This is a genomic window from Phyllobacterium sp. P30BS-XVII (assembly GCF_014138335.1).
Classification (GTDB): domain Bacteria; phylum Pseudomonadota; class Alphaproteobacteria; order Rhizobiales; family Rhizobiaceae; genus Phyllobacterium; species Phyllobacterium meliloti.
Map to the genome: position 1 here is coordinate 341835 of NZ_JACGXO010000002.1, position 115343 is coordinate 457177.

At 55.8% G+C, this 115343-nt stretch carries 108 protein-coding genes, 1 tRNA gene, 1 other RNA gene and 1 riboswitch (2 of these 111 cut by a window edge); of the genes, 65 read left to right on the forward strand and 45 right to left on the reverse strand.

The window, feature by feature from the left end:
* Positions 1-1171, forward strand: partial view of an RNA polymerase sigma factor RpoD gene (gene rpoD / locus FHW17_RS07565; RefSeq protein WP_112529473.1) — the 3' portion only. It extends 854 nt beyond the left edge of the window; the window shows 1171 of its 2025 coding nt (coding positions 855-2025); its start codon lies off the left edge, out of view; it ends in the stop codon at positions 1169-1171.
* A 347-nt stretch (positions 1172-1518) separates the two neighbouring features.
* On the opposite strand, the gene FHW17_RS07570 is transcribed toward rpoD, so the two are convergent.
* Together FHW17_RS07570 and FHW17_RS07575 are read right to left on the reverse strand one after the other, a co-directional pair.
* On the reverse strand, positions 1519-2043 hold the full coding sequence (locus FHW17_RS07570) for a TIGR00645 family protein (protein WP_113097824.1): 525 nt from the start codon (positions 2041-2043) through the stop codon (positions 1519-1521).
* Positions 2044-2172: 129 nt separating this feature from the next.
* Positions 2173-4566, reverse strand: coding sequence for an OmpA family protein (locus FHW17_RS07575; protein ID WP_182509529.1), 2394 nt, complete (start codon positions 4564-4566; stop codon positions 2173-2175).
* 271 nt (positions 4567-4837) lie between these two features.
* On the opposite strand from FHW17_RS07575, the gene FHW17_RS07580 reads away from it, so the two are divergent.
* The 3 genes from FHW17_RS07580 to FHW17_RS07590 all read left to right on the forward strand — a co-directional run bounded on the left by FHW17_RS07580 (position 4838) and on the right by FHW17_RS07590 (position 6648).
* Complete coding sequence (locus tag FHW17_RS07580) at positions 4838-5293, forward strand: YcgN family cysteine cluster protein (protein WP_091877937.1); 456 nt, start codon at positions 4838-4840, stop codon at positions 5291-5293.
* 124 nt (positions 5294-5417) lie between these two features.
* The gene (locus FHW17_RS07585; protein ID WP_182509530.1) at positions 5418-5783 is read left to right on the forward strand and encodes an antifreeze protein; all 366 of its coding nucleotides are present in this window, start codon (positions 5418-5420) and stop codon (positions 5781-5783) included.
* A 133-nt stretch (positions 5784-5916) separates the two neighbouring features.
* Complete coding sequence (locus FHW17_RS07590) at positions 5917-6648, forward strand: SIMPL domain-containing protein (RefSeq protein WP_182509531.1); 732 nt, start codon at positions 5917-5919, stop codon at positions 6646-6648.
* 62 nt (positions 6649-6710) lie between these two features.
* Here the strand turns inward: FHW17_RS07590 and FHW17_RS07595 are convergent, their stop codons facing one another.
* Entirely contained in the window at positions 6711-7376 is a 666-nt protein-coding gene (locus tag FHW17_RS07595) for an HAD family phosphatase (RefSeq protein WP_182509532.1), read from the reverse strand.
* Between the two features lie 177 nt (positions 7377-7553).
* Between FHW17_RS07595 and FHW17_RS07600 the strand changes: the two genes are divergently transcribed.
* From FHW17_RS07600 to FHW17_RS07615, 4 genes are read left to right on the forward strand one after another with little or no spacing between them, the layout of a single operon-like run.
* Positions 7554-8873 (forward strand): NAD(P)H-dependent oxidoreductase, encoded by a 1320-nt coding sequence (locus tag FHW17_RS07600; RefSeq protein WP_182509533.1) that lies wholly within the window; start codon positions 7554-7556, stop codon positions 8871-8873.
* Between the two features lie 46 nt (positions 8874-8919).
* Complete coding sequence (locus FHW17_RS07605; protein ID WP_112528932.1) at positions 8920-9945, forward strand: thiamine pyrophosphate-dependent dehydrogenase E1 component subunit alpha; 1026 nt, start codon at positions 8920-8922, stop codon at positions 9943-9945.
* A gap of 11 nt (positions 9946-9956) precedes the next feature.
* Positions 9957-10955 carry an alpha-ketoacid dehydrogenase subunit beta gene (locus FHW17_RS07610; protein ID WP_182509534.1) on the forward strand — a complete coding sequence of 333 codons (999 nt, stop codon included), beginning with the start codon at positions 9957-9959 and terminating at the stop codon, positions 10953-10955.
* A gap of 3 nt (positions 10956-10958) precedes the next feature.
* The gene (locus FHW17_RS07615; RefSeq protein ID WP_182509535.1) at positions 10959-12272 is read left to right on the forward strand and encodes an acetoin dehydrogenase dihydrolipoyllysine-residue acetyltransferase subunit; all 1314 of its coding nucleotides are present in this window, start codon (positions 10959-10961) and stop codon (positions 12270-12272) included.
* Between the two features lie 11 nt (positions 12273-12283).
* On the opposite strand, the gene FHW17_RS07620 is transcribed toward FHW17_RS07615, so the two are convergent.
* Positions 12284-12934, reverse strand: coding sequence for a hypothetical protein (locus FHW17_RS07620; RefSeq protein ID WP_112528938.1), 651 nt, complete (start codon positions 12932-12934; stop codon positions 12284-12286).
* Between the two features lie 171 nt (positions 12935-13105).
* Between FHW17_RS07620 and FHW17_RS07625 the strand changes: the two genes are divergently transcribed.
* From FHW17_RS07625 to ptsP, 5 genes are all read left to right on the forward strand, one after another.
* Positions 13106-13540, forward strand: a complete 435-nt coding sequence (locus tag FHW17_RS07625; RefSeq protein WP_182509667.1) for a transcriptional regulator GutM — start codon at positions 13106-13108, stop codon at positions 13538-13540.
* 67 nt (positions 13541-13607) lie between these two features.
* Complete coding sequence (locus FHW17_RS07630) at positions 13608-14369, forward strand: PTS glucitol/sorbitol transporter subunit IIC (RefSeq protein ID WP_112528940.1); 762 nt, start codon at positions 13608-13610, stop codon at positions 14367-14369.
* Between the two features lie 22 nt (positions 14370-14391).
* Positions 14392-15408: a PTS glucitol/sorbitol transporter subunit IIB gene (locus tag FHW17_RS07635; protein ID WP_113096295.1), complete on the forward strand. Its 1017-nt coding sequence runs from the start codon at positions 14392-14394 to the stop codon at positions 15406-15408.
* Between the two features lie 28 nt (positions 15409-15436).
* On the forward strand, positions 15437-15814 hold the full coding sequence (locus tag FHW17_RS07640; RefSeq protein WP_112528944.1) for a PTS glucitol/sorbitol transporter subunit IIA: 378 nt from the start codon (positions 15437-15439) through the stop codon (positions 15812-15814).
* Between the two features lie 43 nt (positions 15815-15857).
* Positions 15858-17825: a phosphoenolpyruvate--protein phosphotransferase gene (ptsP, locus tag FHW17_RS07645; protein WP_182509536.1), complete on the forward strand. Its 1968-nt coding sequence runs from the start codon at positions 15858-15860 to the stop codon at positions 17823-17825.
* Here ptsP and FHW17_RS07650 read toward each other — a convergent pair.
* Positions 17822-18583, reverse strand: a complete 762-nt coding sequence (locus FHW17_RS07650; RefSeq protein WP_112528948.1) for a hypothetical protein — start codon at positions 18581-18583, stop codon at positions 17822-17824. The two genes, ptsP and FHW17_RS07650, sit on opposite strands and share 4 nt — an antisense overlap.
* Before the next feature lie 223 nt (positions 18584-18806).
* Here FHW17_RS07650 and FHW17_RS07655 point away from each other — a divergent pair, with 223 nt between their 5' ends.
* From FHW17_RS07655 to FHW17_RS07675, 5 genes are all read left to right on the forward strand, one after another.
* Entirely contained in the window at positions 18807-19766 is a 960-nt protein-coding gene (locus FHW17_RS07655) for a sugar-binding transcriptional regulator (RefSeq protein WP_348643719.1), read from the forward strand.
* Positions 19767-19965: 199 nt separating this feature from the next.
* Positions 19966-20042 (forward strand) — tRNA-Ile (locus tag FHW17_RS07660).
* A gap of 543 nt (positions 20043-20585) precedes the next feature.
* Positions 20586-21380, forward strand: a complete 795-nt coding sequence (locus FHW17_RS07665; protein WP_182509537.1) for a DUF899 domain-containing protein — start codon at positions 20586-20588, stop codon at positions 21378-21380.
* A 328-nt stretch (positions 21381-21708) separates the two neighbouring features.
* The gene (locus tag FHW17_RS07670; RefSeq protein ID WP_113096299.1) at positions 21709-21906 is read left to right on the forward strand and encodes a hypothetical protein; all 198 of its coding nucleotides are present in this window, start codon (positions 21709-21711) and stop codon (positions 21904-21906) included.
* 141 nt (positions 21907-22047) lie between these two features.
* On the forward strand, positions 22048-22272 hold the full coding sequence (locus FHW17_RS07675) for a hypothetical protein (RefSeq protein WP_113096300.1): 225 nt from the start codon (positions 22048-22050) through the stop codon (positions 22270-22272).
* 300 nt (positions 22273-22572) lie between these two features.
* On the opposite strand, the gene FHW17_RS07680 is transcribed toward FHW17_RS07675, so the two are convergent.
* Both FHW17_RS07680 and FHW17_RS07685 read right to left on the reverse strand, forming a co-directional pair.
* Complete coding sequence (locus tag FHW17_RS07680; RefSeq protein WP_112528956.1) at positions 22573-23628, reverse strand: porin; 1056 nt, start codon at positions 23626-23628, stop codon at positions 22573-22575.
* Between the two features lie 402 nt (positions 23629-24030).
* The gene (locus FHW17_RS07685) at positions 24031-24237 is read right to left on the reverse strand and encodes a hypothetical protein (RefSeq protein WP_182509538.1); all 207 of its coding nucleotides are present in this window, start codon (positions 24235-24237) and stop codon (positions 24031-24033) included.
* A gap of 91 nt (positions 24238-24328) precedes the next feature.
* On the opposite strand from FHW17_RS07685, the gene FHW17_RS07690 reads away from it, so the two are divergent.
* Positions 24329-24892 carry a TetR/AcrR family transcriptional regulator gene (locus FHW17_RS07690; protein ID WP_113096302.1) on the forward strand — a complete coding sequence of 188 codons (564 nt, stop codon included), beginning with the start codon at positions 24329-24331 and terminating at the stop codon, positions 24890-24892.
* Between the two features lie 9 nt (positions 24893-24901).
* On the opposite strand, the gene FHW17_RS07695 is transcribed toward FHW17_RS07690, so the two are convergent.
* On the reverse strand, positions 24902-25399 hold the full coding sequence (locus FHW17_RS07695) for a hypothetical protein (RefSeq protein WP_182509539.1): 498 nt from the start codon (positions 25397-25399) through the stop codon (positions 24902-24904).
* 186 nt (positions 25400-25585) lie between these two features.
* Positions 25586-26341 carry a DeoR/GlpR family DNA-binding transcription regulator gene (locus tag FHW17_RS07700; RefSeq protein ID WP_112528964.1) on the reverse strand — a complete coding sequence of 252 codons (756 nt, stop codon included), beginning with the start codon at positions 26339-26341 and terminating at the stop codon, positions 25586-25588.
* An 88-nt stretch (positions 26342-26429) separates the two neighbouring features.
* On the opposite strand from FHW17_RS07700, the gene FHW17_RS07705 reads away from it, so the two are divergent.
* A complete protein-coding gene (locus FHW17_RS07705; RefSeq protein WP_182509540.1) occupies positions 26430-27014 on the forward strand; it encodes an NUDIX domain-containing protein in 585 nt (194 codons plus the stop codon).
* A 27-nt stretch (positions 27015-27041) separates the two neighbouring features.
* On the forward strand, positions 27042-27434 hold the full coding sequence (locus FHW17_RS07710; RefSeq protein ID WP_112528968.1) for a DUF4406 domain-containing protein: 393 nt from the start codon (positions 27042-27044) through the stop codon (positions 27432-27434).
* On the opposite strand, the gene FHW17_RS07715 is transcribed toward FHW17_RS07710, so the two are convergent.
* The 6 genes from FHW17_RS07715 to FHW17_RS07740 all read right to left on the reverse strand — a co-directional run bounded on the left by FHW17_RS07715 (position 27389) and on the right by FHW17_RS07740 (position 36229).
* A complete protein-coding gene (locus FHW17_RS07715; protein ID WP_112528970.1) occupies positions 27389-28609 on the reverse strand; it encodes an MFS transporter in 1221 nt (406 codons plus the stop codon). The genes FHW17_RS07710 and FHW17_RS07715 overlap by 46 nt on opposite strands.
* A 38-nt stretch (positions 28610-28647) precedes the next feature.
* Positions 28648-29271, reverse strand: coding sequence for a TetR/AcrR family transcriptional regulator (locus FHW17_RS07720; protein ID WP_112528972.1), 624 nt, complete (start codon positions 29269-29271; stop codon positions 28648-28650).
* Between the two features lie 77 nt (positions 29272-29348).
* Positions 29349-30653: a cytochrome c gene (locus tag FHW17_RS07725; RefSeq protein ID WP_182509541.1), complete on the reverse strand. Its 1305-nt coding sequence runs from the start codon at positions 30651-30653 to the stop codon at positions 29349-29351.
* Between the two features lie 10 nt (positions 30654-30663).
* Complete coding sequence (locus FHW17_RS07730) at positions 30664-32970, reverse strand: xanthine dehydrogenase family protein molybdopterin-binding subunit (RefSeq protein ID WP_182509542.1); 2307 nt, start codon at positions 32968-32970, stop codon at positions 30664-30666.
* A gap of 19 nt (positions 32971-32989) precedes the next feature.
* Complete coding sequence (locus FHW17_RS07735; protein WP_091877912.1) at positions 32990-33442, reverse strand: (2Fe-2S)-binding protein; 453 nt, start codon at positions 33440-33442, stop codon at positions 32990-32992.
* A 582-nt stretch (positions 33443-34024) separates the two neighbouring features.
* Positions 34025-36229: a PAS domain-containing sensor histidine kinase gene (locus FHW17_RS07740; protein WP_182509543.1), complete on the reverse strand. Its 2205-nt coding sequence runs from the start codon at positions 36227-36229 to the stop codon at positions 34025-34027.
* A gap of 171 nt (positions 36230-36400) precedes the next feature.
* Here FHW17_RS07740 and FHW17_RS07745 point away from each other — a divergent pair, with 171 nt between their 5' ends.
* Positions 36401-36907: a peptide deformylase gene (locus FHW17_RS07745; protein WP_182509544.1), complete on the forward strand. Its 507-nt coding sequence runs from the start codon at positions 36401-36403 to the stop codon at positions 36905-36907.
* An 8-nt stretch (positions 36908-36915) separates the two neighbouring features.
* Here FHW17_RS07745 and FHW17_RS07750 read toward each other — a convergent pair whose 3' ends face one another.
* On the reverse strand, positions 36916-37395 hold the full coding sequence (locus FHW17_RS07750) for a cupin domain-containing protein (protein ID WP_182509545.1): 480 nt from the start codon (positions 37393-37395) through the stop codon (positions 36916-36918).
* 255 nt (positions 37396-37650) lie between these two features.
* On the opposite strand from FHW17_RS07750, the gene FHW17_RS07755 reads away from it, so the two are divergent.
* Positions 37651-38985 (forward strand): diguanylate cyclase, encoded by a 1335-nt coding sequence (locus FHW17_RS07755; protein ID WP_182509546.1) that lies wholly within the window; start codon positions 37651-37653, stop codon positions 38983-38985.
* On the opposite strand, the gene FHW17_RS07760 is transcribed toward FHW17_RS07755, so the two are convergent.
* Positions 38982-39995: a substrate-binding domain-containing protein gene (locus FHW17_RS07760; protein WP_182509547.1), complete on the reverse strand. Its 1014-nt coding sequence runs from the start codon at positions 39993-39995 to the stop codon at positions 38982-38984. The two genes, FHW17_RS07755 and FHW17_RS07760, sit on opposite strands and share 4 nt — an antisense overlap.
* 200 nt (positions 39996-40195) lie before the next feature.
* Between FHW17_RS07760 and FHW17_RS07765 the strand changes: the two genes are divergently transcribed.
* The 4 genes from FHW17_RS07765 to FHW17_RS07780 all read left to right on the forward strand — a co-directional run bounded on the left by FHW17_RS07765 (position 40196) and on the right by FHW17_RS07780 (position 45424).
* Positions 40196-41224: an ABC transporter substrate-binding protein gene (locus FHW17_RS07765; protein WP_182509548.1), complete on the forward strand. Its 1029-nt coding sequence runs from the start codon at positions 40196-40198 to the stop codon at positions 41222-41224.
* A gap of 89 nt (positions 41225-41313) precedes the next feature.
* The gene (locus FHW17_RS07770) at positions 41314-43542 is read left to right on the forward strand and encodes an iron ABC transporter permease (protein WP_112528992.1); all 2229 of its coding nucleotides are present in this window, start codon (positions 41314-41316) and stop codon (positions 43540-43542) included.
* Positions 43539-44600: an ABC transporter ATP-binding protein gene (locus FHW17_RS07775; protein ID WP_182509549.1), complete on the forward strand. Its 1062-nt coding sequence runs from the start codon at positions 43539-43541 to the stop codon at positions 44598-44600. Before FHW17_RS07770 ends, FHW17_RS07775 begins: the two co-directional genes overlap by 4 nt.
* Before the next feature lie 23 nt (positions 44601-44623).
* Complete coding sequence (locus tag FHW17_RS07780; protein ID WP_112528996.1) at positions 44624-45424, forward strand: inositol monophosphatase family protein; 801 nt, start codon at positions 44624-44626, stop codon at positions 45422-45424.
* A 50-nt stretch (positions 45425-45474) separates the two neighbouring features.
* Here the strand turns inward: FHW17_RS07780 and FHW17_RS07785 are convergent, their stop codons facing one another.
* On the reverse strand, positions 45475-45621 hold the full coding sequence (locus tag FHW17_RS07785) for a hypothetical protein (RefSeq protein WP_182509550.1): 147 nt from the start codon (positions 45619-45621) through the stop codon (positions 45475-45477).
* Between the two features lie 474 nt (positions 45622-46095).
* On the opposite strand from FHW17_RS07785, the gene FHW17_RS07790 reads away from it, so the two are divergent.
* Positions 46096-47892, forward strand: a complete 1797-nt coding sequence (locus FHW17_RS07790) for a thioesterase family protein (protein WP_246706757.1) — start codon at positions 46096-46098, stop codon at positions 47890-47892.
* 18 nt (positions 47893-47910) lie between these two features.
* On the opposite strand, the gene FHW17_RS07795 is transcribed toward FHW17_RS07790, so the two are convergent.
* Together FHW17_RS07795 and FHW17_RS07800 are read right to left on the reverse strand one after the other, a co-directional pair.
* Entirely contained in the window at positions 47911-50253 is a 2343-nt protein-coding gene (locus FHW17_RS07795; RefSeq protein WP_112529000.1) for an EAL domain-containing protein, read from the reverse strand.
* A 333-nt stretch (positions 50254-50586) separates the two neighbouring features.
* Positions 50587-50889, reverse strand: a complete 303-nt coding sequence (locus tag FHW17_RS07800) for a metalloregulator ArsR/SmtB family transcription factor (protein ID WP_091877900.1) — start codon at positions 50887-50889, stop codon at positions 50587-50589.
* A 108-nt stretch (positions 50890-50997) separates the two neighbouring features.
* Here FHW17_RS07800 and FHW17_RS07805 point away from each other — a divergent pair, with 108 nt between their 5' ends.
* The 5 genes from FHW17_RS07805 to FHW17_RS07825 all read left to right on the forward strand — a co-directional run bounded on the left by FHW17_RS07805 (position 50998) and on the right by FHW17_RS07825 (position 56771).
* Entirely contained in the window at positions 50998-52095 is a 1098-nt protein-coding gene (locus tag FHW17_RS07805; protein ID WP_182509551.1) for an NADH:flavin oxidoreductase/NADH oxidase, read from the forward strand.
* Between the two features lie 214 nt (positions 52096-52309).
* Positions 52310-53617, forward strand: a complete 1308-nt coding sequence (locus tag FHW17_RS07810; protein ID WP_182509552.1) for a PLP-dependent transferase — start codon at positions 52310-52312, stop codon at positions 53615-53617.
* A 646-nt stretch (positions 53618-54263) separates the two neighbouring features.
* The gene (locus tag FHW17_RS07815; protein ID WP_182509669.1) at positions 54264-55304 is read left to right on the forward strand and encodes a methionine ABC transporter ATP-binding protein; all 1041 of its coding nucleotides are present in this window, start codon (positions 54264-54266) and stop codon (positions 55302-55304) included.
* A complete protein-coding gene (locus tag FHW17_RS07820; protein WP_182509553.1) occupies positions 55294-55959 on the forward strand; it encodes a methionine ABC transporter permease in 666 nt (221 codons plus the stop codon). The genes FHW17_RS07815 and FHW17_RS07820 overlap by 11 nt, the downstream gene beginning before the upstream one ends.
* Before the next feature lie 32 nt (positions 55960-55991).
* A complete protein-coding gene (locus FHW17_RS07825; protein ID WP_182509670.1) occupies positions 55992-56771 on the forward strand; it encodes a MetQ/NlpA family ABC transporter substrate-binding protein in 780 nt (259 codons plus the stop codon).
* Positions 56772-56830: 59 nt separating this feature from the next.
* Here the strand turns inward: FHW17_RS07825 and ugpC are convergent, their stop codons facing one another.
* The 9 genes from ugpC to FHW17_RS07870 all read right to left on the reverse strand — a co-directional run bounded on the left by ugpC (position 56831) and on the right by FHW17_RS07870 (position 65789).
* Positions 56831-57901 (reverse strand): sn-glycerol-3-phosphate ABC transporter ATP-binding protein UgpC, encoded by a 1071-nt coding sequence (ugpC, locus tag FHW17_RS07830; RefSeq protein WP_091877896.1) that lies wholly within the window; start codon positions 57899-57901, stop codon positions 56831-56833.
* A gap of 6 nt (positions 57902-57907) precedes the next feature.
* On the reverse strand, positions 57908-58756 hold the full coding sequence (gene ugpE / locus FHW17_RS07835; RefSeq protein WP_091877895.1) for a sn-glycerol-3-phosphate ABC transporter permease UgpE: 849 nt from the start codon (positions 58754-58756) through the stop codon (positions 57908-57910).
* Between the two features lie 11 nt (positions 58757-58767).
* A complete protein-coding gene (gene ugpA / locus FHW17_RS07840) occupies positions 58768-59658 on the reverse strand; it encodes a sn-glycerol-3-phosphate ABC transporter permease UgpA (RefSeq protein ID WP_182509554.1) in 891 nt (296 codons plus the stop codon).
* Positions 59659-59723: 65 nt separating this feature from the next.
* The gene (gene ugpB, locus FHW17_RS07845) at positions 59724-61034 is read right to left on the reverse strand and encodes a sn-glycerol-3-phosphate ABC transporter substrate-binding protein UgpB (RefSeq protein WP_112529010.1); all 1311 of its coding nucleotides are present in this window, start codon (positions 61032-61034) and stop codon (positions 59724-59726) included.
* Between the two features lie 148 nt (positions 61035-61182).
* Positions 61183-61782, reverse strand: coding sequence for a bifunctional nicotinamidase/pyrazinamidase (gene pncA, locus FHW17_RS07850; protein ID WP_113096318.1), 600 nt, complete (start codon positions 61780-61782; stop codon positions 61183-61185).
* A 150-nt stretch (positions 61783-61932) separates the two neighbouring features.
* On the reverse strand, positions 61933-63096 hold the full coding sequence (gene nagA, locus FHW17_RS07855; protein WP_182509555.1) for an N-acetylglucosamine-6-phosphate deacetylase: 1164 nt from the start codon (positions 63094-63096) through the stop codon (positions 61933-61935).
* Entirely contained in the window at positions 63093-64103 is a 1011-nt protein-coding gene (locus tag FHW17_RS07860; protein ID WP_112529138.1) for an SIS domain-containing protein, read from the reverse strand. Before FHW17_RS07860 ends, nagA begins: the two co-directional genes overlap by 4 nt.
* 17 nt (positions 64104-64120) lie before the next feature.
* Complete coding sequence (locus FHW17_RS07865; RefSeq protein ID WP_182509556.1) at positions 64121-64909, reverse strand: GntR family transcriptional regulator; 789 nt, start codon at positions 64907-64909, stop codon at positions 64121-64123.
* Entirely contained in the window at positions 64902-65789 is an 888-nt protein-coding gene (locus tag FHW17_RS07870; RefSeq protein ID WP_182509557.1) for an N-acetylglucosamine kinase, read from the reverse strand. The genes FHW17_RS07865 and FHW17_RS07870 overlap by 8 nt, the downstream gene beginning before the upstream one ends.
* A gap of 198 nt (positions 65790-65987) precedes the next feature.
* Between FHW17_RS07870 and FHW17_RS07875 the strand changes: the two genes are divergently transcribed.
* The 8 genes from FHW17_RS07875 to FHW17_RS07910 all read left to right on the forward strand — a co-directional run bounded on the left by FHW17_RS07875 (position 65988) and on the right by FHW17_RS07910 (position 75005).
* Positions 65988-66899, forward strand: coding sequence for an N-acetylmuramic acid 6-phosphate etherase (locus tag FHW17_RS07875; RefSeq protein ID WP_182509558.1), 912 nt, complete (start codon positions 65988-65990; stop codon positions 66897-66899).
* A 34-nt stretch (positions 66900-66933) separates the two neighbouring features.
* Positions 66934-68193, forward strand: coding sequence for an ABC transporter substrate-binding protein (locus FHW17_RS07880; RefSeq protein ID WP_112529022.1), 1260 nt, complete (start codon positions 66934-66936; stop codon positions 68191-68193).
* Positions 68194-68364: 171 nt separating this feature from the next.
* Positions 68365-69315: a sugar ABC transporter permease gene (locus tag FHW17_RS07885; RefSeq protein WP_182509559.1), complete on the forward strand. Its 951-nt coding sequence runs from the start codon at positions 68365-68367 to the stop codon at positions 69313-69315.
* 11 nt (positions 69316-69326) lie between these two features.
* A complete protein-coding gene (locus FHW17_RS07890; RefSeq protein ID WP_112529026.1) occupies positions 69327-70166 on the forward strand; it encodes a carbohydrate ABC transporter permease in 840 nt (279 codons plus the stop codon).
* The gene (locus tag FHW17_RS07895) at positions 70163-71230 is read left to right on the forward strand and encodes a Gfo/Idh/MocA family oxidoreductase (RefSeq protein ID WP_182509560.1); all 1068 of its coding nucleotides are present in this window, start codon (positions 70163-70165) and stop codon (positions 71228-71230) included. Before FHW17_RS07890 ends, FHW17_RS07895 begins: the two co-directional genes overlap by 4 nt.
* 28 nt (positions 71231-71258) lie before the next feature.
* Positions 71259-72260, forward strand: coding sequence for an ABC transporter ATP-binding protein (locus tag FHW17_RS07900; RefSeq protein WP_112529030.1), 1002 nt, complete (start codon positions 71259-71261; stop codon positions 72258-72260).
* 209 nt (positions 72261-72469) lie between these two features.
* Entirely contained in the window at positions 72470-73531 is a 1062-nt protein-coding gene (gene mgrA / locus FHW17_RS07905; protein WP_112529032.1) for an L-glyceraldehyde 3-phosphate reductase, read from the forward strand.
* Positions 73532-73685: 154 nt separating this feature from the next.
* On the forward strand, positions 73686-75005 hold the full coding sequence (locus FHW17_RS07910) for a UDP-glucose/GDP-mannose dehydrogenase family protein (RefSeq protein WP_113096324.1): 1320 nt from the start codon (positions 73686-73688) through the stop codon (positions 75003-75005).
* 406 nt (positions 75006-75411) lie between these two features.
* Here FHW17_RS07910 and FHW17_RS07915 read toward each other — a convergent pair whose 3' ends face one another.
* The 6 genes from FHW17_RS07915 to FHW17_RS07940 form a co-directional block, all read right to left on the reverse strand.
* Positions 75412-77097, reverse strand: a complete 1686-nt coding sequence (locus tag FHW17_RS07915) for a glycosyltransferase family 39 protein (RefSeq protein ID WP_182509561.1) — start codon at positions 77095-77097, stop codon at positions 75412-75414.
* Positions 77098-77122: 25 nt separating this feature from the next.
* The gene (locus FHW17_RS07920) at positions 77123-77443 is read right to left on the reverse strand and encodes a lipid-A-disaccharide synthase N-terminal domain-containing protein (RefSeq protein ID WP_091877876.1); all 321 of its coding nucleotides are present in this window, start codon (positions 77441-77443) and stop codon (positions 77123-77125) included.
* Entirely contained in the window at positions 77436-78167 is a 732-nt protein-coding gene (locus FHW17_RS07925) for a glycosyltransferase family 2 protein (protein ID WP_112529040.1), read from the reverse strand. Before FHW17_RS07925 ends, FHW17_RS07920 begins: the two co-directional genes overlap by 8 nt.
* A 140-nt stretch (positions 78168-78307) precedes the next feature.
* Positions 78308-79957, reverse strand: coding sequence for a thiamine pyrophosphate-binding protein (locus FHW17_RS07930; protein WP_182509562.1), 1650 nt, complete (start codon positions 79955-79957; stop codon positions 78308-78310).
* Positions 79941-81128 carry a CaiB/BaiF CoA-transferase family protein gene (locus tag FHW17_RS07935; protein ID WP_182509563.1) on the reverse strand — a complete coding sequence of 396 codons (1188 nt, stop codon included), beginning with the start codon at positions 81126-81128 and terminating at the stop codon, positions 79941-79943. Before FHW17_RS07935 ends, FHW17_RS07930 begins: the two co-directional genes overlap by 17 nt.
* Positions 81129-81133: 5 nt before the next feature.
* Positions 81134-82090, reverse strand: a complete 957-nt coding sequence (locus FHW17_RS07940; RefSeq protein ID WP_182509564.1) for an alpha/beta hydrolase — start codon at positions 82088-82090, stop codon at positions 81134-81136.
* A gap of 784 nt (positions 82091-82874) precedes the next feature.
* On the opposite strand from FHW17_RS07940, the gene ettA reads away from it, so the two are divergent.
* The 3 genes from ettA (at position 82875) to bluB (ending at position 86272) form a co-directional block, all read left to right on the forward strand.
* The gene (ettA, locus tag FHW17_RS07945; protein WP_112529048.1) at positions 82875-84524 is read left to right on the forward strand and encodes an energy-dependent translational throttle protein EttA; all 1650 of its coding nucleotides are present in this window, start codon (positions 82875-82877) and stop codon (positions 84522-84524) included.
* Between the two features lie 136 nt (positions 84525-84660).
* Positions 84661-85269 (forward strand): molybdenum cofactor sulfurase, encoded by a 609-nt coding sequence (locus FHW17_RS07950; protein ID WP_113096354.1) that lies wholly within the window; start codon positions 84661-84663, stop codon positions 85267-85269.
* A 25-nt stretch (positions 85270-85294) separates the two neighbouring features.
* Positions 85295-85472, forward strand: a riboswitch (cobalamin riboswitch).
* Between the two features lie 59 nt (positions 85473-85531).
* Positions 85532-86272 (forward strand): 5,6-dimethylbenzimidazole synthase, encoded by a 741-nt coding sequence (bluB, locus tag FHW17_RS07955; protein WP_182509565.1) that lies wholly within the window; start codon positions 85532-85534, stop codon positions 86270-86272.
* Here the strand turns inward: bluB and FHW17_RS07960 are convergent.
* A complete protein-coding gene (locus FHW17_RS07960; protein ID WP_112529052.1) occupies positions 86205-86522 on the reverse strand; it encodes a DUF2293 domain-containing protein in 318 nt (105 codons plus the stop codon). The two genes, bluB and FHW17_RS07960, sit on opposite strands and share 68 nt — an antisense overlap.
* Positions 86523-86660: 138 nt before the next feature.
* On the opposite strand from FHW17_RS07960, the gene FHW17_RS07965 reads away from it, so the two are divergent.
* Both FHW17_RS07965 and metF read left to right on the forward strand, forming a co-directional pair.
* Complete coding sequence (locus FHW17_RS07965; RefSeq protein ID WP_182509566.1) at positions 86661-87668, forward strand: metalloregulator ArsR/SmtB family transcription factor; 1008 nt, start codon at positions 86661-86663, stop codon at positions 87666-87668.
* The gene (gene metF, locus FHW17_RS07970) at positions 87668-88591 is read left to right on the forward strand and encodes a methylenetetrahydrofolate reductase [NAD(P)H] (protein WP_112529054.1); all 924 of its coding nucleotides are present in this window, start codon (positions 87668-87670) and stop codon (positions 88589-88591) included. Before FHW17_RS07965 ends, metF begins: the two co-directional genes overlap by 1 nt.
* Positions 88592-89078: 487 nt before the next feature.
* On the opposite strand, the gene FHW17_RS07975 is transcribed toward metF, so the two are convergent.
* Complete coding sequence (locus FHW17_RS07975; protein WP_348643711.1) at positions 89079-90035, reverse strand: DMT family transporter; 957 nt, start codon at positions 90033-90035, stop codon at positions 89079-89081.
* Between the two features lie 140 nt (positions 90036-90175).
* On the opposite strand from FHW17_RS07975, the gene FHW17_RS07980 reads away from it, so the two are divergent.
* Positions 90176-91411: an alanine racemase gene (locus tag FHW17_RS07980; protein ID WP_112529056.1), complete on the forward strand. Its 1236-nt coding sequence runs from the start codon at positions 90176-90178 to the stop codon at positions 91409-91411.
* A 15-nt stretch (positions 91412-91426) separates the two neighbouring features.
* Here the strand turns inward: FHW17_RS07980 and FHW17_RS07985 are convergent, their stop codons facing one another.
* Both FHW17_RS07985 and FHW17_RS07990 read right to left on the reverse strand, forming a co-directional pair.
* On the reverse strand, positions 91427-92641 hold the full coding sequence (locus tag FHW17_RS07985) for a lytic murein transglycosylase (RefSeq protein WP_182509567.1): 1215 nt from the start codon (positions 92639-92641) through the stop codon (positions 91427-91429).
* Positions 92642-92760: 119 nt separating this feature from the next.
* Complete coding sequence (locus FHW17_RS07990) at positions 92761-93588, reverse strand: GH25 family lysozyme (protein ID WP_182509568.1); 828 nt, start codon at positions 93586-93588, stop codon at positions 92761-92763.
* Positions 93589-93833: 245 nt separating this feature from the next.
* Here FHW17_RS07990 and FHW17_RS07995 point away from each other — a divergent pair, with 245 nt between their 5' ends.
* The 3 genes from FHW17_RS07995 (at position 93834) to FHW17_RS08005 (ending at position 95658) form a co-directional block, all read left to right on the forward strand.
* Positions 93834-94856, forward strand: coding sequence for a hypothetical protein (locus FHW17_RS07995; protein ID WP_112529062.1), 1023 nt, complete (start codon positions 93834-93836; stop codon positions 94854-94856).
* 116 nt (positions 94857-94972) lie between these two features.
* Positions 94973-95221, forward strand: a complete 249-nt coding sequence (locus tag FHW17_RS08000) for a type II toxin-antitoxin system Phd/YefM family antitoxin (protein ID WP_112529064.1) — start codon at positions 94973-94975, stop codon at positions 95219-95221.
* On the forward strand, positions 95218-95658 hold the full coding sequence (locus tag FHW17_RS08005) for a type II toxin-antitoxin system VapC family toxin (protein WP_210275844.1): 441 nt from the start codon (positions 95218-95220) through the stop codon (positions 95656-95658). Before FHW17_RS08000 ends, FHW17_RS08005 begins: the two co-directional genes overlap by 4 nt.
* Before the next feature lie 43 nt (positions 95659-95701).
* On the opposite strand, the gene FHW17_RS08010 is transcribed toward FHW17_RS08005, so the two are convergent.
* The 6 genes from FHW17_RS08010 to FHW17_RS08035 all read right to left on the reverse strand — a co-directional run bounded on the left by FHW17_RS08010 (position 95702) and on the right by FHW17_RS08035 (position 101779).
* The gene (locus FHW17_RS08010; protein ID WP_112529068.1) at positions 95702-96358 is read right to left on the reverse strand and encodes a class I SAM-dependent methyltransferase; all 657 of its coding nucleotides are present in this window, start codon (positions 96356-96358) and stop codon (positions 95702-95704) included.
* Positions 96359-96363: 5 nt separating this feature from the next.
* The gene (locus tag FHW17_RS08015; RefSeq protein WP_182509570.1) at positions 96364-97617 is read right to left on the reverse strand and encodes a DUF3419 family protein; all 1254 of its coding nucleotides are present in this window, start codon (positions 97615-97617) and stop codon (positions 96364-96366) included.
* A gap of 373 nt (positions 97618-97990) precedes the next feature.
* Positions 97991-99028: an HlyD family secretion protein gene (locus FHW17_RS08020; protein ID WP_112529072.1), complete on the reverse strand. Its 1038-nt coding sequence runs from the start codon at positions 99026-99028 to the stop codon at positions 97991-97993.
* A gap of 3 nt (positions 99029-99031) precedes the next feature.
* The gene (locus tag FHW17_RS08025) at positions 99032-100615 is read right to left on the reverse strand and encodes an MFS transporter (protein ID WP_246706773.1); all 1584 of its coding nucleotides are present in this window, start codon (positions 100613-100615) and stop codon (positions 99032-99034) included.
* A 107-nt stretch (positions 100616-100722) separates the two neighbouring features.
* Positions 100723-101172: a MarR family transcriptional regulator gene (locus FHW17_RS08030; RefSeq protein WP_112529076.1), complete on the reverse strand. Its 450-nt coding sequence runs from the start codon at positions 101170-101172 to the stop codon at positions 100723-100725.
* Between the two features lie 100 nt (positions 101173-101272).
* Positions 101273-101779: a GNAT family N-acetyltransferase gene (locus FHW17_RS08035; protein ID WP_182509571.1), complete on the reverse strand. Its 507-nt coding sequence runs from the start codon at positions 101777-101779 to the stop codon at positions 101273-101275.
* A 213-nt stretch (positions 101780-101992) separates the two neighbouring features.
* Between FHW17_RS08035 and FHW17_RS08040 the strand changes: the two genes are divergently transcribed.
* From FHW17_RS08040 to ftsW, 15 genes are all read left to right on the forward strand, one after another.
* A complete protein-coding gene (locus FHW17_RS08040; protein ID WP_182509681.1) occupies positions 101993-102367 on the forward strand; it encodes a hypothetical protein in 375 nt (124 codons plus the stop codon).
* 133 nt (positions 102368-102500) lie between these two features.
* Entirely contained in the window at positions 102501-103220 is a 720-nt protein-coding gene (locus FHW17_RS08045) for a DnaJ family molecular chaperone (RefSeq protein ID WP_112529080.1), read from the forward strand.
* The gene (locus tag FHW17_RS08050) at positions 103207-103971 is read left to right on the forward strand and encodes an N-acetylmuramoyl-L-alanine amidase (protein WP_112529082.1); all 765 of its coding nucleotides are present in this window, start codon (positions 103207-103209) and stop codon (positions 103969-103971) included. The genes FHW17_RS08045 and FHW17_RS08050 overlap by 14 nt, the downstream gene beginning before the upstream one ends.
* A 212-nt stretch (positions 103972-104183) precedes the next feature.
* Positions 104184-104915 carry a transglycosylase SLT domain-containing protein gene (locus tag FHW17_RS08055; protein ID WP_182509572.1) on the forward strand — a complete coding sequence of 244 codons (732 nt, stop codon included), beginning with the start codon at positions 104184-104186 and terminating at the stop codon, positions 104913-104915.
* Positions 104916-105019: 104 nt separating this feature from the next.
* An RNA gene (gene rnpB, locus FHW17_RS08060) (RNase P RNA component class A) lies at positions 105020-105450 on the forward strand.
* A 372-nt stretch (positions 105451-105822) separates the two neighbouring features.
* The gene (mraZ, locus tag FHW17_RS08065; RefSeq protein ID WP_182509573.1) at positions 105823-106278 is read left to right on the forward strand and encodes a division/cell wall cluster transcriptional repressor MraZ; all 456 of its coding nucleotides are present in this window, start codon (positions 105823-105825) and stop codon (positions 106276-106278) included.
* Entirely contained in the window at positions 106278-107285 is a 1008-nt protein-coding gene (gene rsmH / locus FHW17_RS08070; protein WP_112529088.1) for a 16S rRNA (cytosine(1402)-N(4))-methyltransferase RsmH, read from the forward strand. Before mraZ ends, rsmH begins: the two co-directional genes overlap by 1 nt.
* A 3-nt stretch (positions 107286-107288) precedes the next feature.
* Complete coding sequence (locus tag FHW17_RS08075; protein WP_112529090.1) at positions 107289-107726, forward strand: hypothetical protein; 438 nt, start codon at positions 107289-107291, stop codon at positions 107724-107726.
* Position 107727: 1 nt separating this feature from the next.
* On the forward strand, positions 107728-109452 hold the full coding sequence (locus FHW17_RS08080) for a penicillin-binding protein 2 (RefSeq protein WP_113096336.1): 1725 nt from the start codon (positions 107728-107730) through the stop codon (positions 109450-109452).
* A 13-nt stretch (positions 109453-109465) separates the two neighbouring features.
* Positions 109466-110935, forward strand: a complete 1470-nt coding sequence (locus FHW17_RS08085; protein WP_112529094.1) for a UDP-N-acetylmuramoyl-L-alanyl-D-glutamate--2,6-diaminopimelate ligase — start codon at positions 109466-109468, stop codon at positions 110933-110935.
* Positions 110932-112365 (forward strand): UDP-N-acetylmuramoylalanyl-D-glutamyl-2,6-diaminopimelate--D-alanyl-D-alanine ligase, encoded by a 1434-nt coding sequence (locus FHW17_RS08090; RefSeq protein ID WP_112529096.1) that lies wholly within the window; start codon positions 110932-110934, stop codon positions 112363-112365. Before FHW17_RS08085 ends, FHW17_RS08090 begins: the two co-directional genes overlap by 4 nt.
* 25 nt (positions 112366-112390) lie before the next feature.
* Positions 112391-113473, forward strand: coding sequence for a phospho-N-acetylmuramoyl-pentapeptide-transferase (gene mraY, locus FHW17_RS08095; RefSeq protein WP_112529098.1), 1083 nt, complete (start codon positions 112391-112393; stop codon positions 113471-113473).
* Positions 113474-113483: 10 nt separating this feature from the next.
* Positions 113484-114893, forward strand: a complete 1410-nt coding sequence (gene murD, locus FHW17_RS08100; protein ID WP_182509574.1) for a UDP-N-acetylmuramoyl-L-alanine--D-glutamate ligase — start codon at positions 113484-113486, stop codon at positions 114891-114893.
* 31 nt (positions 114894-114924) lie between these two features.
* Positions 114925-115152 (forward strand): hypothetical protein, encoded by a 228-nt coding sequence (locus FHW17_RS08105; RefSeq protein ID WP_182509575.1) that lies wholly within the window; start codon positions 114925-114927, stop codon positions 115150-115152.
* A gap of 1 nt (position 115153) precedes the next feature.
* Positions 115154-115343, forward strand: the 5' portion of a protein-coding gene (ftsW, locus tag FHW17_RS08110; protein WP_112529102.1) for a putative lipid II flippase FtsW. Its footprint extends 968 nt past the window's final position; 190 of the gene's 1158 nt are visible here — the first part of the coding sequence; it begins with the start codon at positions 115154-115156; its stop codon lies off the right edge, out of view.

A 115343-nucleotide genomic window follows, 5' to 3' on the forward strand; every position in this document is an offset into this window, starting at 1 on the left:
CCAGCAGGTGGAAAACCGCCTCGCTGCCTCGGGTTCCCTGTCGCCAAGCCAGGAGCGCCGCTACAAGGAACTGAAGGATCAGCTGATCAAGGCAGTGAAGTCACTGTCGCTGAACCAGAACCGTATCGAAGCGCTGGTCGCCCAGCTTTATGACATCAACAAGCGTCTGGTCCAGAATGAAGGCCGCCTCTTGCGTCTTGCCGAATCCTATGGCGTGCGCCGCGAGGACTTCCTGAAGGAATATCAGGGCAATGAGCTTGACCCGAACTGGCTGAAGGCCGTTTCCAACCTCACCACCCGTGGCTGGAAAGAGTTCACCAAGAACGAAAAAGACACGATCAAGAACCTGCGCACGGAAATCCAGAACATGGCGCAGGAAACTGCGATCTCGATTTCGGAATTCCGCCGCATCGTCAATCAGGTGCAGAAGGGCGAGCGCGAAGCAGCGCTGGCCAAGAAGGAAATGGTGGAGGCAAATCTGCGTCTCGTTATTTCCATCGCCAAGAAGTACACGAACCGCGGTCTGCAGTTCCTCGATCTCATTCAGGAAGGCAATATTGGCCTGATGAAGGCGGTCGACAAATTCGAATATCGTCGTGGTTACAAGTTCTCAACCTATGCCACATGGTGGATTCGTCAGGCGATTACCCGTTCGATCGCCGATCAGGCGCGCACCATCCGTATTCCGGTGCATATGATCGAAACGATCAACAAGATCGTCCGCACATCGCGCCAGATGCTGCATGAAATTGGCCGTGAACCGACACCGGAAGAACTGGCTGAAAAGCTGGCCATGCCGCTTGAAAAAGTGCGCAAGGTTCTGAAGATCGCCAAGGAGCCGATCTCGCTGGAAACGCCGGTGGGTGATGAAGAAGATTCGCACCTTGGCGATTTCATCGAAGACAAGAATGCGCTGCTGCCAATTGATGCGGCCATTCAGGCGAACCTGCGTGACACGACAACCCGGGTTCTGGCTTCACTGACCCCGCGTGAGGAACGCGTTCTGCGCATGCGTTTCGGCATTGGCATGAACACCGACCATACGCTTGAGGAAGTCGGTCAGCAGTTCTCGGTTACCCGCGAGCGTATCCGCCAGATCGAAGCGAAAGCACTGCGCAAGCTCAAGCACCCGAGCCGCTCGCGCAAACTGCGCTCGTTCCTCGACAGCTAAGCGTTATATCGCCGGTTAAAATGAAAACGGGATGGGTGAAAACCCATCCCGTTTTGCGTTTGAGGATTTGGGTTCGTGGTTCAACAAGCTCACCATGAGGGAGAGTGAGGATGCAACGCTAATCGCAGAGATTGCAGTACAAAGGGTGCAGAATAAAGCTCCCTTTCATCCACCCAAGCCCCTCATGGTTGTTATGTCGAACCACGAACCACTACGCGCGCACAATAGCTCCCAAGTATCACCCCCCTCTGTCCTGTCGGACTACCGGGGCGAGCCACGGGTCTCGCCCCGGTAGTCCGACAGGACAGAGGGGGTGGATGCATCTGCCAACACAGCGGTCGATTAGCTCAAATAGACGGCTCGTCCGATTTCTTATCGCCTTTTTCCTTGGCCATGATCTTGTCGATATAGGCAAGGAAGAGGGCGGAGAAGACGAAGGCGAGATGGATCACCGTGAACCATGTCAGCTGTTCGGTTGAGTATTTCGTCAGATTCAGGAACACCTGCAAGAGGTGGATCGATGAGATGGCGACGATGGTCGAGGCTACCTTGATCTTAAGCGATCCGGCATCAATCGTGCCGAGCCAATGGACATCATCAGCCTGATCGAAACGGCTGACGAAGTTTTCGTAACCGGAAATGATCACCATCACCACAAGGCTGGCAACCAGCGCTGCATCAATAAGCCCAAGCATTTTGAGGATTGTTTCGGTTTCATCAAGAGTAGTGACCTTCATGACGAAATCGAAGAGCTTACCGGCGAACGAGAAAGCATAGATCGCCAGCGCGATTGCCAGCCCGAGATAGAACACGACAAGCAGCCAGCGCGAGGCGAGAATGATGCTTTCGATAAAAACTTCGATACGTTTCATAAACAACTTATTCCAATTGGTTTCCTGCATGAGATAGCGATGCAGATGACGAACTCAAGACAAAACCACCTATAATCACAAAAAACCCGGGTCGAAGCCCGGGTTTTTCTGTTTCAATGTCTGATCGGCCTACTTGCTGGCCAGCGGCTGCACCAGTGGGGTGATGCGGCGGATGGCAACACGGCGATTCTGCTGCTCGGGTCCATCGACCTTGATCTTCAGATAGCGTTCGCCATAGCCCTGGGTGGCCATGTTTTCAGGCGGAATGCCGAATACATTGGTCAGGGCCTGGGCGACCGATTCAGCCCGCTTATCCGAGAGAACAAGGTTGGCCTGATCGGAACCCACGGCATCGGTGTGGCCTTCGATGAGGAAGGTTTCAGCCGGGTTCTTTTTCAGGATCTCCGCCATCGCCTTGGCGACGCTGTCGAGATGCGGGACCTGATCGTCGGTGATGTCAGCCGAACCGAACTTGAAGGTGATCGTATCCAGATCGATACGGCGCACCTTGTCACGGATACGGGCAGAACGCTTGACTTCATCAACGGAGTAAATGCGTTCAACACGTTCCACCGGCGGGCGGATGAAGAAGTCGTAGACGTCTGCTTCCGGCACCTGATCAGCATCGAGAATATAGTCACGCACCGGTATGGTGAGAATGAGCGGTGGCAGATCAAGGCCGGGATCGCGCCACTGATAGCGTTCCTCGCGGTCATAATCGGGCGTATAGCTCAGCAGAATCTCACGGCCATCCGGCATGACGCGCGAGCGCTGAATCACATCGCCATAACGATTGCGGATGGTGACGACCTGCACACCATTGTCACGCACGATGGTTTCGCGGGTACGGCGGCGCGGCAAGTCCTCGTAATAGACATCCTGCGCATCACGCGACATGCGCGGACGGTCGGAGCTTTCAACAAAGATGTTGTTATTGACTTCAACGATGGTGCGGTTGTCAATCTTCTGGATAATCTGCACATCGGCAGGACGCTCTTCACGCGGTGCCTGTTTGACGCGGGTGCCTTCCTCGGTGCGGATACCCTCCACCTTGACCGGTACCAGCGCCTTCTGCACATCCGCGTCATTCTTTGGCGGCGGTGCGGGCGGGGTAGCTGGAACCTGAACGGCAGGTTGCTGGACAACCGGCTGTTGGACCACCGGCTGTTGACCGGCAGGCTTTTCGACGATCTGACCGCCGGTGCCCTTTACAGGCGGGGCTGGCTTCTGGCTATCGAGAACCGGGGCGGCATTTTCCGGCAATGGCGAGGCGTCCTTTGGTCCGGGCTTTCCAGCTTCGACAGGTGTTGCGGGCTTTTCGCCAGCGGGTTTTTCACCCGTAGGCTGACCGGCGGCAGGCTCCAGCGCTGGCTTCTGTCCTTCAACCGGCTTGGCAGGCTTTTCTCCCGCAGCAGGTTCTGTAACAGGAGCTGGCTTCTCGCCCGCAGGTTTGCCGGTCGCGGGTTGTTCACCAGCAGGTTGCTCGGTTGCAGGCTTTTGGCCTTCGGCTGGTTTGGCCGGCTTTTCACCCTTGGCAGGCTCTGTGGCTGGAGCGGGTTTTTCACCAGCAGGCTGTTCCGCTGCAGGTTTCTGGCCTTCGGCTGGTTTGGCCGGCTTTTCCGCAGGCTGATTGGTTGCCGGTTCCGTTGCAGGCTTTTGTGCCTCAGTAGGTTTGGCGGGCTTTTCGCCCGTGGCGGGCTCGGCAGCAGGTGCAGGCTTTTCAGTTGCGGGTTGCTCCGCTGCTGGCTTTTGCTCCTTGGGTTTCTGCGGCTTTTCAACGGCGGGCTCTTGGGCAGCCGGAGCTTCCTTGGCCGCCTTTTCAGTGGCTTTCCTGGCGTCCTCGGCGGCTTTTTCCGTTTGCTGGTCAGCGGCCTTCTGGGCGCTTTCGGCTTTCTTGCGTGCTTCGGCCTCGATAGCCTTTTGCTGTTCCGCAGCCTTGTTGGCTTCGGCTTCAGTTGCCTTCTTTGCCTGTTCGGCTTCCTGCGCAGCAGCTTTTTCGGCAGCCTTTGCAGCCTGCGCCTCTTCGGCAGCTTTCTGCTTGGCTTCAGCTTCTATGGCCTTTTGCTGTTCGGCTTTGGCGGCCTGTGCTTCTGCCGCTGCTCTCTGTTTGGCCTCGGCTTCAGCAGCTTTTGCAGCCTGCGCCTCCTCGGCGGCCTTCTGCTTGGCTTCTGCTGCGATGGCCTTCTGTTCTTCAGCTGCTTTCTGTGCTTCTTCCTGCGCAGCGCGCTTGGCCTCCTGCGCACGTTCGGCAGCCTGAGCCTCCGCAGCGCGGGCTTCTTGTTCAGCGCGTTTCCTTGCCTGCTCTTCAGCTTTTTGCTGGCCACCGGTATCCGCTTCCGGAGCCTGGTTCTGTGCTTCCTCTATCTGAGCGGGCGCTTCACTTTCCGCCTGCGCCAGCAACAACGGAGCTTCGTTGGTATTTGAAGAGATGTAAGGGCGAGGGAGTGGCGATTGCTCTGCCATCGCCGAGGGCGAGGAGAACAGAATTGCTGTTGAAGCAAAAAAGAGTGCTGTGCGTTTCATTGTCATCCCTGTCTTGCGTTTCTCTCTATTGAAACACGTCAAATATTTGTGACCGCAGGTTGGGCCAGCTTTGTGGCAGCCAATTGACCATCGCGGTCGTCTCACCAGATTCCTTGCGGGTACACATGTGCAAATGTGATCCTGCCCGAATCCGATTACAGGCAGATTGCACGGGCGAGCCTGTATCGCGTGTGAAGGTGCCGTTCATTTTGGGTTCATGCAGAAAATGCGCTACACTGGACGGATCGATGTTTGAGATGTATGCGAGCGCATGCCCAAAGAACCATTCTGGAAAACCAAGACGCTTGATGAGCTGAACCGCTCGGAATGGGAGAGCCTGTGCGATGGTTGCGGGCGTTGTTGTCTGCACAAGCTGGAAGATGAAGACACGGATGAAATCTATTTCACCACCGTGGCCTGCACATTGCTTGATGCGGGAACCTGCCAGTGCTCAGATTATGTGGGCCGGAAGAAGAAAGTTCCCGACTGCGTTTTCCTGACGCCGGAGATTGTCCGTGAAGTGCCTTGGCTGCCTGAAACCTGCGGCTATCGCCTTATTGATGAGGGCAGGGATCTCTATTGGTGGCATCCGCTGGTTTCGGGAAGCGCGGAAACCGTGCATGAAGCCGGAATTTCGGTGCGCGGCAAGGTGACCGCCTATGATCACGACCTGAAAAGGGACGAAGATTATTTCGACCACATGATGATGGCCGAATCAGAAAGTTAGGGAATTTAATTCTACTGAACGGGAGATGAATGGAACGTTGAAGCTTTGTTCAGGTGATTTGTGGAACAAACGATCACCTTCCGGATTTCAGGTCTGGATCAATAAACAATAAAGGAGAAACGCCATGTCCCGCATTTCATTCAAGATGCTCGCTGTGTCCGCCGCTCTTGGCCTCGGTTCCCTCTTCGGTGTCAGCGCCGCTTCAGCTGCGCCCATCGCCCCGTCGTCTCAGATCGTTGATGTTGCCGGTTCAAATGTCATCAAGGTCGATCATCGTTATGGCCATCGCTATCATCACGGCTATCGCCCTGTTTATCGGCCTGTACGTGCGTGCAGTGTCAATCTGGCGTTGAACAAGGCGAGTCGCATGGGCATCCGTAATCCACGGGCTGTCGTAAACCGGAATGTCGTACGGGTTACTGGTTGGCGTTATGGTCATCGCACCGCTGTCGTCTTTGCCCGTGCGCCCGGCTGCCCGGTCATCCGCTAAGCGGCTGCCCGGTCATCCGTTAATCCAATTCGACTCACCACAACCTGAACGGGCGAAAGTTTTACCTTTCGCCCTATTCCGCCCATAATCAGCTGCGACGCAGCTCATGTCACTTCATCCGGGGAGATATTCCATGACACCAAAATTTCTAGCCGTGGCTGTTGCCGCAACCGCAATGATGGCCGTTCCTTTCGCCGCTATGGCGGATGAAGCACCACGTCCGCACATTACGGTTACAGGGCAAGGCGAAGCTGCTGCTGCACCTGATATGGCCGTGCTTTCACTGGTTGTATTGCAGGAAAAGCCGACCGCTCGGGAAGCTTTGACCGCTAACAACGAGACCATGGCCAAGGTCCTCGACGCCATGAAGAAGGCCGGAATCGCCGAGCGCGATCTGCAGACATCAGGCTTCAGCATTGATCCACGCTATGTCTATCCTGAGAACAAGCAGGGTGAACAACCGAAGGCACCGAAGATTGTCGGCTATGCGGTTTCCAACTCCCTGTCGGTGCGGGTGCGCGACCTCAAAAAGGTTGGCGACATTCTGGATCAATCGGTGACGCTTGGCGTCAATCAGGGCGGCAATCTGACCTTCACCAATGACAAGCCGGAAACCATCCTTGAGGAAGCCCGCAAGAAGGCCGTGGCCGACGCCATTGCCAAGGCAAAGACCCTGACGGAAGCCGCTGGTGTGGAAGTCGGCAAGATCATCGAGATCAGTGAGCAGTCTTTCCAGCCTCGCCCATACGAAATGGCTGGCCGCGCCAAGATGATGGCAGCACCTGCATCGGATTCCGTGCCGGTTGCTGCGGGTGAGAACAGCTACAATGTCACCGTCAACGTGACGTTCGAGCTGAAGAACTAAGACGAGCCTCAGCTACAACGAAAGGGTGCCCTGCGGCACCCTTTTTGTTTTGTAGGGTTATCTCAGGTCGCCCGCATCCAATAGGCGATATCTTTCCAGTCTGCGAACACCGCGCTGGCGCCTTTGTCCAGCAGGGTCTGGGCATGGGATGTGTAGGTATGGCCGCCGCCAGTATAGCCAATGGCTGTCATGCCCGCGGCAACGGCACCTTCCACACCATAGGGCGAATCTTCAATCACCACGCAGGTGGATGGTTCGTATCCCATTTCTTTCGCCGCGTGCAGGAAGAGATCAGGCGCAGGCTTGCCGCGCTTGACCATGGACGAAGAATAGATCGCATCGCCAAAGAAACCGGCAAGTTTCGTTGTCGCCAGGCTGAAATGAATGCGCTCCAGCGATGAGGACGAGGCAACACAGTGTGGTGTTTCCAGCGCTTCGAGCAGCGCGGTGATACCGGGTGTTGGTTGCAGGAACTGGCTGAAAACGTGTTTTGTCTCGGGCCAGAGTTCGGCTTCACCGGCCTCGGAAAGCTGGAAGCCGCTCAGCTCCGTGATTCGCTTGATGATATCGGCCTGTTTCATGCCAACGCATTGGGCAATGGTGCCTTCAGGCAGGTTCATCCCATGCCGCGCATAAACATTGTGGTAGGCGCGTTCCGCCAGCGGCTCGCTGTCCACGAGCACACCATCACAATCAAAAATTATCAGATCGAACCTGTTTTGCGGCATTTGCGTCTCTCTTTTGGGGGCGTGCGTTCCGAACGTTCACACGCTTGTTATTTGATCATTGTTACAACTCTTATAATGCACATAGGTGTTGACTAAAATACAAATGTTCAATATTCGATTGATGGAAAGACAGTGGTTCCCGGCGTCGCACCGGAGACCGGCGAGGAGCATATTTGTATGGCGAGCAATGTAGCATTGACGGGATTGGCGCGGGATATGCAGGCGCGTGCGGATGCGGGGCGTCCAATTCGCATCGGTCTGATCGGATCGGGCGAGATGGGCACCGATATCGTCACCCGCGTCGCCCATATGCCCGGCGTCGAAATCGGGGCGATTTCCGAATTGAACCTGCCCAATGCCCTGAAGGCCGTTGATATCGCCTATCAGGAACCGGGCCATGCGAAGGAAGTGAATACCGCTTCGGCGCTGACCTCAGCCATGGAAAGCGGCAGGATTGCCGTCACCGACAATGCGGATCTGATCCTTGAGAATGATCTGATCGATGTGGTGATCGATGCAACAGGTGTTCCGGCTGTCGGTGCCGAAATCGGGCTTCGCGCCATGGAGCATGGCAAGCATCTTGTCATGATGAATGTCGAGGCTGATGTCACCATCGGTGCATACCTTAAAAGCGAGGCGGATCGCCTTGGCGTGACCTATTCGCTGGGCGCTGGTGACGAGCCATCCTCCTGCATGGAACTGATCGAGTTCGTCTCGGCCATGGGCCATCCGATTGTCGCTGCCGGCAAGGGCAAGAACAACCCGCTCAACATCGATGCCATTCCTGATGATTATGAGGAAGAAGCCGCCCGCCGCCATATGAATGTGCGCATGCTGGTGGAATTCGTCGATGGTTCGAAAACCATGGTTGAAATGGCGGCCATTGCCAATGCCACCGGACTGGTGCCTGACAAGGCTGGTATGCATGGCCCGGCGGCAACGCTCGACCAGCTCAACAAGACGCTGATCCCGCAAAAGGATGGCGGGCTGCTGTCGCGCGTTGGTGTTGTCGATTATTCCATCGGCAAGGGTGTTGCCCCCGGCGTGTTCGTCGTTGCCGACATGTCGCATCCGCGCATATCGGAGCGCATGGAAGATCTGAAGATGGGCAAGGGTCCATACTTTACTTTCCACCGGCCCTATCACCTGACCTCGCTGGAAGTACCGCTGACCTGTGCCCGCGTCGTGCTTTACGGCAAGGCGGATATGGTGCCGCTGTCCAAGCCGGTGGCGGAAGTCTGTGCGGTTGCCAAAAAGGACCTCAAGGTCGGCGAGAAGCTCGATGCGATCGGCGAATATTGCTACCGCGCCTGGATCATGACGGCGCAGGAGGCACGCAATGCCAGGGCGATACCCTGCGGCCTTCTGCAGGGCGGCACGGTGACAGCACCGATTGCCAAGGGCGAACTCATCACCAGCGCCAATGCCGCACCCATCGCAGGCTCAAAGATCGTCGAACTCAGGCAGCGTCAGGACAAGCTCGTTTATGGCGGGTGATATCAGACGGATAGAATTCAGGGCAATCAGCTAAGGAGTGCCAAGCATGGCTCCCGCCACCAACGCTAAATTCAAGGATGATGGTAGCAATCTTCCTTTCGCGTTCCGGCATTATTCTCCGGATCAGCTGAAGGAAGCGTTGCGCAAAATGTATCTCATCCGCCGCTTCGAGGAAGGTGCGGAAGAATCCTACACGCGCGGGCTTATCCACGGCACGATGCATCTTTCCATCGGGCAGGAGGCAAGTGCTGTCGGCATTTCTCTGCCGCTTAATGAAGATGATATGATCACCTCCACCCATCGCGGGCATGGGCACTGCATCGCCAAGGGCGCGGAAGTGTCAAAGATGTTCGCCGAGTTTTTTGGCAAGGAAACCGGCTATTGCAAGGGCCGTGGCGGCTCCATGCATATTGCCGATGTGTCCAAGGGCAATCTTGGAGCCAATGGCATCGTTGGTGGCGGAATTCCGATTGCGGTGGGCGCTGCGCTGTCCGCCAAGAAGCAGAAGAACGGTAAGGTGGTCATTTCCTATTTCGGTGATGGTGCCAACAATGAGGGCGCTTTTCACGAGGCGCTGAATATTGCCGCCATCTGGAAACTGCCTGTTGTCTTCGTTTGTGAAAACAATGGTTATGGCATGTCCACTTCGACCCAGCGGTCGACAGCTGTTGCCAACGTGGCGGATCGTGCTGCCGGGTACAACATGCCGGGTGTGATTGTGGACGGCAATAATCTGTCCGATGTGGCGGAGGCTTCCAACGCTGCTGTCGAACGGGCGCGGCGCGGCGAGGGCCCGACGCTGATCGAGTGCAAGACCTACCGGCATCGTGGCCATTCCAAGAGCGACCGCAACCGCTATCGCACCAAGGAAGAGATCGAGGACTGGGTCGCCAACCGCGATCCCATCGATCTGTTCGAAAGCCAGTTGAAGGAATTCGGCTTTGTCACCGACGGGGATATCGAGGCAATCCGCACAGGTGTGGAGACGGAAATCGCCGAGGCGATTGAATTTGCCAGAAACAGCCCATCGCCTGATCTGAACAACCTCACACGCGACGTGTACACGGACTGAAAGCATACCCGATGAACGAGACAATTCGCGAGCTGAGCTATTCGCAGGCTATTCAGGAAGCCATGGCGCTGGCCATGGAAGCAGATGAGCGGGTGTTCCTCATGGGGGAGGATATCGGCGTCTATGGCGGTGCCTTTCAGGTCACCGGCGATCTGGTGCATCGCTTTGGTGAAGACCGGGTGATGGACACGCCGATTTCCGAACTTGGTGGCGCTGGCGTTGCCGTCGGTGCGGCCTTGACTGGTATGCGGCCGATTTTCGAGTTCCAGTTTTCCGACTTTGCCGCGCTTGCCATGGAGCAGATCGTCAATCAGGCGGCCAAAATCCGCTATATGCTGGGTGGTGCCGTTTCGGTGCCGCTGGTCATGCGTTTTCCATCGGGTTCCGGTACGGGGGCGGCAGCCCAGCACAGCCAAAGTCTTGAAGCATGGCTTGGCCATGTTCCCGGTCTGAAAGTAATCCAGCCATCCACCCCCTATGACGCGAAAGGCATGCTGCTCGCCGCTATCGAAGACCCGGACCCGGTGATGATCTTTGAGCACAAGCTGCTCTACAAGATGAAGGGCCCTGTGCCCGAGGGCTATTATACGGTGCCAATCGGCAAGGCGGCGGTGGTGCGCGAGGGTAGCGATCTTACCATCGTTGCTTCCGCCATCATGGTACACAAGGCGCTGGAAGCGGCAAAGGAACTGGAAAAGGAAGGGATCAACGTCGAAGTGGTTGATCTTCGAAGCATCAGGCCGATGGACAAAGACACGATCATCGCCAGCGTCAAGAAAACGTCCAGACTGATGTGCGTCTATGAGGGTGTAAAGACGCTCGGTATCGGTGCGGAAGTCAGCGCCATGATCGCCGAAAGCGAAGCCTTTGATTATCTCGATGCACCGATTGTGCGGCTTGGCGGCGCGGAAACACCCATCCCCTATAATCCGGAGCTGGAAAAGGCCACCGTGCCGCAAGTGCCGGGAATATTGAAGAGCGCCCGCGATCTCGTGAAGGGGGTACGCTAGGTCATGCCCACCGAAGTTATCCTGCCCAAGGTCGACATGGATATGGAGACCGGCCAGATATCGCGCTGGTACGCCAAGGAGGGCGACAGCGTATCCAAGGGGCAGCTGCTGTTCGAAATCGAAACGGATAAGGCGGCCATGGAAGTGGATGCTCCCGCCTCCGGTATCCTGCGCGGCGTGACGGCACAGGAAGGCACTGTTGTGCCGGTGGGCCAGTCGGTTGCCTGGATTTATGCCGAGGGCGAGGACTACGCTGCTGCCACGCCGGAAGCGATTGAAGCTGCGCCTGTCAGTGACGTGATGAAGGTGGCCGAGCCATCACCATCTCCTGTTGTTGCTGAAAGTCTATCGGTTGCGGCGACGCAAGGAGATGCTGTCCGCGCGACACCATTGGCGCGGCGGATCGCCAGAGAAAGCGGGATTGATCTGGCATCAGTATCCGGTTCGGGTCCCAAGGGGCGGATTCAGCGGAAAGACGTTGAAGCGAGCGCTGCGCACGCGCAGCCAGCTATTGCCAAACCTGTTGCTGCAAAGGCGGATAAAGCGCCGCTGCATGCGGTCTGGTTGCGGCAGGGCAATGATACAGGTCTGGCGCCGCTGGTGCTGATCCATGGCTTCGGCTCTGATCTCAATAGTTGGCGGCCAATGCTGGCGGGAACGACACTCGATAGCGCGATCCTTGCTATTGATCTGCCTGGGCATGGCGAGTCGACGCGGGATATTCCTGCGGATATTGATTCCATTGCTGCGCTGGTGGAGCAGACGATTGCGGCCCATCATACAGGGCCGGTTGTTGTCGCGGCCCATTCCTTCGGTGCGGCGATTGCAGCGAAGGTCGCTGCTCGTGGCAATCTTGATATCCGCGCCCTGACGCTGATTGCGCCTGCAGGTCTTGGACCTGAGATTAACGGGGCTTTCCTGCAAGGGTTTGTCCGGGCGAGGGCGGAGCCGAGCCTTCTCGCGTGGATGAAGCTGCTGGTGCAGGATGAGAGCCTTCTGACCAGATCCTTTGTCAAGGCAACGCTTGCCCAGTCACAAGACGAAGGCTTGCGCAATGCACAGAAACTTGTCGCTGATCGCTTCTTTGCCGATGGGACGCAAATCTTCGATATCCGCAGAAGTCTGGCCGGGCTGATTATTCCTGTCAGGGTGATTTTCGGTGCGGCAGACAGGATCATTCCTGCTGCCCATGCGTCAGGTCTGCCGGGTGAGATCGCGGTTCATGTTTTCGCCGGGACAGGCCACATGCCGCAGCTGGAACAGCGGGAAAAGGTGGTGCGGATATTGCGGGAGGTCGGAGCGTCGTGCCGTCAATAAGGCGCGACGCTCTAGTCGTTCCGTGGGGTAGGTGCTGTCAGTCGGCTGCCACCCCTTGAGGCGATCAGAGCGCGCTGAATGGCACTGCGGGCAGACGCCAGATTGGGCATGACCCAGTTTGGCTCTGCGCCAAGGAACTTGTCGAGATAGGCAATGGCATAGCCGGGCATTTCGTTGACATTTTCCTTGTAGGACCACCAGGTCCGCAGGTCATTTGCACAACTGGCGATTTGCGGAGCGGCACCAAATTCCTGTTCATAGATGGCGGCAATCGTACCGACGCAGAAGTTGGTGTAGAGAAAACCTTCCGGCCAGAATGCGATAATATCGGCCATTTTGGCCGCGTCGTTGTTGGCTTGCGGCGTATGGCCCTGAACCTTGGCTGGCGCTTCGGCGATCAGTTCTTTCAGCACAAGACCGGCGGCGAAAATAATGAAGTCCTTCCGGTCAATCCGCGAAAAGGATTTCTGCTGCTCGACAGTCTCGATCCAGTTAAGGAATGCGGCTGTCAGTTTCGTTTCGTCAATGGCAAAGCGGTAGCCATAATGCTCGGCAATCAGCGCGACATTCTTGCGAAAGGCCATGCGGAACCAGCGCAGCCGCCGCAGGCGGTGACGCAGATCAGGCGTGCTAACCAGTTCATCGCGAAACAGAAAATCCATGCCGTGTCTCTCTGATGTCTCTTGTGTATGTCTTACGCTTCAAAGCAGCGGAAGCCAAGTTTTCAATGATACAAGAAATCATACATATTGACATTACAAAAAACAAATGTTCTATATTTTTCCGTCCCGGCATAGCATATGTATATGGCTGGACAATGGGAGGTTGAAGACATGGCGATGTGGCAATGGGGATTGCTTGCCCTTGGAATCCTTTGGGCTTGGCAGTCACTGGGTGTCTGGTATCAGATGCGCCACTATAGCGATGTGATGAAGGGCATTACGTCGAAATATAATGATGGATATGTCGGTGCGGGCAATGTGCGCGGGCGTTTTGGCAAAGGCGTTATTGCCCTCGTGGTGGTGACGCCCGATCTGGTTGTGCAACGTTTTCTGGTGATGCGTGGCCGTTCGGTCTTTGCAAAATTTACGCGTCGTCCCGAGTTTGAGGGAATCACACTGAATGCATTGCGCGCCGATCCGCTCATTTCAGGCGTGGAAGACCCGGCTTTGGCCAAAGCGGCGGAGCGTGCGATTGAACAGATCGACCGCGCCAGAACCGAGCCGAAGCAGCCGGGCCTTTCGGGAATCAGGACAGTCAACGCTTAGGGTCAGGCGACACATAGAATTAGGGGTGGCCGTACCCAAGCAAAACGGCCGATAAGGAGGAGGGAACATGTCAATTCTAACAATGTTGGCGCAGCATGCCGACGTTACCATGCAGCACCTGTCGGTGGCGGGGTCGATGGTCTCGGACGCTGCCCTGCACGGCAAACAGGCAATACACCATGCGGGCAATGATCTCGTGGTGCTGGCCCAGTCCAGCGGTGGTGATATCACCGTCGAAGAATTCAAGAACAAGCTGCAGCACGTCCAGCAGGAGGAGCAGCTGGGCTGGCTTACCAGCGCAGGCAAATATTTCATCGGTATTTTCCAGAAGGGCGGCGAAGTTTTTGCCGGTTTCGTTACTGGCATTATTCCAACGCTCGTCGTTCTGATGACGGCTTTCTATGCGCTGACTGAACTTGTTGGCGAAGAGCGCGTGCATGGCATTGCCCGCGGTGCGGGCCGCATTGCCCTGACGCGTTATACGGTGCTGCCCCTGCTGTCGGTATTCTTCCTCACCAATCCAATGGCCTATACATTTGGTTCGTTCCTTGAAGAAAAGCACAAGCCGGCTTTCTACGATGCTGCGGTTTCCTACGTACATCCGCCGCTTGGCCTGTTCCCGCATATCAATCCGGGCGAGTATTTCGTCTGGGGCGGCATTCTCGTTGCGCTGCTCGAACTGGAGAAAAAGGGCGCTGTTCCCGCTGGCTATCATATCAATGTGGCCATCTGGTACGCGATCGTTGGTCTGGTCGTTATCCTCCTAAAAGGCATGTTGACCGAGCGCATTACCGCCATCATGGCGCGGCGTCAGGGCATCGAGCTTTAAATCAGCGGTGGGGAGAAAAAGAATGTCAAAGACCTATAAACCAGTCAAAATTTCCAAGGGTTCCAATGGTTGGGGTGGCCCGCTGACGATTCAGTTGACGCCGCAGCGCAACAAGGTCGTTTCCGTTACCGGTGGCGGTATCCATCCCGTTGCACGCCGTATTGCTGAACTGACCGGCGGTGAGGCCGTCGATGGCTTCAAGGCACCGCCGGTTGAAGGCGAGATGGGCGTTGTCGTTGTCGATTGTGGCGGCACGGCGCGCTGCGGTGTCTATCCGCGCAAGCGTATTCCCACTGTCAATCTGACACCGGTTGGCCAATCGGGCCCGCTGGCGCAGTTCATTACCGAGGACATTTATGTTTCGGGCGTGAAAGAAGCCAATATCGAACTCGCCGATGGATCGGAAAGCGCCACGGTTGCAGGCGGAGCCTCCACACCGACACCGGCAGAGATGGCAGCAGCCATGTCCAGCCGCACCGCCGCGGCATCCGATGCAGGCGAGGGCGGACTGATCGGATTGATCAGTTCTGTTGGCCGGGTCATGGGCCGGGTTGTTGGTATATTCTTCAATGCCGGTCGCCGGACCATCGATCAGGTCGTGCGCAACGTTCTGCCCTTCATGGCCTTCGTGACGATGCTTATCGGCTTCATCCTTTATACGGGGATTGGCGATGTGCTGGCGCAGCCAATGGGTCCGCTTGCCAACAATATTGTCGGCTTGCTGATCATTTCGGCCATTTGCGGCCTGCCGTTCCTGTCGCCCATTCTGGGGCCGGGTGCGGTGATTGCGCAGGTGATCGGCGTCGCGATTATTGGCCCGCAGATCGCCAATGGCACGATTTCCCCGGCAATGGCCCTACCTGCGCTGTTCGCTTATAATACGCAGGTTGGCTGCGACTTCGTGCCAGTTGGTCTGGCACTGGGTGAAGCCAAGCCGAAGACAATTGAAATCGGTGTTCCGGCGGTTCTCATCAGCCGCCAGATCATGGGTCCCGTATCAGTGCTGATTGCCTGGGTTGTCAGCCTGATCGTATTCTAAACTCGATTAACAAGAAGAGGTTCGCCATATGTCAGTTCTTTTGAAAACACGGGTAACAGCCGTGGGTCCCGAGGTGGCGGACCTCGCAGAGGGAGGCGTCGTCATCCTGTTTGCCGATGGTGCGCCGCCGGAACTTGCCGAAGTTTCCATCCTGCATCTGGTCGAGGATCAGCCGTCGGAAGCAACGCCGCCTGTCGGTTCTGTGATCCGCATTGGTGATCTTTCGGCCAAGATTACAGGCATTGGTGATTATGCGTGGCAAAAAGTCCGGGATATCGGCCATGTTGTCATCACATTCAACGGGTCCGATCATGTTGAACGCCCGGGCGAAATCTGTGCATCGGAAGTCGATACCGGCAAGCTGGTTTCCACCCTCAAAGTGGGCGCGACAATAACCATCGGATAATTATTCGGACCGCAGCAGAACGAAATACCAAAGAGAGTAAAGCATGGAACGCTCGACGATTGTGCGGGTGCATGATGGATTGCATGCGCGGCCAGCGACCCGGTTTGTCAAACTCGCCAAGAGTTTTGAATCGGATATCGAGCTGGTCAAGGATGACAGGTCAGTCAGCGCGAAGAGTTCGGTCAAGCTGATGCTGCTTGGCGTCAAAGAGAATGAGGAAATCACCGTTCGGGCCACGGGCGCCGATGCTATCGAGGCTGTTGAAGCATTGATTGGTTATCTGGAAAATCCGCTGGCTGGAACGGAAGAAGAGGGCATAGCGCAGAGCCGCAAGACTGATGCCGGCAAAACCTCCAGCAAATCAGCAAGTAATCTTCCTGTTGATGGCAAGTTGCGCGGCGTTGCCGCAAGCGAAGGCGTGGCGATTGGCCCCGTCTATGGCTTCTTCCCGGCGGAGATCAAACAGGAAAACCGCTCGCTTGCGGCCAATGAGATCGCCGATGAGGTTCTGCGCCTCAAACAGGCTATCGCGACCGTACAGAAACGCATGGATGCTTCACTGGCGGAAACCAGTCTGGCGGATAGTGATCGCGGCATTGTTGCGGCGCTGAAGGACATCGCCAATGATGATGAACTGACCGGCGGTGCCATTGCCATTGTCGAAGGCGGCGTTGACGCTGTTTCGGCGGTCATTGGGGCAGCGTCCAAGATCGCTTCGGATTTTGCCACCATGGACGATCCCTATCTCAATGCGCGCGGGGATGATGTGAACGCTGTCGGGCGGCAGATATGCCTTGCGCTGCTTGGACAGGAAGATGCCAACCTTGATGCGGTTGCGGCAGGTTCCATCCTCGTTGCCGATGATATCGGCGCATGGGATCTGGCGCGGGCGCCGCTGAAACGTATCGCCGGAGTGATCTGCGGCCATGGCGGCGCGACATCGCATGTCGCCATCATTGCGCGCGCCCACGGCATTCCTGCCGTGCTTGGCCTTGGCCGATCCATTCTTGATCTGAAGGGCGCCAAAACAGTCGCGCTCGATGGCGACAATGGCGAAGTCTTTGCCAATCCCGATGTGGCAGTCGCAAGCCATTTTCAGGCAGAAATTGCCAAGGCGGATGCGGAGAAACGGGCGCTGACAGCCTATAAGGATGTAACGCCAAAGCGTGCCGACGGCACGGTCATCGAAATTGCTGCCAATATTGGTTCGCTTGAGGAGATCGATGCGGCCAAGGACGTCGGTGCCATGGGTATCGGTTTGTTCCGCACCGAGCTTCTGTTCATGCGCCATCTTCATTTGCCTTCGGAAGATTTGCAGGCGGAAACCTATTCAAGCCTTGCCAAGGCCTTCGCACCCTATCCGGTGATTGTCCGGACACTGGATATTGGCGGTGACAAGCCGATTGCCGGTGTCGAGTTTCCCGATGAGGAAAATCCGTTTCTTGGCTGGCGCGGCATCCGCATGTGCCTTGACCGCCCTGATGTCTTCAAGCCGCAATTGCGGGCACTTTTGCGCGCCGCCGTGCATGGCAATGTCAAGGTGATGCTGCCGATGATCTCGGGCGTTGGCGAAGTTCAGGCAACGCGGGCACTGATCGATGAGTGCGCCAAAGAACTTACCGCCGAAGGCAAGGCATTTGCGCATTTCGATCTTGGCGTGATGATCGAGACACCCGCTGCGGTGCTGGTTGCACCCGCTCTTGCAAGGGAAGTCGCCTTCTTTTCCATCGGCACCAATGATCTGACGCAATATATCATGGCCGCCGACCGGCTTAACCCTGTTGTGGCCAAGCTGAATGACGTAACACACCCCGCCGTGATGGCTGCCATCGAGCTGACAGCCAAGGCCGGGGTCGAAGCGGGGATCATGGTTGGCATGTGCGGTGAAGCGGCCGGCCGCCCCGATCTCATCCCCCGTTTCATTGCCATGGGGCTGACGGAACTCAGCATGAGCCCGTCATCCATCCAGCGCGCGAAGAAATGTGTTTTGGATACGTTTAAAACAGCTTAGGGCAGCAGCGGAATGAGGAATGCAAAGAGGCCGGACAGGCTATTCGCCCGGTCTTTTCCCTGTACGGCTTCCATCAGCGTCGCCTGACGGGCCTTTAATGCCAGCAGGGCGCTCTCCACCAGTTTTTCATCGCCGGGTTCTTCATCGTCACTATAGCTGGCAAGGCCAATGGCAAGGGCAATTGCCGAAAAACAGAGATATTGTGTTGCTGTATCCGGCGCGCTTTCGCCGGGTACATGTGGCGGCAATGGCTGGGCCTGATGGCAGGATTGAAGCTCGAATGCCAGCGTTGCACAGGCCTTTGCTACGTCATTCAGGCCGCCCGTTCGGATCGCTGCCTTGATCTGGTCAGCATGACGGCGAATCATGATTGCATGGGCAGAAGCAAAGGTTGCCTCATGAACAACCGTGTTTTCAGCGCCAAGCACGGTAAAAATACGTTTCGTCAAGTAATAAACGTCACGGCGGAACAGAGCCTCGCCTTTTGCCGTATCGCTTGAAAAATAGGCACCCAGACTGCGCGCCTCGATTGTGGTCGAATGAGCCTTAGGGTCTTGAGAAACAAGAGAAATCGAGATTGTCTCGGCAACCGTAAGAGCCTTGTCGACGACGCGCGCCGCATGGCCGAGCAAAATTTCCGGACCTTCAGGGGCGGTGTTTTTGATCTTGTCGCTGCGGCTGGCACGGATCATATGCCTCACATCGCGCAAACGGTCCTTGAGGCCGACGACAATCTCGTTTGAAATATCCCTGATCATGTGGCAGACCTCGACTTGCAAAGTGGATAATGCTTTGTATCTGCTTTTGGTGACTTGCTAAACAATATTCTGCCGGAGTGTACTGTGTGCAACGTTCTTTTGTCAGCACACAATTCTGGCACTGGCAAGAAACAGATACGAGCAATTAAGGGGATGAGAATTGACCGATCGACGCAAGCGAGTGAATAGCGCGACGAACAGTCCAAAGAAGGCCCCGGTTGACATCGGGCAGCCCGATACGAAGATCAGCCGCATGCGGATGCGCGCTGCGTGGATGTATTACATCGAGCAGATGACGCAGAACGAGATTGCTGAAGTGCTGGGCGTTGGCCGTGTGACCATTGTGCGTATGCTCGCTGAAGCCCGTGCCCGCAACGAGGTCAAGATTGGCATTCAAGGCTATCTGTCCGATCTGATCGCGCTGGAGCGGCAGGTTGAACAGCAATTTGGTCTTGAGAAGGTCATCATCGCTCCCTTGTCGCAGGCAGACAATGATCCGATTCCTGCTATCAGCGCCGCAACTGGCGACTACCTTTCCGGGGTGGTCTGCAACAGTATGCGTGTGGGAGTGGGTTGGGGACGTACCCTACTCAGCACACTCTCCTATCTGGAGGCGCGTGCGCTTGAGGATTTCACCGTCATTTCGCTGCTTGGCGGTATCAGCCAGCCGCGCCGGTTTAACCCTGCTGAATTTGCCTGGCAGTTTGCGCAGTTGTTTCAGGGTAACGGCTATCTCATTCCGGCACCGGCGCTGGTGGACAGTGTCGAAACCAGAACCGCGCTGATTGAACGCTGCGGCCTGAAAAGCGTGTTCGAAATGGCTGAGGATCTCGATCTCGTCCTGCTCAGTGTTGGTGCCATTGAAACGGCATCAAGCACGCCCTACCGCATCGGCTTCCTTAACGAAGAGCATCAGTCATCGCTCGCCGAACGTGGTGCTGTCGGCGATATCCTGTTCCATTTCTATGACAAGCAGGGGCGTCTTGTCGAACATCCGATCCATGATCTCGTCATGTCCGTCGGTATCGAAACCTTGCAGAAGGTGCCGGTGCGTGTGCTGACGTCAGGCGGCAAGGAAAAGATCAACGCCCTGCTTGGGGCGATGAAGCTGATCCGCCCGACGGTTTTCATCACCGACGAGGAAAGCGCGCGTCAATTGCTTGCTCTGGCAGAGAAAGAATAGGGCTTGCTCTTTCGAGCCACGGCGCTGCTCGCTGGTCATCATCGTCCAACCTTATGAAAATTCACAGGAGTTGTGGATTTTTGTCCCGAAATCGTCCTATGAGGCGATCAGAGCAAATCGGGCATTGCATTCGTGATTTTTCCCGCTATTGATCGCGGGGAAGACGGGCAGGGACCATACGGTTTGCTGCTTTCAGGTGGGGCCTGTAGCTCAATTGGTTAGAGCCGGCGGCTCATAACCGCTTGGTTGGGGGTTCGAGTCCCTCCGGGCCCACCATTTCCCTTCAAAATGAATGCGTTATGATGCAGATTAGCCAGTCTATTTCGACCGGCCAACTGTTTCCTCGCCAATACCGTAAGTCTTTTGTATCTATGGCAAGATCCCATAGCCCCGCATAATCTCGATCTGAACAAGATTAGCTCCAGCATTATGGTAATGCGCATGCCATACGTTCAGACTGATGCTGCCACATGGATGGGAAACACAGACGTTTGGGCGGCAATATTCGAAAGGGTTCGTATTCTGCAGTATATGCGTGGGAAACTGCACGCGCCTGAACCCGGCTATTATGTATCTCCCAACTATTTTTAGCAGAATTTTCCCGGCCCCGTATTCTCTCAATATGGCATCAAAATCCCTCTGACGATCCTTGGGGATCGCGCCACGAGCCGGTGGAACCAGAATCCCGTCAGAGTTGTTACTCCTTACGTCCCTTTCGCTGTGGTAGAAATATCTCACCACCAAGATTGAGAGCAGTGAATGAATTGCGCCTCGTCCACGAGGCGCGGGAGTTTGCATAAGGTAGGAGGTTGCAAAGCCATGACCAATTCAACTGACAACGGACAGAAAGCCAATCAGTCTGCCATGAATACACCACCGGTCGTATCGCCGCAGGCGTGGGAGGCCGCCCGCGAGGAACTGCTCGTGAAGGAAAAGGCACATTCCCGGGCACGCGACGCCCTTGCCGCCGAACGCCGCCGCATGCCTTGGACGGCAGTAGAAAGGGAGTATGTGTTCGATGGGCCTGCGGGCAAGGCCAGCCTGCTTGATCTGTTTGACGGACGGCGCCAGCTGATCATCTACCGTGCCTTCTTCGAGCCCGGTGTATTTGGCTGGCCCGACCATGCGTGTCGAGGTTGCTCCATGGTGGCCGATCAGGTCGCGCATTTGGCCCATCTGAACGCCCGTGACACGACTCTTGTTTTTATTTCGCGGGCGTCGCAGGCTGAAATAGCGCGACTAAAGTCGCGGATGGGCTGGACCATGCCCTGGTTCACGATCACAGACAATTTTGATGCCGATTTCGATGTGGGCGAATGGCATGGCACGAACGTGTTTTACCGCGATGGCGAGCGCGTGTTCCGCACCTATTTCGTCAACAATCGTGGTGACGAGCAGATGGGGAACACCTGGAATTACCTCGATATCACACCACTTGGCCGTCAGGAGGTCTGGGAAAACTCCCCGGAGGGTTATCCTCAGACCCCAACCTACAAGTGGTGGAACTGGCATGACAGCTATGTCGCCGATGCGGTGCCTGATAAGAAGTGGGTCGAGGTGTCGGACATCGGAGAGGCTGCATTCCGGAATCAGGATGACGCTGGGAAGTCCTGACCGAGCTTTTAATCCTTGAGTGGAAAGTCTCGATAAATATTCGGCAAGTGTTGGAGGCAATAATTGCCTCCAACAGAGCCAGTCCACTGCATAAAAAGTTTATTCCACCTGATGAGGATACAAATGAATGGTCCAGCGGGATTGGGCATCCATTTGTATCCGCATCGATATAGGCGTAAGCTCCAGAAAACTAACGTGGAGGGAGCTGTCATGAAAAATGTTCTTGCTCTGATCGTTGCTGGTTTGATTACGATTGTCGTCAGCCTGACGTCGGTTACGCCGTCTATTGCCTCACCAATTTCCGTACAGAGGGCCCCGATCGCTTCGAATGTGGAGCAGGTCAGGTATAAGCACCATCATCGTCGGCACTGGGGTCATCGCTACCACTATCGCCATGGTTGGGGGCGTCACCATCATCGCCGCTACCATTGGAGCAATCATCACTATCGGCATGGGCATTGGAGGCACCATCGCACTCACCGGTACTATTATCGCTTCTAGCGCCGGACGCCTGCTTTTAATCTGAAGAATGGAATAAAGTCTGTTGCCGTTGAAATAGTTGTCCTCGTGTCCGGGGACAACAGGGCTTTTTGATCAGGCCAGTAAGGTGCTTGTGGAACCTGCACCTCATCCGCAGTTTGATGCGGATGTTTCGGGAGGAACAGTTATGAGTATTTTCTCTCCAGGGAATGCGGATGACAGCCAAGAGCGGGATGCTGAACGCCGGGAGGCAATGCGAGCGCGATTTTTGGATTTCGTTGATTCAAAGGATATGTACCGGATCTATCAGGAAGGAATGGCCGCTGGCTGGAGCCTGGGGGATGTCCAGAGGGCAATTGACGCTCTTGTCGAAGCAAAGGCTGATGAGTTCGGTACAAAAGAACGACCCTGATAGGCCAGCTATCGCGATGGTCAGCGGCTACAATCTGTTCCAATAGCCCAGATTCCGTCCATCGGGTCTGCCGACACAACGGTCGTGGTGTTTTCAATCGCAACGGGAACTGCTCAAAATCAAAAAACGGCGGGCTTTTGGCCCACCGTTTAAAGAAAATGACGTGACTGGAGATCTCATCATCGCAATCTGGAAATGCAGTCCTTCTACATGCCAGACACTCATTGATATGATGCTTTTTGGGCCGAGGCCTTATAAACCCGGGGGCGTGCCCCCGGGATCTCTCCAAATCTCAGTCGATTAGAAATTGCGCTGGAAACGGATCATGCCACCGAATGCATCATCATTGCCGCGCTGACCATCAAACTTGGTGTAGTCGATTTCCGGTGTGATGACCAAGCCAGGTACCAGCTCGTACTGTACGTTCAGAGCAGCAGCCCATGTGCCGTCTTCTTCGTAAGCTACCTGACCGTTAACAGTTGCCTTCTCAGAAACCTTCGCAGTCAAACCGCCCCAGATTGCGTAATCGCCGTACCAGGTGCCGAACCAGTTGCCATTGGCAGAGGTTGAATCATCCCAGTCGGACTGATAGCCACCCATGACGAAGGCAGACACTGTATCGCTGAACTTTACGTCCAAACGCAGCTTGCCAGCCCATTCTTCCACGCGAGAGTCGTAACCGACAACGCCAGAGATTGAGCCCCAAGCCTGTTCGAACTTCGCGCCGGCCAGAACGTGTGGCATGTAGTCATCGATGCGATGATCGATTGTGCCGCCTGTCGGATAGGTGATAGACGCGCCCTGTTCAGCAGCGATGATCGCCGAGAAACCGTTGCCGCCTGTGAAGGTGTAGCTAACCTGGTTGGTTGTAGCAGACTGGTAGTTGATCACGTCGTCATTGATCACGCCGCCAGCATAACCGGTCCACGAACCGTAGATTTCGTCAGCAACACCGATGCGGAAGCCGCCGAGTTCGATGTACGCCTGAGGAAGTTCCGTTGCATTGACGCCGTTGGTATACTGAAAACGTGTTTCAATATACGAACGAAGGGTGCCGAGTTCTGTTTCCGAGCGAGCGTCGAAACGGACAGTCGCACGTGAACGCTTCCACCAGGTGCCGAGTTCGCCGCCGCTGTAGACGTCGTCGCCGCCAACTGCGTCATAACGCAGATAACCGCTGATCTTCAGGCAGGTTTCAGTTCCTGGAATATAGAAAAATCCGGCGCCGTATGCGTCGCAAACGCGAACGTATTCAACGGCTTCCGGTTCAGCGACAACAACTGCGTCAGCAGCGCGTGCGCCTGTTACTGCAATCAGGGCTGCAGCAGAGCCGAAGAGAATGCTCTTGATGTTCATATTGGTCCCCCAATGGTCTTCATTGACCTTTATTGCTTAAATCACTTCGACCGGGGGTAGCAACACCCAACTCTTAGTTGAGTTGTAGTTGAGGTCGCAATGTTGCCGCAATGTCACAAATCGGCCACACAATCAGCTGGTTTTAATATTAAACCATTGTAAAATATATGGAAATAACTGGTCATATTTTGAAATGCGTCGAAAATGTGCCGATCCGCAGCGGTCTATGAAGCGCGAATCACCATGTATTGGGTTGCAGAATGCAACTAAATGGTGCGAGGGCGCCAAACTATACAGTCGATATGGAGGTTATTCTGCAAATATTCTATTATGGTCAAACGGCCTTATCGATGGGCCCACTTGCAATGGGATATTCGGACAATCCTGGTTGCTTATCGCAACTCATTCTTCTCCGCAGCGCCAGCCGCGCAGCATATCGAATGGCTCCAGACCGTCCCAGGCTTGCGCTTTGGTCGTGCTGCGGCCACCAAGACTGCGCAGGGCGGAAAAGCCAGCAAGATCAAACAGGCGCTGAAACAATCGGGCTTCTGTTGGCGGCGCAAAGTTTGCGGCGCAATCGGACAAGTTGAGTTCGCGTTGGTCGGACATCGGCAATCTCCCTGACAGCCGTTTGTTCTATGGCAATCGCCATACAACGTAGCACTAGACCGATCGCCATACAACATGCATAATACCGATTATGCCACGTCCATCAGATGCAAAGACCCGCTTTATCGACACCGCAGTGATCCTGTTTCAGGCGCATGGCTATCATGGTGTCGGGTTGTCAGAGATTATCGAGCAGGCAAAGGCGCCTAAAGGCTCCTTTTATTTCCATTTCCCCGGCGGCAAGGAAGAACTGGCTGAGCACGCGGTGCGCAGCGCTGGCGGTTATCTTATCTATGTGCTGAATAAGAGTTTTCGCGATGCGCCCAGTTTTCGCGCCGGTGCGGAGTTGATGATCGCACGCCTCTATGATTCATTTGAGGCGTCCGGATGGACGCTGGGGTGCCCCATCACCAGCGTCTTGCTTGATACCACACCCAAGTCTGAACGGCTTTCGCTTGCCATCAAGGATGTTATGGAAAGCTGGATCAACTGCCTTGCGGACCAGATAATAAGGTTTCATCCCGAGGCGAATGGCCGGGCGCTTGCCATGAAAATTCTCGTCTCACTGGAAGGGGCGTGGATATTGGCGCGTATGTTGCGCTCACGCGAACCCTTTGATCAGGTGATGAGCGTTATTACCGCAAATGAGGTTTAGAGCTCACATCTAGGTGGGTCGCCGTCGTATGCTTAGGACGATTATCACTAGTACTAGCGCCAAATTCACGGCTCCAAACACATCCTCGCGGAAGCCAAGATCCGAGTAATTGGGTAAGAGCGGGGTGCCAACAAGGGAATCAGAGGCCTGTCTGGCTCTCTCTGCCCCCGCCGGTGCTAGAATGAACTTAGTGTTCGCAATCACAAGCACCACCAGCACGATCTTAATCTTCAGCCAACGCTTAAGAGCTGTGAGCTTCCCTGTTACGAGGATCAGGCCAGCACCGGAGGCGGCGAGAAAGCCGAGACCGCCAAAGATGAGAACATTGGTGATCATCGTTTTGATGCGGAGAAGAAAAGCGTCACCGGCCAAATCTGAGTTTGCAAAGGTGCCCAAGAGAATGTGGGCGAAAATGCTTCCGACGAAAGCCGATAGAGCCAAATAATGGATCAGCTTCAGAGTGGTGCGTGACACTTTCTTTACCTCTTTGAAGTCGGTGCTAATCATTTGAATACCGTTAATGCCGAATTGCGTTCGATGATCGCCAATTCATCACGAGGAGTACAAAGCTGCTTTACTGTTCAAGGAGATGATGCAAACTGCAGATTATCAAGTCAGACTTATTCGGTCTGGCGATTTTTGCCAATTCGTATGAATACGGATTGGGCGGTGTGAACATCTAGGGTTCGGACTCTAGGCTGTAATCACCGTAAGGCCCTCTGCCCGAAATGAGGCTGCACTTTCCTCGGGCGTATCTCGTTCAACGATCAGGCATTGCACATAATTCATCGGCACGACCACATAGGGCGAGGCGGCTCCAAGTTTCTCAGATGAAGCGAGCACAACTGTTTCTGCTGCATAGCGGCACAGGGTTCGCTTCACGGTTGCTTCCTCGGAATCACCTGTTGTCAGGCCGATTTCCGGATGGATGCCCGTTACCCCCATGAAATAGATGTCGGCGCGGTAGTACGCGATGGCTTCGATTGTCGACGCACCCACGGCCACCATCGAGTGTTTGAACAAGCGTCCGCCGATCATCTCGACCGTAATATTAGGGTGATTGATCAGTTCTACCGCAATGCTCGGGCTGTGAGTGATAATGGTCGCTTCGAGATCAATCGGCAGGTGGCGGGCCAACTGGACGGCTGTTGTGCCTCCATCGACAAAAATGACCTGTCCCGGCTGAATCATGGCCGCCGCGGCACGGCCAATGGCTTTCTTGCCATCGGTGGCAATCGTCTGGCGCCCGGAGAAGTCGGCAAGGGCAGGCGAGGCGGGTAATGCACCGCCATGGACCCGCTGCAACAATCCTTCTGCTGCCAGCTCGCGCAAATCCCGCCGGATTGTATCTTCCGAAAGATTGAGGTCGCGGCTGAGCGTCTTGGCGACGATCTCGCCCGTTTCCCGCAAAACCGCGAGAATGTGTGCCTTGCGCTGCTGTGTCAGCATATCTCTCTCATCATTTCTGCATGTTATTTCTTGACTCTGCACGAAATTGCACGTTTTATCAAGCCAATCCCGCAACATGGTGGTGTCAATGACGAAGCTTGCTGAACGTGTCCGTATCCAGACTGTCAAAACCCTTTCCGATGACTGGTATGTGCTGAAGAAGACGACATTTGACTATCAGCGTGGCGACGGCACGTGGCAGACACAAAACCGCGAGACCTATGATCGCGGCAATGGGGCGACGATCCTGCTCTATGACCGTGCGCGGCGCACTGTCATCCTGACGCGGCAGTTCCGCTTTCCGGCTTTCGTTAGCGGCTATACGGAACTCCTGATCGAAGCGCCCGCAGGCTTGCTCGACAATATCTCGCCGGAAGAGCGTATTCGCGAGGAGGTGGAGGAGGAGACCGGATACCGTGTCCACCATGTGCAGAAAGTCTTTGAGGCTTTCATGAGTCCGGGCTCGGTGACGGAGAAACTCTATTTCTTCGTCGGTGCCTATACCGCTTCGGATCGTATTGCCGATGGCGGCGGCCTTGCATCTGAAGGCGAGGATATCGAAGTGCTGGAACTGCCGTTTGCTGAAGCATTTGCGATGATCGGCACGGGTGCTATTCAGGACGCCAAGACAATCATGCTGCTCCAATATGCAGCCCTGCATATTTTTGCTTGAACCATCCAGAACGCACGGAGAAAGCGGATGCTTATTCTGATTGCCGGGCCATACCGGTCAGGAACCAATGATGATGCCGACAAGATGGCGGCCAACCTGCAACGTCTGGAAGAGGCGTCATGGCCGCTGTTTCAGGCCGGGCATTTACCCATGATCGGCGAGTGGGTGGCTCTGCCCGTGTGGAATGCGGCAGGTGGCAGACAGGTTGGCGATGAACTCTATGACCAGATATTCCATCCGGCAGCAGGGCGGTTGATTGCGCTTTGCGATGCGATCCTGCGGCTTCCCGGCGAGTCAAAGGGGGCGGACAATGATGTCCGCCTTGCCAATGAGCGTGGCATTCCAGTCTATTACAGGCTGGAAGATGTGCCGGGTTATGTGGCGGGCACCAGTTCCGGGCGCTTTTCCGTGGCAAAATAGAGAAGCGCCAGAACCGGAAGGGTAAATCCGATCCAGGATGTCAGCCACCAGCCGCCATGGGCAAAAGCCCAGCCACCCACGGCAGAGCCAATCGCACCGCCTGTGAAGAAGGTAGCCATATAAAGCCCGTTAAGGCGGCTGCGATATTCCGCGCCCAGCGAGAAGATTGTGCGTTGTCCGAGCACGAGACTGGTGGTGACACCAAAATCAAGCAGGATAGCAGCTGCGGTAAGAAGGCCCAGAGCCAGTGTCGAGCCGTGGGGACCCAAATGGGTTATGAGGAACGATGCAGCGACAAGCAGCATGGCAAAAGCGGTGGCTGGACGTGTGAGGCCGCGATCGGCCCAACGCCCGGCTATCGGTGCTGCGATGGCACCGGCAACGCCTGCAAGCGCAAACAGAGCAATGCCGCCCTGTGACAGACCGAATTCAGGGCTGGCCAAGAGCAGCGGTGTGGTTGTCCAGAACAGGCTGAACGCACCGAACATGCAGGCCTGATAAAGTGCGCGGCGTTGCAGGATGGGTGTTGTCACGGCAAGGCGGCCCATGGATGACAGCAAATGGCTGTAGGTGGGTTTCGATGTGGGAACCCGCTTGGGCAGGGCTAGCGCCAGAACGATCATCAAGACGATCATTGTGGCTGACGACAGATAGAAGACCACATGCCAGGATGAAACCTGCGCAATGAAACTGGATACCGGGCGCGCCAGCATGATGCCAAGCATTAACCCGCTGACAACATTGCCGACAACCTTGCCGCGAGCCGCTTCCGGCGCCATGTGGGCGGCATAGGGCACGAGAATCTGCACGGCGACGGAACCGAGACCGATAAAAAGTGCCGCTGTGAGAAACGGCAATGGATGGGTGACAAGACCTGCAGCCAGCAAGGCAGCGGCGCCAGCGAGAACGACTGTCAGGATGAGGCGGCGGTTTTCGAAAAGATCGCCAAGCGGCACGATCAGCAGCAGGCCGAGGCCGTAGCCAATCTGCGTCAGCGTGACGATGAGGCCGGCTGCTGCCGGTGACATGCCAAGTTCAGCACTGATGGGACCGGCCAGAGGCTGCCCATAATAGAGATTGGCGGCAATCAATCCGCAGGCTGTTGCAAGCAGAAGGGTCAGCCACGGGGAAATGGCCTGTTGATCAGACGCAGCGTCTGAGTGTGGGGTGGACATGGGTAGCTCCTTGGGAGGAAATGAAGTCAAAAGGCAGATCAGATCAGGGTCTTCATGGCCACGTCGACGGTAGCCACCATTTCTTCGCGCGTTCGGCCGGTTTTCCCGACAACGCGCATGCCCTGCACAAGGCAAAGCATCATTCGGGCAGTAACCTTGCCATCAATATGGGCAGGTACCGAGCCGTCTTTTCGGCCCTGTTCGATTAGTTCCAGAAGCACGGCCTCATTGGTCGCCATTGCCGTTGCAACCTTTTCCGCCACTTCCGGATCGAAGGTTGCCAGTTCCGTGGCGCAGTTGACGACAAGGCAACCCCGTTTGCCCTGTATGCCATGGGAAGCATCGGCAAAAAATGTCAGGGCGTCACGGATGCGGTCATAGCCGGGTTTTCCCGTTTCGACAGTGGCGCGCAATTTGCCACTCCGGATAGCCCGATAGCGATCGAACACCGCCAGAAATACACCGCGCTTGTCCTTGAACGCCTTGTAGACGCTACCCGACGCCAATTGCATGGCCTCGGTCAGATTGCCTATTGAGGTGGCGTGATAGCCCCGGTCGCTAAACACAAGCAAAGCCTTGTCGAGCGCTTCGTTCATATCGAACTCACGCGGACGGCCACGGCTGCGCGCAGCAAGAGTACTGGATGAAGTGGTTTCAGACATTTCCCTATATAGGGAGAGATCGTTTCCTAAATCAAGCGGTTTATTCGGCATCCAGTATTATCAGGTAGTTTATAGCCTCATTGCTTGCGCGCGTTGGCGACATTATCAGGCGTGATAGCGGATTGCTTGCCACCGAAATGCCCCAGCACATAATTGCTGAGTGCCGCGATCTCGACATCCGAATAGGCATTGGCAAAACCCGGCATGGACTGTCTGCCCTGCTGCGTTGTCATATGCGCACCCTTCAGAATGACCTGTATGAGATTGGTTCCATCGGGATCGTTGACCGTACGGCTCCCCTTCAGCGAGGCATAGGGGGTTTGCAGGCCTTCGCCATTCCAGCCATGACAGCTTGCACAGGCACCCTGGAAAATCTTGAGGCCAAGACTGTCCTGTGTTGCCGCATTCGCAGCAGGGGCGTAGGCGGTGGATGCGGTCAGTGTGGCCGGTTCAGCCTCGACGATTGCCTTATCAGCCGAGACTTGCGGCGGTACCGATTTCACATAGGTGACAATGGCCTTGATATCCTCGGGCGTCAGATGACGCAGGCTGAAATCCACAGCTTCACCCATGCTGCCGGTAGCCGAACCGCGACCCTCCGCATGGCCCTTGGAGAGGTAGTCGAACAGTTGCTGATCGGTCCAGTTGCCGATGCCGGTCTGTTTGTCGGAACTGATATTGTAGGCTTTCCAGCCCTGAAGTTCGGCTCCGGCGAATTTCTTGCCATCGTTGACTGCAAACATCAGATTGCGCGGCGTGTGGCACTCGCCGCAATGGGCCATGGCCTCGACCAGATAGGCGCCCCTGTTCCATTCCTCGCTCTGTTTCGGATCAGGCTGCAGGGGGCCGCTTGGCACAAACAGCAGGTTCCAGAAGCGCATGACGTAGCGCTGGTTGAAAGGGAAACCCAATTCATTCTTCGGTGCTTCTGCGCTGACAGGCGGCAGGCTGAACAGATAGGCTTTGATGGCCAGCGCGTCTTCCGTCGTCATCTGGGCATAAGCCGCATAGGAAAAGGCCGGGTAGAGATTCTGCCCCTCCTTGTCGATGCCCTGATGCAAAGCGCGCACGAATTCCGCATCGGTCCAGTTGCCGATGCCGGTTTCCTTGTCTGCTGTGATATTGGGGGAATAGATCGTGCCGAATGGCAGCTTGAAGGCAAGACCGCCCGCATAGGGCTTGCCGCCCGCCGTGGTGTGGCAGGCAACGCAGTCCGCCGCGCGGGTCAGGTATTCACCGCGATCAATCAGTGCCTGACCGGTCGGCAGTTTAGCGGCAGCTTCCGATACATCCGGCAGGGATGCCGGTTTGAACAGGAAGATTGCGACGCCCGCAGCGATAACAACCACTGCGGCGAGAAAAAGGAGGCCCAGTCTCTTCATGATTCAGACCTCACAATTCTTCAGATGCAGTTTCAGAAGGCTCCTCGGCCTTTGTGGTTGCCAGAGCAGCGAATAAGGGTGCTGTCAGCGGCGGTATCATCGAGACACTCTTTTTCTCGGTTCCGCCCGTTTTCAGCTCGTCCCGGTTGAAGGGAAGCGTGCGCAGACGCTTGCCGGTTGCCGAGAAGATGGCATTGCCCAAGGCTGGTGCGGCGGAAACCGTTGCGGTCTCACCGATACCACCGGGGGATTCGGTGCTCTTGACGTGATGGATCTCGATTTTTGGCGCTTCATTGTTGCGCAGGATGCGGTAGTCGTGGAAGTTGCTCTGATTCACGCGTCCCTCACTGAAGGTGATGCCACTATAAAGCGCTGCGGAAAGCCCGAAGATCAGCCCGCCTTCAATCTGTGCTTCAACCGTATTGGGATTGATTGTCACGCCGCAATCAACAGCGACAACTGCGCGGTGCAGTGTGATTTCACCTGCGGGTGAGACCGAAATCTCCAATACCGCCGCCATGAAACTGCCGAAGGCGTCATGCAGCGAGATGCCCCGCCCCATGCCAGCGGCGAGCGGTGTGCCCCAGCCGGATTTTTCAGCAACAAGTTCAAGCACGCCTGCCACGCGTGGCTGGTTCTTGGTCAGTGCCCTCCGGTATTCTACGGGGTCCTTGCCCGCCGCATGGGCAAGTTCGTCCATGAAGCTTTCAACCACAAACACATTGTGGGTGGGGCCAACCCCGCGCCACCATGTGATCGGAACCGGCGGGTCCTCGCGCACCCAGTCGACGTGAATGACGGGCAGGTCATAGGGAGGCTTTGCAGCGCCCTCGACCGCATCGTCATCAAGCTTATCCTCAGGCCAGCCGCTCGGGATGTAATTTCCGAGCACCGAACCACCGGCAACATGGTCAACCCACACTGTTGGCAAACCGTCTTCGCCAAGGCCCGCAGATATGCGGTCATAATAGGCAGGGCGGTAAAGATCGTGCTGGATGTCTTCTTCGCGGGTCCAGATCACCTTGACGGGATAGCTGACCTGCTTGGCGATGGCGACGGCCTGTGCCACGGATTCGGCCACAAGGCGACGACCAAAGCCACCGCCGATCAACTGATTATGCAGGATGACCTTTTCGAGTGGATAGCCTGTAACCTGTGCGGCGACACCCTGCGCAATCGCAGGCACCTGCGTGCCAACCCAGATTTCGCATTCATCGGCGCGGACATGCACGACGCAATTGATGGGTTCCATCGGCGCATGCGCAAGGAATGGAAGCTCATAGGTAGCCTCGACCTTCTTGGCCGCAGCCTTCATCTTGGCTTCAACATCGCCCTCCTGCCGCGCCATGATCGGCTTTTTGTGCTCGGATGCGGCTTTGAGGGCCGCCATGATGTTGCTGCTGTCAAGTTTGGCATTCGCGCCTTCATTCCAGGTGATGTTAAGTGCTTCAAGGCCCTTCTTCGCAGCCCAGAAATGGTCGCCAATGACGGCAACGGCATTGTCGAGCTTGACGATATCGCGCACGCCCGGAATAGCGCGTGCTACCTTGTCGTCCACATCCTGCAGCTTGCCGCCAAAGACGGGGCAGGCGGCGACAGTCGCGACCTTCATATCGGGCACACGGATATCGATGCCGTACTTTACAGCACCATTGACTTTGCCCGGTGTATCAAGCCTGCGGCTGGATTTACCGATCAGCTGGAAGTCCTTCTGGTCCTTCAGCTTGACCTCTGTTGGTACAGGCTGCTTTGCGGCTGCGTCGGCAAGAGCGCCATAGGCGAGCTGGCGGCCGGTTGGCTGATGGGTAACAACGCCAAGCCTGGCGGCGCATTCCGTCACGGGCACCGACCATTCGGCTGCTGCTGCTGCAACCAGCATCATGCGCGCAGTCGCGCCCGCTTTGCGCAGCGGTTCCCAGGTGGCGCGCATGGATGTGGAGCCGCCTGTGGCCTGTCCGCCAAGGGCCGCGGTCGCATAGAGCTTGTCGTTTGGTGGTGCATCGACGGCTTTAACCTGATCAAGGCCGACTTCCAGTTCCTCGGCAATCAGCGTTGCTTCGCCCGTATGGGTGCCCTGACCCATTTCGATATTGGGAAGGATGAGCGTGATCTGCCCATCGGTGCCGATGCGAATATAGGCATCGGGCGAAAAGGCGGCGGTGACATCACCGTCAACCGGCAGTGCAGTGCTGGCGGCAAGGACCGGTTTCACGCCTGCGCCAAATAATGCAAAGCCCAGAATCAGGCCGCCACCTTGCAGGAAGGCGCGGCGGGAAGTTCCTGTTTTCGGGGAGGGGGAGGAGGATGGCTTGCTCATGCTGGCTATCTCCATTTCCTCAGGCCTTCGCGGCCTGTTTTATGGCCGCTCGAATCCGGGGATAGGTGCCGCATCGACAGATATTGCCGGACATGGCCGCATCAATATCGCGGTCAGTGGGGTCGGGGTTTCGATCAAGCAGGGCGGAGGCGGACATGATCTGTCCGGACTGACAATAGCCGCATTGCACGACTTCCAGATTGAGCCAGGCGTCCTGTATTTTCTTGCCTGATGGCGTGGCGCTAACCGCTTCAATGGTCGTTATCTTGCGCGAACCAACCGAGGCGGCGGGCAGGACGCAGGAGCGTACCGGGCGTCCATCCAGCTGCACCGTACAAGCGCCGCACTGGGCAATGCCACAACCAAATTTGGTGCCGGTCAAACCAATCACATCACGCAGCACCCAGAGCAGAGGCATATCCTCCGGCACATCAACGTTGCGATCTTCGCCATTTATATTCAGGGCTATCATCAGGCCGCTCCTCGGTTATCCGTGTCTGTGGGACAGATGTCAAAGTCAACGCAGCATGTGCGATTGATGACACAGAAAAGCCACCCTTACCAGAGGTTGTAACAGGAAGGTGATCGGCATTGGCGGCAGGAGGCTGCCCCAGGCAATTGTACGATAGAATTTGCTGGCAAACGAAACTCCTTCCGGAGCGCTTGCCAGCGTTACCGCCTGAAATATCAGATGTTTACAAGAACGGTCAGACCGCGAAGATAACAGCCGTTACCATCATTGCTCCGAACAAAATGGCAGAGCATGTTATCCAATTGCACAGATCGCCGTTTTCTTTAACGTGTCGCATCACTTGCCTCCTGTTGAGCGTAACCGGCTAAACCGGCGCGTTCTCAAAGACCACGAACACCCGCCGCTGACTCTGTTGGCCAACGATCGTTTTTGAAAAGAGTGATTCATGTCCTGCTGCCGGAGCGTGCGGAATTGGTATTCAGCCATCCGGATTACAGCAGTTCGGAGTATAGCACTTACCGGACTGGGGCTCAATTTGTTGTCCGGCGTGGAATCATCACATTTGATATCGGAACCGTGAGATTACGTTAATTTTTCGTTACCAGCCGCCGCGTCAACCAGTCTGGGAAAGATCATGCGCACCAGCGCTCCACGGCCTTCATAGAAACCCGCCGGGGCATCATGCATTTCGAGCCGTCCTCCATGGTCCTCGACAATTTTCTTGACGATGGCGAGGCCAAGTCCGGTACCCTTTTCGCGGGTGGTCACGTAAGGCTCCAGCAATTGATGCCGGTTTTCGGCTGGTAACCCCTTTCCGTTGTCGACGATTTCAACAAGGATGGAAGGACCAGAGCCCGCCGCCCGTACGAGTATGTGTCCTTCGCTGACAGCGCCGGACTGCAGCATGGCATCGATGGACTCAGATGCATTCTTGATGATGTTGCCGAATGCCTGCCCCAAAAGGCGGCTGTCGAAATTGCCGATAAGTGGCTCGTCGGCGAATTCATGTTCGAACTTGATCTGGCTGTTGCTGATTTCAACAAGGAAAGATGCGTCGCGCAGGACATCGCGAACATCCGTTGCGGCCAGCTGCGGCTTTGGCATGCGGGCGAATTCGGAAAACTCATCCACCATGCGGCCAATGTCGCCGACCTGCCGGATAATGGTCTCGGTACACTGGTCAAAGACTTCACGGTCTTCGGTGATGACTTTGCCGTAACGGCGACGCAGCCTTTCGGCGGAAAGCTGAATAGGTGTCAGCGGATTTTTGATTTCGTGGGCGATACGCCGCGCAACATCAGCCCAGGCGGATGAGCGGTGTGCCGCGACGAGATCGGTGATGTCATCGACCGTAACCACATAGGATGTGTTCTGGGTGTCCGCGTCTTCGCGCGTGATCTGGACGTTGAATGAACGGGCGACACCATTGCGGGTCATGGCAATCTGCTTGCGGCTTGACGAGCGTCCGCTATCGCGTGCCGTGGTGAAGACTTCGCCAAACTCCGGCAGAAGCTCTGTCAAATTGCCGCCGATCGTCGAAACGCCATCCTCCAGCAGCATGGTTTCAGCGGGCCGGTTGATAACAGCAATGTCGCCTTGTGTGTTGACGCTGATCACGCCAGCGGTGACGCCGGAAAGAACGGCCTCGGTAAATCGCCTGCGCTCATCGATCTGCTCTTTTGCCGAGATCAGATCGGTGTGCTGGGTTTTCAACTGTCTGACCATCTTGTTGAAGGTCAGGGATAGCGAGCCAATGTCGCCATCAGATCCGCGAACAGGAACAGAGACATCAAAATCTCCTGTCGCTACTTCTTCGGCTGCCCCGATAAGCAGGCGAATGGGCTGAACCACACGATTGGCGACGGCGATGCCTGTCCAGACGGCTGTCAGAAGCAGCAATAATGTCAATTCGACGTAGAGCAGCGCATAGGCGATCTGCGTGTTCTTGCGGTTGCTGGCCAGCGACTGATACTCGCTGTTATTATCGGTCATAACCCGCATATTGTTCAGAGCCGACGGATCGATGGTGCGCAGCGTATAGAGGTAGAGGTCCGGCAGTGCCTGTGTCTTGACGACGGCCCCGACCAGATTGGTCTCACCCGGCGGGATCAGGGCGGGCCGGTCGCCAGCAGCGCCGCGCAATGCCGTCAGCGGAACCGGCGGCAGCTGGTGGTCATTGATGAGGTTTGCACTGACAACGATTTCGCCTGTTGATTTGACCAGTGACGCGCCCAGAAGATTGTTACGGCCCGCATCATAGGTCAGCCAGTCAGCAAAAGCGCCGCGATCCAGGCTGAAAAGCATACGCCGCTGGTCAAGCTCAATGGCCATGGAAAGGGTTGTAGTCACCAGATTCTGGGCATTGTCTTCCGTATAGGACTGCGCTGCCTTGATCGACATGTCGATAATCTTGTTGTTGTCGACATTGATCCATGAATTCAGTCTGTTATCCAGAATAATCAACGAAAAACAGGCGACAATGATGCACGGTATCGACGCGATCAGAGCGAAGATGAAGGCGATATTGGTGTGCAGATCATTGTGCTTTTCCTTGTTCTTGAAAAGGAAGAGCTTTCGTACGGTCGCATAGGACAGATAGATCAGCAGCAGGATCGAGACCGTATTGGCGGCGATGATAAGCTGGGTGATCTCTTTTGTCGGCGATATGGTGGTGATGCCCATCATCACGATGAACGAGGCAATCGTCGTTGCCAGAGCAAGAAGCGTTAGAGATAGCGCGCCCCTTGGCAGAACCTGTTGTTTGATCTCGGTTTCGCTGGAGGACATTCATCAGCCTCGTTGGGTCTTTCCGTCAGATAACGGAGACCACAGTCATTCGTTGTGGATTATCGGGCGTGGTGCCGCTTGTAAAGCAAGCTTGCATTCTGGCAGTGGTTTGGGGCAACAGGGTGGACAGGCGTTGCTGATCTGCCACGCGGTTTTGACCGGAGTATCGATATGACAGTTCGCACGATTGTAAAATTTCCAAACCCGCATCTGCGGGCAAAGGCAGAACCTGTCACGGAGTTTGATGACAGCTTGCGGACCTTGGCTGCCGATCTGCTCGACACCATGCGCGATGCACCTGGAATCGGTATTACGGCGCCGCATATCGGCATTTTGAAACGCGTCGTGGTTGTTGAACTCGATGACGGGCAGGGTGTGCGATATTATATCAATCCATCAGTTGAATCGGCATCGGCTGCTCTGGTGAAGAATATGGAGGGCAGCGTGTCGATGCCCGGCATCAACGATGAAGTTGAACGGCCATCGTCCGTCCGTATAAGCTATCAGGACCTGACCGGCGCCGCGCAAATCCAAGACGCCGATGGATTGCTGGCTGTGTGTCTGCAACACGAAATTGACCAGCTTGACGGGATTTTCTGGCTGTATCGATTGTCAAAGCTCAGGCGGGACCGACTGGTCAAACGGTTCGAGAAACAGCAGCGTGTCCAGATTGCCTAGTCTGTGTCTCATCGGTGAATGGGATCTTTCCAAAGAACGCCCTCCGGCTTTTCGGCGGGTTCGATATCGAGGTTGACAACCACCGGCTCCTGACCGGAGCGAACCAGCACACATTCCAGCGGCTCATCTTCGCTGGCATTGATCTCCTGATGTGGAACGTAAGGCGGGACAAAAATGAAATCGCCCGGACCTGCTTCTGCCACATATTCCAGCTTCTCGCCCCAGCGCATCCGTGCCTTGCCTTTAACCACATAGATGATGCTTTCAAGATCACCATGGTGGCGGGCGCCGGTTTTGGCATTGGGGTGAATGACAACGGTCCCGGCCCAAATTTTCTCGGCACCGGCGCGGGCATGGTTGATTGCGGCTGCCCGGTTCATACCGGGTGTTTGTGCCGTGTTGGGATCAAGGGAATTACCCGGAATGACTTTCACGCCATGCTCGCGCCAATCGACAGGTTCATCGTGATGGTGATGATCTTCCGACATAATGCCTCCTGCTTGTCTGATGGCACAGCGTAACGGGCGGCTGGAAAAGACGCCAGTCACCTGTCAAAAAATGGTTCAGGCCATGTGACCGATAATTAACCTTAGGTTGCAGTAATTGACTTGACGCTCTGCCTTTCCGGTCGCCAAAGTAGGGGTGCCGCGGGTTGCCTGCGGAGGAGCCAAGACTGTGTGATGCCATCGAGCAAGTCGCGACAATCACCATTCGACACCCAGAATGAGCGGGGGGGTGATCGCTTGCTCCAGATCGAAGCTGTTTATGACAAGGTTCCGGTTGGGCTCTGCTATCTCAATCGCGATGGCGTCTTTGTTACCGTTAACGACCAGCTTTCGCGTATGCTTGGCATCAGCAGTGACCATGCAATTGGCCGTCTGGTCGAGGATATTGTGCCTGATCATGCGGCGTTGCTCCGGGTCAGCCTCGTTACTGCTTTGGAAGAAAAACCCGTTCCCGATCACGAGCTTCAACGCTCGGGTGAAACCTTCATGGTTTCGGCCGCTCCTGTTACCAATGATCTTGGCGAAGTGGCCGGGATATCCGTCGCCTATACCAACATCACCAATATGAAGCGGATGTCTGAACAGCTGGCGCAAGTCGAACAGCGCACCGCCTATGCTTTGGAAAGTGCGGGGCAATGGATATGGGACATGAATATTGCGACGAACCGTGTCTGGCGATCCCCGCAATACCGTGCTCTGCTCGGGCTTGATCCGGCAAGTCCGGAGACGGAAAATATTGCATGGGACATTGTTCATCCTGACGACAAGCAGGGCGCCATTCAGGCTTTTGAAGACGTGGTGAGTGGCCGCAAGCCATATTTCGAAGCCATATATCGCGTGCCACGCGGTAGCGGCGGACAGGCCTGGATAATGAGCCGCGGCAAGATTGTCGAATATGGGCCCGATGGATCGCCGCTGCGGCTTCTGGCAACGAGTGTTGATATCAGCAGTCAGAAACTGATTGAGGAACAGCTCTCATCGACCGTTCGGATGCGGCTGGAACTGGAGCAAAAACTGCTCGAAGCCAACCGGAAGTTGAAGAAACTGTCGGAAAGCGATCATCTCACCGATCTGCCGAACCGGCGTAAGTTCAATCGCCTGCTCAAACGGGAATATGACAAGGCCATTGACCGTGGCCAGTCCGTGGCTCTGCTTATGATCGATATTGATCATTTCAAAGCCTATAATGATGTTTACGGACATATGGCCGGAGATCGCTGCCTCGTGCAGGTGGGGCGTGTCCTGAACAGGGTCGTCAGGGAAGGTACAGGCGTTGTCGCCCGTTTCGGCGGCGAAGAGTTTGCCGCGCTGTTACCCGCCGCAATGATGGCCGATGCCATAGATGTGGCAAAAACGATTATTGATACCGTGGCGGGTCTTCAACTGGACCATGAGGGAACGCCGGCGGGCAAGACCTCGGTCAGTATTGGTGTCAGTGTGCTCGATCTGATGAGCCCTGCGACCTTGGGCGGGCCAGACGAATTGCTTAATCTTGCAGACCGGGCACTTTATGAAGCCAAGCGGGCAGGGCGCGGCCGTTTCAGCGTCTGGGGAAGCTTTTCTACTGATTAAGCTGGTTTGCCGCGAATTGTTTTACGCCAGATCATTGGAGCGTGCAGATTGATTGAGGGATTGTCTGCCCCGGTCGGATTTTCGGTACTCGTCAGCCATTCCACACTGCTTTTCACGATATCGTCGACAGGTTGGGTAAAAGTGGTCAACGCGTAGGATGACCAGCTTGCCTGTGGGATGTCATCGAAGCCCGTAACACAAAGGTCCTCGGGAATGCGCAGCGAAAACTCGTGACGCGCGCTGTCCATCAACCCGAACGCCATCAGATCGTTGACGCAGAAAACAGCATCAGGGCGGGCAGGTTCGGTAAACAGCATGCGGGCAATCTGTTGTCCGCTCTTATAAACTGTATTTCCGTGCCGTATCACCGTCACCTCAAGCCCGAACTCTGCCGCTGCAGCGACAAAGCCGCGTTCGCGCGCCATCAGGCTCGGCGTGCCGACGGCAGAGTTGGCAAAGGCCAGGCGCCGGCAACCGGCCCGCAGAAATGCGCTGACGACCGCGCGCGCCGCGCGCCTGTCATCAAGGTTGATGTAAAGCGGGCCTTCGACGTCGTCGTCCCGATTGATGAGAACGATACGTTGGCCGCTGTCGAGACAGAGTTTGGTGATGGCCTTATCAGGCAGCCCCGACAACAGGATCGAGGCGTCGGCGCGATAATTGAGAGTTTGCCGCAGGGCCGCATCGACACTGCCATCGGAACGGTCGGTGTTGATGATCATGCACACCTTGCCGACCCTTTGCAGGGCATGGGACAACTCCCGCACCAGCCGGGCACGATAGGGCGTGTCCATTTCCGAAGCGACAAGGCAGACGATGCCGCTTTCACTGCGCATCAGTCCGCGAGCAAGCTGATTGACGTGATAGCCAAGCGCATCAGCAGCTTCAATGACGCGTCGGCGCGTTTCCTCGGAGACACTGGCTCCCGGCGTGAATGTGCGGGAAACCGCCGAGCGCGAAACGCCAGCCCGTTTTGCAACGTCTTCAGCGCTGATGAATGATTTGTTCAAAAAGGTTCCACCCGGCAATCTTCTGTTTCATCATAGGTTGCACGCGTTTGCGCTCCTTCGCAATATGTACGTGTTCATATTTTCTGAGACAAAAGTACTGAGCTTACTTGACATGATGTATTCGGGTGTGAAAGCTTTGCACACGCTTGCAAAAATAAGCGACGGCATGGAGGTGCCGCTTTTTCAGGGAGGAGAAATTCATGCGTTCAGTCTTTGCCATTGCTGCCGCTTTTGCCGTTGGTATCCAGATGATGCCAATAAAGGCGCACGCTGCGGACAATCTCAATTTGATCTGCTCGGCTGATGTCGTCATCTGCGAGTTGATGAAGGGCATGTTCGAGAAGGATACGGGCATTGAGGTCAATATGGTGCGCCTGTCATCGGGTGAGACCTATGCAAAAATCCGCGCCGAGGCGCGTAACCCAAAGACTGATATCTGGTGGGCTGGCACAGGTGATCCGCATTTGCAGGCGGCTTCCGAAGGCCTGACGCAGGAATATAAGTCACCACTGCTCGATCAGTTGCAGGATTGGGCGAAGAAGCAGGCGGAAAGTTCCGGTTACAGGACCGTTGGTGTTTATGCCGGTGCGCTCGGCTGGGGCTATAACACGGATATCGTCAAGAAAAAGAACCTGAAGGAGGCCAAGTGCTGGGCTGATCTGCTCGATCCGTCCTATAAGGGCGAGATTCAGATGGCTAACCCCAATTCGTCGGGCACCGCCTATACGGCGCTTGCCTCGCTTGTGCAGATCATGGGCGAAGACAAGGCCTATGATTACCTGAAGAAGCTCAACACCAATGTGTCCCAATATACAAAGTCCGGCTCTGCGCCAGTGAAAGCTGCTGCGCGCGGTGAGACCGCGCTCGGTATCGTTTTCATGCATGATTCTGTTGCACAGACTGTCGAGGGCTTCCCTGTGAAGACCGTGGCACCGTGCGAGGGTACGGGCTACGAAATCGGCTCCATGTCGATCATCAAGGGCGCGCGCAATCTCGATGCGGCGAAGAAATGGTATGACTGGGCGCTGTCAGCCGAAGTGCAATCGCACATGAAGGAAGCAAAATCCTTCCAGCTGCCTTCGAACAAATCAGCTGTCGTTCCGCCGGAGGCACCGAAGTTCGAAGACATCAAGCTCATCGACTACGACTTCAAGACCTATGGCGATCCGGAAAAGCGCAAGGCATTGCTTGAGCGCTGGGATAAGGAAATCGGCGCAAGCGCCAATTGATCTGATTTCCTGAGTTTTGCGTGCCCGGTTTTATGCATTCGGGCACGCGACTGCCATTTCCATCATTGAAGACAGTATTGGGTAGCACAATGGAACGTAGCGACCGGAGATTGAACATTGCCCTCGGTATAGGCCTTGCCGGGTTTGCGCTTGTGCCGTGGTACAGGATCGAAAGCGGTTTCTATGGCTTCGGCTGGCTTGGCAATTTTCCGTCCGGCCCGGCAGAGGCACCCGGCCTCGTGCAGATGGCTTATCATGGGCGCTGGACACTTATCATTATCGCCGTTCTGTTCGCGTTGGGACTGATCGCGCGCGCTTTCAAGGTTTCGCCTTTGCGGGCCAATCTGCTTGTCGGTGCAGGGGCTGTTGGCATTGTGTTTCTGGTGCTGCAGGGTCTGGCTGTTGGTTTTACCGGTTGGACCTGGGCGATCAGCGAACATCTGTTCGGAACGCTTGCGGACGGGCAACCCTCCATGGGCGCTGGTGCCGGTCTGGTCGCGTTATCGTTTGTCCTGATGTTCTCCTTTGGGCTCGCCGAGCGGGGCGTCCTGCGCGGTGATGCGTTTGTCGTTGCATCAATTGCACTGCTGATCTTTCTGGTCGCGATTTTCGTGTTCTACCCCGTCGGCAGCATGCTTATCGGTTCCGTTCAGAGTGTTGATGGCTCGTTCGATCCATCCGGTTTTATCCGCAATATTCAGGACCCGTCGATTTGGAGCCTTGATTGCGTTGTGGGCGGCAATCGCTGCGGCGTTGCATGGCGCACGCTGTTTCTTGCCATTCTTTCCGCCTCCGGTTCCACGCTTCTCGGCCTTTGTTTTGCACTGGTGGCAACGCGCACGCGCTTCCCGTTCAAAAAAGGCCTGCGTCTGCTGACGATCCTGCCGATTATCACGCCGCCTTTTGTTATTGGCCTTGCGCTCATCCTGCTGTTTGGCCGGGCGGGTGTTGTGACCCAGCAATTGTCCAATTTCTTCGGCATCGAGCCGGGCCGCTGGCTCTATGGCCTGACCGGCATATGGATCGCGCAGGTCCTGTCCTTCACGCCAATATCCTTCCTTGTGCTGATTGGCGTTGTGGAAGGCGTGAGCCCATCCATGGAAGAGGCGTCGCAGACCCTGCGTGCCGACCGCTGGCGCACATTCTGGCGGGTTTCGCTGCCCCTGATGAAGCCCGGCCTCGCCAATGCGTTTCTCATCGGCTTTATCGAAAGCATGGCGGATTTCGGTAATCCACTGGTGCTTGGCGGCAGCCACGGCGTGCTGTCGACGGAAATCTTCTTTGCGGTGGTCGGCTCGCAGAATGACCCGTCGCGGGCGGCTGTTCTTGCGATCATTCTTCTCTTCTTCACACTGTCGGCGTTTCTGGCCCAGCGTGTGTGGCTGGCGGGCAAGAGCTTCGCCACGGTGACGGGCAAGGGAGATTCCGGCGCGCATATCGCCTTGCCGCGATCTTTGTCCATTGGTGTTCATGCGATTGTCATTCCATGGATCATTTTCACACTTGTCATCTACGGCATGATCCTGTTTGGCGGCTTCGTGCGCACATGGGGTCTCGACAACACATTGACGCTGGAGCACTACCAGCGGGCATTCTCCTTCAGTTTCGAGAATGGTGCCATCGCCTGGACCGGCGTTGCCTGGAATTCGTTCTGGACGACCATCAAGATCGCGCTGATCTCCGCCCCGCTGACTGCCGCTGTCGGTCTGTTGACGGCCTATCTGATCGTTCGCCAGCGCTTTGTCGGTCGTAATGTGTTTGAGTTTGCCCTGATGATGAGCTTTGCCATTCCCGGCACCGTTATCGGCATCAGTTACATCATGGCGTTCAACTTGCCACCGCTTGAGATGACCGGTACGGCGCTGATCCTCATTGCCTGTTTTGTCTTCCGCAACATGCCCGTTGGCGTGCGTGGCGGCGTGGCGGCCATGAGCCAGCTCGACAAGAGCCTCGATGAGGCATCGCTGACATTGCGGGCAACCAGTTTCCGTACCATCCGCAAGGTCATTCTGCCCCTGCTGCGTCCGGCGATCGTTGCTGCACTCGTCTATTCCTTTGTGCGGGCCATCACCTCAATCAGCGCTGTCATATTCCTTGTGAGCGCCGAGTATAATATGGCGACATCCTACATTGTCGGACTGGTCGAAAATGGCGAGTACGGCGTGGCGGTGGCCTATTCCTCCATGTTGATTGTCGTGATGATCGTCATCATCACCTGTTTCCAGCTTCTGGTGGGCGAACGAAAGCTGCGGCGTGAAAACCGTGTCGCAACTGCCTTTGTTCCGTCTGCCACCCCAAAAGAAAAGGCCGCCTCATGACCACGCATCGCACCGGCTCTGTCGTTTTCTCCAATGTCAAAAAACAATTCGGAAATTTCACGGCGATTCATGATCTGTCGCTGGACATCGAGCCCGGCACGCTTGTCACATTGCTTGGACCTTCCGGCTGCGGCAAGACCACGACCCTGCGCATGCTGGCCGGGCTTGAGCACCCGTCTTCGGGCCGTATCCTGATCGGCGGCAAGGATGTGACCATGCTGCCCGCCAATGAGCGCGATGTGTCGATGGTGTTCCAGTCCTATGCCTTGTTTCCGCATATGTCGGTGCTTGAGAACGTTGCTTATGGCCTTGAATCATCCGGCATGAAAAAATCTGATGCCCGCGAAAAAGCAGAAGAGGGTCTTAAACAGGTTGGCCTTGCAGGGTATGGCCAGCGCCTGCCGGCCGAGCTTTCCGGTGGCCAGCAGCAGCGCGTTGCCGTTGCCCGCGCGCTGGTTCTGGAGCCGCAAGTGTTGCTGCTGGATGAACCCCTGTCCAATCTCGATGCGCGTCTGCGCCGCCGCGTGCGTACAGAAATCCGCGAGTTGCAGCAGCGGCTTGGTTTCACGGCAGTTTATGTCACCCATGATCAGGAGGAAGCGCTTGCCGTATCCGACCGCATCATCGTGATGCAGGACGGCGTGATTGCCCAGCAGGGGACGCCGCGCGAATTGTATGAGGCACCGGCTTCATCATTTATTGCCGACTTTATCGGCGAGGCCAATGTGGTGCCTTGTGAAGTGCTACGCAGCGATGGCGGCAAGGCTATTATCCGCATTGGCACGCTGGAACATACGGTGCCGGGGCGCAATGCCAAGCCGGGGCCGGCAAAGATTGCAGTGAGGCCGAACGCAATTACGCTGGAGCCGGAGGAGAACGGTGCCTTTGCCGGAAGCATCCGGCACGCCGCCTATCTTGGCGATCATGTGGAATATGAGGTGGAAACGGCATCCGGAACACTGTTTGTGGTTGATCCGGCGGTTGATCGCAATCTTGCTCCCGCAACCAATGTGAGCATCGGTTTTCATCACCGTGGCATCGCTATCATCAACAACTGAAACTGTATTTTCAAAGGACTATCATGACATCGCATGCGCAAGCCGAATTGCAGGGCCGTTTTGGCCTTGCCAAGAAGATGGCTATCGAAGCCGGAGCCGTGGCACTGGCGCATTTCAATGCGCGCGAGCGGCTGGTTATTGAAACCAAGGCTGATCCGCAGGATGTGGTTTCAATCGCCGACCGGGAAGTGGAAGAACTGATCCGTGCGCGTATCGGCGCTACCTATCCCGGTGATGCAGTGCTTGGCGAAGAGTATGGTGTGAGCGAGGGAACCTCGGAGTTCACATGGGTCATTGACCCGATTGATGGCACCAGTCCTTTCGTCAACGGCATGCCGACCTGGTGTATTTCCATTGCGGCCATGCGTGGTGAGGAGATCGTTGTCGGGGTGATTTATGTGCCCTGCAATGATGAGCTTTATGCTTCAGCGCTTGGCATGGGTGCGACTCTGAACGGCAAGCCGCTCATGATCGATTCTGAAAAAACCATTCGGAATGCGGTGACGGGCATCGGTGCCAATCATCATGTCACCCCGGCGGTCGTTGCGTCGCTGGTGGAAAAGTTGCTGGAAGCGGGCGGCAATTTTATCCGCAATGGTTCAGGCGCACTCATGCTGGCCTATGTGGCGGCGGGGCGTCTGGTTGGCTATTACGAACCTTACATGCATGCCTGGGACTGCATGGCCGGGTATTGCCTCGTCAAGGAAGCGGGCGGCTGGCACCATCCTTTTCCGGTGAAGGGAGATGGGTTGACCAAGGGCGCGCCCGTTCTTGCTGCCGCGCCGGGCGCAGTCGATGATCTCAGGAAGATTGCTGGCCTATAATCAGACAACAGGCACCGGCGATATGGAAGCCGGTGCCTGCTGTTTCTGTGCTATTTCTGTTGAACCGACACGCCGCTTTCGCCGATCTTTAACTCGATCCCCGTTGGCTTTGTATTCTGCTCGTAAATGTAGAAACCCAGCCCGAGGACGAGCACGATCAATCCACCAATGATCAGGTAAAGCATGTTCTGGTTCATGTTGGCCCCTCCAGATTACAAATGTTCTCATGGGGTTAGACCATTCGAGCTACCCCATGACAACCCTTGCAAGGGCGTTATCAAAAGCTGATTACCCATCTGGCCAGCATTGAATCCCTGTTATAATCGCGCTCTGCTCGCTGACATATCGCTTTCACACCCGGACGATAAATCGTGGATCTGTGGTGATTCCTGCTATGATTTTGCTGTATCTTGGAGGAACCATTGCGCAACAGTCCGTATCGGGACTTCAGCCTTCAGTCCTGACAGCATTCCCAACGTTATTCTGGCTGGAAATCCCGATGAAAACTGTTTGTGCCTGCAATAGGAAAGAAAGCAAAAAATGCTGATTCTTTGCGCAACTGCGAAGAGCAAATCATTGACTTATCACGACGAATAACGTCGATTAAAGTTGGTGTTGACGATCACCGACTCTCGAAAAGCTGGATAGACATGACGTTCGTGCGAAATCTTATGTGGGCGCCTACAATTGGCCTATCCTGGTTATGGGGATTGGGTTTCTTCTATTCAATCCATGTCACCCTGACTTATGGCTGGCTGGGCTTTTTCGGGTTCGCGATTGCCAATGTCGGCGGGCTCTGGCTATTCGGTTATATTCTTGGTCGCAGCAAGCGAACGCCTGATCAGATCATGAAGGATATTGAAAGCCGCTATGTTGGCGTCTTTCTGCTTTTCCAGATGGCGGCGCTTGTTGTTACGATTTTCGGGTTTGTTGCCTATCTCTGGCAACCGATTGTGGGTGAGGGTGCATCGATCGGCGTCGCTTTCCTGCTTTTGGTCTCCTGTGCGATTGGACATGCCCTGTCCCTGCAACAGCTCAAATTGCTGCATATCGTCTACATGATTGTCGGTGTTGCCGCTGGTATTGTTCTGCTGGTCGGTCTGAGACAAACGTCTGATTATCCCGGTGTGCCGCTTCAAAGTTTCGATGCGCGTTTTTATGGTCTGGTTATGCCAACGCTGATCGGGTTTTTGCTCGGCCCTTGGCTCGACATCCAGCACTGGCAGCGTGCCGTCTATATCAAGCGCGAGGGTGGGTCTGTCGGCCTCGCCTATGGTGCCGGTGCCTTGCTGTTCTTCGGCTTTCTTTTGCTCAATGCGCTGACAGCCTCGGCGGTGGGACCCATTGGCAGCATTATTTCCATTGATGGTTTGCCCAGTGCGCAGGGATCTGTTTCCGCAGCGGCTGTGCTTTCTGCGGAAAATGGTTCGACCTATCTGGGAATCGCCTTTGTCATCTGGACTGTCATCGCATTGGCATCGACGGTCGACAGTTTTTACTGCGCTACCAGCTGGTATCTGCGCGGCAAAAACATGCGCAGCAACAGCCCATTGCTTGCGCTCATCCCCGATGGCATTGCATCATCACCGCTCTGGTTGCTGATTGGTGCCGCCTGGGTCGCCTATGCGGCAGTGCCGGCAAACTTTTCACTCATGTATTTCATGATGCCTTTTGCGACATTGTTCGTCAGCGCCTCGGCCAATCTCGTGTGTGAAGCGCTCGGTGCTAAGCCGAAATTTGATCCCGTGCTGAGCTTTCTCATTGGCTGCGGATCATCCTTGATCTTCGTTCTGGGTTATATCCAGCCCGTGCCTGGCTTCCTGTTCCTGTCACCGTTTATCGGTTTGATCGGCGCATTGCCTGTCATCATCGAATTGATAGGCCCGAAGTCGAAGGCTATTCCGGTGGAAATTGTTGATCAGCCGATCCGCATGATGAGTGCCGCACCGCTAACCACTGCGACGGGTTCGGAGGAAATCTCGCAATCGCATGGCTTCGATGGTGAGTGGTTTGTCATGCATCTCACACCGACCTATGACGACACCAATTCCGTGGGCAATGTGTATTTCGCCAATTATGTGCGCTGGGTTGGCAAGGCGCGTGAGCTGTTTTTTAATGTCTGCATGCCGGATTTTGATCTGGCAACAACACGCTTCTACATTCTTACACGCTCTTTCACCCATGATTACCGGCGGGAATCGAAGGAATTCGAACAGATCAGTGTTCGCATCAAGATCGCCAAGCACAACCGCAAGTTCGTAACATTGCAGCACGAGATTCACAGCGCGGCTCAGGGGCTGCTTGGCCATGGTGAGCAGTCTTTGATGTTTGTGGATCGGGATCAGTATAACCCGCTCGATATTCCGGGTGAGGTCATCAAGGGGTTTCTGGCCTATTGGCCCAAGGACTCGCGGCTGTCACCAAGCTATCGTCCTGTTGTGCAGGACAAGACCAAACGTCAGGCTTGACCCATCGGGGCGATGGTTTCAGCTGGCGACTTCGTAACGGTCGCGGTCAAATGACATGAGGCCGGAGGTTTTTTCAAAAGGCTCTGCGGGGCTGAAGAGAAAGCCCTGAACCTGATCACAGCCTTCCTTTTGCAGACAGGCAAGCTGTTCGCGTGTTTCCACACCTTCCGCTGTGATCTTCATGCCCATACTGGCGCCCAGTCCCATGACAGCGCGAATAATGGCAAGGCTACCCCGGTTGTGTGGAAGATCACGCACAAAGGACTGATCGATCTTGATCTTGTCGAACGGCATTTTGCGCAGATAGCTCAAACTGGAATAGCCCGTACCAAAGTCATCAAGGGCGATGCTGACACCCATGGCGCGGAACTGGCGAAGCAGGGATATGGCAGCGACATTGGCTTCAAGAAACACCGACTCGGTGATTTCAAGTTCAAGGCGATTGGGCTTCAATTTGTTCGTTGTCAGCGCATCGCGAACAATGGATGCAAGGTCCGAGTGGCGAAACTGGATGGCTGAAATATTGATTGCCACGTTGATGTCATCTGGCCAGAGCACGGCTGTTCTGCAGGCTTCCTGAATGATCCATTCGCCAAGTGGAATAATATTGCCGGTCTCTTCGGCAATCGGGATGAAAATGGCCGGCGAAATATAGCCATGCACCGGGTGTTTCCAACGCAGAAGCGTTTCAAATCCGACTGTCTTGAGCGTTATGGCCGAGACAATCGGCTGGAAATGCAAAATGAATTCCTTGCGGGCCAAAGCACCGCGCAGGTCCATGGCGAGCGCCCGCTTGGCCTCAATGCGGGCATCCATTTCCACTTCATAAAAGCGGTAGCTATTCCGGCCTTCGTTCTTGGTGCGATAAAGTGCCAGATCAGCGCAACGCATGATGTCGTTGACGCTGTCAGTCGGCGCAAGAGCAATACCGACACTGATATGGATGTTGATTTGAATACCGTCGATCCAGAACGGTTGAGAAATTGTCTGGACTAGATCCTGAGCCAGGGTTGTTGCATCCTCATGATCCGCGCCGGGGGCAAGGATGGCAAATTCGTCACCGGAGAGACGCGCCACTATGTAAGTGGCTGGTGATGTGCTGCGCAGACGTTCTGCAACCTGTTTCAGCAGTTGATCACCGATACCATGGCCAAAGCTGTCATTGACCGTCTTGAACTCATCAAGGTCGATACAGAAGACAGCAAATCCGGCAAGACCCTCTTCTAGATCTTTGGTTGCTTGCGACAGCTGATCCGTAAACAGGGTTCTGTTGGGCAGATCGGTCAGTACATCATAACGGGCGAGATAGGACAGCTGATCTTCCGACTGTTTGGCGGCTGTCACATCGGAGCCAACACCGCGATAGCCGCAGAACTGCCCGGCATTGTCAAAAATCGCCTTACCGGTAAGTGACCACCAACGGGTCTCGCCCTTGATATTGATCGGCAGGATGTGATTGCGGAACGTCGTGCGGTTCTCGATGGCCTGCCAGATAGAACCGACTTTTACCGCTTCTTCGGCATGCGACTGGTCAACCTTGAAGAGTTGGGCAAATGGCATTCCCTGCAGTTGTTTGGTGGTTTTTTCAGCGATCTGTGCAAGCCGGGGCGAGGTGTGCTGAAGTTTCAGATCAGCATCAGTTTCCCAGATCCAGTCGCTGGCGTTCTCTTCGAAGTCATAAAGAAGCAGACTGATAACTTCCTTCTGCTGCTCAACCTTGATCTGATCGAGTGTGCGCATGACGATCAGATTGCTCATATGAACAATGGTGAACAGGATGAAGAGTGCGTAGATCGCCAGCAGAATCGCGATGAAAAGAAAGAAATCCTCACCGGTTGAGGCGAGGGCGAAGAACGAACCTGTGATAATCGCACCCGAAAAGGCAATGGCTGCAAGTGGAACCACAGCGACACCAATACCAGTTGCCATGAGGCCTGCAGCTGTGCAGGCGATGAGCAACCTATGGTAAGCGTCGGCTTCCAGAAACAACATTAGCGGGATGCTGGCCAGACATAAGCCATAACAGGCGGATGTGATGATCAGATATTTGATGCCGTCAAAGCTAAGCTCCTTGACCTTCGGCACCTTGTACCATTGCCAGCATGCAAAGAGCGATGCAGCGGTCATCAATGTGACGATTGTTGAGAGGCTTCCCAGATAGAGCTTATGTCCCTGATCCCAGAAGACAAAAGCCACAACGAACACCACACTCATGGCGACAACGACGGTAAACGGCGCCAGTCTTAGCGCCACATCCATCTGTTCAGCATAGACACGCCGTTTGACAGCAGGGTTGATCGTTCCCCGCATGCCGAACATCGACCGGATAGCGTCAGGTGTATGGAAATTCGACAGTGGCACCCACGGACCTCAGACAGGCGAGTTCATATTTCCCTATGCTATTTTTATTACGTTCGGCATTGGTTAATTTGCTTACCATTTTTTATAATAGTTACCAATGTCTTTATGGTTCTATGGTTTATGCCGCAGCAATATTGCGCCCCTGGCGAAATGTTTTGTAATCCCCACCTGTAAATCGAAAGATGGATACTTATCATAAGTAAAAAGTAAGGCTTGCAACGTCAATATTTGTAATAAAACAAGGTATAACCAGAATACACGACGAGTTTGTTGCGTATCCCGCTGCTTACGGGCACCCGCACTCACAGTTGGTTTTGGACGCGCAACAATCTCCTAGCTGCGCACTGCAAGAATTGCGGGAAGCAATCCAGGGAAAACCTCGGCGAGTTCATTATCGCGCAACTCATTGATGCGGGACGTTCCGTCATTACGCGTCTTGATAATGCCAGCTTCGCGCAGCACGCGAAAATGATGCGACACGCTGGATTTCGGGCGTCCGTTTTCAAGCGCGGCGCAGCTTGCTTCACCCTCGCGCGCAAGCTGTCGAACAATCGACAGGCGGATGGGGTCGCTCAAGGCGTAAAGCACAGACTCGAGCTGCACTTCGGTGATCTGGGGGTGACGATATTCTCTCATACACTCTTCCTAGCACAAAATTTTGTGTATTGCTATTGTTCGAATTATATCGAACTATAGAAATATGATTGGCGTCCAGCCAAAAGATTCTTAAACCGGAGTAACAGTATGGCCTCTCTCTTCGACCCCTTCACCCTGAAGGATGTGACATTGCGCAACCGAATCGCGGTGTCGCCCATGTGCCAGTATTCGGCAAATGATGGCGTGATCAACAATTGGCATCACGTTCACCTCGGTGGGCTGGCGCGTGGCGGTTCGGGGCTGGTGATTGTTGAGGCAACAGCCGTCTCGCCGGAAGGCCGCATTACACCGGGTTGTGCCGGACTTTGGAATGACGAACAGGCAAAGGCGTTTGCGCCTGCTGTCCAGACCATCAAGGATGCGGGCGCCGTTCCGGGCATTCAGATTGCCCATGCGGGACGCAAGGCCAGTGCCAATCGCCCATGGGAAGGTGATGACCATATTGCCGAAGATGACGCACGAGGCTGGGAGACGATTGCACCATCGGCGATTGCCTATGGTGGTGGACTTCCAAAGGTCCCACGCGCAATGACCAAGGGCGATATCGAACGGGTACAGCAGGCATTTGTTGATAGCGCGAAGCGTGCGCTTGCCGTCGGTTTTGAATGGCTGGAACTGCACTTCGCCCATGGTTATCTCGCCCAGAGTTTTCTGTCTGAGCACTCCAACAAACGCACGGACGAATATGGTGGCAGCTTTGAAAACCGCAGCCGTTTTCTGATCGAAACCGTTCGCGCGGTACGGGCTGTCTGGCCTGAGAACCTACCGCTCACTGCTCGCCTCGGCGTTATCGAATATGATGGACAGGACGAGAAGACGCTCAGCGAAGCCATTGAGCTTGTCAAATTATTGAAAGACAATGGCCTTGATTTTATCGATGTCAGCATGGGTTTCTCGCTTGGCAAGACCAGCATTCCATGGGGTCCGGCATTCCTAGGACCAGTCGCAGAACGGGTTCGCCGCGAAACCGGTCTGCCTGCCTCCACATCCTGGTACATCAGCACCCCGCAGGAAGCGGATGCGCTGGTACGGGAAGGCAAGGTTGATCTGGTCATGCTGGCGCGTCCGTTGCTGACTGATCCGCATTGGCCTTTCCGTGCCGCCAAGGAATTGGGTGTCGAAAAGCCGTCATGGGTGCTGCCATCGCCTTATGCCCATTGGCTGGAACGGTATCGGGCAGCCTGATCCCAGACTGTTGGCTTTCGTGGAGCTGGGAATGGAATTCTCTATTCCCGGCTTTGCTCGTGGCCAATCGGCATGGATTAGATCGTTCTAGTCGGTTTTTAGCATAGGATTGCCGGAACGAGCTTAAATAAGAAACAGCCTGCGTGTCCCGCTTTTGCAAGTTCTCCTAGTGTCACAGGTGATCAATCCCGTCACCAACACAAGGACGAAAACCATGGCAGTCCATTTGCATCCCGAGACTATCGCCCTGCATGCCGGCTGGCGGGCTGATCCCGCGACCGGTGCCGTGGCAGTGCCGATCTACCAGACCACATCCTATCAGTTTCGCGATACGGAACATGCAGCCAATCTCTTCGCGTTGAAGGAACTCGGCAATATTTATACGCGCATTGGTAACCCGACGACCGATGTGCTGGAAAAGCGCATTGCTGCGCTTGATGGCGGCATTGCCGCGCTCGCGGTTGCTTCGGGGCAGGCGGCTTCGGCAATTGCTGTCCAGAACCTTGCGCGTTCCGGTGACAATATCGTCAGCTCCACCGATCTTTACGGCGGTACGTGGAATCTCTTTGCCAATACGCTGAAGGATCAGGGCATCGAAGTGCGCTTTGTCGATCCTCAAGATCCGGAAGCGTTTCGCCGGGCCACGGATGAGCGCACCCGCGCCTATTATGCGGAAACACTTCCCAATCCGAAACTCACCGTATTTCCCATTGCCGAAGTTGCCGCCATTGGACGTGAATATGGTATCCCGCTGATTGTTGATAATACGGCTGCACCGTTGATCGCGCGTCCACTGCAGCATGGTGCAGCTATCGTCGTGTACTCCACCACCAAATATCTGGGCGGTCATGGCACCTCCATCGGCGGCATTATCGTTGATGGCGGCCAGTTCGACTGGGAAAAATTTCCGGAACGTCAGCCCGCGCTCAATACACCTGATCCAAGCTATCATGGTGCGGTCTGGACAGAAGCCGTCAAGCCCATTGGTCCGGTCGCCTATATCATCAAGGCGCGCGTGACACTGTTGCGTGACCTCGGTGCAGCGCTTTCACCTTTTAACGCTTTCCAGACGATACAGGGGATCGAGACGCTGGCTCTCAGGCTTGAGCGTCATGTGGAAAACGCCAAGAAGGTTGCGGATTTTCTGGCAAAGCGACCGGAGATTGCCAAGGTTATCCATCCATCCCAGCAGAGCGGGATCGATCGCGAAAGGGCGGAAAAATACCTTTCCGGCAGTTTCGGTGGTCTGGTCGGTTTCGAGCTGAAAGGTGGTTTGCAGGCCGGGCGCAAATTCATTGAAGCGCTCGAACTTTTCTACCATGTTGCCAATATCGGCGATGTGCGAAGCCTCGCCATCCATCCAGCCACAACCACGCACTCCCAGCTGTCACCGGACGAGCAACGCGCAAGCGGCGTTTCGGAAGGTTACATTCGCCTTTCGGTTGGCATCGAACATATTGACGATATTCTCGGTGATCTGGAACGTGGCCTGAATGCATCAAAACTTGCGCTTGCAGCCTGATCTGAAACCTGTGGTTGGTTGGAAATGTGATTGAGGTGTTGTAAGGTTCTGGAGTGAGGGACGGACTTTCGCCCGTCCCTCTGTTCTAGCTAGTGAATTGAACCCGGAACATCAGCGTCCAGCCGGTCCGGGTTCTTTTCACCACTAGCGTGACGCTAAACGGTTTATACCGCATAGAGCACCTCCAGATTTGAGAGCAAGGCCGTTGCCACGGTCGGGGAGGCCCATCTTCTCGATACACCGGCTGGCTCGGTGCGTGCTGCTTCACCCTCAAATGGATTGCGCGTAAAAACGCCACTCAACGCTGCCTGCTTTTTCGAAGCCGCGCTAGAAATGCAGAGTTGAATCATGTGAGGTAAGTGGTTGTTTTAATTCATTATTTAGAACTAAAGTGGCAAGAAAACTGCGTTGTTCATGAGAACAATCCATCCCACAGTTCGATAAAATCAACATTTCTTCCGTCGAAAATGTTCACGCAAGTCCACAGGCTCTATCGAAATCTCGACCTGATCGGTATAGACAGTCGCAAACAGACAACAGGGCAGCTGCGAATGCAGCGCAATTGAGTATGACGGTTGTGACACGGAAGACTGGAAAACCATCCCAAGAGGTCATGGGTGATGGATTGAACAAAGCGGCCAATCCCATGGTGGCGTTCGAAGGCGTATCCAAACGGTTTGCGGCGGGACGCACCAGCGTGGAAGTTGCGGCGCTTGATGGTGTTGATCTGACTGTTCCGCGCGGTTCAGTGACTGGTATTATCGGTCGTTCCGGTGCAGGCAAATCCACATTGATCCGGCTGGTCAATGGGCTCGAAAAGCCTACCAGCGGCCGTGTCATTGTTGATGGCGTGAACATTGCCGAGCTTGACGAGAAAAGCTTGCGGGACGTGCGCCGCTCAATCGGCATGATTTTCCAGCATTTCAACCTGCTTTCGTCGCGCACAGCTTTCGACAATATTGCGCTGCCGCTCGAGATCGCCGGGATTGATAGGCAGACTATTGAAAAGCGCGTGACACCGCTGCTTGATCTTGTCGGACTTTCGGACAAACGCAACCGTTACCCATCCGAACTTTCAGGAGGGCAGAAGCAGCGCATTGGTATTGCCCGCGCTTTGGCAACGGAACCAAAACTGCTTTTGTCCGATGAGGCGACATCGGCACTCGATCCGGAAACGACACGTTCTATTCTCGCCTTGCTCAAGACGATCAACAAGGAGCTTGGCCTTACGGTTCTTCTGATTACCCACGAGATGGAAGTGATCAAAACCATTGCTGATCATGTGGCGGTGATCGATGGCGGGCGCATTGTCGAGCAGGGGCCGACCTTCGATGTTTTCACCGGTCATACCCATGCGACCACGCGTTCGCTGCTCGGCGGCCTCGCAGGACTGCATCTGCCGGAGTTTCTGACGCGGCAGATGGTGGAAAAGCCGGAACCGGGTCTGCGCACGATCCTGCGCATCATCTTCAAGGGTGAGAACGCCACAGAGCCCATGCTTGCACGGCTCGGAAGCGATCTCGGTATTGAGGTCAATATTATGGCGGGTGCGGTTGACGAGATTGCCGGTCGTCCCTTTGGCATGCTGGTTGTTTCATTGCTGGCGGATGAGGCAAGGATAGTCGAGGCCCGACGCTTTCTCGCCGATCATGGCCTGTCATCGGAGGTTGTCGGTTATGTCCGCTGATATTTTCGCACTGCTCGTGAAGTCCACAGGGCAGACCCTTTACATGGTTGCCATCGCTGGATTGATCGGCTCGCTCTTCGGTATTCCGCTTGGCGTTTTTCTGGCCACCAGTGAGCGGGGCGAGCTTTTTGCTGCGCCTTCAACCAACAAGGTGCTGGGGCTTATCGTCAATGCCGCGCGCTCGACACCCTTCATCATTCTGGTTGTTGCCATCATACCGTTCACGCGGATGATCGCCGGAACCTCAATCGGCACGACGGCGGCAATTGTCCCGCTGACTATCGCAACCATTCCCTTTATTGCGCGGCTGGTTGAATCAGCAATCCGCGAGGTCGATCCGGGATTGACGGAAGCGGCCCGCGCCATGGGGGCAAGCCCGGTTCAGATCGTGTTCAAGGTTCTGCTGGCGGAAGCGCGGCCCGGCATTGCATCGGCGTTAACACTGACCATTGTCAGCCTGATCGGTTATTCAGCCATGGTCGGCGCGGTCGGTGGTGGTGGTCTGGGCGATCTCGGCATCCGTTATGGCTATCAGCGCTTTATGCCTGACGTGATGGCTGTCGTGGTTCTTGTGCTGATCGTGCTGGTACAACTTGTCCAGAGCGCCGGCGACCGGCTGGCGCGACAGTTCGACAAGCGCATTCGTCCCCGCTGAATTGAGTTTTGTTAAAACAGGAGAGTAAAATGTTGAAGAAAATCCTCGCCACAGCTGCGCTGGCGGCAATTCTCAGCGCCACCAGTGCGCTTGCCGAAACGATCAAGATTGGCGTAACGCCCGGCGAACACGCGCAGATCATGGAAAAGGTCAAGGAAATCGCCAAGCCAAAGGGTCTTGATATCGAGATTTTCGAGTTTTCCGACTATGTCGTGCCCAATCAGGCGCTGAATGATGGTGAACTGGATGCCAACTCTTTCCAGCACAAGCCCTATCTCGACAACCAGATTGCCGATCGCAAGTTTGATCTGGTTGATGTCGCCTACACTGTCAATTTCCCGATGGGCGTTTATTCGAAGAAGGTGAAGGGCTTTGACGAACTGGCCGATGGTGCGACCATTGCCATTCCGAACGATCCGACCAATGGCGGCCGCGCGCTGCTCATCATCGCGGACAAAGGCGCCATCAAGCTGAAGGAAGGTTCTGGCCTTAAAGTCACGCTTGCCGATATTGTTGAGAACAAGAAGAACTTCAAGTTCGTCGAGCTTGATGCAGCCCAGTTGCCGCGTTCGATCGATGATGTTGATGCCGCCGCGATCAACACCAATTATGCGCTTGAAGCTGGTCTTGACCCGATGAAAGACCCGATCCTGAAGGAAGGCGAAAAGGCACCTTACGTCAATCTGATCGCCGTTCGTAAAGCCGACAAGGACAAGCCTTGGGTCAAGACGCTGATCGAATCCTACCATTCCGATCCGGTCAAGCAGTTCATCCTCGACAAGTACAAGGGTGCTGCTGTTCCAGCGTGGTAAATGATAATCTCACTCCCTTCTGCCTTGATGGTGGAGGGGAGTGATCACTTTAAGACGCCTTAGAGGCGTTTTCCGTTGCCGCCAAAAAGGTGCAGCTTTTCCTTGGGGATGATGACCCTGAGATGGTCATCGGGCTGTGATACCGAACGACCAGCAACGCGGACGACAACCCGTTCGCCGCCGATAATGCCATAGACATAGCTTTCCGCACCGACAGGCTCGACACCCAGCACTTTGAGGTCAAGCAAAAGGCCGCCAACATGCGACTCTGTCCCGGTGGCAACTTCCAGATCTTCCGGACGGAAACCGATGATTGCATCCTTGTCGGTCACCGCCAGACCCTGCGCCCCGATCCGGGTGCCGTCTTTCAGGATCAATCCCGAGCCGTCCGATGTCACCGGAATAAGGTTCATTGGCGGTGCGCCGATGAAACTTGCCACGAATGTGCTGGCTGGCTTTTCGTAGATATCCAGTGGCGCGCCAATCTGTTCGACAGCACCGGCATTCATGACCACAAGAATATCGGCGAGCGTCATCGCCTCCAACTGATCGTGGGTGACATAGACGCTGGTCACACCGAGCTGGCGCTGCAGGTTCTTGATTTCGACACGCATCTGGCCGCGCAGCTTGGCGTCCAGATTAGAAAGCGGCTCGTCAAAGAGGAACACTTTCGGGTTGCGCACGATGGCACGGCCCATGGCCACGCGCTGGCGCTGGCCACCCGATAATTCCTTGGGGCGGCGCTCCAGAAGATGCGTGAGTTCAAGTGTTGCGGCTGCCTCACGTACACGCTTGTCAATCTGATCCTTCGGCATGCCACGATTGCGCAAACCGTAAGCCATATTGTCATAGACTTTCATATGCGGATAAAGCGCATAATTCTGGAAGACCATGGCAATGTCGCGCTCGGCTGGCCCGAGATCATTGACGACCTTGTTGTCGATCTTGACCGTACCGTCAGTGATCGATTCCAGTCCGGCGATCATGCGCAGAAGCGTCGATTTCCCGCAGCCTGAAGGGCCAACAAGCACGCACAACGCGCCGTCCTTGATTGCGATGTCGACGCCTTTTACCGCCTCGACGGCTCCGGCATAGACCTTGCGGACATTTGTAAGTTCAACACTTGCCATGTGAAATCATTTCTCCGTTTCGACCAGACCGCGCACGAACCAGCGTTGCATCAGGACAACGACGAGGACCGGGGGGAGGATGGCCAGAATGCAGGTCACCATCACCAGATGCCATTCGGTATCGGCATCGGCGAAGGAAATCATTTTGCGCAGACCGATGACGATGGTTGTCATGTCATTGCGATTTGTCATCAGCAGCGGCCAGAGATATTGGGTCCAGCCGTAAATGAAGAGGATGACGAACAGCGCTGCGATATTGGTTTTCGACAGGGGCAACAGGATGTCTTTAAAGAAGCGCCATGGGCCAGCACCATCGACACGCGCCGCCTCGACCAGTTCACCCGGTATGGTCATGAAGAACTGGCGGAACAGCAGCGTTGCCGTTGCCGATGCCATGAGTGGAACCGTAAGGCCCGTATAGGTGTCGATGAGACCGAGATCGACCATGACCTTGTAGGTTGGCAGGATGCGCACTTCGACCGGAAGCATCAGTGTGATGAAGATCAACCAGAAGAAGATCATGCGACCGGGGAATCGGAAAAACACGATGGCATAGGCTGACAGAATTGAGATGATGATCTTGCCGACGGCAATTGCCAGCGCCATGATCGTTGTGTTGATGAGCAGGCGGCCGACACCGACGCCGCCGATACGGCCAATGCCACCGAAAAGCGCCGTTGTATAATTTTCCCAGAAATGCCCGCCGGGCAGCAACGACAGCGGCGGCCGCATAATGTCCTGCAGCGACTGTGTTGATGCGATAAAGGCGTAGTAGATCGGGAAGGCCACGATCAGGATGCCGATAATCAGGACGATATGGGCAACGATACGGCTGATGGGATTGTTCTGGATCATGTCTTTTCCCCTCAGCCGTAATGAACTTTGCGCTCGACATAACGGAACTGGATCGCCGTCAGACCGATAACAATGACCATGAGGATGACTGATTGTGCCGCGGAGTCGCCGAGGATCAGATTGACGAAGCCGTCATTATAAACCTTGTAGACCAGTGTCTCCGTTGCCTTGCCGGGGCCGCCGCCCGTAACGGCGTGGATGATGCCGAATGTGTCGAAGAAGGCGTAGACGGTGTTGACCACCAGAAGGAAGAATGTTGTCGGGGCAAGCAGCGGGAAGACAATGGTCCAGAAACGCTTGGTTTCACCCGCGCCGTCAATGGCGGCGGCTTCGATCAGTGATTTTGGAATCGACTGGAGTCCGGCAACAAAGAACAGGAAGTTGTAGCTGATCTGCTTCCAGGCCGCAGCGGCAACCACGAGCAGCATTGCCTGACCGCTGTTGAGCAACGGGTCCCAATTGTATCCGGCAGAGCGGAGCATATAGGCAAATGTGCCCATGGATGGATTGAACAGGAACAGCCAGAGCATACCGGCGATGGCCGGAGCCACCGCATAAGGCCAGATCATCAGCGTGCGGTAAATGCCTTTGCCACGGATGACCTTGTCGGCCATGACGGCAAACATCAGGGCAAAACCCATGGCGATCACGGCTGTGGCGATGGAGAAGACAACCGTCACCTGAAGCGAGTTCAGGTAGTTGGGGTCATTGAGGATGCGTTTGAAATTTCCAAGCCCGACAAACTGGGTTGAAAGGCCAAATGGGTCTTCCCGCAGGACCGACTGACGGATGGCCTGGGACGCTGGCCAGTAGAAAAAGACAATCGTGATGGCGAGCTGCGGCGCCAGCAGCAGATAAGGCAGAAATTTGTTTGGAAAAGTGACGCGCGTTGACGATGCCATGATTGCCCCTTTTGAAAATTATCCCGCCCGCTGGGAATGCGGACGGGATGTTTATGAATAGGCGCTTACTGGCCGTTAGCCTGTTTGATGGCCGCATTGCCGCGCTTGACGGCATTGTCGAGGGCCTGCTGGGCAGTCTGCTTGCCGGAGAGCATGTTTTCGAACTCTTCGTTCTCGATATCACGCACCTGTGGCAGATTTGGCAGACGCACACCCTTGGAGTTCTCAGTCGGCGCCTTACCCATCATCTGCTTGATTGGAATTTCGCGGGCAGGGTTCTTGTCGTAGAAACCCGACTTCTTGGTTTCCTCGTAAGCAGCAAGCGTTACCGGCAGATAGCCCGATACCTGATGCAGGCGGGCCTGAATGTCGGTGCGCGACAGGAAGGTGAAGAAGGCTGCTACGCCCTTATATTCCGCATCGGTCTTGCCGCCGAATACCCAAAGGCTGGCGCCGCCGGGTGTTGTGTTCTGCGGCGCACCCTTGGCATCGGGCTCATAGGGAAGCTGGCCCGTGCCGTAGTTCATGCCAGATTTGACCACGTCGCCGAGGCCGCCTGACGATTCAGTGAAGATACCGCATTCGCCCGACAGGAACAGCGGCTTGGCTTCCGAGGTGCGGCCGCCATAACGGAATGTGCCGTCCTTGGCCAGATCAGCCAGTTCCTGGAAATGCTTGACGAAGAGCGGTGCATTGATCTTCAGCTCGACATCGGTTCCGGCAATGCCGTTTTCATTGGTGCCGTAGGACAGATTATTCCATGCGGCGAAGTTTTCCGTGTGAATCCATGTCAGCCATGTGGAGGTGTAACCGCATTTGGCCGCGCCGCTGGTCTTGATCTTCTTGGCTGCTTCCCAAACCTCGGGCCAAGTCTTGGGCGGGTTATTTTCGTCAAGTCCTGCCTTCTTGAAGATATCCTTGTTGTAATAAAGGATCGGCGACGAACTGTTGTAGGGGAAGGACAGCATGGTGCCGTCTGGCTTGGAATAATAGGCAACGATACCCGGCAGATAGAGGCTCTTGTCGAACTTTGCGCCACCCATGGAGAGGATGTCGGCAACCGGTTTGATAGCGCCTTCAGCGCCCATCATGACGCCCGTTCCAGCGTCGAAAACCTGCATGATGTGCGGCGCCTGTTTGGCACGGAACGCGGCAATGCCCGCATTCAGTGTTTCGGGATAGGTGCCCTTGAATACAGGAACCACCTTGTATTCGCTCTGGCTCTCGTTGAATTCCTTGGAGAGGGTTTCAACAACCTCGTTGTTGGCGCCAGTCATGGCGTGCCACCAGCTGATTTCGGTGAGGGCGAAAGATGAGGTGGAGGATGCAAGGATAAGCCCGAATGCGAGGCTTAGCGAAGTGCCGCGAAATGTCATATGTGTCTCCCATAATGAGGCGTCATCTAGAGTGCGCTTACGGGCACTATCCTCATTATGTGACAGAGAAACAACAATTTTATAACGTTGGCCTAAAGTCTGACGCCGAGCCTGTGGAAAAAATGCGCAGCTGTTCACTTTTTGTCGGTCAGATCAGGGTAACACCGGCATTGCGCATTTTTGTGACCATGGCGGCAAGCGACCCGCCCATGTCGATGGCACGGCTGGCATCGAGCAGCACGTCGGCCGAAAAACCGTGGCTTACGGCATCCAGCGCCGAATAGGCGACACAGTAATCCGTGGCAAGCCCGACAAGGGTTACATTGGTGATTCCGCGTTCACGTAAATAACCGCCGAGCCCGGTTGGGGTCTTGCGGTCATTTTCGAAAAACGCCGAATAGCTGTCGATGTGCGGGCGGAAACCCTTGCGGATAATGAGTTCAGCTTTAGTCCAGTGCAGATCGGAATGAAACTCGGCGCCCGGTGTGCCCTGAATGCAATGATTGGGCCAAAGGGTCTGATCACCATAGGGCATTTTGATCGTATCGAAAGGTGCCTTGCCGGGATGGGTGGAGGCAAAACTGGAATGGCCCGCTGGATGCCAATCCTGTGTGAGGATGACATGATCGAACCGGACGATCAGCTTGTTGATGATTGGGACAATCTCGTTGCCGCCATCCACTGCCAGCGTACCGCCCGGGCAAAAATCATTCTGCACGTCGATGACAACAAGCGCATCTTTGGCCATTTCACTTCTCCGATTGCCTGGAGATGGTAAGTATCGCCAATCGGAGAAAGCCGTCAACTCGGGTGGTGATTGTGGGGGCAGACTTGTTGTGTTTGGTTGTTATGTCGAACCACGAACCTACACCCCCACAGGGAAATGCAACGAACGCAGCTACATCCGCGCGTAATGCACATCACCATCAATCCACACATGATCAACATCAAGCGCATTATCAAGGTGAACAATATTGGCGACATAACCTGCGCCGATCCGCCCGTACTGATGATCGATGCGGATGCTTTGCGCTGGATAAAGCGAGGCCATGCGCAGGGCTTCATCGAGATCGAGCCCAAGTTCGCGATGCACGAAACGAACAGCTGAAATCATATCAAGATCAGCACCGGCCAGCGTACCGTCTTCCAGTGTCAGGCGCCCGCCCTCACGCCGGATTGTCCGGCCATTCAGCGTAAAGGTGGTAATGTCAGTGCCAATCGTCGACATGGCATCGGTGACGAGAAAAATCTTCGCCGGACCATTTTTCGCCCGTAGGGCAATTGCCATGGAAGCCTTGTCCACATGGAAGCCGTCGGCGATCAAACCTGCTGATAATTCGCCTGATTCCAGAACAGCCCCGACAACACCCGGCGCACGATGCCCGAGCTGGCTCATGGCGTTGAAAAGGTGTGTTGCCATGGATGCCCCGGCTTCCCTGGCCGCGATCGCGATTTCATAGGACGCGCCGCTATGGCCGATGCTGACAATAACGCCCGCATCCACCATGGCCTTGATTTTGTCCGTGGGAACGGTTTCCGGCGCGATCGTGGTCAGCAGAACCGGCAGTTCCTGAACTGCCTCAATGATGGCAACGAGATCGCTGTCTTCCATCGGGCGGATAAGCGCCGGGTCGTGCGTGCCCTTGTGCGATACGGAAAGGTGGGGGCCTTCAAGGTGGAGACCGATAAATCCCGCCACCTTTTCCTGTGCCGCCGCCTTGCCCGCTGCAATCGCTGCATTGGTGATCTCTGGTGTATCGGTGATCAGGGTTGGCAGCAGTGCAGTCGTGCCAAACGCCACATGCGCCTTGCAGATCGTCCTGATTGCCTCCACCGTCGGACCGTCATTCAGGAGGACACCACCGCCGCCATTCACCTGAATGTCGATGAAACCGGGCACCAGTTTGCCGCCCTGCATTTCGACGCGCCTGATACCGGCGGGAATATCCGCTTCGACCAGGATGCCGGAGATGATGCCCTCATCAACAAGGATGGCGGAACCGGTGTGCCAGTCTTCGCCGTCGAAAATGTCGGCGCCGGTCAGTGCATAGGCAGTGCTCATATTGTTTCAGTCACTTTTCTCAAATGCGGTGGCTCATCCGGATTAAGGCCGCGGCTGCGGGCAAATTCCTCAACGAAAGCATAGAACGAAACCAGCAGGGTCAGCGGGTCAGTGAGCGGATGCGACGTTGCGATGAACGGCAAGGCGGTTGCCTTTGACGGTTTGGCAGACGTGAGGAACACGGCGGCTTCCTGCTCGGCCAGGCGGTCAGCGGCTTCAACGAGCGAATCTTCAGCTGCATCGCGTGTTGCCAGCACCAGAACAGGGAAGTCCTTGCCGACAATGGCCTTTGGTCCGTGCATGACTTCCGCAGCGGAGTAGGATTCCGCATGCATGGCGCTGGTTTCCTTGAACTTTAGCGCGACTTCGTTGGAGACGGCAAAAGACGGTCCACGGCCCAGCACGAACAGGGAGTTTTCACCCTTCATCGCAGCACCAAAAGGCGACCAGTCGCAGCGGATCGCTGCGGCAAGTGCTTTGGGAAGTTCGTCAATGGCCGTCAGAAGTTCTTCGTTCTGGGTCCAGTGACCGATCAGGGCGAGGCCCGCTACCGCCGAACTGACAAAGGTCTTGGTGGCTGCAACGCTGCGTTCCTGTCCGGCCAGAATATCGATAGCAAGATCGCTGGCATAGGCGAGATCGGAATTGATTTCATTGGTGATAGCGAGCGTCAGCGCACCGCTTTCGCGTGCGGCCTTGGTCATGCTGACAATGTCAGGGCTTTTACCGGATTGAGAAATGGAAAGCGTTGCGGCGCTTTCCAGCTTCAACGTCACACCGTAAATGGAGGCAATTGAAGGCCCTAGCGAGGCAACCGGAATGCCTGCGGTCAGTTCAGTCGCGTATTTCAGGTATGCCGTAACATGATCGGACGAGCCGCGCGCAATGGATGCGAGGAAGGGCGGGTTTTTCTCGCGCAGTTTTGCACCCGCATTGGCCAGCGTATCGCGGGATGCATCGAGAAACCGTGCTGTCACATCCGGGATGGACAGGATTTCCGCGCGCATGAGTGTTCCGTTGGTGGTCAAAGTACTGCTCCTGAAATTTCCGAGGAGTCGCCGAGCTTCAGCTCCGCGACGAATTCATAGGCGTCCGCCCGGTAAATCGATCGGGTGAACTCGATCACTTTTCCTGATTCAAGATAGGATATGCGTTCGATGTTGAGGCTGGCGGAACCGGCGGGAACCTCTAGCAGCTTGGCATCGGCCTCTTTCAGGATCGCCGCCGAAATGCGCTGGATAGCGCGGGCCGGGCGATTGCCGCCTTCCGCAAGCACCGCATAAAGCGAGAGTGTCACCAGTTCCGGATTGGGCAGGACATGAATGGACAGGGCGGCGCGTTCAATGGCCATGGGCGTATCATTGGCAACCCGCAAACGGCTGATCCGCGCAACCTTCTCGCCGGATGACAATCCGAGCGTGACCATCTCTTCCGGCGATGGCGCATAAATGCCGCGATCAAGCCAGGTGGAACGGACGATCATGCCGCGCCGCGCCATATCTTCGGTGAAGGATGTGAGATGCGAAAGCGATTGCTCGACCCGTTCGGAACGGGGCGCGACAAATGTGCCTGATCCATGCCGCTGAACAAGCAGCCCAGTGTTCACCAGACCCTGAACAGCTTTACGGACAGTGACGCGCGAAATATCGGCGATGGTGGCGAGTTCCCGCTCCGGCGGCAATGCATCGCCCGGTTGCAACATGCCGTCACGCACAGCCGTTTCAATCAGCCGTTGCAGTTTGACATAGAGCGGACCGCCGCTGGTGGAGTTATCATTGAGCGTCGGCAGGATATCGATCAGACCGTCAGCCATGCACCGCCTCCTTGCTTGCGGACGCGAAATTCTTCACGGCCAACTGTACGGCACCTGTCAGCGCATCGTTCAGCGGTTTTTGCAGTTTTGCCCTGTAGCGGGCGGAAAGGCGCTCTTCGAACAATGCACCAAGGCCGCCAATCAGCGACAGGCGCTCTTGCCCTGCAGGCATGATCGCATCCAGACCTTCTTCAATCTGTGTCGCTGCTTTCTGCAGGATAGCCAGTGCCACCGCATCGGTATTGGCGGCATAATCAAAAACCAGAGGAGCGAAGCTGCCAAAATCGCTGGGGCGAGCCGAATGGGCAAATTCGACGATGTTGTATGGGCTGTTTTCAAAACGTGCCATGACGCTGTCTGTCAGTGGCGAGGCAGGATGAACGCGGTCATGGGCCAGCAGCGTCTCTTCAAGAAGGTCGCGACCAATGCGCGCGCCGCCGCCAAGATCACCAACCTTGAAGCCCCAGCCTCCGGCAAAACGAATATCATTGCCTTCGCGTGTGATGAAGAAAGACCCCGTGCCAATGATAACGACGGTGCCGTCATTGTCGCCGAGCGCACCCTGCAGCGCGATCACGCCATCCGATGCAACCAGAGAGCGCTGAAAGGGTAGGGTTATCTGCAGCTTCGCGCCATTGCCGCCAACAATGGCCCCGGCAAGTCCGAGAACTGCGGCTGTGGATGAAATCGCAGCATGATCAATACCGGCGTCGGTAAAGGCAGCGCGCGTGGCGTCGAGAATATTCAGACGCGCAGTCTCCATGTCGGTCATGATATTGGCCGAACCGCTCTTGCCGGTGCCCAGAACATGGCCGTTCATATCAGCCACGGCTGCCCTGCAGCCCGTTCCACCACCATCAATTCCCAGGAGATATGTCACATCAATTGCCCTCCGAAAAATAGAATACCAATAAAATACCAATAGCCAAGCGTTAATTCCATGTTTTTTCCACTTTTAATTATCATATTGATTTTATTATCAAATTTAGTTTATGCAAAAATCAGTTCAGGATTTTTTTAAGAACTGCTGGACAAGTGGTATTTTTTTGGCATTAATTATCGCAATGAGGAGAGGCGAGTGGTGGTAACCCGTACCGAGCAACGCAACGACAAGGCATCCGGACTGGACGAGCGATCGCCAGAAGATGTTTTGCGTTTGCTGCACGAGGCGCAAATCGAGGCTGCGGCTTCGGTGGCGCGCGCAACGGATTCCATCGCCAAGGCCGCATTGCTGGCCGCCGAGACTCTGGCCGCTGGCGGGCGTATCGCCTATGCCGCTGCGGGCAGTTCCGGCTTGATGGCCCTTGCCGACGCGCTCGAATTGCCCGGCACCTACGGCATTGCCCCTGACCGCGTGGTCATTCTGCTGGCGGGCGGTATTGAAAGCCTCAATCGTCTTGCAGGCAGCTATGAAGATGATGTCGAACAGGCTGCCAGAGATATCGCCGATACCAACCTTGGCCGTGGCGATTGCCTGATTTCCATTTCCGCCAGCGGCACCACGCCCTATGCGCTTGCAGCGATCGACGAAGCCAAGCGGCGCGGGCTGAAAATCATTGCCATTGCCAATAATCCTGATGTGCCGCTTTTCGCGCAGGCTGATGTTGCCATCATGCTGGAAACGCCGCCGGAAATCGTCGCCGGGTCAACCCGGATGGGAGCAGGGACTGCGCAGAAGATTGCGCTCAACCTCCTGTCGACGCTGATGGCCGTGCATCTCGGCCATGTGCATGACGGCTATATGGTCAATCTCGTTGCCGACAATGAAAAGCTGCGCGAGCGCGCCGCAATCATCGTTTCGGCCATCGGCGCCTGTGACATCGCGCACGCAAAGCAGCATCTGGCCTCATCTGGCGGTTCGGTGAAATCGGCCATTCTGCTGGCCGCCGGAGCCGCCAATGCAAAACAGGCATCACACATTCTCGAAGGCAATCAACAGAGGCTACGCCCGGCGCTTTCGGAACTCAAAGGGAGCCTCGGCTCTCGTTAACGGCACTGCTCAAAGGGTGCAACAGGAGACTAAAATGGGAAGCACGACTTTAAAAACACTGCTTATGGCAACCAGCGTGCTGGCTTCGGCCGGTTTTGCTCATGCTGCGGATACCACGCTGACAATCGAAAGCTGGCGTACCGACGATCTTGCCATCTGGCAGGACAAGCTCATTCCGGCCTTCGAAGCGAAGAATCCGGGGATCAAGATCAAGTTCGCGCCAACACCGCCAACCGAATATGATGCTGCTCTTGGCGCCCGCTTCGATGCAGGCAGCGCCGGTGATATCATCACCTGCCGTCCTTTCGACAAGTCGCTGGAACAGTTCAAGCGCGGCAATCTGTCGAGCCTGAAGAGCCTTCCGGGCATTGAAAACTTCTCTCCGGTTGCCAAGGCCGCCTGGAGCACGGACGATGGTTCCGACACGTTCTGCGTGCCGATGGCCTCGGTTATTCACGGCTTCATCTACAACAAGGATGCCTTTGACAAGCTGGGCATCACTGTTCCAACGACGGAAGCTGAATTCTTCGCCGCTCTCGACAAGATCAAGAAGGACGGTACCTACATTCCGCTCGCCATGGGCACCAAGGATCTCTGGGAAGCCGCAACCATGGGCTACCAGAACATTGGTCCAAACTACTGGAAGGGTGAAGAAGGCCGTACTGCGCTGATCAAGGGTACGCAGAAGCTTACCGATGCGGATTGGGTTGCGCCTTACAAGACACTGGCCAAGTGGAAGGATTATCTCGGCGACGGTTTCGAAGCCCAGACCTATCCGGACAGCCAGAACCTGTTCACACTCGGTCGCGCTGCAATTTATCCTGCCGGTTCGTGGGAAATCTCGCTGTTCAACACACAGGCCCAGTTCAAGATGGGTGCATTCCTGCCACCGGTCCAGAAGGCTGGCGACACCTGCTACATCTCTGATCACGCCGATCTTGGCGCAGCGATGAATGCGAAGAGCAAGAATCCGGAAGCCGCCAAGAAGTTCCTGTCATGGGTCGCTTCGCCTGAGTTCGCCGACATCTATGCCAATGCGCTGCCGGGCTTCTTCAGCCTGTCGTCGACACCGGTGAAGATGAAGGACCCGCTGGCGCAGGAATTCGTGTCATGGCGCGAAAAGTGCAAGCCAACGATCCGCTCGACCTATCAGATTCTGTCGCGTGGCAAGCCGAACCTTGAAAACGAAACCTGGGTTGAATCGGCCAATGTGATCAATGGCACCGACACGCCAGAAGTTGCAGCCAAGAAGCTGCAGGACGGTCTCGACAGCTGGTACAAGCCTGCGAAATAAGCAATCCGATGTCGGGATGGCGCATGCCGTCCCGGCATTTTCTTTATCGCGAGCAGGTTTTGTCGATCTGTTCCGGATATTGCGATTATTGTCGCCCATTCATTTGACCAACGGCAGTCGTGGACCGGTTTTCCATAACCAACAAATCAAGAAGCAGGGGTTTGCGATTTAATGAGCACGGCCGACTATACCCAGTCTGACACGGGTCAGGACAAACGCACACGGCGCTGGCACATCCTTGTGTTCCTGCTGCCGGCGGTGATCGTCTATACGGCAATCATGATCCTGCCATTGATCGAGACATTGCGCCTGTCCCTGTTCAATGAGGTTGACGGCCACAGCGTGTTTGTCGGCTTCGGCAATTTCCAGACCCTGTTTGGTGAGCCGCGCTGGTCGGCCAGTTTCTGGAACGCTTTGCGCAACAATTTTGTCTTCTTCCTTATCCATATGCTGGTGCAGAACCCGATCGGCGTTGCTCTTGCTGCGCTGCTTTCCGTGCCAAAGCTGCGGTTTGGTGCATTTTATCGAACCGTGCTGTTTCTGCCCACGCTGCTTTCTTTCGTGATTGTCGGCTTCATCTGGAAGCTGATCCTGTCACCAATCTGGGGTGTATCGCCTTACCTGCTCGATCTGGTTGGCTTGAAATCGCTGTTCGCGCCATGGCTGGGCAAGCCCGATACGGCGCTTATCACCGTTTCGCTGATCTCTGTCTGGCAGAATGTCGGCATTCCAACCATGCTGATCTACGCTTCGATGCTCAGCATTCCCGAAGAGGTTCTGGAAGCTGCCGAATGCGATGGCATTACCGGCTGGAGCCAATTCTGGAAAATCAAGCTGCCGCTGATCCTGCCATCCATTGGCATCATCTCGATCCTCACTTTTGTCGGCAATTTCAATGCCTTCGATCTTGTCTACACGGTGCAGGGCGCGCTGGCGGGGCCTGACGGTTCGACGGATATTCTGGGTACGCTGCTTTATCGCACCTTCTTCGGTTTCCAGCTGCAGATCGGTGACAAATCCATGGGCGCGACCATTGCCACGGTGATGTTCCTCATCATCCTGACCGGTGTCTGCATCTATCTCTTTGCCATCCAGCGGCGCATGCGCCGGTACCAGTTCTAGGAAGGTTCATCATGGCAAAAGCCCGCACATCGCTTCTCCGCTCCGGTTTCGTTCATCTGGCGTTGGTCATCTATACATTGATCGCGCTGTTTCCGGTGTTCCTGACCGTCATCAACTCGTTCAAGGACCGGGCGTCGATTTTCCGCAATCCGCTTGGTCTGCCCGATGCAAAGAGTTTCAGCCTGATCGGTTATGAATCGGTGCTCAAGCAGGGGGACTTCACCCTGTACTTCCAGAACAGCCTGATCGTCACCTCCGTGTCGATTTTCTTTGTGCTGCTGTTCGGTGCCATGGCTGCCTTCGCATTGTCGGAATACCGCTTCCGCGGTAACGCAATGACGGGTCTCTATCTGGCCCTTGGGATCATGATCCCGATCCGGCTTGGCACTGTGGCTATTCTTCAGGGCATGGTCGCAACGGGCCTCGTCAATACGCTGACCGCGCTGATCCTCGTCTATACGGCGCAAGGGCTGCCGCTTGCCGTGTTCATCCTGACCGAATTCATGCGCACCGTGTCCGACGATCTGAAGAATGCCGGGCGTATTGACGGTCTGTCTGAATATTCGATCTTCTTCCGGCTGGTGCTGCCTCTGGTGCGGCCAGCCATGGCCACGGTTGCCGTGTTCACCATGATCCCGATCTGGAACGATCTGTGGTTCCCGCTGATCCTTGCACCGAGCGATGCGACCAAGACCGTCACCTTGGGATCACAGGTGTTCATCGGCCAGTTTGTCACCAATTGGAATGCGGTTCTGGCGGCGCTGACCCTCGCGATCCTGCCGGTGCTCGTCCTTTACTTCCTGTTCTCGCGGCAATTGATCCGCGGCATTACATCCGGAGCCGTCAAATGAGCGCGAATACGCAAAAGCCCGTGCGGGTTCTGGTTGCAGGGCTTGGCAATATGGGCCGAAGCCACGCGCTCGCCTATCACAACAATCCCGGCTTTGAGATTGTCGGACTGGTGAACCGCTCCGTCGTGCCGCTGGCTGAAGAGCTTCAAGGCTACACAATCCATCCATCGTTCGAACAGGCGCTTAATGATCTCAAGCCGGAACTGGTTTCGATCAACACCTATTCCGACAGCCATGCGGATTATGCGGTTGCTGCCATGGCAGCGGGTGCCGATGTCTTTGTCGAAAAGCCGCTCGCAACCACCGTTGCCGATGCGGAACGTGTGGTGGCAGCCGCCAAGCAATATGGCCGTAAACTGGTGATTGGCTATATTCTGCGCCATCATCCCTCATGGGTGCGGCTGATCGGCGAAGCGCGCAAGCTCGGTGGGCCCTATGTCTTCCGCATGAACCTCAACCAGCAGTCGAGCGGCCCCACATGGGAAACCCACAAGGCGCTGATGCAGACCACTTCGCCCATCGTTGATTGCGGCGTACATTATCTTGATGTGATGCTGCAGATCACCGATGCGAAGCCCGTTCAGGTGCGCGGCATGGGCGTGCGGCTCTCTGATGAGATCGACGCCAAGATGTACAATTACGGCCATCTTCAGGTGCTGTTCGATGACAATTCCGTCGGCTGGTATGAGGCGGGTTGGGGTCCGATGATCTCGGAAACGGCCTTCTTCGTAAAAGACGTCATCTCGCCCAATGGCTGCGTGTCCATCGTCATGGACCAGAACGCCAAGTCGGATGATATTGACTCGCACACCAAGACATCGACCATCCGGTTGCATTCGGCCAAAAGGGGCGCCGATGGGCGTTTTGCCAAGCCGGACGAACTCCTCAACATGGCGGGCGAACCCGGTCATCAGGATCTTTGTGATCTGGAGCAGGCCTTTGTACTGAAAGCCATCCGTGAAAATCTCGACCTTGGCCGCCACATGCAGGATGCCGTGCGATCGCTCAGTGTTTGCCTTGCGGCGGATGAAAGCGTGCGCACCGGCAAGCCGGTTGACCTTTAATTAAAAGTTTGAAGACGGGAACAAGACATTGGGTTCTTTGAAGATTGAAAATATTCGCAAGTCTTTTGGCAATGTGGACGTGCTGAAAGGCATTGACCTTGAGGTCAAGGACGGCGAATTCGTGATTTTTGTCGGACCATCCGGTTGTGGCAAGTCGACCCTTCTGCGCGTGATCGCAGGGCTTGAGGACGCGACCTCAGGCGAGATTCTCATCGACGGCAAAAAGGTCAACAACACGCCGCCGGCAAAGCGCGGCATCGCCATGGTGTTCCAGACCTACGCGCTCTACCCGCATCTTTCTGTCCGGGACAATATGGGTCTTGGTTTGAAACAGGCAGGCAAGCCCGCCGAGGAAATCAAGGAACGCACCAAGGCCGCATCTGCCATGCTATCACTCGATGATTATCTGGAGCGCCGTCCGGCGGAACTATCGGGTGGTCAACGTCAGCGCGTGGCTATCGGGCGTGCCATTGTGCGCGAGCCGCAGCTGTTTCTCTTCGATGAGCCCCTGTCGAACCTTGATGCGGCCTTGCGCGTCAACACGCGGCTTGAAATCGCCCGCCTGCACCGGCAGCTCAAGGCAACCATGATCTACGTTACGCATGATCAGGTGGAGGCTATGACGCTGGCCGACAAGATCGTGGTTCTCAACAAGGGCCGGATCGAGCAGGTCGGCTCGCCCATGGAGCTTTATAATTCGCCGCAGACTTTATTCGTGGCTGGTTTCATTGGTTCGCCGCAGATGAATCTGATCGAAGGTGCAAAGCTCGGCGACGCCACGGCAAAGACGGTTGGCATTCGCCCTGAACATATTCAGGTCAGCAACACATCAGGAACGTGGAAGGGCGGGGTTATCCATGTGGAACATCTCGGTGCGGATACAATCATCTATCTGCAGACCGATTTCGGCCCGCTGACGGTGCGGCTGTTCGGTGAGCATCAGTATGAGGTCGATCAGGTGCTTTATGCGACACCGGATGCCGGGCGCACCTATCGCTTCGATGACAAGGACATGATCATCAAGGCTTGACGCCTAACTCCGCAGAACGGCGCACACCCGGCGTTCTGCGGATGCCAAGGTTTTACGTAGAATACGTAAATTACGTACAATACGTATTATCGCGCTTCGGCTTTGCCAATTCCTGTCATGACATCATTATGACTTTCGTTCATAGTCCGGCGCGCTGAAACGGGAATCGTCCGGCTTGGCGAGACAGATGACAGGGAAGAGAATAAGCCATGAAATGGACTCCAGACTCCAAACGCTATGACACGATGAAGTATAATCGCTGTGGCAAGAGCGGCCTCAAACTACCGTTGATTTCCCTGGGGTTGTGGCACAATTTCGGTCATGACACGCCGCACCAGACCAAACAGGCGATCTGCCGTCAGGCTTTTGATCTCGGCATTACCCATTTCGATCTTGCCAATAATTACGGCCCGCCGCCCGGTTCGGCTGAAGAAGCTTTTGGCGAAATCCTGCGCAATGATTTCAAGGGCTATCGTGACGAGCTGATCATCTCTTCGAAGGCCGGTTATGGCATGTGGCCGGGGCCCTATGGTGAATGGGGCAGCCGCAAATATATGATTGCCAGCTGTGACCAGAGCCTGAAGCGTCTGGGTCTCGATTATGTCGATATTTTCTATTCGCATCGCTTTGATCCGGATACGCCACTGGAAGAAACCATGATGGCGCTTGACCACATCGTGCGCTCAGGCCGGGCGCAGTACGTTGGCATTTCGTCCTACAATTCGCACCGCACCCGTGAAGCGGCGGCAATTCTGGAAGAGCTGGGCACGCCATGCCTTATCCATCAGCCGAGCTATTCCATGATCAATCGCTGGATTGAAGAGGACGGGCTTGTCGACACGCTGGAAGAACTCGGCATTGGCTCCATCGTGTTTTCGCCGCTGTCACAGGGCATGCTGACGGACAAATACCTCAAGGGCGTGCCTGATGAGAGCCGCGCTGCACAGGGCAAGTCGCTTAATCCGGCATTCCTCAGCGAACAGAACCTTGCCAATATCCGCGCTTTGAACGCAATTGCATCGAAGCGTGGCCAGACATTGGCGCAGATGGCGCTTGCCTGGGTGCTGCGTCGCGGGCGGATTACTACGGCGCTGATTGGTGCCAGCAAGCCGCAGCAGGTTATCGATTGCGTCAAGTCTTTGGAAAATCTTGAATTTACCGACGCCGAGCTTGCCGAAATCGATACCTATGCGAATGATGCCAACATCAATCTGTGGGCAGCATCAGCCGAGCGCCGGGGGCCGGACCGCACACCGCCGAAACTTGCTTGAACCACCGTTGAAACGCTCTAGATAAGAGACATCGAAAACGCCAGTCGCGACCTCGTGGCTGGCGTTTTAAATTGGACAAAACCCCGCAATTGGCAGCGCCGCGCGAATATGCGACATGTCTGCGCGAAATTGATGTTACGGATGGGATAGTGCGATGAAGATTGCGATGATCGGGACTGGCTATGTCGGTCTGGTTTCGGGTGTTTGCTTTGCCGAATTTGGCTTTCAGGTGACCTGTGTCGACAAGAACCCTGCAATCATCGAGCGCCTGCAGGCTGGCGAAGTGACAATCTACGAGCCCGGCCTCGACGAACTCCTCACCCGCAATGCCCGCGATGGTCGCCTGATTTTTACCACCGAACTGGCATCAACCGTGGCCGATGCGGATGTGATTTTTATTGCCGTGGGGACGCCTTCGCGGCGCGGCGACGGTGAGGCCGACCTCCAATATATCTATGCGGCGGCCGATGAAATTGCGGCGGCCATGAAGCCCGGCGCCGTCATTGTCATCAAGTCTACGGTTGTCGTCGGCACCAATGCGGATGTGCGCGCCCATATCGCCAAGGCGCGGCCCGATGTGCCGTTCTCCATGGTTTCCAATCCCGAGTTCTTGCGCGAAGGCTCGGCCGTGGAAGATTTTCTGCGTCCCGACCGCGTTGTGGTCGGTGTGCATGACGAGCGCGGTGCCAACGCCATGAGACGGGTCTATCGCCCGCTTTACCTGCGTGAAACGCCGATGATCGTAACGACACTCGAAAATGCCGAAATCATCAAATATGCCGCCAATGCCTTTCTGGCGATGAAGGTGACTTTCATCAATGAGGTCGCTGACCTTTGCGAAAAGACCGGCGGCAATGTGCAGGACGTGGCGCGCGCCATTGGTATGGACAACCGTATCGGCTCGAAATTCCTGCATGCGGGACCGGGCTTTGGCGGATCGTGTTTCCCCAAGGATACCCGCGCCTATGCAGCAACTGGGCGCAAGATGAATGCACCGCAGACGCTGATCGAACAGGTTGTGACCGTCAACGAGCAGCGCAAACGCTCCATGGCCGAGCGGGTGATTGAAGCGGCTGCCAAAAGCGGTGCCAAGACCGTTGCGGCGCTGGGTATCGCCTTCAAGCCGAACACCGATGACATTCGCGAGTCGCCGGCGCTCGATATTATTCCGGCCCTGCAAAAGGCTGGCCTGACCGTGCGCGCGCATGACCCGGAAGCACGGTCAGCAGCCGAACCTGTTTTGCCCGGTGTTCTCTGGTGCAAGTCAGCCTATGAGGCCATTGACGGCGCGGATATCACGGTGCTCCTGACCGAATGGAACGCCTACCGCGCGCTTGATCTGAAGAAGGTCGCCCATTTGATGAAGGGCAATGTTCTGTTCGATCTGCGCAATGTTTTCGGCGAGCAGGATCTGGAAGGGTCCGGGCTGGAATACCATTCCCTTGGCCGCCCGCGGTTGGGTCAGAGTACTTAATGCGATATACCAACTGCAATAAAATGGTGCGTGGTTCGACAGGCTCACCATGAGGGAGATGGGTGGGTTGCAACGATAATCACCAACATTGCAGCATACCCAATCGTCAATGTTGAAGAACTTGGTTCCGTGCAACCCATCCATCTCCGTCATCCTCGGGCTTGACCCGAGGACCCATAATTTAAAAGCGCCAAGCATCCAGGTCTGTTTGACTTCTTTAGCCGTGAGTCCTCGGGTCAAGCCCGAGGATGACGGAGAGAGGCGCGGTGTGAGAGCCAAATCCGTCAACGTTGGTGATTGGATATTCTGCAATGTTGGTGGCTATCGTTGCAACGCTCCCCCTCCCTCATGGTGAGCCTGTCGAACCACGCACAGCAGCATCTGCAATCGCAAAGATACAGCAAGCTTACCGAGCAGCCTTATAAAGCGTGATCGTTGTCTTGCGGCCCTTGCTGTAGTTGATCCCCGAAACGCTACCAACTGCCACAACGGATTTTTCGCCCTGAGGCAGGTTTTGCAAAAACTCTGCCTGATTGCGCTCATCAACCGCTGAAATCGCGCAGGCGGGGTTGTCGAGCAAGTATTTTGCTGCGCCCGCACCATCGGTCAGCACAGTCTTTGTGCCAGCCAGAAAAACAAGGCTGGGCTCCGCATAACCGGCTGACGCCAGCACGCTGTCGGGGCAGGGCTTTGCTGCATTGAAGGCATTGTTGATGGCGGGGCTCATCCAGATCGGTGTGATGGCGGGGACAACGCCCCATGTGAGCAGAGCCAATGTCACGATGCCAAAGCCAGCCGCTGCCTGCACGGCGCGTTTCAGATCATCCTTCAGCACGAGCCCGCTGGCAAAGATGCCTGCGGCTGCCGCTGTGAAGAAGGCAATAATGCCGGGAATTGTCACCGTATGGGCCATCACCCATGGCAGAACCGTGCCTGCGCCCATCAGGCCAAGCGTGGCGACGGCAAGTCCGAGCAGCGTCAGGCGCTCCAGCCAGATTTGCCAGCGTCCGCGATAGGGCTGGCTTGCGATGCCCGTGTCCACGGCCCATGCCATCATCAGCAAAAGTGCGGGGTAGGCGGGCAGGATGTAATGCGGCAGCTTGGTCGGGATCATCTCCGTCACCAGCCAATAGGGAATGTACCATGCCGTCAGAAAGGCCAGACGCGGATCGGTGCGGAAGCGGCTCAAAGCCTGCAGGCCGCCGCGAATGGCCATGACGCCGAACGGCCAGATGAAGACCACGAAAATCACGGCGAAATAGCCGGGTGGCGCGCCGTGGCTTTCCTGTCCATCACCCACTTTGGAAAGCAGATCGTTACCAACGGATTCGTTGAAGAAAGCGCCACCGCTTTTCAATGTGATCAGGATCAGCCATGGCAGGACAATAATCAGAAGAATGGCCATGCCGGTCAGGGGTTTCAGGCGTTTCAGCCATTGCCATTCACGATAGAAAAGGCAGAGCGTGGCTGCGGTGAGGACGCTGACAAAAGGTGTGATCGGGCCTTTGATCAAGACGCCTACGGCTGTTGCGATCCAGAAAATGAGGGCAGGTGCCCATTTGGCCGGAGCATTGTTGCGGCTGGCCATCCACATGGAGGCGAGCGCACCTTGCGCAAATATCACGGTGGCGAGCAGGGTGGCATCGGTCTTGGCCACACGCGCTTCAAATCCAAGCATGACAATGGCTGCCAGCGCCATGCCCGCGAGGAGGCCGGCGCTTTGGCCGAACAGAAAGGCACCGAGCGCAGCTGTGGCCAGAACAGCAAGCGTAGCGCCGATCACCGATACGAGCCGGTAGGTCCAGACTGGTGCCGTATGGTCATAGCCTGTCACTTTCAGGACAGCGCTCTGGAGCCAGTAAATCCCGACGGGTTTTTTGTAACGCGAGGCATCCTGAAAGCGGATATCGACGTAATCGCCGGTTTCCGCCATCTGGTGCGTGGCCTGAATATAGCGCGATTCATCGCGATCGAGCGGCGGGATAGAAGCAATTCCCGGCACGAATGAGACGAGGCAGATGAAAATAAGCAGCAAATAGTGGCTGAAACGGAGTTTTGCGGTGCCCGCAGAGGCAGGGTCAGAATGGGTCATGATCGCGCCTTGCTGTGCCTTTGGCTCACGTATCCTGCGTCATTGCTTTCTTTTCATTGGCAATCAGCCAGAGATTGCGGATGTAGACGAAGAGGCCCAATCCCTGTCCGGCAATGAATACCGGGTCCTTGCGCACGATGGCATAGATGAACAGCAGCACACCGCCGAACAGCGAGAAGAACCAGAATGTGACAGGCACGACACTGCGCTTGGCTTTTTCCGAGGCGATCCACTGCACCACGAAGCGCATGGTAAAGCAGCCCTGTGCAAAGAAGCCGAGAAGTATCCAGGCGTCAAACTGGGCAACGAAGACCGAGTGAAGCCAATTGCTAATTGCGTCAGCCATGGCTGATCTCCGTAATTGTTGGAACGGTCTTGCGGCGCTTTCTCAGCCACCACACGCCATAAAGGTCAAGAATACCGCGCAGACCGCGATCGAGAATACCATAGTTGGATTTGCCGTGGCGACGCTCCCGGTCCACCACATCCACATGAACAACACCATAGCCTTCGCGGATCACGAGAGCAGGCAGATAGCGATGCCAGCCGTCGAAGAACGGCAGTTCGCGGAAAAGCTGGGTGTGCAGTGCCTTCAAGCCGCAACCGGAGTCGCGCGTATTGTCCTTGAGGATCGCGCCGCGCAGGTTGTTGGCAAGCTTGGAAGAGATCTGCTTCAGCTTGGTGTCGGTGCGCTTCAGGCGTTGACCGGCGGCAATGCCGACAGCCGGGCCAGCTTCAATCAATGCATCGGCCAGTTTTGGCAGATAGGCGGGATCATTCTGGCCATCACCATCCATAGTGACGACAATTGCACCCTTGGCTGCGAAAACGCCTGATCGTACGGCGGCACTCTGGCCTGCTGATTTGTCATGCCTGACGTGGCGCAGCGGCTTGCCCGCGCGTATGCGTTCGCCCAAGGCATCGCCGGTTCCATCAGTCGAGCCATCATCCACGACCACTACCTCGTAGCTGCGGCCTTCCATGGCTGCATCCACTTCGTCGAGAAGAAAGGCCAGATTGGCGGCCTCGTTTCGGCATGGAATTACAATTGTGATTGCCGGATTGCTCAAGTTGCAGACTTTCGTATTATCTGGTCAGGCGCGCTCCATAGAGCATCGGACGGCAAATAGGAAGCTGTCCTATCTGCCGTCCGATGCTCTAACATTGAAAGAGCCGCCTTTCCATCCTCAAATCATTCAACAGGGAATGATCAACGCTTATTGCGAATATCCGTCAAGGTCTTGGCAGGGGTGATCGCCTCCGGATCAAGCCGGATTTCAATGATCGATGGTTTGCCGCTTTGAACAGCCCGCTGCCATGCGCCTTCGAAATCCGCGGTGGCTTCAACCGTCTCGCCATGGCCGCCATAGGCGCGGGCCAGCATGGCAAAATCCGGGTTGGTCAAGTCGGTTGCCGAGACACGTCCGGGATATTCCCGCTCCTGATGCATGCGTATGGTGCCATATATATTGTTGTTGATGACAAGCACGATGATGGGCAGGTTATATTTGACCGCCGTCGTAAAATCCTGACCATTCATCAGAAAACAGCCATCCCCGGCAAAACAGACGACCGTTCGTTCAGGGTAAAGTCGCTTTGCTGCGACAGCAGCGGGGAGACCATAGCCCATCGAGCCGGAGGTTGGGGCGGCCTGCGTGCCGAAACGGCGGAAGCGGTGGAAACGATGCAGCCATGTGGCGTAATTGCCCGCACCGTTGGTCATGATTGCGTCTTCGGGCAGAACGCTTTCAAGATAAGTCATGATCGGGCCCATGGCGACATTGCCGGGACCGGTTTGCGGCGGCGTCGACCATTTGAGATAGGCCGCATGTGCAACTTCAGCTTCATCAGGCCAGTTGATGTGCGATGGCGGCGCTAAATGCTCGACCGCCTCGGCAAAGGCATCCGGCGCGGCATTGATAGCGAGTGCGGGGCGATAGACGCGGCCAAGTTCATCCGCATCGGGGTGTACATGGATCAGCGTCTGCCTGGGGTAGGGACTGTCCATCAGCGTATAGCCGGATGAGGGCATTTCGCCGAACCGGCCACCAACAAGCAGAAGCACGTCGGCTTCCTTCACACGCGTACCAAGCGCCGGATTGATGCCGATGCCGACATCGCCAGCGTAATTCGGGTGAAGATGATCGAACAGCATCTGGCGGCGGAAGGAACAACCGACCGGCAGGTGCCATTTTTCGGCAAAACGGGTGATGGAGCGAACAGCCGCTTCATCCCAGCGCGAACCACCGAGAATCATGAATGGCTTTTTGGCACCCTGCAGAAGGTCGGCAAGTTTCTCGATACTGGCGGATGAGGGGCCCGTTGCAACAGGCTGCCAACCCTGCGCGGCAACAGCTTCCACCTTGTCTGTCAGCATATCCTCCGGCAGGGCAAGCACGACAGGACCGGGACGCCCTGATGTTGCCACGGAGAATGCGCGGGTGACAAATTCCGGGATGCGGCGGGCGTCGTCGATCTCGGCTACCCATTTGGCAGTGTCGGCAAAGAAGCGGCGATATTCCACTTCCTGAAAGGCTTCACGTTCGCGCGCATCGCGCTGCACCTGTCCGATGAACAGAATCAGCGGCGTTGAATCCTGCATGGCGATGTGAATACCCGGCGAGGCGTTGGTGGCTCCCGGACCGCGCGTGACAAAGCAGATGCCGGGCTTGCCGGTGAGTTTACCCCATGCCTCTGCCATCATCGCCGCGCCGCCTTCGGCCCGGCAGACTGTCACACCCACATCGGCATCCACAAGCGCATCGAGCACCGCGAGGTAGCTTTCGCCGGGAACGCAAAACAGCTGTTCCGCGCCATTGGCCTTGAGTGCTTCTACGATCAATTCACCGCCGGTTTTCATCGGATGCGTCCTTTAATTCCTGGAGAATGTCTGCGCTGTGTTCGCCAAGACGTGGCGATGGTCGGTTATAGGTAAGGGGTGTTTTTGACATGACAATCGGCGTGCGCACCGAAGGGATTGTGCTGCCATGGGCATCGTCAAGATCGAGCCGCAATTGCCGCGAGACGATCTGCGGGTCATCGAACATTTCGCCGATCCGGTTGATTGGCCCGGCTGGAACCGCATTTTGCGCGCAGGCTTCAAGCAGATCGGCCCTTGTGCGCTTTTGTGTTTCCGCCCGGATCAGGGTGGTCAGTTCGGTGCGGTTTTCCAGTCGGGATCGATTGGTCAGAAAGCGCGGATCGGCACTGAGACCATCCAGCCCCATAATTGCGCAGAACCGCGCAAACTGCCCGTCATTGCCAACAGCAAGGATCATATGGCCGTCGGAGGTTGGGACCACCTCATAGGGTGAAATATTCGGATGCGCATTGCCCATGCGGTTGGGGCTATTGCCAGTGGCAAGATAATTCATCGCCTGATTGGCCATCACGGCGGATTGAACATCAAACAGCGCCATATCGACCTGCTGGCCTTCGCCGGTTTTTTGCGCATGGGCGAGCGCCGCCTGAATGGCGATGACCGAATAAAGCCCGGTAAAAACATCGGCGACGGCAAGGCCAACCTTCTGCGGTTCGCGCTCGGGCTCGCCAGTGACCGACATCAGGCCGGACATGCCCTGAATGATAAAGTCATAGCCCGCCTGACTGGCGTAAGGACCCGTCTGGCCGAAACCTGTAATGGAGCAATAGACAAGGCGGGGATTGTCGGCACTGAGTGTTTGATAGTCGAGGCCGTATTTTTTCAGGCCGCCAACCTTGAAGTTTTCGAGCACAATATCGGCTGTCCTGCACAGCGCCCGAACCGTTTCCTGACCTTCCGGCGAGGTGAAATCAACCGTAATGGAACGCTTGCCGCGATTGCAGGAATGGAAATAGGCGGCGGAGAGTTTCTCACCCTCTTTGCTGGTGATGAAGGGCGGACCCCAGCCACGGGTCTCGTCACCACCGGCAGGATTTTCCACCTTGATCACGTCAGCGCCGAGATCAGCGAGGATTTGTCCGGCCCATGGCCCGGCAAGGACGCGGGCGAGTTCGATGACGCGCACGCCTTTGAGGGGAGCTTCAGTCATGATTGTCAGGTGCGCTCCAAATTTACTGCTTGTTTCTGAACGACTCGAACTGCCCATTGGGTGAAGTCAGCCATAATCACGTCGCGGTTGATTTCATTCAACCCTTCATGGCGGGTGTCTTCGTAAACTTTGCTGGTGACATCGGAGAAACCGAGTTTTTGCATCCGGTTTGCGAGATCACGCACGGCGCTGCCTTTTGCCGTCGCGGGGTCTTGCCCACCGCCAGCAAGATTGAACGGCAGAACGCGCCTGATCTTGGCAAGTGCGGTGTTATCAGCGCCTCCAAAGGTAAAACCGAAGACATCGCGCCACATGCTGACCGAGGCGTCCCAGCCGCATAGAGGGTCATTGACATAGGCGTCGACTTCCTTGGGGTCGCGGGAGAGCCAGTCAAACGGCGTGCGGGCATCCTTGATACCGCGCGCCCATGTCTGAAAAGTCAGTTTGGGCAAAAGCATGCTCGGCACATCGGAGCCGAGGAACATGCGTTCGGCCCGCAAAATGCCCTGTGCCAGTCTCCCCGATAGTCCGACGGAAAAATTGGCATTCCAGATCGCCGCTGCCTGAACCTTCTCCTGATACTCAATCACATAATTGAGGCCGACCAGCCCGCCCATGGAATGTCCAAACAGAATGAGCGGTAATCCCGGATGGCGAACGCGGGCGATGGCATTGATGACGTCCATGTCCTTCAGCACCAGCCGCATGCCATCGTTCTGGGCAAAGCGGCCAAGCGGCGCTCCCTCCGCCTTGGTGTATCCATGGCCGCGATGATCATGGGCATAGACATGAAAGCCCTGGGCATTCAGATGCTCTGCAAAACGCTGGTAACGCAGGCAATGTTCTGCAAGGCCGTGGCTGATCTGGACAATGGCTTTACCGGAACCTTCAGCGGGTGAAAAACGCATGGCAAGCGCCGCGCCCGTCGATGACCGGATCGTTTCAATGTCTGCAAAACTCATTCATGCCTCCCACGGGCCTCCCTTGCCCAAATAGAAGTGGTTCTGTTTGGGTAAGGGAGACTCCGGAACACTTGAAAGGGTGGCGCGTGATTAGTCAATCCACAATAAATTCTGCGTAAATTTGGGTATGTTTGCGTATTTCTGCACAATAAATAATCATCGATTGGGTGGTGCAATTTTATTTTGCAAAACCTCTTGCAAACGACAAAAACTTGCCGCAAAACTTCACTCAGAAAGAGATTGAACCCCGTATCGTCTCTCAATTGTCTCCCGGCTTTGATGCTGACGGAACGCTTGATGCAGCGTCGAGGGACAATTGTTTGAGCCGGGATAGTCAGGTCTTTGCCAGTTACATGGCCGTTCAGGGGAGAAGAGGACGCTCCCCAAATACGGCGCCAGAGGGGAAACCGGGTGACGGAAATATCCGCGCCCGGTTTCGCTCGTTTTGGGGTGAGGGAGTAGGGTGGGATTGCAGTGCCATGGGTGCGTGGTTCGACAAGCTCACCGTGAGGGAGAGTGTTGGCTGCAATACAATGCTAATCGCCAAAATTGCAAAACTTGACTACCTGCTACCCACCCCTCTTCCTCATGGTGAGCTTGTCGAACCACGCACCCATGGCAAAGCAGACAGGCAGTAGGGACGGCAAATTCCATTGCCGACACTGTACAAAAGACCCCCATATCCCGAAATAAACACCGCGCGCATTGCCACCCGCGCACCTTTCGCCTACATACGGCGCAAATTCATGTCCCAAAAATCCCGAACATCGGAGTGACGCGCGTTATGGCACGCCAATTCATTTATCATATGGCCGGCCTGAACAAGGCATATGGAACCAAGAAGGTTCTCGAAAACATCCATCTTTCCTTCTACCCCGACGCCAAGATCGGTATCCTCGGACCGAACGGTGCGGGTAAGTCGACGATCCTCAAGATCATGGCTGGCATGGACAAGGAATATACGGGCGAAGCCTGGCTGGCCGATGGCGCCACCGTTGGCTATCTCGCCCAGGAACCCTACCTTGATCCCACCAAGGATGTGATGGGCAATGTCATGGACGGTGTTGCGGACAAGAAGGCCATTCTTGATCGCTACAACGAATTGATGATGAACTATTCCGACGAAACCGCCGATGAAGGCGCCAGGTTGCAGGATATCATCGACGCCAAGAACCTCTGGGATCTGGAATCGCAGGTCGAGATGGCCATGGAAGCATTGCGCTGCCCGCCCGGTGATTCCGGTGTGGAAAAGCTGTCGGGTGGTGAGCGCCGCCGCGTGGCGCTTTGCCGCCTGCTGCTGTCGCAGCCCGACCTTCTGCTGCTTGACGAACCAACCAACCACCTTGACGCCGAAACCACCGCATGGCTGGAAAAGCACTTGCGTGAATATGCCGGCTCCGTCCTGCTGATCACGCATGATCGCTACTTCCTTGACAATGTAACGGGCTGGATTCTCGAACTCGACCGTGGCCGCGGCATTCCTTACGAAGGGAACTACTCCGCCTATCTTGGTGCCAAGTCCAAGCGCATGTTGCAGGAAGGCCGCGAGGACGATTCGCGCCAGAAGGCTCTGGAGCGCGAGCGCGAATGGATTTCCGCCAGCCCGAAGGCCCGTCAGGCCAAGTCAAAGGCGCGTATCAAGGCCTATGATGCGCTGGTTGATGCCGCCAATGATCAGCGTCCCGGCGATGCGCAGATCATCATCCCCGCAGGCGAGCGCCTCGGACAGGTGGTTATCGAAGCTGAAAACCTGACAAAATCTTTCGGTGATCGCGTTCTTATCGAGAACCTGACTTTCAAACTGCCTCCGGGCGGCATTGTCGGCATCATCGGGCCGAACGGTGCGGGTAAGACCACGCTGTTCAAGATGATCACCGGGCAGGAAAAGCCGGATTCCGGTTCAATCCGTATCGGTGAAACGGTTCATCTCGGCTATGTCGACCAGAGCCGCGATCACCTCGCAGCCGAAAAGAACGTCTGGGAGGAAATCTCCGGCGGCAATGAAATCATCAAGATCGGCAAGAACGAGATGAATTCGCGCGCCTATGTTTCGGCGTTCAATTTCAAGGGCGGCGATCAGCAGCAGAAGGTTGGCAATCTTTCCGGTGGTCAGCGTAACCGCGTTCACCTTGCCAAGATGCTGCAATCGGGTGGCAACGTCTTGCTCCTTGACGAACCGACCAACGATCTGGACACGGAAACGCTGGCGGCTCTTGAGGATGCACTGGAAAAATATGCTGGCTGCGCCGTTATCATCAGCCACGATCGTATGTTCCTTGACCGGCTGGCAACGCACATTCTGGCATTCGAAGGTGACAGCCACGTTGAATGGTTCGAAGGCAACTTCGAGGATTATGAGAACGACAAGATTCGCCGTCTGGGACCAGACAGTGTCAATCCAAAGCGTCCAAGCTATAAGCCCCTCACACGTTAAAAAGTGCGGGCGCGCTAATAAGATCGGGAGGGTGGCAACACCCTCCCATCACCGATTTTGACATTTCCATCAGTGATATTGGCTGGTTTTAATATTCAATTTTCCTAAGATGCGGCAGATTGCATGGAGCGCCGTCATGACTGATCTTTTCGCAACCACAACTCACATTATTCCTGCCCGCAAAATTGCCGGCCGGGTCAGCGGTGTATTTCAGGCACCGAAGGACAGTTTTGTCACTGCCGCAGCCGAAATGCTTGATCTTACCTTTGAGGGCATACGCGGCGATTATCATGCGGGCCTTACCCGCCGCTCCGGCGGGCGCGAGCCGTGGTATCCGCGTGGCACCGAAATGCGCAATGAACGGCATATTTCCATTCTGGCAGCGGACGAGCTTGAAACGATTGCCAAGACCATGGGCCTTGCGGAAATCAAGCCGGAATGGATCGGCACCAATATGGTGGTCGATGGTATTCCCTCGCTTTCCATGCTGCCGCCGCGCACCCTGCTGTTCTTCGAAGGCGGGGTGACGCTGAAGGTGGATGGCCAGAATGCGCCATGTAAGGTGGCGGGGCGTTCCATCGCTGAAAGTGCGCAAACACGCGATCACACGGCCACAGCGCTTGATTTCGTCAAGGCATCGAGACGTTTGCGTGGGGTTGTTGCCTGGGTGGAAGTGCCGGGTATCATCAATGCGGGCGAAAAAGTCGATGCGCGTCTGCCGGAACAATGGATTTATCCCGGCTGATACTTGCGTCTTTCCAGAATTTATGGCGAATGAAAGCCGGTTCGGTGCCTGCTTGCAGGAGAATCGGGAAGCCGGTGAAAATCCGGCACGTGCCCAACGCTGTAAAAGGGGATGGGCCGCGCAGATTGCCACGGAGACATCCGGAAGGCGCGCGGTTCAGATGAACCTCAGTCAGAAGACCGGCCGGACCAGATAGCCAAAACCGCATGGACAGCGGGGAGGTGTCCGGGGTTTTGGCCCCTCGCGTTGTTGGGAGCAAACAATGCACGATTCTGTCCATGGTCCTGTGACCGCCGCTGATTTTTCCCGTGATGAGCGCGATGCCGTCTACAAAGCCATCTATACCCGCCGCGATGTACGCGATCAGTTTTTGCCACGACCTATAGAAGATGACGTTCTGATGCGGCTTCTGGATGCCGCCCATCATGCGCCGTCAGTGGGTTTCATGCAGCCGTGGAACTTCATTCTCATCCGCGACGAAGCGCGCAAGGTCGAGGTACACAGGGCATTTACCCGTGCCAATGCGGAGGCAGCCGCGATGTTCGCTGATGAACGTCAGGCTCTCTATGCGTCATTGAAGCTTGAGGGCATCGTGAAGGCACCGGTTAATCTCTGCATTACCTGCGATAGGACGCGGGGAGGCGATGTGGTGCTGGGGCGGACGCACAACCCGCAGATGGATATCTACAGCACCGTGTGCGCCGTGCAGAACCTGTGGCTGGCGGCAAGGGCAGAAGGTATCGGCGTTGGCTGGGTCAGCATCTATCACGATCAGGATATGCGCCGTATTCTCGGTATCCCTGACCATATCGAAATTATCGCTTATCTGTGCATCGGCTATGTCAGCAAGCTTTATGACAGCCCGGAACTGGAAAAACGGGGTTGGCGCAAACGCCTGCCGCTTGCGGAACTCATTTTTGAAGATCAATGGCCGGTCAGCTCGGATCTTCCTCGTCCGGGTCGAGAAGCCGGGTTGCGCGCCATTCCGTCAGTTTCCGGTTGATGGCTTCAAGCACAAAAAACCGTGCCGATTCCTTATCGTAACCGTCATCGCGCAGGGCATCGTAATCCGTATGCTGGTGGCGGACATGCGCGACTGTCGCAAGCCAGACGGCGATGGGCGGCGGCAGGGTTTTCATATGCGGTGCAGTGGCGGCGGCGCGTATGGGTTCGGAATCCGAATAGGGCACAGCCGGTAAAAGCAATGTGAGCTGCTTGCCGATAGCCCGCTGACGGTTGGTTCCTGCACTCATCGCATCACTCTCACAGATTCGCCTGCCGATTGGCTCGCCTATTTCAGACGCGACAAAATTTGCCGTCAACAAAAAACAAACTTGCCAAATCAGCATTTCTCACATAAACATATCTTTATATCTTTTGAGGAAAGCTCGATGGACAAACGTGATCTCAACCTTGACCTGATGGTCGATACGCTGAAAGCAGCGGCGGAGCCAAGCCGCCTGCGCATTCTGGCGCTGTTGTCCCGCGGTGATTTGACGGTTTCCGATCTGACTTCCATTCTCGGACAATCGCAGCCGCGTGTCTCCCGCCATCTCAAGCTGCTGTTCGAAGCCAATCTGATCAATCGCTATCAGGAAGGCTCCTGGGCCTATTTCCGTCTCGCGGAATCGCTGATTGTTGGCGACATTGCCCTCATATTGCTCGACCGCCTTGATATATCCGATCCGCTGCTGGAGCGCGATATCGAGCGGCTTGGCTCGGTCAAGCTGCAGCGCCGCGAGCGGGCGGCAGCCTATTTCAGCGCCAATGCAACAAGCTGGGACGTTATCCGTTCGCTGCATGTGCCTGACGGTGCCGTGGAAGCCGCGCTGACCAAGATCGTCGGACGTACGCCCTTTCAGGCCATGCTTGATGTCGGCACCGGTACCGGCAGACTGCTTGAGCTGTTTGCACCGCTTTACATTCGCGGTGTCGGCATCGATATCAATCGCGACATGCTGACCATCGCCCGGTCCAATCTCGACCGGTCGGGCATTGCCAATGCGCAGGTTCGTCAGGGCGATGTCTATTCACTGCCTGTCGATCGGGAGTCGTTTGATCTGGTAACTATTCATCAGGTTCTGCATTTCCTTGATAATCCTGCCGAAGCAATTCGCGAGGCAGCACGGGCGTTACGAGCAGGTGGCCGCATGCTGATCGTCGATTTTGCCCCGCACGATCTTGAATTCCTGCGGGACAGCCATGCTCATTTGCGGCTTGGCTTTACCGACAATCAGATGCGTGACTGGCTGACTGAGGCCGGGCTTGCACTGGAAGACAGCATTGAACTTGAACCAAAAGACCAGGACAAACTGACCGTCAAACTGTGGCTGGCACGCGACCCACGCTTGCTGATCGCTGATCCCGCTTTAACCTCCCGCGTATCGGAGAGTGTCTGATGAGCTTTTTCCGCCAATCCCGCCGTGCAGACCTTGGCACCAATATCAAGGTTTCGTTCGAATTCTTTCCGCCAAAGACCGAGGTGATGGAAGAGCGCCTTTGGGAGACTGTGACGCGCCTTGCGCCGCTCAATCCTGAATTTGTCTCGGTGACTTACGGTGCCGGTGGTTCCACCCGCGAGCGTACGGCCCGTACGATCAAGCGTATCCTGACTGAAACCGACGTCAACGCGGCAGCGCATTTGACCTGCGTCGATGCGACGAAGGAAGAAGTCGACACGGTTGTGCGTGAATTTGCAGCCATGGGCGTGAAGCGCTTCGTTGCACTGCGCGGCGATCCGGCTGGCGGCGTTGGTGCCCATTACAAGCCAACACCGGGTGGCTATGAGAACGGTGCCGATCTGGTTGCCGGTCTGAAAGCCTTTGCCGATTTCGATATTTCCGTTTCCGCCTATCCGGAAAAGCATCCGGAAAGCCCGGATTTTGCCACCGATATCGATATGCTCAAGCGTAAGGTCGATAATGGCGCAACGCGTGCGATCACCCAGTTCTTCTTCGAAAACGATCTCTATGAGCGTTATGTGGAGAAGGTGCGCCGGGCAGGCATCTATATTCCGATCCTGCCGGGCATTCTGCCGATCCATAACTTCACGCAGGTGACCAATTTCTGTTCGAAGGCCGGAACGCATATTCCGTCATGGCTGGCTGAGCGGTTCGAGGGGCTCGACAATGATCCGCAGACCCATGCGCTGGTCTCGTCAGCTGTTGCTGCCGAGCAGGTTCTCGATCTGGTCGAGCGCGGTGTGCAGGATTTCCATTTCTACACCATGAACCGCGCAGATCTCGCTTTTGCGATCTGCCATCTTATCGGCATTCGTCCAGCCAGCGGCACACTGGAACCTGCGTTGGCAGGCGCTGCCTGATCCCGGATGCGGTCGCTTAAAATGGAAATGGCCCGGTTGCTATAACCGGGCCATTCCAATTTGTATGTCACCTTCTTAACGGTCAGAGACCATCTCTACGGCGCTCTTCTTCTCAATCAGGGTATGAGTCCTACGACCATTGCACCGATAAATGCGAACGCTGCACAGATCATGAGGACGTTCATCGAACGAGTAAGTCCCATAGTTTGTCTCCTGCAGTTAACCGCCTTAGCATAACGGAAAATTGCCACAGAAAAAGCGGAAATATTACCGTCTGATGACATCATCTGTAGAAATTTTTTGCTCACCAATCGTAAGTTTCTGAAATGAAACGCATTTAACGGAATAAAAAATCGTGTATTCACGATTAAATTACCGAAGATTTGGTTTATTTTTGCAACGCACCAAAACGCAAAATGCGTGGTTTCTCACGGATTTGTGACACAATTGCGCCGCAATTCCGCCGCCGCGATTCATGCACATTCCGCTAGGATTTGTTGAAAACTCTATCTTTTTTGCGGTTTTTAAGCGCGGCAAGCAGCCTGCCGTCGATGGTCAGAAGACCAAGGGCGATCAACGCCATGCCGGCAAAATCTTTAAAGCCGAGCTGTTCGCCGAGAAAAATTGTTCCAAGCAGGATTGCGCTGACAGGAACAACCAGCGTGACAAGCGAGGCATTGGTGGCGCCACCAGCCCGGACAATCGAAAAGAACAGGATATAGGCAAAGGCGGTGGATAGAAGCGCGAGGCTGAAAACCGCAGCCCAGACACCGCCATCCGGTGCAGCCAAATTCGGAATGCCATCCGATAACAGCACCACGGGGATCATGATCAGGGTTGAGGCAGTCATCTGGCCGGTTGCAGTGACCGCGGGCGGAATGCCCTTGAACCGCTTGGCGAGAATACTGGCAAAGGCATAGGAGAGGGTGGCAGTCAGCACGGCGATTTCGGCCCAGAGCGGTCCACCGAGGCCGGAGAGTATGCCAGGCCCGACCATGACCACGGTGCCAAAGATGCCGAGCAGAATGCCCGCGATCTTGTTGGTGGAGATTTTTTCATCAATGGTCAGGAAACTGGCGATGATCACGGTCCAGATCGGTGTGGTCGCATTGAGGATCGACTCAATTCCCGCGCCAAGCGCCGTCTGGCCGATAAACAGCAGAGAGAAGGGGATGACATTGTTCAGAAGCCCCAGCCCGGCAAAACCCAGCGCGTGCTGGCGGTAATCCCAGAACCGGATGCCACGGCCAAGCAGATAGATATGCAGGGCGAGGGCGGCGATGATCACCCGAAAAAGCACGAGTGTCAGCGGCGGAATCACCGACACGGCGATTTTGGCGAAAAAGAATGAGCCGCCCCATATGGCGCCAAGCAAAAGCAATTGCAGCCAGACAAAGCCGGTCATAGCAAGCGGATTAGGCGTTGTCGTCTGGTTTACGGCCACTGGAAGTCCCCCGATTCTCATCTCTGCCTGATATTTCTAGGCATAAACAGGACAAACGCCACCCGATTCCCGCGCGAAGAAACCGACTTTCGTCCGTCATCTGCTCTTGCTAAGACTTCTGCATGACGCAGAACATCACGATGCAACGATTCGCCTCGGCCCGCGATGCAGCCCTTACCCTGCGGCCCGATCAACCTGTCTATTGCTTTCGGCCAAATGTACTGGTCGAAGATGCGCACCAGTTCATGAAAATGTTTCCCGGCGAGACCGCCTATGCGGTCAAGACCAACGGTGAAAACCTTGTACTGGAAACATTGGCGCGTAACGGCATCAACACATTTGATGTGGCCTCGCCGGGTGAATTTGAAGCGGTGCGCAAGGTCGCTCCCAATGCGCATATGCTCTATATGCATCCAATCAAGGCGCAATCAGATATTCGCCTTGCGCTTGAAACCTATGGCATTCGCATCCTTGCGGTGGATCATGAGGACGAGATTGCCAAGGTAACACGTATCGTTCGGGCGCTTGATATCGATCCGGGCAGCGTCACACTCTATGTGCGTCTGCAGACCAAAGGCCATGCGGCCTATGAGCTTTCGAAGAAATTCGGGGCAACACCAGCCCATGCGGTCGAGCTTTTGCAGCGGCTGCACAAGATCGGCTACAAGGTCGGCATCTGTTTCCATGTGGGCAGCCAGATCGAAGATCCTGACACCTATGAGCGGGCGCTGCGGTCAGCTGACTGGGTGCGCAACCGCGCGGGTGTGCCGCTTGCGGGTCTTGATGTCGGTGGCGGCTTTCCGGCCGAATATGGCCACGATCCCAAGCGCAAGCATGTGGAAATGCCCTCACTCGGGCAGTTGATGTCACGGCTGCGCGGTGACATCAAGGAATGGGGCTTTGGCGATCTGCCCTTGGTGGCAGAACCCGGCCGCGTGATTGTGGCACGGGCTTTCTCGCTGATCGTGCGTGTCCTGCTGCGCAAGGGTCGGCGGCTCTATATCAATGATGGTATCTGGGCCTCGCTGTCGGATTCGTGGACCGGCAAGATCACACTTCCCGCGCGGTTCATACCGGACCCGGCAATCAAGCATCGCAATGGCAACGTCAAGGAAATCGTGCCGTTCCGCGTCTGCGGTGCGACCTGCGATTCCGTCGATATCCTGTCACGGCCATTCTGGCTGCCGGAAACGGTGGCAACCGGTGACTGGATCGAAATCGGCAATATCGGTGCCTATTCCCTGTCTCTGCGCACCCGCTTCAATGGGTTTTACCCTGATACGTTCGTTGAAGTAGAAACAACGTTTGACGAGGGTGACGAGCCGGAAGGCTTTGCTTCACTGGAAACAATGGCCCCGGCTGAACACAGAGAATAAGCTACGATTGGCCTCTTAGAGCTTTCCGAGCAGTTCCGGTGTTGGCCAGGAATCGGCAGGCAGGCCAAGGCGCATCTGTTCTTCGCGAACCGCATCACGGGTCAAGATGCCGAACACGCCGTCGATCTTCGGGCCCATATCATGGCCACGGGCGGCAAGCTTGGTCTGCAATTCCTTCATCTGATCAGGTGTGAGGCCAGTTTCAGGGGTTGTAGGCTCAAGCGGACCTGCACCGGCAAGACGCGTAGCGAAATAGGCGGCAGTCGTGGCGTAAATGATGGATTTGTTCCATTCGACGAAAATGTCGAAATTCGCATAGGACAGGAATGCCGGGCCCTTGCGGCCCATGGGCAATAGCAGTGATGCATCACCGTCGTCAGGGCCAAGCGGTCCCTTCATGCCCGTCACACCCCATTCAGACCATTTGGAATGCGGAAGACGGTTGGTGCGCAGGGCATTTTCCCAAGGCAGTTCCTTGGTCAGCTTGACTTCCTCAAGCCAAGGTTCGCTCTTGCGCCAGCCCAGATCATGCAGGAAGCGTGCAGTTGTCATAATAACATCCGGCGCGCTGTTCTTCAGGTCCACCTTGCCATCGCCGTCGCCATCGACACCGCGTTCAAGATAAACCGTCGGCAGCAATTGTGTCTGACCGATTTCACCCGCCCACGCGCCTGTTGTCTTTGAATCGACCACGCCCTTATCGAAGAGCTTGAGAAGGGCAATCAACTGAGGGCGGAACAGTTCCGGACGGCGGCAATCAAACGACAGCGTAAGAAGGGAATTCAGCGTATCGAAATCGCCCTGAACCGCGCCATAATCTGTCTCCAGTCCCCAGAAGGCAGCAATAACTGGACCCTGCACGCCATATTCGGCTTCGGCTCTGGCAAACGTATCGGCATATTTCTTGAGGTTGGCAGCGCCCTGTTTGAGACGATAGTCAGATACCATGCGCGAGGAGAAGGTCAGGAACGTCTGGTTGAACACACCCTGCGCGCGGTCGCGCTGCAGAACCTTGTCATCCATGGACGCCTTGAGAAGTTCGTTCAGGCCTTTTTCGCCCACGCCCGCTGCCTTTGCCTCGGCAATGAGGCCGTTGAACCACGGCTCGAGTTCACCGCCGCAGGCAGGCTTTGCAGCCGCTGGTTGCAGTGGATCGGCCTGATCCAGTGCATAGGCGGAACCTGTCGCAGAAAAAAGCGCGGCGGCAAGGACAATCGATAGTTTGTTCATTCAGGAAATCTCGTCAGTAACTCGGGGGCGCGCTCATCGGCGCGCGCGTTTCCCTGCTAATGCACGATTATGTCCGTGGCGTGAAGTCACAGAATTGCGAGAAAACCCGGAATGTGACTTTATCGCACCTTGTTGCGGGCCAGCCACTGTTTCCATGCGGCCTCAGTGCCAGCAAACACATTGATGTCCGCATCGCCGCGAATGCCGGGGATCGAGCCTGTTCCCGTGTACTGCCAGAATGTCCAGGGGTGGGTGCCGTATTTCTCGTCCGGGTGTCCGGCGACAGAGCGTAGCCAGAATGGATATCCGGCCAATTGCCTCAGATCATTGTCATCGAAGAAGTCGACAGTGGTGTAAATGATCGGCCGCTTGCCGTAGTGGCGCTCCAGCATATCGGCGAAGATGCGCATTTCGCTGCGCACCACGGCCGCATTAGGGCGCAGCTTGCAGGTTGGGGACGACGCATTCCATTCCATATCAAGCACGGGCGGCAGCGCACCGGGATCGTTCGGCACATTGCGAATGAACCACTGCGCCTGCTCCTTGGCGGTGCGGCAGAAGTAATAGAAGTGATAGGCACCGCGCGGAATACCGGCAGCGCGTGCAGCCTGCCAGTTTTCAGCCAGACGGTCATCGACCCGGTCCGCGCCTTCCGTGCCCTTGATAAAGACAAAGGAAATGCGGCTGGCCCGAACTGTCGCCCAGTCAATCGTTGATTGATATTTGGAAACATCAGTTCCGTGAACAGGATAATGCCATGGCGTCTTTCCCGTCCAATCATGCGGATCGCGGTCGTTGAAACGCGGCGCGTTGACAGGGCCCGACGGTGCTGCGATCTGCTGCAACGGAGCGGATGCAGACCGCTTTTTCGCGTCGGAAAAATCATAATCGACCGTCGTGCAGCCGGCGAGAAGAAGTATCAGTAAACCAGCGGCAAGTCGCTTCATGAAAGACGGTCCGTACTCGAATCGTGATTGGGCATTCTATTGGTTTTCAGTCATGCGATATTATGCTTAACAGATCATGACCGGCAGAGATGACTAGTGATAATCGGTGCCGCGACTTTGTCACTATTTTTCAATGTGATATCTGTAAGTGACTATTGGGGCATGATAGGTCACATCATCGTGTTTGACATGATAGACGGCAAAAATGTTGTCAGCACACAGATTTGACCCATCCGGGGAAGACGATGTTCAGGAAAATTGGCTGGGTTGTACTTGTTATCTGCGTCATTGGCCTTGCCAATGTGACGCTGGCCGCGTGGATTACCATCGACCGGCCGGAGCTTGGTATCGGCAATAGCCATACGGAAAATTGCGTGCGTCCGACGGTCCCGAGCTTCTGGAGAAATTATCGCGGCTTTCCCAGCTACAATAACGAGCTTATCGCCGACTATTTCGGCGTTTACGCTGCCTATGCGTCGAATATTTACAAGCCGATTGCCCGGCATCATTTTGATCTGAAGCCCGAATATTTCGGCTGGGAGCCTTTCGGCGAGCCTATCGCCAAGGCAGGTGGATTTTATGCGGAAGTCTATCGTCGCCGCAGTTCAGACCGCATGTCCTATATGATCGTGTTTCGCGGCAGCGATGGTCTGGCCAGTATTCCGGGGTTGATCAGTGAACTCAGCTATTTCACCCAGATTATCAATCCATGGGATCAATATCGCACGGCCCGCAAGGAGTTCGCCAAGGTCAGGGCCGAAGCCCAGAAAAATTCAGACGGCTTACCTGTTGATTACATCGCTGTCGGTCATGAATTGGGTGGCGGACTTGCCCGCCACATGGCTGCAGCATTTCCATGCACGGCGGCTATTGTCTTCAATTCCACATTCATTTCGAACAATTTCCGGCTGACGGAACCCTATGACGGACAGGTCGTCGATCTTTTCGCTGACAATGATCTTCTGTCACGGATTGCTATTTTGCCAAATCCGCGCTCGTTCTTCCGCATTACCCGTGTGCATCAATGGTATCGTGTCCGCAATGCCGGGCCGATGGATGGCAAGCGCGGCATGTTCAAGACCGCAACGGCAATGGCCCGCATCCCGGTCATCTGCCTGCTGCGCAGTGATTGTGAACTTTTGCAAAGTGAAAGCGGCGACGAGCTGGAATCCAATCCGCAGAGCGGACGCACGGCGGAAAACATTTCCAAACTCTATTGTCAGGCAGCCCCAAGCTCCGTGGTTGCCAAGGGCGATCTGTGTAAATAGGGGATTGTTCTGTGATCTTTCGAGGCAAGGGCATATACAGAATTTGCCGCGTTTTCCATTGCATTCAGCGAATAATGTAGTAACATATCTACATATTTCAGGGCATTGGAGGTATCATGACGATTACCACCCTATCGAGTCGCGAATTCAATCAGGACACCAGCCGAGCAAAGAAGGCAGCCAATGATGGGCCCGTGTTCATCACGGATCGGGGCAAGCCTGCGCATGTCCTTTTGACGATGAAAGAATATATGCAGCTGAGTGGAGGGACGCAGAAAATCGTGGATGCTTTGGCTGGAGCCGAAGACATTGATTTTGAAGCTCCCGCAGCAGTCATCAACAGCCGCTCGACCGATCTCTCCTGATGTTTATCCTCGACACCAATGTAGTATCGGAACTACGCAAGGTTCGCGCTGGAAAAGCAGACCCGCAATTCGCAAGATGGGCCAACGGTGCTGAATCAGGACAGCTTTACATCTCCGCAATTACTGTGCTCGAGCTTGAGACAGGCGTATTGCAAATGGAGCGGAGAGATCCTGGGCAAGGCAGTGTCCTTCGCGCGTGGCTGGATCAAAAGGTTCTTCCGGAGTTTGCTGGACGCACATTGTCCATAGACACTGCTGTTGCCCAAAGATGCGCCCGGCTTCATGTGCCGGATCGGCGATCAGAGCGCGATGCCCTGATTGCGGCGACGGGCTTCGTTCATGGCATGACGATTGTCACGCGAAACATCATTGATTTCCTGCCTACCGGCATCCCGCTGCTTGATCCATGGGAGATTCCCCGGCAAGCCGAAAGGTAGTCAAAACAACCTTTCCCATAACACGTATGCGCGGGGAAAACTTTTAAGCGGTGCGGCGAATGATCGAAATCCAGGCAAAGCCGCGATAGAGCCGCTGCGCTTCGGCATGGGCACCGGCGCCAACTGCAATGGTTTCTGCAATCTCAAAGAGATCGTTGCGCGGCGTGACATGATACCATTCCAGCCATTTATAAAGGGCCGCTCTTGCCGCGCCGGGCAAATCCTTCAGATCGCCGAAATCGACAATGTGCAATTCGCCGCCAATAGCGAGGTGATTGACCGCCTCGCGCATGACATTCTCCCATTGCGGGATCATCGATACGGCATAGGAGATGAAAATCCGGTCAAACTGTGCGAGACCAAAGAGCGATGACGGGTCGAACTTTGCCGCATCCGCATAGGCAAGCTGCGTGCGCTCGCCAAGTCCTGCCGCCATGACCTTCTTGCGTGCGGTGCTGAGCATTTCGTTGGAAATGTCGACACCGAAGAGCTTTGTCGTGGGGTAAGCTTCGCCGGCCATGACGAGATTACGTCCCGTACCGCAGCCAATCTCCAGAATGCTGCCATTGGCGGGTGGTGTGAGGCCCGCAATCATCGGGTCGCGGCCCAGCAGGTAATATTTGCGCGTGGCATCGTAAAAATGGCGCTGATGCCGGTAGACGCGATCCATCAGCGGTCCATGCTCAATCTTGGTCAACATCAATATCAATCCTTGAGCGTGTAGAGATGGAAGCCGCCATAGATCGACGACCGGTCACGGTTATGCAGGTCAAGAGATTGCTCTTCCCTATAGTCCCAGCGCGCAAGCACACTGTCATCAATACGGCCGGGCAGAATGGTGGGCTCGGCTGCGGTGCGGAAGATAACGCGTGCGCCAGAGGCAGCCGTGCGGGTGATCTCGTGCCAGAGATCGTTCAACTGTTTGTCATTCATCCAGTCCTGCGCATCCAGAAGGATGAAGCGGTCGACCGATCCGGCAGGCTTGGCCGCAAGGAACTCCGTCAGCGAAGCATTGACGACGCTCATGCGTTCGGCGCGGTCGCGGACGTTCTCAAAATTGTTGCGCGAAAGGTAAGGAGGCAGTGGGCCGGTTTCGGCATTGTCGCTGTAGCCACGCCCGAATGCCTGCCACGCGAAATAGTTTTCCGACAGCGGGAAGCCACAGGCGAGTTTCTCCAGACGGCGGCGTAACACAAGCGCCATGTTACCGTCACCTGCCGTTGCCAGCGCATCATATTGCTGTGGTGGGATGCCGAGGCCAAACAGGGACGATTTGCGCTTCGTTGCCCAACGCACCATGCGCTTGTCAAAGAGCGGGGCGAGGGCGCGATCAAAATAGGCACGCTGTTCCTCAATCGTTTCAGCCTTGAGAATATCGCGGGGATCGATGCCATAAAGTTTGGCGACGCGGTGGCCCATGCCGATAAACAGGCCAAGCAGGCCGTGGCGATAGAGATCACGCGAAAAGATGGTGATGCGGCGGCGGCCAGACAGCATCCGCTTTTCCCAATAGGCACGGCTGGTGCTATCGAGATGTGGCTGGATAAAGCGCTCATAGGCGGCAAGGTTCGCCTTATCGTCAGCCGTTCCGTAGAAGCGGTAGAAGGCATCATAATTCGGCAGGCGCGACACCGCCGCAAGCTTCAGCCGATTGAAAGCCACGTGCGCCGTGTTGAGATCGACGGCCTCGACGCTGGCAGGATCAGCGGTGAGGTAGGACATGGCGTTGCAGCCGCCGGAGGCGATGGTGACAATGCGGTGGCCGGAGTGGATTTGCAGTGCCTCCATATCCACTTCAGGGTCTTCCCAAATCTGCGGATAGACAAGGCCCTTGAAGACATGGGCGAAGAGCCGTTCTGATAGACCAGCCTTTGACAGAAGCTTGTTCTGGCGAACGGCGTTCTGAACTTTTTCATGCCGCGGCGCGGAGGCGCTGTCGGGCTGTTTGGCAAACGGCATCGGATTGAATCCCCTTGTTGGAAATTCCTCTCCGCCTAACATTCCGATGTAACAGAGCCGTGACGATTTTGAATCAAGTCCTTGCCAGATTGATTCCGGTTGTGCGGACAAACCCTTGCATTTTCACGACTATGGCATGGACGGGCAGCGGCACGCCAATTGATGTTTTTCTCCCAATCCTTTGATTTTGTTAATTTCTCTCTCATTGCAAATGCGTGGAAACATTTTCCCATAAATTCGCGGCAATGATGATTTCTTGCCCGGCAAATCGCGGATCGGAGAAGCTGGTTTCAGGCAGCAAAACCGGTGCATAAGCAGTGTGGTCATTGTGACTTATGTCGGTTCAACCGCGTTTTCGTGATTCCGTGGCGCCTCATTTTTGCAGCTCCGTACGCACCACAACCGACATGCCGGGTGCCAGATACTGGGCAAGATCCTGACCCGGATCAACAGAGATGCGCACGGAAATGCGCTGCGCAACCTTGGTGAAATTACCGGTCGCATTATCGGGTTTGAGCACGCTGAATTCTGATCCGGCAGCCGGCGAAAACCGCTCGACATGACCGTTCAGACGCCTGCGGTTGAGGGCATCCACCGTGAATGTTACAGGCTGGCCGATCTTGATATTGCTGAGCTGGGTTTCCTTGAAATTGGCAATAACCCACACATCGGGCGGAACGACCGCCATGAGCTGCGTTCCTGCCGTCACGTATTGTCCAAGTTTTGCGCCCACTTCGCCAACCGTGCCATCGCGCGGCGCAAGAATTTTCGTGTTGGTCATGTCAATCTCGGCGAGATTGACGGCGGCAACCGCGCCTGCCACGGCTGCTTCGAGCGACCCGCGGCTGACCTTGATGGTCTCAAGATCCTGGCGTGAAACCTCCAGCGCTGCCTGCGCCTGTGTGACCGAAGACTGAGATTGCTCCAATGCGGTTTCAGCCTGATCGGAATCGCTTTTGGTCATGACACCTTTGATGGTCAACGGTTCGATGCGGGCCCAATTGGCCTGTGTCCGGCGCAGACCGGAATTGGCGCTGTCGAGCTGCGCCTGACTGGAACCGATGCGGGCCTGAGCGGCGCGTTCCTGTTGCGTCGAATTGTTGAGTGCGGCCTGCTGGCTTGCCAGCGTCGCTTTCGCCTGTTCAAGCTTCTGCGCATAGATGCGGTCATCAATCCGCACCAGCAACTGACCTTCCTTGACCTGCTGATAGTCCTGCACCGGCACTTCAACGATGTAGCCACTGAGCTGCGGGCTGATGAGCGTCACATAGCCTTTGACATAGGCATTCTCGGTGATCTCGACATCGCTGTTAAAAGGCGGCAGCCGCCATGCATAGAGCACCAGCACAAGGCCGAGCAGACCGAGGAAAATTGCAATCAGGGTGGCGGTGTTGCGAAGCAATATGGTCATATTTTACGAACTTGGTTGAGCAATTTCGCCTGTGATAGCCGGAAGTGTGAACTTCCTGATGCCATAGCGAAAGCTGACATGGAGGAGGAGGGCGACAAGGGCAAAGAATGAGATGCCTGCTATCAGGAAGAATGCATCATTATAAGCAAGGATATTGGCTTCGCGGGTGGCCTGCTGCGACAGGAGCGCGATACCTTCCGCATTGAGGAGCACCTTGTCGGTGATGACGCGGCCATAGCCGCTTGCCAGTTGCGCAACACGCTGGGCAACGAGCGGGTCGGACATGACAATATGTTCGGCAAGGACGTTGGAGTGGAATTTCTCGCGGATGGTGATGAAACTGCCGAAAACCGCAGTTCCGAGCAGGCCGCCAAGGCTTTGTGTTGCCAGAAACACAATGAAGAAATTGAGAATATAGACCGGTCCACGTTTCAGCGCAGACATCAGGCCTGCAGACATGGCAGGCGGCAGGAAAATCACCGTTGCCGCTGCGATCAGCGCCTGACTGACATACATGTTCTCAGGGCGCGTCAGGTTCGTTGCCTGACTGTCCATATAGGAGCCGATAATCAGGAAGATCAGGGCGATCACATGGATGGCAGGCCCGCGTTCCGGCGTCATCACCGCAGCACAGCACAGGCCTGCGACGACCATTGATACCATCATCACCGCGTAGAGCGTGGCAATCTGCTCGTTCAGCAGGCCCAGATTCTGGAAGAAGTTGGTTGCAACGGTGGCTTGCTCGGAAACGATCAAGCGGAACAAGAGAATGGTTCCGGCCAGATGCAACACTTCCTTGCTCACGATCCAGCGGATATCAAGCAGCGGCTTCGTTCGATTGAGGTCGATGATAACAGCCAGCGTCAACGTGACAACGGCGATGGCAAGAAGAATGCCGAGCCATGACACTTCCGTCCACCAGTAAAGCCGTCCGGTTACAAGAACGACAGCAGTACAGCCGAAACCGATGGCAATCAGCAGATAGGCCAGAATATCAAGTTTCTCGATGACCTTGGCGCGTGGGGGCGGTGTCAGTGGCAGAAGATAAATGATCGTAAAGGCAATAAAGGCCAGCGAAACCTCGAACATATAAAGTCCGCGCCATTGACCGAAGTCGAGCAGTGCGGGTGACAGAAATCGTGCCATTGGCGATGCCAGAGAAATATTGGTCAGCACGAGGCAGACCGCGACTGTCAGTTTGCGCGCAGGCGGAAATGCTTCGAGCATATAGAGAAAGGCGAGGGTCGACATGGGAGAGGCCGCCATGCCGCTGAAAAAACGGATGATGATGGCCGATTGCAGATCGGTCACAAACAGATGCATCAGCGAGACAAGCACAAATCCGGCAATACTCAGCTGGGCAAAATTGCGCAGGCCATATTGGGCGCGAATTTTGATCAAGGCGACCGAAAGACTGACATTTGGCGCCATATAGGCAGCGATCAGCCATGTCGTTTCGGTGTTTGTCGCGCCGAGATAACCTTGAATCTGTGACACATTGGTAGCGATGAGATTCATGCCGAGCCCCTGTGTCAGGGAGAGCAGGGTGGATGCAGCGATATAGATGGCCGACCAATAGGGACTCATGGCTGGCGGTGGCGCAGGCTGGGGCGCTGCGAGCAACGCCTGTTCCTCGGCGGGCTCCGGCTGCAATTTTAACGGGTCATACCCGACAAATTCTGCCTCCGGGATCATCAGGCCTGATCCTTGTCCATTTCGCCAATGTTGCGATTGATAGCGCGGATGACCTCCAGCGTCGCGACAAGCGCCTTGTCGTCGACGCCTTGCAAAAACTCCGCCCGCAATTCGCGCGCCAGTTGATTGACCTCGCTGGCAAGCTCTGCACCCAGAGGCGTCATGACAATCTGTTTGGCCCGGCGATCACCATCCACCGAGCGTCGTTCAATGAAGCCCTGCTTCTCCAAGCCGTCCAGAAGCCGCACCATGGTCGGTGTTTCGATTTCCAGCTCTTCGGCCAAATCTTTCTGGCTGAGTATTTCCATGCGGTCGAGCAGCATCATCGTGCGGGCGCGCGCAAAGGTCAGGCCGCGTTGTTTAACCCGCGCATCAAACAATGTGCGAATCTTGCGGCTGACTTTCGCCAGCTCGTCGATATAGATGTCACGAGGCGTCATTTTGGACATATGGTAGCCATGTAATAAGTAGTGAGCTAATCATTTCGGTTTGTATAAACCCAACCCGCGCAATTTTCAAGATGGCGCGGCGATTTTCTGGGGGCAGGTTTCAGCGCAGATCGAGCCGCAGCAACTCATCATCATAGGATTGGCCATTGATGCGCAGGGCATCCTTTTCAAAGCCGAAGACCGTGAAACCAAGTCCGAGATAGAGTGTGCGTGCTGGCAGGTTTGCCGCCATGACGGTGGCATGCAGCGTATCGACGTGATCACGGGCGTGATTGACAACCGCCGATGTCAACCGCTTGCCAAGGTCGTGGCCGCGCCAATCGGGGTGAACGAAAACACCCCATAGCAGGCCCTTGTGCTTCTGTTTGACCTTGGGCGTGGTGGTAAAACCGGCCATGCCCACCAGTTCAGTTCCGGTAAATGCGCCGAACACTGCGTTGGGTCTGGCCTCAAGCATCCTTTCAATGTCTGAGAGTTCCCGGCCAACTTCATCCTCATAGCTTGAGCCGAACCCTTCCGGTGCTGTTTTCAGAGCATGGAGACGCAACTGCTGGAAGGTCGGTGCATCCTGGGAAGTCAGGACGCGAATCAGCGGGGATAGGGGCATGGGAGTGATCTCTTTGGTATTTCGGCTTTGGAGCGGCAATTTTGCAGAACAATGTGCCAGAAGCAATCACAAGCAAAGAGCCCGGATTGCTTGAGGTTTTGTGAATGTTCGATGAAAAGTTAACCCAACTTTAAAACAAGACCCAACTTTGCCTTATTTCAGGTAAGATAAAAGATGAGGGACGTATTTGTTTGAAACGGAGAGGGTATACTTATGAACAGCAAACTTCTTATTTCGCTTGGTTTGGTTTCGCTTCTCGCACTGACAGCGTGCGGTAAAAAGGAAGAAGAAAAGAAGGCGCCAGCGACAACTGAGCAGCCTGCAACAACACCTGCTCCTGCCCCTGCAACACCATCCACAACGCAGACACCGGCTGCTCCAGCAACGCCGATGAATGCAGCCGATACGCTGAAGAAGCTGAAGGAACAGGCTGCCACGATGACAGCCGAGCAGAAGCAGGCCGCTATCGCAACCGCCCGCAAGGCTGCTGAAGATGCTGCCAAGGCTGCCGGTCAGACTGCTGACCAGATCAAGGCCGCTGCGGATGCCGCAGAAAAAGTTATCAAGGATGCGCTCGGCGTTCAGTAAGAGCCGTTATCCCTGATGAAAATGGCCAGCCTCGTGCTGGCCATTTTATTTTTTGGCAGGTGCGTCAACCCGTCTGGTCAACTTACTTCAGATCGCTCTCGCAATTGCGAAAGAATTTGAATAAAACAGTCATATGTCGATTTGGCGCCGTATCAGCGACTTCATTACCACCACTGCAATCGATGCCTTCTCCAGCATCATCGAGGCCGTGCGCACTGCGTTTGAGGGCGACCCCGAAACCCGCAGGCGCGTTGCTTTCTCGATTGCCATGATTGCGCTCTCTGCCAAGATGGCCAAGGCGGATGGTGTCGTAACCGAAGTCGAGGTCAAGGCATTCCACGAGATTTTCCACGTTCCGCCGCGCTATCAGGATCAGGTCACGCGGCTCTATAATCTCGCCAAGCAGGATGTGGCGGGTTACGAGACCTACGCAGCCCAGCTTGCTTCGCTTTGCGGTTCCGGCCAGCCGAATTGCAAGATGCTGGAAGACATTCTTGACGGCCTGTTCCACATTGCCAAATCGGATGGTGCGCTGCACGATAAAGAGCTGATCTTTCTGGGAACAGTCGCCGAGATTTTTGCATTGGATGAAGACCAGTTCGACAGCATTCTTGCGCGGCATGTCGGGCGCGGGCAGGCAGACCCCTTTATGGTGCTTGGGCTTACCCGCGGCGTTACCTTTGAAGAGGCGCGCAAGCGCTACCGGGCGCTGGTGCGCGAAAACCACCCGGATATGCTGATTGCGCGCGGTGTGCCGGAGGAATTTGTTGCGATTGCCAATCAGCGCATCGCTGCTATCAATGCGGCGTGGGAAAAAGTCGAAAAAGATCTGAAGGCATATGAACGCGTTTAAACCTGATCATTTACGCGCGGAAGTGCATCCTTCTCCGAATTTTGGCCCCCGCAAGGATGGCAAGCACCCTTCCATTCTGGTCCTGCATTATACGGGTATGGCGACAGGCGAGGCCGCTGAAAGCTGGCTGAGCAACCCGGAGAGCGAGGTTTCGGCCCATTACGTCGTGCATGAGGATGGCCGCGTTGTGCAACTCGTGCCTGAGAGCGAACGCGCATGGCATGCGGGCCAAAGCTCATGGAAGGGCGAGGTGGACATCAATTCCTCGTCCATTGGCATTGAAATCGTCAATGGCGGCCCGCTGCTGGATTTTCCTGATTTTGGCGATGTGCAGATTGATGCGGTCATTGACCTGTGCAAGGGCATTGTCTCGCGCCACAAGATGCGCCCCGAGAATGTGCTCGCCCATTCGGATATTGCGCCCGCGCGCAAGATTGATCCGGGTGAAAAATTCCCCTGGCCGGTTCTTTATAACTCCGGTGTGGGCCACTGGGTGGCGCCATCGCCGATCCGCGGTGGCCGGTTCTTTTCCCTCGGTGATCAGGGCCAGCCGGTAGAGGCTTTACAGGGCATGCTGGCCCTTTATGGCTATGATGTACCCATAGATGGTGTGTTCGGAAGGTCGACAGAATTAGGCATTTTAGCGTTCCAGCGCCATTTTCGCCCAGAAAAAGTCGACGGAGTCGCTGACATGTCAACCATCGAAACCCTGCACAGGGTACTTTCTGCACTCCCCGCGCTCATAGCATAACTATTTGTAAAAAAACGCTTTCTCTGCTGTTTTTTGTGCAGTGCAACCTATATATTTCAATGTGTTATACTTTGTTATTTGGCCGACCCATATTCGGCTGCATTGGACCGTCACATCCTTAGCCATTGTTCCGGTGGTGCCCTTTTTGATTTTTGGCGTGGAACGGGTCTGGTGGTGCGCTCGCATCGCCCAAGCGATTTAGACGGAAAACGATGACAAAAAAAATTGGTATGATTATCGCCCTTCTTGGGGCGACGGCCTTCTTTGGCTCAAGCGCAGCGTATAGTAGCCCGAAAGAGCCAACAAACCTGATGGACTACCTCAAGGCCAAACGGGATGCCGCTGAAAAGGAAAAGGCAGGCGGGAAATCCGCCAAGGCTGGACAGACAAGCGGCAAGGGCAAAAAGGTTGCCGTAAAGCAGCGGACCAGCAAAAAGGTTCTGGCATCAGCCAAGCGCCCAATCGTTGAAACCAAGGCTCGCATCAAGGTGACGATCCGCAACAGAAACCTTGCCAATGTCGATACAATGACAACGGCCAGCATCCCATCTTCCGTAGGATCGATAGGGTCGACGAAATATTCGACGATTATCAGTTCCTATGCCGCTTCTTACGGTGTGCCGGTTTCGCTCGCCAATGCGGTGGTACGGGTGGAAAGCAACTACCGCGCTGATATGACAGGAAGTGCCGGAGAAATCGGCCTCATGCAGATCAAGCTCGAAACGGCGCGCGGCCTTGGTTACACTGGTTCGCGGCAGGCGCTCTACAACCCGGAAACCAATATTCGCTGGGGCATGAAATATCTTGCCGGAGCGCATAAGCTTGGCAATGGCACGACCTGCGGTACAATTCTGCGATACAATGCCGGTCATGGCGCAACGCGCATGAATCCTGTTTCGGCCAACTATTGCGCCAAGGTGAAGATGGAAATGGCTTCCAACTAAACGGATCGCTCATTTCATCAAGAATTGTTCATAGACAAGGGCCGGATAACCAATCCGGCCTTTTTCGTTTGCGTTTTGCCGCCGAAACCCTTTTATACGCTTCGTCAGCTGGCCGGGCAGCCGCGCATGTCAAAAGCCGAAAGGCGGCATGTGAGGAAAGTCCGGGCTCCAGGGAAACACGGTGCCGGATAACGTCCGGCGGGGGCGACCCCAGGGAAAGTGCCACAGAAAGGAAACCGCCCCGTCTTTCGTTGTGTCGGATCATGTCGATTGGACACAAGGAATGACGGGGTAAGGGTGAAAGGGTGGGGTAAGAGCCCACCGCGTTGCTGGTAACAGGAACGGCAAGGTAAACCCCACCGGGAGCAAAACCGAATAGGGACGGCGTGTCAGGCGAAAGTCTGACGATTGGTTTCCGGTCAGTCGTCCGGGTAGGTTGCAGGAGGCGGATGGTAACATCCGTCCAAGATGAATGGCTGCCGCGTTGGACGAAAGTCCAGCCATACAGAACCCGGCTTACAGGCCAGCTGACACTTCATTGTTTAATTTTGGCGATTGCACGCACAATGCTGATGCATCCCACCAATCACCCCCATCACTGCCATTCCTAACCGTTCATTAAGCTTAATGAGCCATAAATTCAGAATCGCCGGAAGTGTGCTTGGTTGCAGGCTTGCTCCCATATGTGTTCTCTAATCCCATTGACGCCCATAGTGCCCCATGATATCGATTGGTTTCATCAGTAGCGTTCAGTCGACACGGTGTTTCCCGACATTGGATTTGGCATGCCAGGGCTTGCAATCGGCCCGTTTGGCTGATGCATGCGTGGCTATTGATGGGGCTCCAAGGGGTGGAGCAGGGGTGGAAATGAAACAGGCCCTCGTGGCGGAAACGGCGGTGTTGCGTTTTGAACCGGTTCCTCGGACATGTGACGAACAAGATCGATGCGAAGGGACGGGTATCCGTGCCGGCGCACTTTCGTTCGATCATCCAGCAGGCCGGCCATACGGAACTCTACGCGCTGCGTTCGCTGCATCTGCCTGCCCTCGATGCGGGCGGGCCGGATCTGCTGACACGCTTCGACAAGCGGCTGGCGAGCGAGGACCCCTTCGCCGAGATGGCGGACGATATGTCTTTTTATCTGCACGCGGATGGCGGTTTTCTGAAACTGGACGCGGATGGCCGCATCACGGTGACGGACTTTCTGCGCGAGCATACGGGCATTACCGGGGATGTGACCTTTGCGGGGGCGAACACGCATTTTCAGATGTGGCAGCCGGATCAGTTCGAAGCGCATCGGGCAAAGGTTCGTCAACGCCTGATGGAACGGCGTCTTCAGGAAAATCAGACAGGAAACGGATAATGGCAGGTGCAGGCGGTCAGGATAATGCGCGCCACATACCGGTCCTGCTCGATGAAGTCATTGCTGCGCTGAAACCCGGACCGGGTCAGTTGATCATCGATGGTACGTTCGGTGCTGGCGGCTATACAACACGTATTCTCGAAACCGGTGCCTCGGTTACGGCAATCGACCGGGACCCGTCAGCCATTGAAGCCGGGCGGGCTTTGGAAAAAGCCCATCAGGGTCGTCTCACGCTGGTACAAGGAACATTCTCGACGCTTGATCAGGTTGCGCTGCTTGGTGCTCCCGATGGTATCGTGCTCGATATCGGCGTGTCCTCCATGCAGATAGACGAGGCGGAGCGCGGCTTCTCCTTCCAGAAGGACGGCCCGCTTGATATGCGCATGTCGAGTTCGGGCCCAAGCGCTGCCGATGTGGTCAATCGTCTGAAAACCGGCGATCTCGCCCGTATCTTCAATTTCCTTGGTGAAGAGCGCCATGCGGGCCGTATCGCGCGCATGATTGAAAAGCGCCGCACCACCGAGCCTTTTCATCGCACCCGTGACCTTGCCAATGCCATCGAAGCGCTGGTCGGGCGTAATCCGAAAATTCCGATTCATCCGGCAACCCGTGTGTTTCAGGCGTTGCGCATTTTCGTCAATGACGAGCTTGGCGAACTTGTCCGTGCCCTGCACGCCGCCGAACGGGCACTCAAGCCGGGCGGTCGTCTGGTTGTCGTTACCTTTCATTCGCTGGAAGACCGCATCGTCAAACGCTTCTTCAATGATCGCGCCGGTTCAAGCGGCGGCTCGCGCCACCTGCCGCAGGTGCATGTGCGTCTGGCGAGCTTCGCACCCATTGGCAAAGGCGTTGTTGCACCCGGCGATGCTGAAACCGAAAGCAATCCGCGGGCACGCTCGGCCAAGCTGCGCGCTGCTATCCGCACCGAAAATCCGCCGCTTGCTGAAGATCATTCGATCTATGGCCTGCCCAATCTTCCGCATTTTCATGAAACGGCGAGGAGCTGATCCATGCTGCGCACCTTCGACATCATATTGATCGGGCTGATGATCGCAGCTGCGGGCATAACGTATAAAATCAAGCATGACGCTGAAAAGCAGATGACGGAAGTCCACAAGATCGAACGTATGATCTCCGATGAGAAAGATACGATTGATCTTCTGAAAGCCGACTGGAGCCTGCTCACCCAGCCAAGCCGGTTGCAGAAGCTTGTCGCCTCGTTTCAGGGCCAGCTGAATCTGCAGCCGGTTGAAGCGCAGCAGATCGCCAACCTCAATGAAATCCCCAGAGCCAAGCCAGCGGCTGAAAAGATTGATGACGTTGCCAACCTCATCACCGAGGCCGATGCGGGGCATGCAATCAAGAAGACCGATGCGATCAAGACAGGCAGCGTGAGCAAGCCTGCGGCTGGTGTCCCTGGTGCAAAGCCAAAGGGAGCTGCGCATTAACATGGCGATCTGGATCAAACGTAAAACAGCACAGTTGGAAAACGGAACAGTTCCGGCATTCGAACTGGATGCGAAGAAGAAAAAATCAGGCAATCGCGCGCGCAACCGCGTGATGATGGCCATGATATGCTTTGTCGGCATTTATGGCGTCATTGGCGGGCGGCTGATTTTCTACGGCATGCAGGAAGACACGACGGGTTATAACGGCCCGACCGGCACTGTGCTTGCCTCGCGTCCGGATATTCTCGATCGCAATGGCGAAGTGCTGGCAACCGATATCAAGACCGCATCGCTCTATGCCGAGCCGCGCAAGATCATCGACCCCGATGAAGCCTATGAATTGCTCTCAACGGTTCTGCCCGATCTCAACTTCGAACAAACCTATGCCCGCCTGAAAAGCGGTGCGGGCTTTGCCTGGCTCAAGCGTGGTCTGACGCCGCAGCAGAAAAGCCAGATCATGGCACTCGGCATTCCCGGCATCGGCTTCCGCACGGAGAAGTCTCGCTTCTATCCGGGTGGCCCGACCGCCTCGCACATCCTTGGTCTCGTCAATATCGACAATCAGGGCATTGCCGGTATGGAGAAATATATTGACGGGCAGGGACTGACCGATCTGCGCGATGTCGGACTTGCCGATGGCCGTTCGCTGGAGCCGGTGCGCCTGTCGATTGATCTGCGTGTACAGCACGTGGTGCGCGATGTCGTTGTGACCGCGATGCAGAAGTACCGTGCTATTGCGGCGGGCGCTGTTGTTCTCAACGTCAATACCGGCGAAGTCATGGCCATGGCGTCGGCGCCGGATTTTGATCCGAACAACCCGTTCAACGCGCTCGACAAGGACCATCTGAACCGCATGTCGGCTGGCCTTTACGAAATGGGCTCGACGATCAAGAGTTTTACGACAGCCATGTCGCTCGATCATGGCGCAACGCTCAACACCACCTATGATGCGACGCGTCCGATCACTATTGGCCGTCAGACGATCCACGATTTCCACGGCAAGGCGCGTGTGCTGACCCTGCCTGAAGTCTTTGTATTCTCATCGAATATTGGTTCGGCGCGTGAAGCCGATGCTGTGGGCATTGAAAATCACCGGGCATTCCTGACCCGCCTCGGCCTGCTTGATCCGATGAAGACGGAACTGCCTGAAGTTGCCAAGCCATACTCGCCAAAAGTGTGGAAGAAGGTGAATTCGATCACGATTTCCTTCGGTCACGGCATGGCGACAACGCCGCTGCAAACGGCTGTGGGTGCTGCGGCGCTGGTCAATGGCGGCAAGCTGATTGAGCCGACATTCCTGCCCCGCACACTTGCACAGGCGCAGTCGATGGCCGAACAGGTCATCAAGCCGAAAACCAGCGATGATATGCGCTATCTCTACAAGCTGAATGGCGACACCGGCTCGGGCCGTAACGCCAACGTCAAAGGTTATCGCGTCGGCGGCAAGACGGGTACAGCCGACAAGGTTGTCAATGGCCGGTACGCCAAGGACCTCCGGTTCAATGCCTTCGTGGCAGCGTTCCCGATTGAAAAACCTGAATATGTTGTGCTGACGATTATCGATGAACCAAAGCCTGCCGAGGGGCAGAGCAGCGGTATCGCGGCCTACAATGCCGCGCCCATGGTGGCCGAAATTATCCGCAGATCAGCGTCATTTCTGGGGGTAAAGCCCGATTTCGGCCAACAAGTAACGCCATTGCAGGTTTCCTACGACAGTGATGAGTAAAGCAGATTCGGTCATGAAACTGAAAGATTTGAACGGCATACCTGCCCTGGCGATCTCCGAATTCGGGGATACGGAGATTACTGGCCTGACTTCGGATTCCCGGCAGGTTAAGCCCGGCTTCCTTTTCGCGGCGCTCAAGGGATCGAAAGCTGACGGCAGTGTCTATGCCGCCGACGCAGCAAAGCGCGGCGCGGCGATCATCGTGGCTGCAAGCGGTTCCAAGCAGAGCAATGTTTCTGCACCGATTATCTATGTGGACGATCCGCGCCGGGCGCTCGCTCTGGCTGCCGCCAGCTTTTACCGGGTTCAGCCCGATGTAATGGTTGCCATAACGGGCACCAGCGGCAAAACGTCGGTTGCTTCCTTCACGCGCCAGATTTGGGCCAATGCCGGTTTCGCTTCGGCCAGTATCGGCACAACCGGCGTGGTTTCGCCGACGCGCAATGATTATGGCTCGCTGACGACGCCCGATCCGGTTGAATTGCACAAGCTTTTGAGCGAACTGGCTGAAGAGGGTGTGACCCACGCTGCCATGGAAGCCTCATCCCATGGTCTTGATCAGCGCCGCCTTGACGGTGTGAAGCTGACAGCGGGCGCTTTCACCAATCTTGGCCGCGACCATATGGATTACCACCCGACGGTCGAGGAATATCACGCTGCCAAGCTGCGGCTGTTCACCGACCTTCTGCCCAAGGGCGCGCCAGCTGTTATTTTTGCTGACGATCCGTTTTCCAAGCCAACCATTGCTGCAGCCACTGAAGCCGGTTGCAAGGTTTTGACCGTTGGCCGCAAGGGCGAGTTCATCACGCTGAAGCGCGTTGAACATGAGCGCTTTCGCCAGCATGTCGAAGTACAGATTGCCGGTGAGATTTTCGAGATCACCTTGCCGCTTGCGGGGGATTTTCAGGTAGCCAATGGTCTGGTTGCTGCGGGTCTTGCCATTGCAACGGGCGTTCCTGCCGCCGCTGCCATGCGCGGTCTTGAACGGTTGAAGGGTGCGCCCGGACGGCTTGATCTTGTCGGCGCAACGGAAGAGGGCGCGCCTGCCTATGTTGATTATGCCCATAAGCCCGATGCCATGGAAAACGTGCTGACTTCGGTTCGTCCCTTCACGACGGGCCGGGTTATCGTGGTGTTCGGTTGCGGCGGTGATCGCGACAAGGGCAAGCGCCCGATGATGGGCGAAATCGCCACCCGTCTTGCCGATGTTGTCATCGTGACCGATGACAATCCCCGTTCGGAAGTAGCAGCAACAATCCGCTCTGAAATTCTGGCGGCTGCACCGGGGGCGCAGGAGATTGGTGATCGCCGCGAAGCCATTCGCGCGGCTGTCGCCATGATGAAGTCAGGCGATACGTTGATCGTTGCGGGCAAAGGCCATGAAGAAGGCCAGACTGTTGGCGATGTCGTCCTGCCATTCTCCGATCACACGGAAGTCGCACAGGCGCTCAAGGATCGTCTTGCCGGGGAGCATAACGCATGAGTTTGCTCTGGACCTCGGAAGCGATGATCGAGGCCATGAACGGCAGGCCTGTCGGTACGCTGCCGGAAGGCATTACCGGGATTTCCATCGATACGCGAACCCTGCGTAAGGGTGAGGCGTTCTTTGCCATCAAGGGCGATGCGCTTGATGGGCATGATTATGCAACCGCTGCGGTTGCTGCTGGCGCTGCTCTGCTGGTGGTTGCGGAAGTGAAGCTCCCGGCGCTGGGCAAGCTGAAAACCCCGATGATCGTGGTTGACGATGTGCTGGCCGCCATGACACGGCTTGGGCTGGCCGCGCGCGAGCGTTCCCACGCGCAGATCATTGCGGTGACGGGTTCGGTTGGCAAGACAACCACCAAGGAAGCGCTGCGGCATGTGCTTGCCAATGCGGGCAATGTGCATGCGTCGGTTGCCTCGTTCAACAATCATTGGGGTGTGCCGCTGACCCTTGCGCGCATGCCCGAGGATACGGATTACGGCGTCTTTGAAATCGGCATGAACCATGCGGACGAGATCAGGCCGCTGGTGAAAATGGTGCGCCCGCACGTGGCGATCATCACGCTGATTGCTCCGGCGCATCTTGGCCATTTCAAGAACCTGCAGGAAATTGCCACGGCAAAAGCCGAGATTTTTGAAGGACTTGTGCCCGGCGGCTATGCCCTGCTCAATCGCGATGACAAGCACTACAAGTTTCTGGAAAAGCTGGCGGTGGATGCGGGCGTCGAGCATATCAAGACCTTTGGCGAGAATGCCCGCGCCGACTATCGCTTGCGCGCGCTCAAACTGCATGGCGAGTGCTCCTGCATGACGGCGCGGCTCGCCGGTTCCGAGGTTGTGGTCAAGGTCGGCGCTCCGGGCAGGCACATCGTGCAGAATGTTCTGGCGGTGCTGGGCGCTGCGCATCTGACCGGTGCTGACATGACCAAGGTCACGCTGGCGCTGGCATCGCTGAAACCTGACAGCGGCCGCGGTGCCCGCCACACGCTGGAGATCGGCCGGGGTACATTCACGCTGATCGATGAGAGCTACAATGCCAATCCGGCATCAATGCGCGCGGCCATCGAGCTTCTTGCCGCTGCCGTGCCGACGGGCAGGGGCCGCCGCATCGCCGTTCTTGGCGATATGCTGGAGCTTGGCAAACAGGCACCAAAACTCCATGCGGAACTGGCGCCGGTGATTGCGGCCAATCATATCAACATGGTTTTCCTCGGTGGACCCGAAATGGCGGCGTTAAAAGCGGCCTTGCCGGTTGAAATCCATGCCGAATACAGGCAGAGCGTCGACGAATTGCAGTCAAATCTGCTGAGCACGATCAGGGCCGGTGATGTGATCATGATCAAATCATCGAAGGGAACCGGGTTCGCCAGGATCGTGAAGGCAATTCTACAGAAGTACAACACCGTGGAGCCCGTCGGTCCTGCCGAATGAGCCTACGGGGATGGGGACATAGTACATGCTTTATTATCTGGCCGGTCTGGCGGAACATATCCAATTTCTGAACGTGTTTCGCTACATCACGTTCAGGACCGGCGGCGCGCTGATCACTTCGGCGCTCATTGTGTTCCTGTTTGGCCCGCGCATCATCGACTCGCTGCGTGTGCGTCAGGGACGGGGACAGCCGATCCGTGCTGATGGTCCGCAGACTCACTTCAAGAAAGCCGGGACGCCGACCATGGGCGGCCTGATGATCATGACGGGCATTCTGCTTTCGTCGCTGCTCTGGGCCAATTGGTCGAATGTCTATGTCTGGGTCGTCCTGCTGGTGGCCGTGTCCTTCGGCGCCATTGGCTTTTATGATGATTATCTCAAGGTCAGCAAACAATCGTTCAAAGGTTTTTCTGCCCGCGCGCGTCTCGGCATTGAGTTTCTGATTGCCGCGCTTGCTGGTCTTGCGATCATGTGGGCAGGGCAGGAGCCCTTCTCCTCCTCGCTGACATTCCCTTTTGCCAAGCAGCTGATCCTCAATCTCGGCATTTTCTTCGTTCCCTTTGCCGCCTTTGTCATGGTCGGTGCAGGTAATGCGGTCAATTTCACCGATGGTCTCGATGGTCTTGCAACAGTTCCGGTGATGATTGCAGCGGCATCCTTCGGTGTTATCGCGTACCTTGCCGGTAATGCGATCTTTGCCGATTACCTGCAAATCCACTTCACGCCCGGTACGGGTGAGCTTGCCGTTGTGCTGGGTGCGGTTATCGGTGCCGGTCTTGGCTTTCTCTGGTTCAATGCGCCGCCCGCCGCCATTTTCATGGGCGATACGGGATCGCTGGCGCTGGGTGGGCTGATCGGTGCCGTTGCCGTTGCAACAAAACACGAGATCGTCCTCGCCATCATCGGCGGCGTCTTTGTCATGGAAGCCATGTCGGTGATCATTCAGGTCACATCGTTCAAGCTGACAGGCAAGCGCGTGTTCCTGATGGCGCCAATCCATCACCATTTCGAAAAGAAGGGCTGGACCGAGAGCCAGGTGGTTATCCGTTTCTGGATCATTGCCGTCATTCTCGCGCTGATCGGCCTTTCCACTCTCAAGCTCAGATAAGGCCAGTTGCATGATCGCCGCCCACTCCATGAAGGATAAAACCGTCGCGCTCTTCGGGCTCGGCGGTTCGGGTATTGCAACGGCAAAGGCGATTGCTGCCGGTGGTGCGAAAGTCATCGCCTGGGACGATAATCCGGATAGCGTTGCGCGGGCTGAAGGTGCCGGTATCGAAACCGCCGACCTGCGGCATGTTGACTGGAAGCAGTTCTCGTCCTTCGTGTTGTCCCCCGGTGTGCCGCTCACCCATCCGCGTCCGCACTGGACGGTGGATCTGGCGCGTGCCGCTGGTGTGGAAATCATAGGGGATGTCGAGCTTTTTGTGCGTGAGCGCAATCTTGCCGCGAAGAACAGCCCGTTTATTGCGATCACCGGCACCAATGGCAAATCAACAACGACTGCGCTGATTGCCCATATCATCAAGGCATCGGGCCGCGACATGCAGCTTGGCGGCAACATCGGCACTGCCGTGATGACGCTGGAACCACCTGTTGATGGTCGCCATTACGTGGTCGAATGCTCATCCTATCAGATCGATCTTGCACCTTCGATCAATCCGACTGCCGGTATCCTCCTGAACCTGACACCCGATCATCTCGACCGTCACGGCACCATGCAGCACTATGCCGAGATCAAGGAACGTCTGGTCGCCGGAAGTAATACCGCCATTGTCGGTGTTGATGACAGTTTCTGCGTGGCGATTGCCGATCGGCTGGAACGCGCTGGCAAGAGCGTGATCCGCATCTCCAAGCGCCTGCCCATTCAGAACGGTTATTTCGCCGAAGGTTCCACGCTTTATCTGGCCGAGAATGGCACGCGGACAGTAGTCGCCTCGTTGCAGGGCATCGGCTCGCTGCGCGGCGAGCACAATGCCCAGAACGCGCTGGCCGCCTTTGCCGCCTGCCGCTCGGTTGGTCTGTCTGTCGATGAGATCAATGCGGGCCTCAAAACCTTCCCCGGCCTTGCGCACCGCATGGAGCAGGTGGCGCGGCTGGGCAAGACGTTGTTCGTCAATGATTCCAAGGCGACCAATGCGGAAGCCGCAGCCCCAGCACTGTCATCCTTCCCGCGCATCTACTGGATTGCCGGTGGCCTGCCCAAGGAAGGCGGTATTTCCTCGCTGTCAGGGTTTTTCCCGCGCATCGCGAAAGCCTATCTGATTGGCGAAGCTGCGCCGCAATTTGCCGCGACGCTGGGCGAGGCGGCACCTTACGAGATTTCAGGCACAATCAACGCTGCGGTGGAACACGCCGCGCGGGATGCAGCCGGTGACGGGGCGCAGGAGGCGGTGGTTCTGCTGTCGCCTGCCTGTGCCAGTTTTGACCAGTTTCAGAATTTCGAGAAACGCGGCGATGCATTCCGCTCCGCCGTGCTGGCGCTTGCGGGCGCATCACCGATTGAAGGGGCAAAGAGCCCTTTCTGACCATATTGACCTATTCTGACGGAGGCATGTTGTGACAAGACCAAGCAAAGACAGGAAGGCGCGCACTCTTCGTGCGGGCGAGTGGCTTTGCGCTGGTATTGGTGCAACAGGCCCCATCCCTTCGGGTTTCCGGTTGGCGGACACCCGCATTATCAGGCGCCTTCGTCCGATGAACCACATCGGCCTCGCCACCTTCCGCGCGGATTGTCTCGCCACCCGAGAAACAGAATACGGCCAATATGGCCAGAAAGGGCTCTAGAATGGTAAGCCGCATTGACCGTGGACCCGTCGCTGACTGGTGGTGGACGATAGACCGTTTCCTGCTGGCCGCCTGTCTGACCCTGATGGGATTGGGCATCCTCCTTTCATTCGCCGCAAGCCCTGCCGTTGCCGAGCGCATCGGTCTTGAGAGCTTCTACTTCGTCAAGCACCAGTCGATGTTCATGGTGC

Excerpts from the sequence above, each read along its gene's own strand:
- FHW17_RS07570 (WP_113097824.1), bottom strand. The coding sequence starts at position 2,043 with ATGAAACGTATCGAAGTTTTTATCGAAAGCATCATTCTCGCCTCGCGC.
- FHW17_RS07575 (WP_182509529.1), bottom strand. The coding sequence starts at position 4,566 with ATGAAACGCACAGCACTCTTTTTTGCTTCAACAGCAATTCTGTTCTCC.
- FHW17_RS07580 (WP_091877937.1), top strand. The coding sequence starts at position 4,838 with ATGCCCAAAGAACCATTCTGGAAAACCAAGACGCTTGATGAGCTGAAC.
- FHW17_RS07585 (WP_182509530.1), top strand. The coding sequence starts at position 5,418 with ATGTCCCGCATTTCATTCAAGATGCTCGCTGTGTCCGCCGCTCTTGGC.
- FHW17_RS07590 (WP_182509531.1), top strand. The coding sequence starts at position 5,917 with ATGACACCAAAATTTCTAGCCGTGGCTGTTGCCGCAACCGCAATGATG.
- FHW17_RS07595 (WP_182509532.1), bottom strand. The coding sequence starts at position 7,376 with ATGCCGCAAAACAGGTTCGATCTGATAATTTTTGATTGTGATGGTGTG.
- FHW17_RS07600 (WP_182509533.1), top strand. The coding sequence starts at position 7,554 with ATGGCGAGCAATGTAGCATTGACGGGATTGGCGCGGGATATGCAGGCG.
- FHW17_RS07605 (WP_112528932.1), top strand. The coding sequence starts at position 8,920 with ATGGCTCCCGCCACCAACGCTAAATTCAAGGATGATGGTAGCAATCTT.
- FHW17_RS07610 (WP_182509534.1), top strand. The coding sequence starts at position 9,957 with ATGAACGAGACAATTCGCGAGCTGAGCTATTCGCAGGCTATTCAGGAA.
- FHW17_RS07615 (WP_182509535.1), top strand. The coding sequence starts at position 10,959 with ATGCCCACCGAAGTTATCCTGCCCAAGGTCGACATGGATATGGAGACC.
- FHW17_RS07620 (WP_112528938.1), bottom strand. The coding sequence starts at position 12,934 with ATGGATTTTCTGTTTCGCGATGAACTGGTTAGCACGCCTGATCTGCGT.
- FHW17_RS07625 (WP_182509667.1), top strand. The coding sequence starts at position 13,106 with ATGGCGATGTGGCAATGGGGATTGCTTGCCCTTGGAATCCTTTGGGCT.
- FHW17_RS07630 (WP_112528940.1), top strand. The coding sequence starts at position 13,608 with ATGTCAATTCTAACAATGTTGGCGCAGCATGCCGACGTTACCATGCAG.
- FHW17_RS07635 (WP_113096295.1), top strand. The coding sequence starts at position 14,392 with ATGTCAAAGACCTATAAACCAGTCAAAATTTCCAAGGGTTCCAATGGT.
- FHW17_RS07640 (WP_112528944.1), top strand. The coding sequence starts at position 15,437 with ATGTCAGTTCTTTTGAAAACACGGGTAACAGCCGTGGGTCCCGAGGTG.
- ptsP (WP_182509536.1), top strand. The coding sequence starts at position 15,858 with ATGGAACGCTCGACGATTGTGCGGGTGCATGATGGATTGCATGCGCGG.
- FHW17_RS07650 (WP_112528948.1), bottom strand. The coding sequence starts at position 18,583 with ATGATCAGGGATATTTCAAACGAGATTGTCGTCGGCCTCAAGGACCGT.
- FHW17_RS07665 (WP_182509537.1), top strand. The coding sequence starts at position 20,586 with ATGACCAATTCAACTGACAACGGACAGAAAGCCAATCAGTCTGCCATG.
- FHW17_RS07670 (WP_113096299.1), top strand. The coding sequence starts at position 21,709 with ATGTGGAGCAGGTCAGGTATAAGCACCATCATCGTCGGCACTGGGGTC.
- FHW17_RS07675 (WP_113096300.1), top strand. The coding sequence starts at position 22,048 with ATGAGTATTTTCTCTCCAGGGAATGCGGATGACAGCCAAGAGCGGGAT.
- FHW17_RS07680 (WP_112528956.1), bottom strand. The coding sequence starts at position 23,628 with ATGAACATCAAGAGCATTCTCTTCGGCTCTGCTGCAGCCCTGATTGCA.
- FHW17_RS07685 (WP_182509538.1), bottom strand. The coding sequence starts at position 24,237 with ATGTCCGACCAACGCGAACTCAACTTGTCCGATTGCGCCGCAAACTTT.
- FHW17_RS07690 (WP_113096302.1), top strand. The coding sequence starts at position 24,329 with ATGCCACGTCCATCAGATGCAAAGACCCGCTTTATCGACACCGCAGTG.
- FHW17_RS07695 (WP_182509539.1), bottom strand. The coding sequence starts at position 25,399 with ATGATTAGCACCGACTTCAAAGAGGTAAAGAAAGTGTCACGCACCACT.
- FHW17_RS07700 (WP_112528964.1), bottom strand. The coding sequence starts at position 26,341 with ATGCTGACACAGCAGCGCAAGGCACACATTCTCGCGGTTTTGCGGGAA.
- FHW17_RS07705 (WP_182509540.1), top strand. The coding sequence starts at position 26,430 with ATGACGAAGCTTGCTGAACGTGTCCGTATCCAGACTGTCAAAACCCTT.
- FHW17_RS07710 (WP_112528968.1), top strand. The coding sequence starts at position 27,042 with ATGCTTATTCTGATTGCCGGGCCATACCGGTCAGGAACCAATGATGAT.
- FHW17_RS07715 (WP_112528970.1), bottom strand. The coding sequence starts at position 28,609 with ATGTCCACCCCACACTCAGACGCTGCGTCTGATCAACAGGCCATTTCC.
- FHW17_RS07720 (WP_112528972.1), bottom strand. The coding sequence starts at position 29,271 with ATGTCTGAAACCACTTCATCCAGTACTCTTGCTGCGCGCAGCCGTGGC.
- FHW17_RS07725 (WP_182509541.1), bottom strand. The coding sequence starts at position 30,653 with ATGAAGAGACTGGGCCTCCTTTTTCTCGCCGCAGTGGTTGTTATCGCT.
- FHW17_RS07730 (WP_182509542.1), bottom strand. The coding sequence starts at position 32,970 with ATGAGCAAGCCATCCTCCTCCCCCTCCCCGAAAACAGGAACTTCCCGC.
- FHW17_RS07735 (WP_091877912.1), bottom strand. The coding sequence starts at position 33,442 with ATGATAGCCCTGAATATAAATGGCGAAGATCGCAACGTTGATGTGCCG.
- FHW17_RS07740 (WP_182509543.1), bottom strand. The coding sequence starts at position 36,229 with ATGTCCTCCAGCGAAACCGAGATCAAACAACAGGTTCTGCCAAGGGGC.
- FHW17_RS07745 (WP_182509544.1), top strand. The coding sequence starts at position 36,401 with ATGACAGTTCGCACGATTGTAAAATTTCCAAACCCGCATCTGCGGGCA.
- FHW17_RS07750 (WP_182509545.1), bottom strand. The coding sequence starts at position 37,395 with ATGTCGGAAGATCATCACCATCACGATGAACCTGTCGATTGGCGCGAG.
- FHW17_RS07765 (WP_182509548.1), top strand. The coding sequence starts at position 40,196 with ATGCGTTCAGTCTTTGCCATTGCTGCCGCTTTTGCCGTTGGTATCCAG.
- FHW17_RS07770 (WP_112528992.1), top strand. The coding sequence starts at position 41,314 with ATGGAACGTAGCGACCGGAGATTGAACATTGCCCTCGGTATAGGCCTT.
- FHW17_RS07775 (WP_182509549.1), top strand. The coding sequence starts at position 43,539 with ATGACCACGCATCGCACCGGCTCTGTCGTTTTCTCCAATGTCAAAAAA.
- FHW17_RS07780 (WP_112528996.1), top strand. The coding sequence starts at position 44,624 with ATGACATCGCATGCGCAAGCCGAATTGCAGGGCCGTTTTGGCCTTGCC.
- FHW17_RS07785 (WP_182509550.1), bottom strand. The coding sequence starts at position 45,621 with ATGAACCAGAACATGCTTTACCTGATCATTGGTGGATTGATCGTGCTC.
- FHW17_RS07790 (WP_246706757.1), top strand. The coding sequence starts at position 46,096 with ATGTGGGCGCCTACAATTGGCCTATCCTGGTTATGGGGATTGGGTTTC.
- FHW17_RS07800 (WP_091877900.1), bottom strand. The coding sequence starts at position 50,889 with ATGAGAGAATATCGTCACCCCCAGATCACCGAAGTGCAGCTCGAGTCT.
- FHW17_RS07805 (WP_182509551.1), top strand. The coding sequence starts at position 50,998 with ATGGCCTCTCTCTTCGACCCCTTCACCCTGAAGGATGTGACATTGCGC.
- FHW17_RS07810 (WP_182509552.1), top strand. The coding sequence starts at position 52,310 with ATGGCAGTCCATTTGCATCCCGAGACTATCGCCCTGCATGCCGGCTGG.
- FHW17_RS07815 (WP_182509669.1), top strand. The coding sequence starts at position 54,264 with ATGGTGGCGTTCGAAGGCGTATCCAAACGGTTTGCGGCGGGACGCACC.
- FHW17_RS07820 (WP_182509553.1), top strand. The coding sequence starts at position 55,294 with ATGTCCGCTGATATTTTCGCACTGCTCGTGAAGTCCACAGGGCAGACC.
- ugpC (WP_091877896.1), bottom strand. The coding sequence starts at position 57,901 with ATGGCAAGTGTTGAACTTACAAATGTCCGCAAGGTCTATGCCGGAGCC.
- ugpE (WP_091877895.1), bottom strand. The coding sequence starts at position 58,756 with ATGATCCAGAACAATCCCATCAGCCGTATCGTTGCCCATATCGTCCTG.
- ugpA (WP_182509554.1), bottom strand. The coding sequence starts at position 59,658 with ATGGCATCGTCAACGCGCGTCACTTTTCCAAACAAATTTCTGCCTTAT.
- ugpB (WP_112529010.1), bottom strand. The coding sequence starts at position 61,034 with ATGACATTTCGCGGCACTTCGCTAAGCCTCGCATTCGGGCTTATCCTT.
- pncA (WP_113096318.1), bottom strand. The coding sequence starts at position 61,782 with ATGGCCAAAGATGCGCTTGTTGTCATCGACGTGCAGAATGATTTTTGC.
- nagA (WP_182509555.1), bottom strand. The coding sequence starts at position 63,096 with ATGAGCACTGCCTATGCACTGACCGGCGCCGACATTTTCGACGGCGAA.
- FHW17_RS07860 (WP_112529138.1), bottom strand. The coding sequence starts at position 64,103 with ATGCGCGCGGAAATCCTGTCCATCCCGGATGTGACAGCACGGTTTCTC.
- FHW17_RS07865 (WP_182509556.1), bottom strand. The coding sequence starts at position 64,909 with ATGGCTGACGGTCTGATCGATATCCTGCCGACGCTCAATGATAACTCC.
- FHW17_RS07880 (WP_112529022.1), top strand. The coding sequence starts at position 66,934 with ATGGGAAGCACGACTTTAAAAACACTGCTTATGGCAACCAGCGTGCTG.
- FHW17_RS07885 (WP_182509559.1), top strand. The coding sequence starts at position 68,365 with ATGAGCACGGCCGACTATACCCAGTCTGACACGGGTCAGGACAAACGC.
- FHW17_RS07890 (WP_112529026.1), top strand. The coding sequence starts at position 69,327 with ATGGCAAAAGCCCGCACATCGCTTCTCCGCTCCGGTTTCGTTCATCTG.
- FHW17_RS07895 (WP_182509560.1), top strand. The coding sequence starts at position 70,163 with ATGAGCGCGAATACGCAAAAGCCCGTGCGGGTTCTGGTTGCAGGGCTT.
- mgrA (WP_112529032.1), top strand. The coding sequence starts at position 72,470 with ATGAAATGGACTCCAGACTCCAAACGCTATGACACGATGAAGTATAAT.
- FHW17_RS07910 (WP_113096324.1), top strand. The coding sequence starts at position 73,686 with ATGAAGATTGCGATGATCGGGACTGGCTATGTCGGTCTGGTTTCGGGT.
- FHW17_RS07915 (WP_182509561.1), bottom strand. The coding sequence starts at position 77,097 with ATGACCCATTCTGACCCTGCCTCTGCGGGCACCGCAAAACTCCGTTTC.
- FHW17_RS07920 (WP_091877876.1), bottom strand. The coding sequence starts at position 77,443 with ATGGCTGACGCAATTAGCAATTGGCTTCACTCGGTCTTCGTTGCCCAG.
- FHW17_RS07930 (WP_182509562.1), bottom strand. The coding sequence starts at position 79,957 with ATGAAAACCGGCGGTGAATTGATCGTAGAAGCACTCAAGGCCAATGGC.
- FHW17_RS07935 (WP_182509563.1), bottom strand. The coding sequence starts at position 81,128 with ATGACTGAAGCTCCCCTCAAAGGCGTGCGCGTCATCGAACTCGCCCGC.
- FHW17_RS07940 (WP_182509564.1), bottom strand. The coding sequence starts at position 82,090 with ATGAGTTTTGCAGACATTGAAACGATCCGGTCATCGACGGGCGCGGCG.
- ettA (WP_112529048.1), top strand. The coding sequence starts at position 82,875 with ATGGCACGCCAATTCATTTATCATATGGCCGGCCTGAACAAGGCATAT.
- FHW17_RS07950 (WP_113096354.1), top strand. The coding sequence starts at position 84,661 with ATGACTGATCTTTTCGCAACCACAACTCACATTATTCCTGCCCGCAAA.
- bluB (WP_182509565.1), top strand. The coding sequence starts at position 85,532 with ATGCACGATTCTGTCCATGGTCCTGTGACCGCCGCTGATTTTTCCCGT.
- FHW17_RS07960 (WP_112529052.1), bottom strand. The coding sequence starts at position 86,522 with ATGAGTGCAGGAACCAACCGTCAGCGGGCTATCGGCAAGCAGCTCACA.
- FHW17_RS07965 (WP_182509566.1), top strand. The coding sequence starts at position 86,661 with ATGGACAAACGTGATCTCAACCTTGACCTGATGGTCGATACGCTGAAA.
- metF (WP_112529054.1), top strand. The coding sequence starts at position 87,668 with ATGAGCTTTTTCCGCCAATCCCGCCGTGCAGACCTTGGCACCAATATC.
- FHW17_RS07980 (WP_112529056.1), top strand. The coding sequence starts at position 90,176 with ATGCAACGATTCGCCTCGGCCCGCGATGCAGCCCTTACCCTGCGGCCC.
- FHW17_RS07985 (WP_182509567.1), bottom strand. The coding sequence starts at position 92,641 with ATGAACAAACTATCGATTGTCCTTGCCGCCGCGCTTTTTTCTGCGACA.
- FHW17_RS07990 (WP_182509568.1), bottom strand. The coding sequence starts at position 93,588 with ATGAAGCGACTTGCCGCTGGTTTACTGATACTTCTTCTCGCCGGCTGC.
- FHW17_RS07995 (WP_112529062.1), top strand. The coding sequence starts at position 93,834 with ATGTTCAGGAAAATTGGCTGGGTTGTACTTGTTATCTGCGTCATTGGC.
- FHW17_RS08000 (WP_112529064.1), top strand. The coding sequence starts at position 94,973 with ATGACGATTACCACCCTATCGAGTCGCGAATTCAATCAGGACACCAGC.
- FHW17_RS08010 (WP_112529068.1), bottom strand. The coding sequence starts at position 96,358 with ATGTTGACCAAGATTGAGCATGGACCGCTGATGGATCGCGTCTACCGG.
- FHW17_RS08015 (WP_182509570.1), bottom strand. The coding sequence starts at position 97,617 with ATGCCGTTTGCCAAACAGCCCGACAGCGCCTCCGCGCCGCGGCATGAA.
- FHW17_RS08020 (WP_112529072.1), bottom strand. The coding sequence starts at position 99,028 with ATGACCATATTGCTTCGCAACACCGCCACCCTGATTGCAATTTTCCTC.
- FHW17_RS08025 (WP_246706773.1), bottom strand. The coding sequence starts at position 100,615 with ATGAGTCCCTATTGGTCGGCCATCTATATCGCTGCATCCACCCTGCTC.
- FHW17_RS08030 (WP_112529076.1), bottom strand. The coding sequence starts at position 101,172 with ATGTCCAAAATGACGCCTCGTGACATCTATATCGACGAGCTGGCGAAA.
- FHW17_RS08035 (WP_182509571.1), bottom strand. The coding sequence starts at position 101,779 with ATGCCCCTATCCCCGCTGATTCGCGTCCTGACTTCCCAGGATGCACCG.
- FHW17_RS08040 (WP_182509681.1), top strand. The coding sequence starts at position 101,993 with ATGAACAGCAAACTTCTTATTTCGCTTGGTTTGGTTTCGCTTCTCGCA.
- FHW17_RS08045 (WP_112529080.1), top strand. The coding sequence starts at position 102,501 with ATGTCGATTTGGCGCCGTATCAGCGACTTCATTACCACCACTGCAATC.
- FHW17_RS08050 (WP_112529082.1), top strand. The coding sequence starts at position 103,207 with ATGAACGCGTTTAAACCTGATCATTTACGCGCGGAAGTGCATCCTTCT.
- FHW17_RS08055 (WP_182509572.1), top strand. The coding sequence starts at position 104,184 with ATGACAAAAAAAATTGGTATGATTATCGCCCTTCTTGGGGCGACGGCC.
- rsmH (WP_112529088.1), top strand. The coding sequence starts at position 106,278 with ATGGCAGGTGCAGGCGGTCAGGATAATGCGCGCCACATACCGGTCCTG.
- FHW17_RS08075 (WP_112529090.1), top strand. The coding sequence starts at position 107,289 with ATGCTGCGCACCTTCGACATCATATTGATCGGGCTGATGATCGCAGCT.
- FHW17_RS08080 (WP_113096336.1), top strand. The coding sequence starts at position 107,728 with ATGGCGATCTGGATCAAACGTAAAACAGCACAGTTGGAAAACGGAACA.
- FHW17_RS08085 (WP_112529094.1), top strand. The coding sequence starts at position 109,466 with ATGAAACTGAAAGATTTGAACGGCATACCTGCCCTGGCGATCTCCGAA.
- FHW17_RS08090 (WP_112529096.1), top strand. The coding sequence starts at position 110,932 with ATGAGTTTGCTCTGGACCTCGGAAGCGATGATCGAGGCCATGAACGGC.
- mraY (WP_112529098.1), top strand. The coding sequence starts at position 112,391 with ATGCTTTATTATCTGGCCGGTCTGGCGGAACATATCCAATTTCTGAAC.
- murD (WP_182509574.1), top strand. The coding sequence starts at position 113,484 with ATGATCGCCGCCCACTCCATGAAGGATAAAACCGTCGCGCTCTTCGGG.